109 protein-coding genes and 1 tRNA gene (2 of these 110 running past the window's edge) are annotated in these 114,180 nt (G+C 71.4%); 56 read left to right on the top strand and 54 right to left on the bottom strand.

Annotation, left to right across the window (positions count from 1 at the left end; all coding sequences use genetic code 11):
- The 3 genes in view from cydD to ACN27J_RS14480 are tightly spaced (at most 7 nt apart) and all read right to left on the bottom strand, a layout consistent with a single transcriptional unit that may run on beyond the window.
- Positions 1-29, bottom strand: the beginning of a protein-coding gene (cydD, locus tag ACN27J_RS14490) for a thiol reductant ABC exporter subunit CydD (RefSeq protein ID WP_421366769.1). It extends 1,762 nt beyond the left edge of the window; the window shows 29 of its 1,791 coding nt (coding positions 1-29); it begins with the start codon at positions 27-29; its stop codon lies off the left edge, out of view.
- Positions 26-985 (bottom strand): M56 family metallopeptidase, encoded by a 960-nt coding sequence (locus tag ACN27J_RS14485; RefSeq protein ID WP_421366767.1) that lies wholly within the window; start codon positions 983-985, stop codon positions 26-28. Before ACN27J_RS14485 ends, cydD begins: the two co-directional genes overlap by 4 nt.
- A gap of 7 nt (positions 986-992) precedes the next feature.
- Entirely contained in the window at positions 993-1,373 is a 381-nt protein-coding gene (locus ACN27J_RS14480; RefSeq protein WP_421366766.1) for a BlaI/MecI/CopY family transcriptional regulator, read from the bottom strand.
- A gap of 68 nt (positions 1,374-1,441) precedes the next feature.
- On the opposite strand from ACN27J_RS14480, the gene ACN27J_RS14475 reads away from it, so the two are divergent.
- Positions 1,442-2,191, top strand: a complete 750-nt coding sequence (locus ACN27J_RS14475) for a peptidase E (RefSeq protein WP_278171342.1) — start codon at positions 1,442-1,444, stop codon at positions 2,189-2,191.
- 4 nt (positions 2,192-2,195) lie between these two features.
- Here the strand turns inward: ACN27J_RS14475 and ACN27J_RS14470 are convergent, their stop codons facing one another.
- Positions 2,196-2,375, bottom strand: a complete 180-nt coding sequence (locus ACN27J_RS14470; protein ID WP_278171340.1) for a DUF6767 domain-containing protein — start codon at positions 2,373-2,375, stop codon at positions 2,196-2,198.
- A gap of 147 nt (positions 2,376-2,522) precedes the next feature.
- Between ACN27J_RS14470 and ACN27J_RS14465 the strand changes: the two genes are divergently transcribed.
- From ACN27J_RS14465 to ACN27J_RS14445, 5 genes are all read left to right on the top strand, one after another.
- The gene (locus ACN27J_RS14465; protein WP_421366765.1) at positions 2,523-2,915 is read left to right on the top strand and encodes a hypothetical protein; all 393 of its coding nucleotides are present in this window, start codon (positions 2,523-2,525) and stop codon (positions 2,913-2,915) included.
- A complete protein-coding gene (locus ACN27J_RS14460) occupies positions 2,912-3,499 on the top strand; it encodes a DUF4232 domain-containing protein (RefSeq protein ID WP_421366764.1) in 588 nt (195 codons plus the stop codon). The genes ACN27J_RS14465 and ACN27J_RS14460 overlap by 4 nt, the downstream gene beginning before the upstream one ends.
- 102 nt (positions 3,500-3,601) lie before the next feature.
- The gene (locus ACN27J_RS14455; protein ID WP_421366763.1) at positions 3,602-4,270 is read left to right on the top strand and encodes an SRPBCC family protein; all 669 of its coding nucleotides are present in this window, start codon (positions 3,602-3,604) and stop codon (positions 4,268-4,270) included.
- Complete coding sequence (locus ACN27J_RS14450) at positions 4,267-4,938, top strand: DUF4166 domain-containing protein (RefSeq protein ID WP_421366762.1); 672 nt, start codon at positions 4,267-4,269, stop codon at positions 4,936-4,938. Before ACN27J_RS14455 ends, ACN27J_RS14450 begins: the two co-directional genes overlap by 4 nt.
- Entirely contained in the window at positions 4,935-5,600 is a 666-nt protein-coding gene (locus ACN27J_RS14445) for a TetR/AcrR family transcriptional regulator (RefSeq protein WP_421366760.1), read from the top strand. Before ACN27J_RS14450 ends, ACN27J_RS14445 begins: the two co-directional genes overlap by 4 nt.
- An 83-nt stretch (positions 5,601-5,683) precedes the next feature.
- Here the strand turns inward: ACN27J_RS14445 and ACN27J_RS14440 are convergent, their stop codons facing one another.
- The 5 genes from ACN27J_RS14440 to ACN27J_RS14420 form a co-directional block, all read right to left on the bottom strand.
- Positions 5,684-6,154 carry a hemerythrin domain-containing protein gene (locus tag ACN27J_RS14440; RefSeq protein ID WP_421366759.1) on the bottom strand — a complete coding sequence of 157 codons (471 nt, stop codon included), beginning with the start codon at positions 6,152-6,154 and terminating at the stop codon, positions 5,684-5,686.
- A gap of 797 nt (positions 6,155-6,951) precedes the next feature.
- Positions 6,952-7,917, bottom strand: a complete 966-nt coding sequence (locus tag ACN27J_RS14435; RefSeq protein WP_421366758.1) for a hypothetical protein — start codon at positions 7,915-7,917, stop codon at positions 6,952-6,954.
- A 283-nt stretch (positions 7,918-8,200) separates the two neighbouring features.
- The gene (locus ACN27J_RS14430; RefSeq protein ID WP_421366757.1) at positions 8,201-8,761 is read right to left on the bottom strand and encodes a hypothetical protein; all 561 of its coding nucleotides are present in this window, start codon (positions 8,759-8,761) and stop codon (positions 8,201-8,203) included.
- A complete protein-coding gene (locus ACN27J_RS14425) occupies positions 8,758-9,528 on the bottom strand; it encodes an alpha/beta hydrolase (RefSeq protein WP_421366755.1) in 771 nt (256 codons plus the stop codon). Before ACN27J_RS14425 ends, ACN27J_RS14430 begins: the two co-directional genes overlap by 4 nt.
- A 43-nt stretch (positions 9,529-9,571) precedes the next feature.
- The gene (locus ACN27J_RS14420) at positions 9,572-10,513 is read right to left on the bottom strand and encodes an AraC family transcriptional regulator (protein WP_421366754.1); all 942 of its coding nucleotides are present in this window, start codon (positions 10,511-10,513) and stop codon (positions 9,572-9,574) included.
- 253 nt (positions 10,514-10,766) lie between these two features.
- On the opposite strand from ACN27J_RS14420, the gene ACN27J_RS14415 reads away from it, so the two are divergent.
- Together ACN27J_RS14415 and ACN27J_RS14410 are read left to right on the top strand one after the other, a co-directional pair.
- On the top strand, positions 10,767-11,588 hold the full coding sequence (locus tag ACN27J_RS14415; RefSeq protein WP_421366753.1) for an NAD(P)H-binding protein: 822 nt from the start codon (positions 10,767-10,769) through the stop codon (positions 11,586-11,588).
- Complete coding sequence (locus ACN27J_RS14410; RefSeq protein WP_421366752.1) at positions 11,576-12,043, top strand: DUF4345 domain-containing protein; 468 nt, start codon at positions 11,576-11,578, stop codon at positions 12,041-12,043. Before ACN27J_RS14415 ends, ACN27J_RS14410 begins: the two co-directional genes overlap by 13 nt.
- Before the next feature lie 54 nt (positions 12,044-12,097).
- Here the strand turns inward: ACN27J_RS14410 and ACN27J_RS14405 are convergent, their stop codons facing one another.
- Positions 12,098-13,447, bottom strand: coding sequence for a hypothetical protein (locus tag ACN27J_RS14405; protein ID WP_421366751.1), 1,350 nt, complete (start codon positions 13,445-13,447; stop codon positions 12,098-12,100).
- Complete coding sequence (locus tag ACN27J_RS14400; RefSeq protein ID WP_421366750.1) at positions 13,444-14,070, bottom strand: DUF1349 domain-containing protein; 627 nt, start codon at positions 14,068-14,070, stop codon at positions 13,444-13,446. Before ACN27J_RS14400 ends, ACN27J_RS14405 begins: the two co-directional genes overlap by 4 nt.
- Positions 14,071-14,280: 210 nt before the next feature.
- Between ACN27J_RS14400 and ACN27J_RS14395 the strand changes: the two genes are divergently transcribed.
- From ACN27J_RS14395 to ACN27J_RS14380, 4 genes are all read left to right on the top strand, one after another.
- Positions 14,281-15,363 (top strand): MerR family DNA-binding transcriptional regulator, encoded by a 1,083-nt coding sequence (locus ACN27J_RS14395; RefSeq protein WP_421372229.1) that lies wholly within the window; start codon positions 14,281-14,283, stop codon positions 15,361-15,363.
- An 86-nt stretch (positions 15,364-15,449) separates the two neighbouring features.
- Positions 15,450-15,839 (top strand): hypothetical protein, encoded by a 390-nt coding sequence (locus ACN27J_RS14390; protein WP_421366749.1) that lies wholly within the window; start codon positions 15,450-15,452, stop codon positions 15,837-15,839.
- Positions 15,840-16,137: 298 nt separating this feature from the next.
- Positions 16,138-18,246 (top strand): family 43 glycosylhydrolase, encoded by a 2,109-nt coding sequence (locus ACN27J_RS14385; RefSeq protein WP_421366748.1) that lies wholly within the window; start codon positions 16,138-16,140, stop codon positions 18,244-18,246.
- A gap of 18 nt (positions 18,247-18,264) precedes the next feature.
- Positions 18,265-21,021 (top strand): beta-L-arabinofuranosidase domain-containing protein, encoded by a 2,757-nt coding sequence (locus ACN27J_RS14380; protein ID WP_421366747.1) that lies wholly within the window; start codon positions 18,265-18,267, stop codon positions 21,019-21,021.
- A gap of 143 nt (positions 21,022-21,164) precedes the next feature.
- On the opposite strand, the gene ACN27J_RS14375 is transcribed toward ACN27J_RS14380, so the two are convergent.
- The 3 genes from ACN27J_RS14375 to ACN27J_RS14365 all read right to left on the bottom strand — a co-directional run bounded on the left by ACN27J_RS14375 (position 21,165) and on the right by ACN27J_RS14365 (position 27,944).
- Positions 21,165-22,094 (bottom strand): diacylglycerol/lipid kinase family protein, encoded by a 930-nt coding sequence (locus tag ACN27J_RS14375; protein ID WP_421366745.1) that lies wholly within the window; start codon positions 22,092-22,094, stop codon positions 21,165-21,167.
- Positions 22,095-22,178: 84 nt separating this feature from the next.
- Positions 22,179-26,483, bottom strand: a complete 4,305-nt coding sequence (locus ACN27J_RS14370) for a S8 family serine peptidase (RefSeq protein ID WP_421366744.1) — start codon at positions 26,481-26,483, stop codon at positions 22,179-22,181.
- A gap of 141 nt (positions 26,484-26,624) precedes the next feature.
- Positions 26,625-27,944, bottom strand: a complete 1,320-nt coding sequence (locus ACN27J_RS14365; RefSeq protein ID WP_421366743.1) for a hypothetical protein — start codon at positions 27,942-27,944, stop codon at positions 26,625-26,627.
- A 208-nt stretch (positions 27,945-28,152) separates the two neighbouring features.
- Here ACN27J_RS14365 and ACN27J_RS14360 point away from each other — a divergent pair, with 208 nt between their 5' ends.
- The 3 genes from ACN27J_RS14360 to ACN27J_RS14350 are packed head-to-tail and all read left to right on the top strand — an operon-like array spanning position 28,153 to position 30,006.
- Positions 28,153-28,779 carry a GNAT family N-acetyltransferase gene (locus ACN27J_RS14360; protein WP_421366742.1) on the top strand — a complete coding sequence of 209 codons (627 nt, stop codon included), beginning with the start codon at positions 28,153-28,155 and terminating at the stop codon, positions 28,777-28,779.
- A 38-nt stretch (positions 28,780-28,817) separates the two neighbouring features.
- Positions 28,818-29,603, top strand: a complete 786-nt coding sequence (locus ACN27J_RS14355; protein ID WP_421366741.1) for a trans-aconitate 2-methyltransferase — start codon at positions 28,818-28,820, stop codon at positions 29,601-29,603.
- Positions 29,604-29,643: 40 nt separating this feature from the next.
- On the top strand, positions 29,644-30,006 hold the full coding sequence (locus tag ACN27J_RS14350; protein WP_421366740.1) for an MmcQ/YjbR family DNA-binding protein: 363 nt from the start codon (positions 29,644-29,646) through the stop codon (positions 30,004-30,006).
- 16 nt (positions 30,007-30,022) lie between these two features.
- Here the strand turns inward: ACN27J_RS14350 and ACN27J_RS14345 are convergent, their stop codons facing one another.
- From ACN27J_RS14345 to ACN27J_RS14320, 6 genes are all read right to left on the bottom strand, one after another.
- Positions 30,023-30,871 (bottom strand): ABC transporter permease subunit, encoded by an 849-nt coding sequence (locus ACN27J_RS14345; protein ID WP_421366739.1) that lies wholly within the window; start codon positions 30,869-30,871, stop codon positions 30,023-30,025.
- On the bottom strand, positions 30,868-31,854 hold the full coding sequence (locus tag ACN27J_RS14340; protein ID WP_421366738.1) for an ABC transporter ATP-binding protein: 987 nt from the start codon (positions 31,852-31,854) through the stop codon (positions 30,868-30,870). Before ACN27J_RS14340 ends, ACN27J_RS14345 begins: the two co-directional genes overlap by 4 nt.
- Positions 31,851-32,957: a hypothetical protein gene (locus ACN27J_RS14335; RefSeq protein ID WP_421366737.1), complete on the bottom strand. Its 1,107-nt coding sequence runs from the start codon at positions 32,955-32,957 to the stop codon at positions 31,851-31,853. Before ACN27J_RS14335 ends, ACN27J_RS14340 begins: the two co-directional genes overlap by 4 nt.
- Positions 32,957-33,460, bottom strand: a complete 504-nt coding sequence (locus tag ACN27J_RS14330) for a sigma-70 family RNA polymerase sigma factor (protein ID WP_421366735.1) — start codon at positions 33,458-33,460, stop codon at positions 32,957-32,959. The genes ACN27J_RS14335 and ACN27J_RS14330 overlap by 1 nt, the downstream gene beginning before the upstream one ends.
- Before the next feature lie 97 nt (positions 33,461-33,557).
- Positions 33,558-33,893, bottom strand: coding sequence for a nitroreductase/quinone reductase family protein (locus tag ACN27J_RS14325; protein ID WP_421366734.1), 336 nt, complete (start codon positions 33,891-33,893; stop codon positions 33,558-33,560).
- Positions 33,894-33,997: 104 nt separating this feature from the next.
- Complete coding sequence (locus ACN27J_RS14320) at positions 33,998-34,978, bottom strand: hypothetical protein (protein ID WP_421366733.1); 981 nt, start codon at positions 34,976-34,978, stop codon at positions 33,998-34,000.
- Positions 34,979-35,372: 394 nt separating this feature from the next.
- Here ACN27J_RS14320 and ACN27J_RS14315 point away from each other — a divergent pair, with 394 nt between their 5' ends.
- Positions 35,373-36,422: a hypothetical protein gene (locus tag ACN27J_RS14315; protein ID WP_421366732.1), complete on the top strand. Its 1,050-nt coding sequence runs from the start codon at positions 35,373-35,375 to the stop codon at positions 36,420-36,422.
- A gap of 78 nt (positions 36,423-36,500) precedes the next feature.
- On the opposite strand, the gene ACN27J_RS14310 is transcribed toward ACN27J_RS14315, so the two are convergent.
- On the bottom strand, positions 36,501-37,115 hold the full coding sequence (locus tag ACN27J_RS14310; protein WP_421366731.1) for a hypothetical protein: 615 nt from the start codon (positions 37,113-37,115) through the stop codon (positions 36,501-36,503).
- A 111-nt stretch (positions 37,116-37,226) separates the two neighbouring features.
- Positions 37,227-37,715, bottom strand: a complete 489-nt coding sequence (locus ACN27J_RS14305; protein WP_421366729.1) for a hypothetical protein — start codon at positions 37,713-37,715, stop codon at positions 37,227-37,229.
- An 83-nt stretch (positions 37,716-37,798) separates the two neighbouring features.
- Here ACN27J_RS14305 and ACN27J_RS14300 point away from each other — a divergent pair, with 83 nt between their 5' ends.
- From ACN27J_RS14300 to ACN27J_RS14290, 3 genes are all read left to right on the top strand, one after another.
- On the top strand, positions 37,799-38,536 hold the full coding sequence (locus ACN27J_RS14300; RefSeq protein WP_421366728.1) for a hypothetical protein: 738 nt from the start codon (positions 37,799-37,801) through the stop codon (positions 38,534-38,536).
- A 33-nt stretch (positions 38,537-38,569) separates the two neighbouring features.
- On the top strand, positions 38,570-39,388 hold the full coding sequence (locus ACN27J_RS14295; protein WP_421366727.1) for a hypothetical protein: 819 nt from the start codon (positions 38,570-38,572) through the stop codon (positions 39,386-39,388).
- 122 nt (positions 39,389-39,510) lie between these two features.
- Positions 39,511-40,482 carry an alpha/beta fold hydrolase gene (locus ACN27J_RS14290; RefSeq protein ID WP_421366726.1) on the top strand — a complete coding sequence of 324 codons (972 nt, stop codon included), beginning with the start codon at positions 39,511-39,513 and terminating at the stop codon, positions 40,480-40,482.
- 47 nt (positions 40,483-40,529) lie between these two features.
- Here ACN27J_RS14290 and ACN27J_RS14285 read toward each other — a convergent pair whose 3' ends face one another.
- Positions 40,530-41,363 (bottom strand): redoxin domain-containing protein, encoded by an 834-nt coding sequence (locus tag ACN27J_RS14285; protein WP_421366725.1) that lies wholly within the window; start codon positions 41,361-41,363, stop codon positions 40,530-40,532.
- 94 nt (positions 41,364-41,457) lie between these two features.
- On the bottom strand, positions 41,458-42,063 hold the full coding sequence (locus ACN27J_RS14280; protein WP_421366724.1) for a TetR/AcrR family transcriptional regulator: 606 nt from the start codon (positions 42,061-42,063) through the stop codon (positions 41,458-41,460).
- Between the two features lie 58 nt (positions 42,064-42,121).
- Here ACN27J_RS14280 and ACN27J_RS14275 point away from each other — a divergent pair, with 58 nt between their 5' ends.
- The gene (locus ACN27J_RS14275; protein WP_421366723.1) at positions 42,122-42,625 is read left to right on the top strand and encodes a hypothetical protein; all 504 of its coding nucleotides are present in this window, start codon (positions 42,122-42,124) and stop codon (positions 42,623-42,625) included.
- Between the two features lie 214 nt (positions 42,626-42,839).
- Here the strand turns inward: ACN27J_RS14275 and ACN27J_RS14270 are convergent, their stop codons facing one another.
- The gene (locus ACN27J_RS14270; protein WP_421366722.1) at positions 42,840-44,918 is read right to left on the bottom strand and encodes an alpha-glucuronidase; all 2,079 of its coding nucleotides are present in this window, start codon (positions 44,916-44,918) and stop codon (positions 42,840-42,842) included.
- Between the two features lie 106 nt (positions 44,919-45,024).
- Between ACN27J_RS14270 and ACN27J_RS14265 the strand changes: the two genes are divergently transcribed.
- Positions 45,025-45,525, top strand: coding sequence for a DUF456 domain-containing protein (locus ACN27J_RS14265; RefSeq protein ID WP_278171293.1), 501 nt, complete (start codon positions 45,025-45,027; stop codon positions 45,523-45,525).
- 30 nt (positions 45,526-45,555) lie between these two features.
- Here the strand turns inward: ACN27J_RS14265 and ACN27J_RS14260 are convergent, their stop codons facing one another.
- Entirely contained in the window at positions 45,556-46,569 is a 1,014-nt protein-coding gene (locus ACN27J_RS14260; RefSeq protein WP_421366720.1) for an aldo/keto reductase, read from the bottom strand.
- Between the two features lie 90 nt (positions 46,570-46,659).
- Between ACN27J_RS14260 and ACN27J_RS14255 the strand changes: the two genes are divergently transcribed.
- Positions 46,660-47,550 carry an AraC family transcriptional regulator N-terminal domain-containing protein gene (locus ACN27J_RS14255; protein ID WP_421366719.1) on the top strand — a complete coding sequence of 297 codons (891 nt, stop codon included), beginning with the start codon at positions 46,660-46,662 and terminating at the stop codon, positions 47,548-47,550.
- An 87-nt stretch (positions 47,551-47,637) separates the two neighbouring features.
- The gene (locus ACN27J_RS14250; RefSeq protein ID WP_421366717.1) at positions 47,638-48,015 is read left to right on the top strand and encodes a sensory rhodopsin transducer; all 378 of its coding nucleotides are present in this window, start codon (positions 47,638-47,640) and stop codon (positions 48,013-48,015) included.
- A 43-nt stretch (positions 48,016-48,058) separates the two neighbouring features.
- Here the strand turns inward: ACN27J_RS14250 and ACN27J_RS14245 are convergent, their stop codons facing one another.
- Positions 48,059-48,892 (bottom strand): alpha/beta fold hydrolase, encoded by an 834-nt coding sequence (locus ACN27J_RS14245; protein WP_421366716.1) that lies wholly within the window; start codon positions 48,890-48,892, stop codon positions 48,059-48,061.
- Between the two features lie 165 nt (positions 48,893-49,057).
- On the opposite strand from ACN27J_RS14245, the gene ACN27J_RS14240 reads away from it, so the two are divergent.
- A complete protein-coding gene (locus tag ACN27J_RS14240; protein WP_421366714.1) occupies positions 49,058-49,663 on the top strand; it encodes a TetR/AcrR family transcriptional regulator in 606 nt (201 codons plus the stop codon).
- Between the two features lie 27 nt (positions 49,664-49,690).
- On the opposite strand, the gene ACN27J_RS14235 is transcribed toward ACN27J_RS14240, so the two are convergent.
- Positions 49,691-51,619, bottom strand: coding sequence for a LamG-like jellyroll fold domain-containing protein (locus tag ACN27J_RS14235; RefSeq protein ID WP_421366712.1), 1,929 nt, complete (start codon positions 51,617-51,619; stop codon positions 49,691-49,693).
- Positions 51,620-51,692: 73 nt separating this feature from the next.
- Positions 51,693-52,352 carry a TetR/AcrR family transcriptional regulator gene (locus tag ACN27J_RS14230; RefSeq protein WP_421366710.1) on the bottom strand — a complete coding sequence of 220 codons (660 nt, stop codon included), beginning with the start codon at positions 52,350-52,352 and terminating at the stop codon, positions 51,693-51,695.
- Between the two features lie 104 nt (positions 52,353-52,456).
- Here ACN27J_RS14230 and ACN27J_RS14225 point away from each other — a divergent pair, with 104 nt between their 5' ends.
- Positions 52,457-54,097, top strand: a complete 1,641-nt coding sequence (locus ACN27J_RS14225; protein WP_421366708.1) for a glutaredoxin domain-containing protein — start codon at positions 52,457-52,459, stop codon at positions 54,095-54,097.
- A 4-nt stretch (positions 54,098-54,101) separates the two neighbouring features.
- Here ACN27J_RS14225 and ACN27J_RS14220 read toward each other — a convergent pair whose 3' ends face one another.
- The 3 genes from ACN27J_RS14220 to ACN27J_RS14210 are packed head-to-tail and all read right to left on the bottom strand — an operon-like array spanning position 54,102 to position 56,208.
- The gene (locus ACN27J_RS14220) at positions 54,102-54,776 is read right to left on the bottom strand and encodes a class I SAM-dependent methyltransferase (RefSeq protein WP_421366705.1); all 675 of its coding nucleotides are present in this window, start codon (positions 54,774-54,776) and stop codon (positions 54,102-54,104) included.
- Positions 54,773-55,537 carry a TIGR04282 family arsenosugar biosynthesis glycosyltransferase gene (locus tag ACN27J_RS14215; RefSeq protein ID WP_421366703.1) on the bottom strand — a complete coding sequence of 255 codons (765 nt, stop codon included), beginning with the start codon at positions 55,535-55,537 and terminating at the stop codon, positions 54,773-54,775. Before ACN27J_RS14215 ends, ACN27J_RS14220 begins: the two co-directional genes overlap by 4 nt.
- On the bottom strand, positions 55,534-56,208 hold the full coding sequence (locus ACN27J_RS14210; RefSeq protein ID WP_421366701.1) for a glycosyltransferase family 2 protein: 675 nt from the start codon (positions 56,206-56,208) through the stop codon (positions 55,534-55,536). Before ACN27J_RS14210 ends, ACN27J_RS14215 begins: the two co-directional genes overlap by 4 nt.
- Before the next feature lie 144 nt (positions 56,209-56,352).
- On the opposite strand from ACN27J_RS14210, the gene ACN27J_RS14205 reads away from it, so the two are divergent.
- Positions 56,353-57,744, top strand: a complete 1,392-nt coding sequence (locus tag ACN27J_RS14205) for a hypothetical protein (protein WP_421366699.1) — start codon at positions 56,353-56,355, stop codon at positions 57,742-57,744.
- Positions 57,745-57,750: 6 nt separating this feature from the next.
- On the opposite strand, the gene ACN27J_RS14200 is transcribed toward ACN27J_RS14205, so the two are convergent.
- Positions 57,751-58,818, bottom strand: a complete 1,068-nt coding sequence (locus tag ACN27J_RS14200; protein ID WP_421366697.1) for an NAD-dependent epimerase/dehydratase family protein — start codon at positions 58,816-58,818, stop codon at positions 57,751-57,753.
- 115 nt (positions 58,819-58,933) lie between these two features.
- On the opposite strand from ACN27J_RS14200, the gene ACN27J_RS14195 reads away from it, so the two are divergent.
- Both ACN27J_RS14195 and ACN27J_RS14190 read left to right on the top strand, forming a co-directional pair.
- Positions 58,934-60,307 carry a molybdopterin-dependent oxidoreductase gene (locus ACN27J_RS14195; RefSeq protein ID WP_421366695.1) on the top strand — a complete coding sequence of 458 codons (1,374 nt, stop codon included), beginning with the start codon at positions 58,934-58,936 and terminating at the stop codon, positions 60,305-60,307.
- The gene (locus ACN27J_RS14190) at positions 60,300-60,839 is read left to right on the top strand and encodes a hypothetical protein (protein WP_421366694.1); all 540 of its coding nucleotides are present in this window, start codon (positions 60,300-60,302) and stop codon (positions 60,837-60,839) included. Before ACN27J_RS14195 ends, ACN27J_RS14190 begins: the two co-directional genes overlap by 8 nt.
- 41 nt (positions 60,840-60,880) lie before the next feature.
- Here ACN27J_RS14190 and ACN27J_RS14185 read toward each other — a convergent pair whose 3' ends face one another.
- The 5 genes from ACN27J_RS14185 to ACN27J_RS14165 form a co-directional block, all read right to left on the bottom strand.
- Positions 60,881-61,432 (bottom strand): Uma2 family endonuclease, encoded by a 552-nt coding sequence (locus ACN27J_RS14185; protein WP_278171261.1) that lies wholly within the window; start codon positions 61,430-61,432, stop codon positions 60,881-60,883.
- A gap of 106 nt (positions 61,433-61,538) precedes the next feature.
- Positions 61,539-63,065: a catalase gene (locus ACN27J_RS14180; protein WP_421366691.1), complete on the bottom strand. Its 1,527-nt coding sequence runs from the start codon at positions 63,063-63,065 to the stop codon at positions 61,539-61,541.
- Positions 63,066-63,175: 110 nt separating this feature from the next.
- A complete protein-coding gene (locus ACN27J_RS14175; protein ID WP_421366689.1) occupies positions 63,176-64,060 on the bottom strand; it encodes an ABC transporter substrate-binding protein in 885 nt (294 codons plus the stop codon).
- 176 nt (positions 64,061-64,236) lie between these two features.
- Positions 64,237-64,833 carry a hypothetical protein gene (locus ACN27J_RS14170; protein ID WP_421366687.1) on the bottom strand — a complete coding sequence of 199 codons (597 nt, stop codon included), beginning with the start codon at positions 64,831-64,833 and terminating at the stop codon, positions 64,237-64,239.
- A gap of 154 nt (positions 64,834-64,987) precedes the next feature.
- Positions 64,988-65,569, bottom strand: a complete 582-nt coding sequence (locus tag ACN27J_RS14165) for a hypothetical protein (RefSeq protein WP_421366685.1) — start codon at positions 65,567-65,569, stop codon at positions 64,988-64,990.
- A 354-nt stretch (positions 65,570-65,923) separates the two neighbouring features.
- Between ACN27J_RS14165 and ACN27J_RS14160 the strand changes: the two genes are divergently transcribed.
- A complete protein-coding gene (locus ACN27J_RS14160; RefSeq protein ID WP_421366683.1) occupies positions 65,924-66,406 on the top strand; it encodes a DUF5980 family protein in 483 nt (160 codons plus the stop codon).
- Between the two features lie 121 nt (positions 66,407-66,527).
- On the opposite strand, the gene ACN27J_RS14155 is transcribed toward ACN27J_RS14160, so the two are convergent.
- On the bottom strand, positions 66,528-68,231 hold the full coding sequence (locus ACN27J_RS14155; protein ID WP_421366682.1) for a cellulose binding domain-containing protein: 1,704 nt from the start codon (positions 68,229-68,231) through the stop codon (positions 66,528-66,530).
- A 109-nt stretch (positions 68,232-68,340) separates the two neighbouring features.
- Complete coding sequence (locus ACN27J_RS14150; protein ID WP_421366680.1) at positions 68,341-71,016, bottom strand: CHAT domain-containing protein; 2,676 nt, start codon at positions 71,014-71,016, stop codon at positions 68,341-68,343.
- A 190-nt stretch (positions 71,017-71,206) separates the two neighbouring features.
- Here ACN27J_RS14150 and ACN27J_RS14145 point away from each other — a divergent pair, with 190 nt between their 5' ends.
- From ACN27J_RS14145 to ACN27J_RS14135, 3 genes are read left to right on the top strand one after another with little or no spacing between them, the layout of a single operon-like run.
- Positions 71,207-72,526: a S8 family peptidase gene (locus ACN27J_RS14145; protein ID WP_421366678.1), complete on the top strand. Its 1,320-nt coding sequence runs from the start codon at positions 71,207-71,209 to the stop codon at positions 72,524-72,526.
- Positions 72,523-73,212 carry an RNA polymerase sigma factor gene (locus ACN27J_RS14140; RefSeq protein WP_278171253.1) on the top strand — a complete coding sequence of 230 codons (690 nt, stop codon included), beginning with the start codon at positions 72,523-72,525 and terminating at the stop codon, positions 73,210-73,212. Before ACN27J_RS14145 ends, ACN27J_RS14140 begins: the two co-directional genes overlap by 4 nt.
- On the top strand, positions 73,187-73,651 hold the full coding sequence (locus ACN27J_RS14135) for a hypothetical protein (RefSeq protein WP_421366676.1): 465 nt from the start codon (positions 73,187-73,189) through the stop codon (positions 73,649-73,651). Before ACN27J_RS14140 ends, ACN27J_RS14135 begins: the two co-directional genes overlap by 26 nt.
- Before the next feature lie 76 nt (positions 73,652-73,727).
- Here ACN27J_RS14135 and ACN27J_RS14130 read toward each other — a convergent pair whose 3' ends face one another.
- The 3 genes from ACN27J_RS14130 to ACN27J_RS14120 all read right to left on the bottom strand — a co-directional run bounded on the left by ACN27J_RS14130 (position 73,728) and on the right by ACN27J_RS14120 (position 77,269).
- Positions 73,728-74,771 carry a hypothetical protein gene (locus ACN27J_RS14130; RefSeq protein ID WP_421366674.1) on the bottom strand — a complete coding sequence of 348 codons (1,044 nt, stop codon included), beginning with the start codon at positions 74,769-74,771 and terminating at the stop codon, positions 73,728-73,730.
- A gap of 198 nt (positions 74,772-74,969) precedes the next feature.
- Positions 74,970-76,466 (bottom strand): protein kinase domain-containing protein, encoded by a 1,497-nt coding sequence (locus tag ACN27J_RS14125; RefSeq protein ID WP_421366672.1) that lies wholly within the window; start codon positions 76,464-76,466, stop codon positions 74,970-74,972.
- Positions 76,463-77,269, bottom strand: a complete 807-nt coding sequence (locus ACN27J_RS14120; RefSeq protein WP_278171249.1) for a hypothetical protein — start codon at positions 77,267-77,269, stop codon at positions 76,463-76,465. The genes ACN27J_RS14125 and ACN27J_RS14120 overlap by 4 nt, the downstream gene beginning before the upstream one ends.
- Before the next feature lie 389 nt (positions 77,270-77,658).
- On the opposite strand from ACN27J_RS14120, the gene ACN27J_RS14115 reads away from it, so the two are divergent.
- The 4 genes from ACN27J_RS14115 to ACN27J_RS14100 all read left to right on the top strand — a co-directional run bounded on the left by ACN27J_RS14115 (position 77,659) and on the right by ACN27J_RS14100 (position 83,297).
- Positions 77,659-78,204, top strand: coding sequence for a sigma-70 family RNA polymerase sigma factor (locus tag ACN27J_RS14115; protein WP_278171248.1), 546 nt, complete (start codon positions 77,659-77,661; stop codon positions 78,202-78,204).
- Positions 78,201-79,427, top strand: coding sequence for a hypothetical protein (locus ACN27J_RS14110; protein ID WP_421366669.1), 1,227 nt, complete (start codon positions 78,201-78,203; stop codon positions 79,425-79,427). Before ACN27J_RS14115 ends, ACN27J_RS14110 begins: the two co-directional genes overlap by 4 nt.
- Positions 79,428-79,432: 5 nt before the next feature.
- Positions 79,433-82,132, top strand: a complete 2,700-nt coding sequence (locus tag ACN27J_RS14105; RefSeq protein WP_421366668.1) for an FtsK/SpoIIIE domain-containing protein — start codon at positions 79,433-79,435, stop codon at positions 82,130-82,132.
- A 298-nt stretch (positions 82,133-82,430) separates the two neighbouring features.
- A complete protein-coding gene (locus tag ACN27J_RS14100) occupies positions 82,431-83,297 on the top strand; it encodes a transposase family protein (protein ID WP_421362034.1) in 867 nt (288 codons plus the stop codon).
- On the opposite strand, the gene ACN27J_RS14095 is transcribed toward ACN27J_RS14100, so the two are convergent.
- The 9 genes from ACN27J_RS14095 to ACN27J_RS14055 all read right to left on the bottom strand — a co-directional run bounded on the left by ACN27J_RS14095 (position 83,289) and on the right by ACN27J_RS14055 (position 90,834).
- The gene (locus tag ACN27J_RS14095) at positions 83,289-83,768 is read right to left on the bottom strand and encodes a reverse transcriptase domain-containing protein (RefSeq protein WP_421366666.1); all 480 of its coding nucleotides are present in this window, start codon (positions 83,766-83,768) and stop codon (positions 83,289-83,291) included. The genes ACN27J_RS14100 and ACN27J_RS14095 overlap by 9 nt on opposite strands.
- A gap of 151 nt (positions 83,769-83,919) precedes the next feature.
- Complete coding sequence (locus tag ACN27J_RS14090; RefSeq protein WP_421372228.1) at positions 83,920-85,263, bottom strand: IS701 family transposase; 1,344 nt, start codon at positions 85,261-85,263, stop codon at positions 83,920-83,922.
- Positions 85,264-85,401: 138 nt separating this feature from the next.
- Entirely contained in the window at positions 85,402-85,992 is a 591-nt protein-coding gene (locus ACN27J_RS14085; RefSeq protein WP_421366664.1) for a helix-turn-helix domain-containing protein, read from the bottom strand.
- Positions 85,989-86,912 carry a DMT family transporter gene (locus ACN27J_RS14080; protein ID WP_421366663.1) on the bottom strand — a complete coding sequence of 308 codons (924 nt, stop codon included), beginning with the start codon at positions 86,910-86,912 and terminating at the stop codon, positions 85,989-85,991. Before ACN27J_RS14080 ends, ACN27J_RS14085 begins: the two co-directional genes overlap by 4 nt.
- A 12-nt stretch (positions 86,913-86,924) precedes the next feature.
- A complete protein-coding gene (locus tag ACN27J_RS14075; protein WP_421366660.1) occupies positions 86,925-87,707 on the bottom strand; it encodes a GntR family transcriptional regulator in 783 nt (260 codons plus the stop codon).
- A 416-nt stretch (positions 87,708-88,123) separates the two neighbouring features.
- A tRNA-Arg gene (locus ACN27J_RS14070) sits at positions 88,124-88,195 on the bottom strand.
- A 111-nt stretch (positions 88,196-88,306) separates the two neighbouring features.
- Complete coding sequence (locus ACN27J_RS14065) at positions 88,307-89,002, bottom strand: winged helix-turn-helix domain-containing protein (RefSeq protein ID WP_421366659.1); 696 nt, start codon at positions 89,000-89,002, stop codon at positions 88,307-88,309.
- A gap of 219 nt (positions 89,003-89,221) precedes the next feature.
- Positions 89,222-89,944: a DUF305 domain-containing protein gene (locus tag ACN27J_RS14060; RefSeq protein WP_421366658.1), complete on the bottom strand. Its 723-nt coding sequence runs from the start codon at positions 89,942-89,944 to the stop codon at positions 89,222-89,224.
- 23 nt (positions 89,945-89,967) lie between these two features.
- Complete coding sequence (locus ACN27J_RS14055; RefSeq protein WP_421366656.1) at positions 89,968-90,834, bottom strand: DUF3105 domain-containing protein; 867 nt, start codon at positions 90,832-90,834, stop codon at positions 89,968-89,970.
- Positions 90,835-90,939: 105 nt separating this feature from the next.
- Between ACN27J_RS14055 and argS the strand changes: the two genes are divergently transcribed.
- The 4 genes from argS (at position 90,940) to thrC (ending at position 96,493) form a co-directional block, all read left to right on the top strand.
- Positions 90,940-92,604, top strand: a complete 1,665-nt coding sequence (gene argS / locus ACN27J_RS14050) for an arginine--tRNA ligase (protein ID WP_421366654.1) — start codon at positions 90,940-90,942, stop codon at positions 92,602-92,604.
- A gap of 42 nt (positions 92,605-92,646) precedes the next feature.
- A complete protein-coding gene (gene lysA, locus ACN27J_RS14045) occupies positions 92,647-94,032 on the top strand; it encodes a diaminopimelate decarboxylase (RefSeq protein WP_421366653.1) in 1,386 nt (461 codons plus the stop codon).
- 65 nt (positions 94,033-94,097) lie between these two features.
- Positions 94,098-95,402 carry a homoserine dehydrogenase gene (locus ACN27J_RS14040; protein WP_278171213.1) on the top strand — a complete coding sequence of 435 codons (1,305 nt, stop codon included), beginning with the start codon at positions 94,098-94,100 and terminating at the stop codon, positions 95,400-95,402.
- Between the two features lie 41 nt (positions 95,403-95,443).
- Positions 95,444-96,493: a threonine synthase gene (gene thrC, locus ACN27J_RS14035; protein ID WP_421366652.1), complete on the top strand. Its 1,050-nt coding sequence runs from the start codon at positions 95,444-95,446 to the stop codon at positions 96,491-96,493.
- Here the strand turns inward: thrC and ACN27J_RS14030 are convergent.
- Entirely contained in the window at positions 96,461-97,006 is a 546-nt protein-coding gene (locus tag ACN27J_RS14030) for a MarR family winged helix-turn-helix transcriptional regulator (protein ID WP_421366650.1), read from the bottom strand. The two genes, thrC and ACN27J_RS14030, sit on opposite strands and share 33 nt — an antisense overlap.
- Before the next feature lie 151 nt (positions 97,007-97,157).
- On the opposite strand from ACN27J_RS14030, the gene ACN27J_RS14025 reads away from it, so the two are divergent.
- From ACN27J_RS14025 to prfA, 8 genes are all read left to right on the top strand, one after another.
- Positions 97,158-100,496, top strand: coding sequence for an efflux RND transporter permease subunit (locus ACN27J_RS14025; protein WP_421366648.1), 3,339 nt, complete (start codon positions 97,158-97,160; stop codon positions 100,494-100,496).
- Between the two features lie 103 nt (positions 100,497-100,599).
- Positions 100,600-101,823, top strand: coding sequence for an MFS transporter (locus ACN27J_RS14020; RefSeq protein ID WP_421366646.1), 1,224 nt, complete (start codon positions 100,600-100,602; stop codon positions 101,821-101,823).
- A gap of 47 nt (positions 101,824-101,870) precedes the next feature.
- Positions 101,871-102,740, top strand: coding sequence for an SPFH domain-containing protein (locus tag ACN27J_RS14015; protein WP_421366644.1), 870 nt, complete (start codon positions 101,871-101,873; stop codon positions 102,738-102,740).
- Between the two features lie 15 nt (positions 102,741-102,755).
- Positions 102,756-103,004, top strand: a complete 249-nt coding sequence (locus tag ACN27J_RS14010) for a hypothetical protein (RefSeq protein WP_421366642.1) — start codon at positions 102,756-102,758, stop codon at positions 103,002-103,004.
- A 34-nt stretch (positions 103,005-103,038) separates the two neighbouring features.
- Positions 103,039-103,983 carry a homoserine kinase gene (gene thrB, locus ACN27J_RS14005; protein ID WP_421366639.1) on the top strand — a complete coding sequence of 315 codons (945 nt, stop codon included), beginning with the start codon at positions 103,039-103,041 and terminating at the stop codon, positions 103,981-103,983.
- Between the two features lie 289 nt (positions 103,984-104,272).
- Positions 104,273-106,219 carry a transcription termination factor Rho gene (rho, locus tag ACN27J_RS14000; RefSeq protein ID WP_421366637.1) on the top strand — a complete coding sequence of 649 codons (1,947 nt, stop codon included), beginning with the start codon at positions 104,273-104,275 and terminating at the stop codon, positions 106,217-106,219.
- A gap of 233 nt (positions 106,220-106,452) precedes the next feature.
- Positions 106,453-106,677 carry a 50S ribosomal protein L31 gene (rpmE, locus tag ACN27J_RS13995; protein WP_123603402.1) on the top strand — a complete coding sequence of 75 codons (225 nt, stop codon included), beginning with the start codon at positions 106,453-106,455 and terminating at the stop codon, positions 106,675-106,677.
- A 133-nt stretch (positions 106,678-106,810) separates the two neighbouring features.
- Positions 106,811-107,899 carry a peptide chain release factor 1 gene (gene prfA / locus ACN27J_RS13990; RefSeq protein WP_278171200.1) on the top strand — a complete coding sequence of 363 codons (1,089 nt, stop codon included), beginning with the start codon at positions 106,811-106,813 and terminating at the stop codon, positions 107,897-107,899.
- A gap of 66 nt (positions 107,900-107,965) precedes the next feature.
- Here prfA and ACN27J_RS13985 read toward each other — a convergent pair whose 3' ends face one another.
- Positions 107,966-109,522 carry a GGDEF domain-containing protein gene (locus ACN27J_RS13985; protein ID WP_421366634.1) on the bottom strand — a complete coding sequence of 519 codons (1,557 nt, stop codon included), beginning with the start codon at positions 109,520-109,522 and terminating at the stop codon, positions 107,966-107,968.
- Positions 109,523-109,625: 103 nt separating this feature from the next.
- Between ACN27J_RS13985 and prmC the strand changes: the two genes are divergently transcribed.
- From prmC to ACN27J_RS13945, 8 genes are all read left to right on the top strand, one after another.
- Positions 109,626-110,528, top strand: coding sequence for a peptide chain release factor N(5)-glutamine methyltransferase (gene prmC / locus ACN27J_RS13980; protein WP_421366632.1), 903 nt, complete (start codon positions 109,626-109,628; stop codon positions 110,526-110,528).
- Positions 110,529-110,590: 62 nt separating this feature from the next.
- On the top strand, positions 110,591-111,235 hold the full coding sequence (locus ACN27J_RS13975) for an L-threonylcarbamoyladenylate synthase (RefSeq protein ID WP_421372227.1): 645 nt from the start codon (positions 110,591-110,593) through the stop codon (positions 111,233-111,235).
- A complete protein-coding gene (locus ACN27J_RS13970; RefSeq protein ID WP_421366631.1) occupies positions 111,235-111,867 on the top strand; it encodes a phosphotyrosine protein phosphatase in 633 nt (210 codons plus the stop codon). Before ACN27J_RS13975 ends, ACN27J_RS13970 begins: the two co-directional genes overlap by 1 nt.
- A 41-nt stretch (positions 111,868-111,908) precedes the next feature.
- Complete coding sequence (locus tag ACN27J_RS13965) at positions 111,909-112,310, top strand: hypothetical protein (protein WP_421366630.1); 402 nt, start codon at positions 111,909-111,911, stop codon at positions 112,308-112,310.
- Between the two features lie 251 nt (positions 112,311-112,561).
- Positions 112,562-112,777: a hypothetical protein gene (locus tag ACN27J_RS13960; protein WP_123603396.1), complete on the top strand. Its 216-nt coding sequence runs from the start codon at positions 112,562-112,564 to the stop codon at positions 112,775-112,777.
- A gap of 28 nt (positions 112,778-112,805) precedes the next feature.
- Positions 112,806-113,606 carry a F0F1 ATP synthase subunit A gene (gene atpB, locus ACN27J_RS13955; RefSeq protein ID WP_278171190.1) on the top strand — a complete coding sequence of 267 codons (801 nt, stop codon included), beginning with the start codon at positions 112,806-112,808 and terminating at the stop codon, positions 113,604-113,606.
- Positions 113,607-113,713: 107 nt separating this feature from the next.
- On the top strand, positions 113,714-113,923 hold the full coding sequence (gene atpE, locus ACN27J_RS13950) for an ATP synthase F0 subunit C (RefSeq protein ID WP_278171189.1): 210 nt from the start codon (positions 113,714-113,716) through the stop codon (positions 113,921-113,923).
- Positions 113,924-113,988: 65 nt separating this feature from the next.
- Positions 113,989-114,180, top strand: the beginning of a protein-coding gene (locus tag ACN27J_RS13945; protein ID WP_123603393.1) for a F0F1 ATP synthase subunit B. The gene runs 351 nt beyond the window's last position; the window shows 192 of its 543 coding nt (coding positions 1-192); it begins with the start codon at positions 113,989-113,991; its stop codon lies off the right edge, out of view.

The following is a 114,180-nucleotide window of genomic DNA, read 5'->3' as shown; positions in this document are numbered from 1 at the left end:
GGTGCGGTGGCGGTGCCGGTGGTGCTCACCAGCTGAGGTACAGCGACGCGGGCAGCAGGAGCAGCGCGGCGGCGACCACACTCGCGGCCGCCGGCCGCAGCCGGGGTGCCGGACGGTCGAGCAGCAGCCGCTGCACCCGGGCGTCGAGCTCCAGGTCGGCGGCGCCGAGGGCACCGGCCGGGGTGATCCGGCCAGCGCTGGCGAACCGGCGCAGCGCGGCGGCGAGCGGTTCGTCGGCGTGCTGACGCCGGGCCTTGTCGTCGGCGCGCATCTCGACCAGCAGGGCGACCGCGTCGTGCGCCGCCCGCAGCCAACGCACCCGGGGTAGGGCCCGGCACAGCGCGGTGAACGGCAGCAGCACCAAATCGTGCCGTTCGTCGGCGTGCGCCCGCTCGTGGCTGAGCACGGCGGCCAGTTCGCCGGGGTTCAGCAGGTCGAGCGTGCCGGCACTGACCACCACCGTCGGCCGGACCCCGGGCAGGCAGTAGGCGGCCGCGCCGGGGTGGTCGAGCACCAGCGCGCCCGGTGCGGCCGGATCGGCGCGGCCGACCAGAGCGAGCAGGTCGCGGTGGCGGCGCTGGGCCCGTACGGCGGCGAGCAGGCTGCGTACGGTGGATCCGAGCAGGACGGCGGCGATCGCGGCGGCGAGGCCGACCAGCGTCAGCCGGACCGGCCCCAGCCCGGCTGGGAGGACACCCGTCGGCCAGCCGTGTCCGGCGGCCAGGCTGGTCACTCCGGCGGCCAGGTCGCCGACGAACAAGCCGGTGGCGCGGCCCGGCCCGGTGCCGTACGGGGCGAGCCCGACCGCCAGCGGAACGCCGATCGCGGCCAGTCCGACCGCCAAGCCGAGCGCCTGCCAGCAGAGGATCGCCACCCGAGGGCTGCGCCAGGTCCAGCCGGGGCCGAACCAGACCGAGCGGGTCAGCGCCTGGGCGGTGAGGTAACAGGCGAGGATCACCGCGGCGAAGTGCGCGCCGTAGGCCATGGCAGCGTCAACCCCGCCGTTCCGCCACCTGCGCCTGGTCGGTGAGCGCGGCCCGGAGCACTTCGGCCTCGGTGCCGGTGACCGACCTGGCGAACCGGACCAGGGCCGCGTCCCGGCTGCCGGCCAGGTCCAACGCGTCGAGCATCAACTGGGCGATGTACGCCTCGCGGCTGGCCGCCGGCTGGTAGCGCCAGGCCCGGCCGGCCCGCTCCCGGCTGACCATGCCCTTGCCGGCCAGCCGGTCCAGCACCGTCATCACCGTCGTGTACGCCAGGTCGCGGTTCTGCAGAGCTTCGGCGACGTCGCGGACGGTGACCGGATCGGCCGCCGGGTCGCGGTCCCACAGCACGTCCATCACCGCGCGTTCGAGGTCACCCAGTCGCGTCACCGGTCAAGCCTACCGCCGGTAGTAGATTCGCCGGTCAGCGGAGCGGATCGACGGCGCATCATTGGCCGATGGCACCCCTGCGTCAGATCTTCGCCGTCTCCGGCATCCTGCATCCGCCGCCGGGTGAACCGGCTCCGCGCCGCAGCGCACTGCTCGACCACGCGATCTCGTTGACCGGTGTGCCGGTGGCGAAGGTCTGCCTGGTGCCGACCGCTACCGGTGACCAGTCTGAGGTGATCGAGTCCTTCTACGCGGCCGTCAGCGACGCCAAGCAGGTGATCCCGTCCCACCTGCAGCTGTTTCCTCGGCCGAACGTCGACGACGTCGGGGCGTTCCTGCGCGAGCAGCAGCTGATCTGGGTGACGGGCGGCAGCGTGGTGAATCTGCTCGCCGTGTGGCGGGCGCACCGGGTCGACGCCATCCTTCGCGAGTGCTGGGCGGCCGGTGTGGTGCTGGGCGGGGGGAGTGCTGGCAGCATCTGCTGGCACACCGGCGGGGTGACCGACTCGTTCTCCGAGCGGCTCGACCCGGTCACCGACACGTTGGGGTTGTTGCCGTACAGCAACGGCGTACACCATGACCTGGCGGAACAGCCGCGCCGGAGGCGGTACCTGGAGTGCGTCGCGTCTGGCGACCTGCCGGCCGGGTACGCCACCGACGACGGCGTCGGCCTGCACTACGTCGGCACCGAACTGGTCGAGGCGGTCAGCAGCCTGCCTGGTGCCGGGGCGTACCGGGTCGAGCCGGGCGAACGGCACGGGACAGTGGTGGAGCGGTCGATCCCGACCCGCCCGATCGGCGCCGGCCAGCGGAGGTGATCCGCTATGCCGCGACCCGGCGGTTCTCGTGCAGCCCGGCGCGGAGTTCGTCGTCGCTCATCACCAGGTAGACGAGGCCGCAGTCGGCCGGACCGGTGGCACCGGGCAGGCACAGCGTGCAGGGCTCGCCCGGCCGGATCGGGCATTTCGCCTCGGGGCGTCGGTGGTGCACTCGCGCTGTCATACCTGCACTGTCCCGCGCCGACCCGGGCCGGCGGCAGGGCCGGACGGCACCCGGTAGGCCGGACCTCAGGCCCGGGACCGGACGTCCACGGTAGGTGCCCGGCCGTACTACTGTGCCGACGGCGACGCTCGGCGGAAGAGGTGTGGCGTGGGATACGGGGCGAGCTGGTCGCTGCGCGACCACGACGGCGTGCTGCTGGCTGAACTGGCCGTGACCGACGGCGACTTCCCCTGGCTGTACGCCACCCTCCGGCCGACCGAGGCGTTCGCGCCGCTGCGGCCGATCTTCGACGCGGAACTGCGGGCGATGCGGGTGACCGAGGACGGCCCGGACGACGGAGCCTGGGAACGGGCGTACCAGCAAGTGCGGGCGGCGGTCGTGCTGATCGACCCGGACGGGGCGGCGGTGCCGGAGTTCCTGCTGCACGTCGAGGGCGACGAGGCCTGGTGGCGGTGGAGCGACGAACCGTTCGACGATGACGACGATGACAGCGGCAGCGACGGCGAGCCTGTCTCCGGGAACCAGACGGGCGTCCGGTGATCCGCCGACGGGCCGGTGCGCTGCTGCTGGCGGCGGTGCTGCTCGCCGGCTGTGCCGGTCAGGTGCCGCAACCGGGGCCGCAGCCACCGGACAACGATCCGGTACCCGTCCGCACGCCGACGCCGGTGCCGTCGGCGGACCCGTCACCTGACTGCCCGGACTCCGGGGCACTGCTCAGCCTGGGTGCGGTGGACGCCGCGATGGGTCTGCGGGCGATGCCGATTCGGCTGGCCAACTGTGCCGAGGAACCGGTGTACGTCAACGGCTTCCCGGAGCTCACGGTCCTCGACGAGCAACTGCAGCCGCTGGCGGTCGAGGTGATCGAGGGCGCCGAGGTGATCGCCCGGCTGGACACCGCGGCCGGCAGCCCGGTACCGATCACGTTGCAGCCCGGCGAGCGGGCCGGCGCGGTCCTGGTCTGGCGCAACACAGTGGATGACGTACGGGTGCCGCCGACGCACGGCACCTTCCTGTCCGTGGCGCTGGCTGCGGGCGTACCCGCGCAGGTGCTGGAGCCCGACGGCGGCCTCGACATCGGCACCACCGGCCGGGTCGCGGTCAGTCCGTGGGCCCCGGCCGGCTGATCGGCGCCCACAGGTCAGCGCGGCCACCGACCATTTGAGCGACTGCTCAAAACTCGTGCTAACCTCTCAGTTGAGCATTCGCTCAAATCCGGGAGGTTTGGTGTGCTGTACATCGAGACGCTGATCCAGGCCCCGATCGACCAGGTGTGGCGGTACACCCAGGACCCGGCCCGGCACGCCCGGTGGGACCTGCGCTTCACCCGGATCGAGCCGTACGGGTCGCAGGGGCGGTTCCGGTACGCCACCCGGCTGCTACCCGGCCTGACCGTCGCCGGCACCGGACAGTCCACCGGCGAGCGCCGCCGGCCGGACGGCTCCGCTGCCTCCGCGTTGCGGTTCACCTGCGACCACCGGCTGTCGCTGATCCGTGCCGGCCACGGCTTCTGGCGCTACCGGCCGACCCCTGACGGCGTGCGGTTCTGGACCGGCTACGACTACACGCCCGGGTGGGGTCGCCTCGGCCCGCTCGCCGACCGGATCTTCCGCCCCGCCTTCGGCTGGGCCACCGCCTGGTCGTTCGACCGGCTGCGCCTGTGGCTGGAGCACGGCGTACCGCCGGAGCGCGGCCGCGATCGGGCACTTGCCGAGGTCGCCGTCCGGCTCACCCTGGTGGTCGCCGCCGCCGCACTCGATCACCGGCTGGCGCTGCTGGCCGTACCGCTGGTCGCGCTCGTGCCGCCACTGCCCGGCACACCGGCGGCCCGACGGTGCCGGCCGCGCCGCTACCGGCGGACCACCACCGTCCACGCGACCCGGGCGGTGCCCCGGTGACCTCGATCTTCCAGCAGGCGCTCGGCGACGACTTCCACCGGCTGCACCCGCGTCTGCGGGAACGCTTCGGGATCAGCAGCGAGCAGTCCACCGGCTGCGTCGGCACCGGGGTGATGGACCGGATCTGGCACGGCCGGGCGGTCACCGTGCCGTTGCTGCACCTCGGCGCGACCCGCCACATCCTCTTTCCCGAGCAGGGCACCGACGTTCCGTTCAGCATCGGCAACTACGCGTACCGGGACAGCTTCGGCCGGGAGACGGTCAGCTTCGTCCGCACCTTCGACGTCGCGGCGCACCGCCGCCGTCGGTTCGACGCGACGATGGTCTACAGCCCGGCCCGGTCGGCCATCGTGGACTATCTCGGCACCCATCAGCACTACGCGGTGCTGCTGAGTCTCGCCGTCGACCGGCGCGGCGGGCTGGTGATCCGCACCGGCGAGCAGCGCTACGCCGGCCGGCGTTTTCCCCGCGCTCTGTCCGGCTGCGCCGAGGTGCACGAGTGGTGGGACGGCTCCGACGGGTGTTTCCGGATCGAGGTACGGGTGACCAACCGCTTCCTCGGCCCGGTCTTCGGGTACCGGGGCCGGTTCACGGCACAGTACGTGGACACGGGGACGGCCCCGGTACCCGCTGCGGTACGCCCCCTGCGGGAGAATGCCCGGGTATGAACAGTGCCTCCATCTCCACCCGGCAACGGTTGATGGACGGGGCGGTGGAGGCGATCCGCCGGTACGGCATCGCCGGAGTGTCCGCCCGTGCCGTCGCCGGCTGCGCCGGGGTCAACCAGGCGCTGGTCTTCTACCACTTCGGGACCCTCGACGAACTGCTCGTCGCGGCCTGCCAGGCGGCCACCGCCGAGCGGGTGGCCGACTACCGGGACCGGTTTGCCGCCGTACGGTCCCTCAGCGAACTGCTCGACCTGGGCCGTGAACTGCACGAGCAGGAACGTCAGGCCGGCAATCTCGCGGTGCTGGCCCAGATGTTGGCGGGTGCGCAGACCGACGGGCGGCTCGCTCCGGCTGTGGCGGCCGCGCTGCGGCTGTGGACCGACGAGATCGAGCTGGTGCTCCGCCGGGTGCTGGCCGGATCGCCGTTGGCCGCGTTGGCGGACCCGCCTGGCCTGGCCCGCGCCGTCGCCGCCGGGTTCGTCGGCTTGGAGCTGTACGAAGGGGTCGACCGGGCCGGTGCCGACGACGCGTTGGCCGCGTTGGAACAGTTGGCGGTGTTGGTTGACGTCGTCGACGACCTGGGGCCGGTCGCCCGTCGGGCGTTGCAGGGCCGGCTCGCTCGCCGTAGCCGGGGTCGGGTCCCGCCGGGCGGCCGGAGCTGACGGGCGGCGGCGTCCAGCCGGCCGGGCCGGCAGCCGGCCGACAGCAGGCCGGCGTCCAACCGGCCGGCGTCCAACCGGCCGGGTTACAGCGGCCCCAGCACGCTGCCCGGATCCGCGTCCAGCGCCAGCGTTTCCAGCACCGTGAGCAGTTGGCGTTCCTCGTACCTGAAGTGGGACTCCATGATCGCGGCCAGGCCATCCAGGTGCCGGTCCAGCTCGGCGGGCGGCGCGGCTCGCGCCACGGCGGCCTGCAGCCCGGTCAGCAGGTACGCGATCATCGAATGGTCCTGCCGCAGGTTGCGTAGCGTGTCGTGCAGCTCGGGATGCTGTGCGGCGATGGCCGGGAACAGTTGACCGTCCTCGCCCTCGTGGTGGGCGGTCAGGGCGGCGCAGAATCCGTGACAGAACAGCAGCAGGTCCCTGGTCGCCGGCTCCGCCGGCCGGCCGGCGGCCAACGCCTCCCGGGTGACGGTCAGCGCCTCGCGGAGCCGGTTGTGCACACCGCGCAGTTCGCGGCTCCAGGCCACCAGCCTGGCTTCGTCGCCCTCACTCACTTGTGGAGGGCGAAGGGACGACGCTTGTCATCGTCGTGCTCCCTTCGGTCCGGCGCCTCCATGCCTGACACGGACTGCCACCGGCACGCGACGCTGCGGCGAGGTTATCAGATGTCGCCCGGACCGACCGACCTGTCCGGACCGGCCAGCCTTGTGGACAGAGGACTGTGACCAGGTTGTCGCCGTATTTACGATGGCAAACTTGGCGGGCGGTGATAAGGTTACTGTACGGCGACTCACGGGGAGACAGATCATGATTGACCTTGAGCCACGTGCATTCATTGCCCGATGCATTCATTGCCCGATGCATTCATTGCCCGACGACCCGGCCCAGCGATTCGACGCTGTTTCGCCTGGCGGTCGACGGCAGTGCCGGCCAGATCGCGCTGTCGTAGCCTCGGTCAGCGGTAACTGACCTATCGGTGGCCGGAAAGCCGGCCACGAGGAATCAGCGGTTCGTCGCGTTGCGCGACGTTCCTGGTGTCCATGCCCGCCGCCCGGCCCAGCCGGTCCGCGGTGCAGTCCATCTGTGTGCAGACCCCGGCCAGCGTCACACCCTGGTCGGGACCCGACCGCCTGGCGTCGGCTATCGGCCCCTGCCGGGCCGATGCCGGGCAACCGTTGTCGACCAACCACTACCTGTCCCGTCTGATCGGCGCGATTCCCGGCACCGTCCGGAGAGTCGCAGTCGATCGCTGTCTGCCAATGGCAGTTCCGTCGGACTCTGCCTGTCGACGTCAGCGGAGGTGATGCGTGATGGAGACCGACTGACCCGTTTCGACCGTTCCGATCCTGCGTCACGGCTGAAGTGCCGGAAACCACTGGATGCCGTACGCGAGATACAGTTCCGGATCGTCGAAATCCGTGTAGACCTCGCCGACCGCGTCCGGCTGCAGCAGTTCGCTGCCGGGCTGCGGTGTGTCCAGTAACCGAACGGGCTCCCCGGTCACCCGCCGCACCCACTTGGGCAACCGTTCCGGGTCGAATCTCACTCGCAGCTCGAACCGTCGGCACCGTCGGGTGGCCGTCAGCACGTAGTGCGGTGAGGCGATCTGGCTCGGACCCAGTCGAGTGACCACACTGAAGTCGCACGACTCACCGGCGGCGAGTGGCCGGGGCAGGCCGATGACCAACTGTGACCGCTGCGGCAGCGGTCGTTCGTGTCTGATCAGCCGCCCGCCCCAGTGCACATCTGCCCGGATGTCGAGCCCGTCGCTGCCCGGCGGGCAGGGCAGCGACATGCCGAGCATGATCTCGTCGACGCCGTCCCGGTCGGCGACGATCCGCCGTTCCTCGTACGCCTCCATCGTCGGGGTGTCCAGCCGGACCAGTACCCGAAGCCCGGCGACGTGCCAGCCGGCTCCGACCGGGCTGGAGCTGCGTCGGCCCAGCTCCTGGCCGATCGCCTCGGCCAGCAGCACTTCCGCTTCGTTGATCCGGCGCAGCGCGGTCCGGTCCTCGCGACCCAGCCGTCGGGCCAGCCAGGCGACCCGGCCACGGAAGTGCGCGTCCTGCGCCTGTGGGTGCAGCCCCAGCGCGACCCGCGCCGCCAGCGCCATGTCGTCCGGTAGGCGTCGGACCTGGCTGTTCAGCTCGGCTATCACCCGCTCGCGCAACTCAGCGGGCTCGTCGTCGCGGTTCACCGCACTGTTGCCGCAGAGCGTACGCAGGTGGTCGCCGAGCCGACCGGACAGATCGGGTGCCGACACGCCGCGACCGGCCCGCAGGGTGCGGAGCTCCGACTTGACCTCCACAGCGGACACGGATGTCACCGTCCTTCCTGGGCGAGTCACCTTGTCCTCGCCGTGACATCAGCACCAGATTCTGTCACGCGATGCGACTTTTGCGGACGTTCACGGTGGCCGAGACTGGTCAGAGCGAGATCCGACGTGGTCCGCTCCTGCGCGGAAGGGCGTGAGCCACCGTGCCTCCGTGTCCCGATCTGTGGGTGCCGGGACCGGTTCACGTGGTCAGCGCGTGGACAACGGGGATGGCTCCGGTACCCGCAGCGGGATGGTTCGGTGCCCGACCCGCCCGGCCAGGCGGTCATCCGCCGACGGGCGGCTCCCCGTCGGCCGGGTCGAACAGGGACGACGGAGGCCCGGCCGCAGCCACTGGGCCGGGCCGGTGACTGGGCGGTGCCAACGGCCGCTCCGGTCGCCGGCTGAACAACCGTACGCCCGATCGTGCCGCGGTCGTCCGGACGGTGACCGGCAGGGTCACCATCCGCACCGGCTCGGGCGGGGCGGTGAAGCCACGGCTGCCCCATCGGACCCAGATCGCCACTCGGCCAGCGGCAGCTTCGGCGAGCAGTTTCTCCACCGTACGGTGCCGGTCGGTGTGGTCCACCTCGACCACCAGCGGCGGCGCGCCGGTCCGGGCGCAGGCCACGTCGACGACCGAGTGCCGGCCGTGCATCGGCGGTGGTAGCGGCAGTACGCTGGCTGCCCGCCGGTACACCCGCCAGCCCTGCTCGATACCCCACCGCACCACGGCGTCGATGATCGTTCTGGTGACCTGTTCGGTGCCGAGATCGGTGAAGGTCAGCGTGGCCAACTGATCGCCCAGCCCGGCGGCCACTCGCGCCGCGTCGGTGCCATCGGTCACAGCGGCAGCCAGGCGAGTACGTCCCGGATCTTGGCGTCCCAGTAGCTCCACACGTGGTCACCGGCTTCGAAGTCGACGGTGAGCGGAACACCCCGGGCCAGGCAGGCGTCGCGGAACCGGACGTTGTCCGGGTACAGCACGTCCTCGGTGCCGCAGCACAGCCAGAGCTGCGGCAACGCCGCCGGGTCGGCCCGGTCGAGCACCGCGAGCAGGTCGTCGTCGCTGCCGGCGATGTCCTGTTCGCCGAACACCCGCCGCATCAGCGGGTCGGTGGCGGACACCGACGGCCCGTGCTGGCGGGCGGCCACGTCGAGTACGCCGGACAGGCTGGCCGCCGCCGCGAACCGGTGCGGCTGGCGCAGCGCCCAGCGCAACGCCCCGTACCCGCCCATCGACAGGCCCGCGACGAAGGTGTCCTCCCGCCGTCGGGAGACCCGGAAGAACGAGTCGACCACGGCCGGCAGTTCGGTGGACAGGAAGGTCCAGAACGGTGCTCCGTGCACCTCGTCGGCGTACATGCTGCGGTGCACCTGGGGCATCACCACGGCCAGGCCGCGCTCCTCGGCGTACCGCTCGATGGAGCTGTACCGGGTCCACGCGGTGTCGTCGTCGGTAAGCCCGTGCAGCAGATAGAGCACCGGGGAATCGGTGTCGCCGGCCCGCGCCGGGGCGCCGATCCGGGTCCTGGTGTGCTGGGGTAGCAGGACGGTCATCGAGGTGGCCTGCTCCAGCACATCGGAGTAGAAGTCGACCCGCAGGTGTGCCATCCACCTAGTGTGCCGGTTCACCGGACTGCGGCCTCGCGTCGGGTCAGTCGTTCCCGGCGCTCAGTCGTTCCCGACGGACCTGGCCCGGCGCAACCCCGTACGCCCGTTTGAAGGCCCGGCAGAACGCCGCCTCCGAGTGGTAGCCGAACCGGCGGGCGACCACCGGCAGCGGGTCGGCGGACCGTTGCAGGTGGTCGTGGGCCAGCTGCAGCCGCCAGGTCGCCAGGTAGCGGATCACCGGTTCGCCGACCAGCTCGGTGAACCGGGCGGCGAACGCCGACCGGGACATGCCGGCCTGCTGGGCCAGGGTGCCGACCGTCCAGTCCTGCCCCGGCTCGCGGTGCAGCGCGGTCAGCGCCCGGCCGATCTGGTCGTCGCGGAGCGCGGCCAGCCAACCCTGGCGCGCCTCCGGAGCGGCGTCCAACCAGGACCGGATGGCCTGGATCACCAGTACGTCGGCCAGCCGGGTCAGCATCGTCTCACCGCCCGGCTGCAGCGCCTGTGCCTCCCGGGCGACCAGCCGCAACGTGCTGTGCAGCCACCCCGACTCGTCGTCGTCGAACCGGTCGAGATGCAGCACCGGCGGTAGCTGGGCGATCAACCGCCGGGCGGCGACGTGGTCCGGGCGCAGCACTGCGTACGTCACCTGGGTGAGCTCGCCGCCGCCACCGTGTCGCATGATCTCGTAGCGCTCGCTGAGCTGCTGCACCGGGATGTCGAACAACGGCCGCGTCGCTGCGTCCGGGGCGCTGCGGAACCGGTGCGGGACACCGTCCGGAATCAGCGTCAGACTGCCCGGCCCGATCAGGTACGGCTCGGCATCGCCCACCTCCAGCCAACACCGGCCGGCGGTGACCACCTGCAACGTCATGCAGCCCGGCAGGGCCGGTACGTCGATGCCCCACGGGGCGGTCAGTTCGGCCCGGCAGTAGAGGGTGCCGGTCAGCCGGAACATGTGCAGGGTCTCGCCGAGCGGGTCGCTCATCGCCGGGATCGCGCAGTTCGGTGTCGTCCACACCCTGCCCAGCTTCCCGGAGAGGATGCCGAACGTCCACAGCCCTGGACGATGAGCAAAGAAATCAGGAATCAGGATCATTGTTCCGCCGACACCACCCCGGCAGGCTGGTCGACAAGACATCACCTGCCCGAGTCGGACGATTCGCCGATCCGGGCGGTGGCCAGCAGCGGGCGGTAGAAGGCCGTCCACGACACCCAGACCGAACGGGAGTTCCCACGCCATGTCACGACCGTCAGTGCTCGTCACCGGGGCGACCGGCAAGACCGGCCGGCGCATCGCCGACCAGCTCACCACACTCGGCCACCCCGTGGTCCGGGCCAGCCGCCAGGGCGAGCAGCCGTTTCACTGGGCGGAGCCGGCCAGCTGGCCCGCCGCGCTGCGCGGGGTGGACGCCGTGTACCTGTCGTACTACCCGGACCTCGCCGCACCTGAAGCGCCCACTGTGGTCGAAAAGTTCACCGCCGCCGCCCGCGACGCCGGTGTCCGCAAACTGGTCCTGCTCTCCGGCCGGGGCGAGACCAACGCCGGCCGCTGTGAGGCGATCGTCGCCGATTCCGGGCTGACCTACGGCATCGTGCGGGCCAGCTGGTTCAACCAGAACTTCACCGAAGGACACCTGCTCGGCTCGGTCCTGGCCGGGACGGTGGCCCTGCCCGCTGGCGAGGTGGCCGAGCCGTTCGTGGACGTCGACGACGTCGCCGACGTCGCAGTGGCGGTGCTCACCGACCGCCGGCACGACGGCCGGACGTACGACGTCACCGGGCCACGCCTGCTCACCTTCGCGCAGGCGGCGGCGGAGATCGCCGCGGCCAGTGGCCGGGCCGTCGGCTACCTGCCGGTCACCGCCGAGCAGTTCCATCTCGCCCTGGTGTCGCAGGTCGGTCCGGACTACGCGCGGCTGCTCACCGACCTGTGCGTCGAGGTGTTCGACGGGCGTAACGCCTCGCTCGGTGACGGCGTCGAGCGGGCGCTGGGTCGCGCGCCGCGGGACTTCGCCGCCTTCTGCCGGCAAGCGGCCGCCGGCGGGGCGTGGCAGCAGTGACCACCGTCGCCGGCCGGGTGCCGGAGGCGCCCCACATCAACACCCGCACCGGCAGCCGCAGTCAGAAGGTGATTCTCGTCGTCGCCGGCCTGGTCGTGGTCGGTATCGGGGGCGCGGTCCTGACCACACCGGACACCTTCCACGCCGGCAACGGCATCGACTTCGCCGGCAACAGCAGTCTGCTCAGCGAGATCCGGGCGGCCGGCGGGGCACTGCTGGCCACCGGGATCCTGGTCACCCTCGGGGCGTTCGTCCGCCGGTTGACCTTCGCCGCGGCACTGATCGGCGCGACCGTCTATCTGGCGTACGGACTGTCCCGGCTGCTCAGCATCGCACTGGACGGGATGCCGGCCACCGGTCTGATCGCCGCTGCCGTCGCCGAGCTGGTCCTCGGCGCGGCCTGCGGACATGTCCTGTACCGCAACCGCCGCGCAGGTGCGAGTCCTGCACCGTAGCCGCTGTGCAGGTGCGAGTCCTGCAGGGTAACCGCCGCGCAGGTGCGCGCCCGGTCACCGCAACCGGGCGCGCCATGCGTCGAAGTCGTCGGCGAGCGCGTGGTCACCGGCCGCCCGGCAGCTGTCGGTGGCCACCTCCAGCAGCCGCTGCCAGCACGGCAGGTACGCCGCCGGATCCTGCGGTGGCCGGTCAGGGGCAGCCCGGTACGCGCTGGCGAGCAACGCGTGCGCGGCCAGCGCCAGCCGCCGTCCGTCGGCGTACGCCGACCCGGTGAGCAGCACGTCGACGGCGACCGTCACGAGCTGCACTGCCGCCGGCAACGGCAGCCCGGACAGCCAGCGCATCGAAGTGGTCCAGAGCAACGCCGGATCGCTGCCCGGCGTCGCCGTCGCCAGCGGCGTCGCCGGCCCGGCTCCGGCGGTGTGCCGCTGCATCACCGCTGTCAGCGTCGGCTGGGCCGCCCGGTCCAACCAGTCGTCCGCCGGCACCCACAGCAGGCCCCGGCCCCGCACGGTCGGCAGCACCAGCCGCGCCAGGCTGCGACCCATCTCCGGTGGGAACGGCACCGGTCCGCCGGCCATCGAGAGCAGCCCGTCGACCACCCGCAACTCGGCCTCCAGCGCCTGCCGCGCCTGGCCCGGTGGCAGGCCGGCGGCGATCACCGCCGCCGGAACGAAGCCCTCGACGACCCGGCCGTCGACGAAGTTCAGCAGCGCCGACACCACCGCTGCGCTGTGTACGTACCCACTGTCGACGGTGCCGTCCGATCCGTCCCCGCCCTCGTCGGCCTCGTCGGCCTCGTCGGCCTCGTCGGCCTCGTCGGCCTCGTCGGCCGAGTCGCCGTGGCCGTAGTAGCCCAGTGCCGCGTTGGCCGAGGCGATCGCGAGCTGCGGGTCACCGGCCGGTGCCAGCGTTGCGGCGTTCGATGCCAGCACCCGGGCCAGGTCCCGGCGTCGCGGATGGGCCGGATCGCCGCCGGTCACCGACAGATAGGCCAGGACCGCCGCGTCGGCGTCGACCTCCGCCGAGGCAGCCCACCCCCGTACCGACTGGGCGAGACCACGGCGGGCCAGCACGTCGGCCAACGACAGCTCCGCGTCGGGCACGGTGCCGACCAGTCCGGCGTACGCGCGTACCGCGTCGTCCAGCGCCGCTACCGCCGCCGCCGGGTCCCGGTCAGCGAGATGCAGCGCGCCGAGCCGGTAGCACAGCCCGCCCAGCCCGCTCCGCCGGGACACGTCGTCCGGCGCGTCGTCGAGCAGCTCACCGGCCAGCTCGACGGCCTGCCGCTGGCAGCGGACCGCCGTCGACCAGTCGCCCCGTCGGCTGTGGTCAACCGACTCGCCGACCAGCTCGTCGATGCGTGACTCGGCCGGCCGGTCCGGGACCACCGTCCGGGTCACTGGCCACCGCGTAGGTCGTCGGGGACCACGTCGACCAGGCTGATCTGCTCGAACGTGGCGGTGCAGCGGTCACCGGTGGGCGACTGGGCTAGGAAGCCGACCCGGGTCGGCGCGTCGGCGGCATCGGTCAGCCGGAACAGTCGGGCGAACTGCCACGACATGCCGTCGAGGGAGTAGTGGAACGCGTACGCCGACCCTTTGCGCAGCACCCGGAGATGGACGCTGGACGCATCGACGGTGACCGCGTTGGCGTCGTCGGAGATGCCGTTGGTCACCACGGTCACCACCATCGGCCGGCCCTGCGGCGAGTACTCGAAGCACAGCTTTGCCCAGTTTTCCTCGTCGATACGCAGACACAGCACCCCGGCGTCGAACGCGGCTGCGAAGTCGACCGTGACCCGGGCGGAGAGTGCGAACTCGCCGTCCGGGCAGTCGAACAGCAGCGCCGGTGCGTTGTGGGTGCGGTACTCGCCGACCGGGTCGACGAACCAGTCGGTGCCGGCGCCGGCGGTGAGCGCCAGGGCCTGCCGACCGGCGGGATGCTCCGCCGCCACCGGTGTGTTCTGCCAGGCGAGCGGCGGCAGCCCGGCGATCGCGGGCGGTGCAGGTGCCTGCGGTGTCATCCTGCCTCCGGCGGGGCACGTCGGTCTCGTTGGACGCGCACATCGATCTGGTCGGAACTGCAATGCTGCCACGGGCCGGCATCCCGCCGCTGGTCCGGCCCGTCGGCTCCGGTACGCGGCCGGTCTTGACCCCGGCCGGTCTTGACCCCCGGCTGGGTCTTGACCCTCGACCTGGTCGAGGCCGCAGAGTCCATGGACGTGGAGAGCGACATGCACAGCATCGGCGAGACGGCCCGCGCCAGCGGGCTCACCACCAGCGCGCTGCGGTTCTACGACTCCGCTGGCGTGCTGGTGCCGGCTGCGGTGGATCCGCACACCGGCTATCGGTGGTACGCCGCGAGTCAGCTGCGCGCCGCCCGGCTGCTGGCCGGGCTGCGCCGGGTCGGCCTGCCGCTGGCCGAGATCACCGAGACGGTCCGGGCGTTGCCCGACGTCACGGTGGCCCGACGGCTGCTCGACGTGCACCTGCGCCGGCTGCAGGACGGGCTGGCCGATGCCCGTCGGGAGCTCTCCCGCATCCATGCCCTGCTCGATGCCGAGGAGAACCGGACGATCATGACCACCACCACCACTCACGTCACCGTCGACGCCGCCGCCCTGGCCGACGCGCTGGACGCCGTACGGTTCGCCGTCGGCACCGACCCCGAGATTCCCGCCCTGGCCGGAGTGCACGTCGAGGTCTCCGCCGACACCGTACGGTTCGCCGCGACCGACCGTTACCGCATGGCGGTCGCCGAACTCGTCCCGACGGCGGTCGACGGCCCGGCGGTGACGGTCCTGGTGCCCGGCGGCTTCGTGACCGGCGTACGCAGCCAGGTCGACCGTAACCCAACAGCGGAACTGGCCTTCGGTCCGGACGGCGTCGACGCCTCCGCCCCGGGCTGGCGGATCACCACCGATCCGCTGGACCACGACTTTCCCGACTACCGGCCGTTGCTGCCGGTCCGGGGCGCCGAGGGCCGACGGCAGGTCACTGTGGACGCCACCGAGTTGCGACGGGCGCTGGAGCCGGGCCGGGCCCCGGCGGTGGTACGCGAACACCTCGGCGTCACCCACCCGGTCGCGGTGCTGGCGGCGACCGACGACGGCACCGTCGAATGCGTCGACGAGGCGGCCTGGCACGCCGCACCGGATCGGTGCGTCGCGGTGAACCGGGAGTTTCTGCTGCAGGCGGTGGCGGCCGCCGGCGGCGGTCAGTTGGTGCTGGACCTGGACGGGCCGATCCGGCCGTTGGCCGTGCGACTGCCCGACGACGACCGGAGCTGTTCGCTGCTGATGCCGATCCGGCACTGACGTCGGCGTGGTCCGGCCCGAGGCTGCGGGCCGGACCGCGCCGCGAGCGGCCGGGGGTGGTGTTGCGGGCGCGGACCTTCGGCGACGTGGAACCCTTCATCGCCGATCTGCCTGCGGTCGTCCCGATCGTCGCCGCCGATGTGGTCGAGTTGCGCAGCCAGGCAGGCCAGTTGCGGCGTACCGGTCGGTGGAGTGTGCCGCGGCGGCTCGTGGTGCTCGCGAAGGCGGGTTCGGTGCTGCTGGACATGCGGCACGCCGTCTTCGGCCACCGGGTGGTGGAGATCGAGTTGTTTGCGCAGGCCGAGGCAGTATCGCGGCTGGCACCTTGTCGGTGCGGTACGAGTACCGGTTCTGGCGGTGGCGTTGGTAGCTGGCTGGGTCCGCCGCCAGGCTTTTGCCTTGCATCGTCGATGGACGATGTTATCGATAACAGTGGTGCCCGGTTGGGCGCCTGCCGTCCGGTACCGGTCCGGTGAAACGTTGCTGCCCTCCGTGCGAAACGCCAGCCGGGTGACGGCCACTGCCTCGGCGTCACGAAACACGCCTGTTACCTCTTGACGACCGTGGTGTTATCGTTCACAGTCGATGGACACCCGTTGGGGCGCGATCGGGAGTGAGCCGGCTGTCGCTGCCCCGACCGGGTGCCAGCTCCGCCAACCGGGCTGGTGGGGCCGCATGTTAACGCTCACTGGCTAGGCCTACAGCGGCCAGCGGGCCGGGTGGTGCCGCCAGGCGTGCGGCCGACCGCCTGGGCCTGCGGTGACGGAGGAAGACATGGCAGAAACAGCCCAGGCCGGTCGGGCCACCGACCGGAAATGGATCCGCCGTATCGCGGCGGCGACCGCAGCGGTCCTGGTCGGCGGCGGCCTCGTCGCGCTGACGACGACTGCGGCATCGGCGGCGACGGTCGACACCAGCGCGTGGTACGTGCTGCTCAACCGCAACAGCGGCAAAGCCCTCGACGTGTACAACCTCGCCACCAACGACGGCGCCCGGATCACCCAGTGGTCCCGCAACAACGGCAACCAGCAGCAGTGGCAGTTCGTCGACTCCGGCGGCGGCTACTACCGGCTGAAGTCCCGCCTGTCCGGCAAGGTCCTCGACGTCTACGAGTGGTCCACCGCCAACGGCGCTGCCATCGTCCAGTGGAGCGACCACAACGGCACCAACCAGCAGTGGCGCCTCGCCGACTCCGACGGCGGTCACGTCCGGCTGATCAGCCGACACAGCAACAAGGCCCTCGAGGTCCAGAACGCGTCGACCGCCGACGGCGGCAACATCGTCCAGTACGACGACTGGGGCGGCGCCAACCAGCAGTGGCAACTCGTCCGCGTCGACGGCGGCGGCAACCCCGACCCCAACCCCACGACACCGCCGCCGTCGGGGGAGTACACGAATCCGGTGGTGTGGCAGGACTTCGCGGATGTGGAGGTGATCCGGGTCGACGACACGTACTACATGACGGCGTCGACGATGCATTATTCGCCGGGTGCGCCGATTCTGCGGTCGTACGATCTGGTGAACTGGGAGTTCGCGGGGCATGCGGTGCCGAGGTTGGAGTTCGGGTCGAAGTACGACCTGTCGGGGGCGCAGCGGGGGTATGTGCGGGGGATCTGGGCGTCGACGTTGAACTACCGGCGGAGCAACGGGACGTACTACTGGGCGGGTTGTATCGATTTCAGTCAGACGCACATGTACACGTCGCGGTCGGTGGAGGGGCCGTGGACGAAGCATGCGACGTTGCCGTGTTATTACGACGCGGGGTTGTTGTTCGACGATGATGACACGCCGTATGTGGCGTACGGTAACGGGACGATCAGTGTGGCGCAGTTGTCGGCGGATGGTCGGTCGCAGGTGCGGGCGCAGCAGGTGTTCCAGACGCCGTCGAGTGTGGGGACGCTGGAGGGTGCCCGGTTCTACAAGCGGAACGGCAACTATTACATCTGGCTGACGCGGCCGGCGAACGGTCAGTATGTGTTGCGGTCGACGAACGGGCCGTTCGGGCCGTACGAGATGCGGCAGGTGTTGTTGGATCTGCCGGGGCCGATCTCGGGTGGTGGGGTGCCGCATCAGGGTGGTGTGGTGCAGACGCAGAACGGTGACTGGTACTACATGGCGTTCGTGGACGCGTATCCGGGTGGGCGGATGCCGGCGTTGGCGCCGATCACCTGGACGGGTGACGGGTGGCCGCAGTTGCGGACGGTGAACGGTCGGTGGGGGGTGAACTACCCGCGGCCGAATCTGCCGGCGCCGCCGCGGGTGGTGAAGCCGTTGACCGGGGTGGACACGTTCGCGGGGACGACGTTGGGGCCGCAGTGGGAGTGGAACCACAATCCGGACAACTCGCGGTGGTCGGTGAACGACGGGCTGCGGTTGTCCACCGCGACCGTGACGAATGATCTCTACAGTGCGCGGAACACGTTGACGCATCGGATTCAGGGGCCGACGTCGACGGCGACGGTCGAGTTGGATTATTCGTCGATGCGGGATGGTGACCGGTCGGGGTTGGTGATGTTGCGGCAGTCGTCGGCGTGGGTCGGGGTGCGTCGGGACAATGGGTCGACCCGGGTGGTGATGACGAACGGGTTGACGATGGACAGTAACTGGAACACCATCGGGACCGGGACTGAGGTGGCGAGTGCGCCGGTGTCGGGTGGTCGGGTCTGGTTGCGGGCGAATGCTGATATCCGGCCGGGTGCGGGGCGGCAGGCGCGGTTCTCGTACAGCACGGACGGGGTGAATTTCACGTCGTTCGGGCCGGCGTTCACGTTGAACAATGAGTGGCAGTTCTTCATGGGTTACCGGTTCGGGATCTTCAATTATGCGACGCAGGCGCTCGGCGGCGCCGTCACCGTCCGACGGTTCGAACTCTCGACCCCCTGATTTTTGGAGTAGACGATCATGAGCTCGTCCTTTCTCAGCCGTCGTCGGCTGCTGCAGGCCGCCGGCGCGACCGCGGTGGTCTCCGCCACCGGCGTCACCACCGGCGCGGTCGTCGGTGCCGCTCCGGCCGCCGCGGCCCTGCCACCGGCACGCCCGGACATCGGCGTGGGGGCCTACGGATTCGACGTCGGCCAGGCCAGGCTGACCACCAGCCGGTGGCTGGACAACCAGAACCGCACCATCAACTACCTGCGCTTCGTCGACGTCGACCGGATGCTGCGCAACTTTCGGGCCAATCACCGGCTGTCCACCAACGGCGCCGCGTCCAACGGCGGCTGGGACAGCCCGACGTTTCCGTTCCGTACCCACATGCAGGGCCACTTCCTGAGCGCCTGGGCATTCGCGTGGGCGGTGACCGGTGACAGCGTCTTCCGGGACAAGGCCAACTACATGGTGGCCGAACTCGCCAAGTGCCAGGCCAACAACGGGGCGGCCGGCTTCGCCGCCGGCTACCTGTCCGGGTTCCCCGAGTCCGACTTCACCAGCCTCGAGGCCCGGACGCTGAACAACGGCAACGTGCCGTACTACTGCATCCACAAGACCCTCGCCGGCCTGCTCGACGTGTGGCGCTACCTCGGCAACAACCAGGCCCGCGACGTCCTGCTCTCGCTCGCCGGCTGGGTCGACTGGCGCACCGGCCGGCTCTCCACGAGCCAGATGCAGAACATGCTCGGTACCGAGTTCGGCGGGATGAACGCCGTCCTGACCGACATCTACCAACAGACCGGTGACAGCCGCTGGCTCACCACCGCGCAGCGGTTCGACCACGCCGCCGTGTTCAACCCGCTCGCCGCCAACTCCGACCAGCTCAACGGGCTGCACGCCAACACCCAGGTGCCGAAGTGGATAGGTGCCGCCCGCGAGTACAAGGCCACCGGTACCACCCGCTACCGGGACATCGCCAGCAACGCCTGGAACATCACCGTTGACGCGCACACCTACGTGATCGGCGGCAACAGCCAGGCCGAGCATTTCCGGGCACCCGACGCCATCGCCGGCTACCTGCGCAACGACACCTGCGAGGCGTGCAACACGTACAACATGCTGAAACTCACCCGGGAGCTGTGGCTGCTCGACCCGGGCCGGGCGGCGTACTTCGACTTCTACGAACGGGCGCTGCTCAACCACGTGATGGGCATCCAGAACCCGGCCAGCGACCACGGACACATCACCTACTTCACCCCGTTGAACCCGGGCGGGCGGCGCGGCGTCGGCCCGGCCTGGGGCGGCGGGACCTACAGCACCGACTACAACTCCTTCTGGTGCTGCCAGGGCACCGGCCTGGAGGTCAACACCGCGCTGACCGACTCCATCTACTTCCACGACGGCAGCACGCTGACCGTCAACCTGTTCATGCCGTCGGTGCTGAACTGGTCGCAGCGGGGCATCACCGTCACCCAGACCACCAGCTACCCGGCCAGCGACACGACCACCCTCACGGTCACCGGCAACGTCGCCGGGTCGTGGACGATGCGGATCCGGATCCCGGCCTGGACCAGCGGGGCGACGGTCAGCGTCAACGGCGTCCAGCAGGGCATCGCCACCACACCGGGCAGCTACGCCAGCCTCACCCGGTCCTGGTCCGCCGGCGACACGGTCACCGTACAGCTGCCGATGCGGGTGATCATGGTGCCGGCCAACGACAACCCCGACGTCGCCGCGATCACCTACGGTCCGGTGGTGCTCTCCGGCAACTACGGCAACAGCACCCTGAGCGGGCTTCCGTCGCTCGACACCGCGTCGATCACCCGGACCAGCGCCAGCTCACTCGCCTTCACCGCCACCGCGAACGGCTCGTCGGTGGGCCTCGGCCCGTTCCACGACGCGCACGGGCACAACTACACCGTCTACTGGAGCGTCGGCTCCGGCGGCGGCAACCCCGGTACGGCCAGCTTCCGGCTGGTCAACGCCAGCAGCAACCTGGTGCTCGGGGTGCAGAACATGTCGACCGCCGACGGCGGCCTGGCCCTGCAGTGGGACGACAACGGCACCGCCGACCACGACTGGGAGATCATCGTCGACGGCGGCGCGATCCGGTTGCGCAACGTGCACAGCGGCAAGGTGCTCGGCGTGGAAAACATGTCCACCGCAGACGGTGCCCGCGTCCTGCAGTGGTCCGACACCGGCACCGCCGACCACCGCTGGACGGTGGTCGATGTCGGCGACGGCACCCACAAGCTGCGCAACGTGCACACCGGCAAGCTGCTGGCCATCGCCGGCGGATCGACCGCCCTCGGCGCCCAGGCGGTGCAGGACCCGGACAACGGCAGCCTGGACAACCAGTGGCGGTTCCTGCCGAACGGCACCCGGCGGATCCAGAACCGGGCCAGCGGACTGGTGCTCGGCGTGCAGAACATGTCCACCGCCAACGGCGGCCTGGCCATCCAGTGGGGCGACACCGGCACCGCCGACCATCTCTGGACGGCGGTCACCGACACCGGCGGCTACCTGCGGCTGCGCAACTCGCACAGCGGCAAGGTGCTCGGCGTGGAGAACATGTCGACGGCGACCGGGGCCCGGGTGCTGCAGTGGGACGACAACGGCACCGCCGACCACCGGTGGCGGCTGCGGTACCGTAGTGACGGCTACTTCCGACTGCAGTGCGCCAACGGCGGCAAGGTGCTCGGGGTCAGCGGCGGGTCAACCGCGCAGGGGGCACAGATCGTGACCTCGGACGACTACGGCCAGAACGACACGCTCTGGCGGTTCGTCTGACCCGTACCGGCTCGGGTCGGCCGCCCTCACCCGGCGGCCGGCCCACCCGGCGGCCGGCCGGACTCGCGCTGCCGGCCGGACTCGCGCTGCCGGCCGGACTCGCGCTGCCGGCCGGACTCGCGCTGCCCGGCCGCGCGGTCGGGTCAGTGGTCGACGGTCCCGGCGGCGGCCATCACCCGCAGCGCGTTGGCGTCGACCCGTAGCCTGATCGGGGTCTCGCCGCACACCTCACCGTCGATCTCCACCGGCGCCGGCCGGTCCGTCTCGACCAGCAGTTCGCCGACCGCGAGGAACGGGTCGTGCCGCAGGGTACGCCGGTGACCGGTCGCCGCGTTGCGTACCGTCGCGCCCAGCAGGCTGTGCCGGGCCGCACCACCCACCGGGTACGCCACCAGCAGCCGGTCGTCGGCGTTGGCGTCCGCGGTGATCGGCCGACCGGCCTGGTGACCGCCGTTGGCGACGTACAGCTGGTGGGTCTGGAAGTCCCGGTTGCTGCTGGCGGTCCGGACGCTGACCCGTAGCGGACGGTGCCGGGCCATCAACGCTGCCGCCGTCGCCGGATAGGCGAACTTGCCGACCACCCGTTTCAGCCGGGGCGGGGTGCGCAGCATCACCTCGGCGGACAACCCGATGCCGACGTGGTTGGCGAACGGCAGGTCACCGGCGAGGCCGAGATCGACGTCGATCACCTTGCCGGAACTGATCACGCGGACCGCCGCGTCCAGGTCGATCGGGATCCCGAGGGTACGGGCGAAGTTGTTGGTGGTGCCCAGCGGCAGCAGCCCGAGCGCGATGTCGCGGTGGGCGAGCAGCCGGGCGGCGGCCCCGATGGTGCCGTCCCCACCGCCGGCGATCAGCAGGTCCGGGGCCATCCGGACCGCCTCGTCCAGGCTGCGTTCCAGCTCACCCGGCTCGTCCACCGGGTAGCTGGCGATCAGCTCGAAACCGGCGTCGGTCAGCCGTCGGACGGCGTCGGTGTAGAACTGGCGGCCCCGGCGGGACTTGGCGTTGACGATCAGCACCGCCCGCCGTCGCTGCCGGATGGCGTCGCTCAACTCCTGCTTGGTCCGCACGGCCAGACCTTATCCTCACCGGCCACGCGACCCCCTGGCCCGGGGGTCGCGCGGCCAGCGCGGATGCTCACCTGTCGGACATCATCAGCCCACCGTCACCGCCGAGCTGGCGGTCACCGCCACCGCACCGCCGGTCAGCTGGTGGGTGAAGGTGAAGTCGCCGGGCCGGCGGGTGCGGACGTGCAGCTCCCAGGTCAGGTCGGTGCCGGCGGTCAGCGCCACCTCCGGCGAGATCGTCCCGACCAGGGCACCGTCCTGCACCGACATCGGCACCCGGACCCAGGCACCGTCGACCCGCAGCTGCACCGCGACGTCGCGGGCCAGCAGGTCACCGTCGGGGTGGGTGACCGTCAGCGTCGACTCGGCGGTGCCCTGGTCGACCCCGCTCGGGTTGACCACCCGGACCTCCGGGTGGAACCAGCCGTCCACCTCGGCGGTCTGCGGGTAGGTCGAGGTGATCGTCGCCGCCTCGGCCAGCACCAGGGACGACTCGGCGTCGACCAGCCCGCTGTACCAGCCGGTGTCCAGCTCCAGCTGGAGCTGGTACCGACCGGGCTGCGGGTCGTCGACCTCGAACCCGTACGGCTGGGCCGCCCAGTCGAGGTAGCCGGCCCGGATCTCGGTGCCGGCCGGGTCGGACAGCCGCAGCACCGGCCGGGCCTCGTTGGGCGCCAACGCCCGGACCGCCGGCACGACGTCCTCCAGGCGGGTCACCGCCGGCAGATCGGCGAACGGCCGTACGTCGGTGGCGCGGACCGTCGCGAACGGGTGCCCGTGCGCGTCGGTCACCGACCAGTCCACCTCGACCGAGCCGGGCTCCGGGGCCGACGCGGCCAGTTCGACCTGCGCCGCACCGCCGAAGCCGAACGTGGCGTCGAACGGGTCGATCCAGTCCATCTCCGGCAGGATCTCGCTGACCAGCCACCAGTCGCGTTCCAACCGGGGCAGCTGGTGCACGGTGACCGCCTGGTAGCTGTCCAGCGTCGCGACCAGCGGTCCGGGCCCGAACGAGTACGCCCACGGCGCGGTGCCGGCCGGGCGCAGGTAGACGGTCGCCGCATGGTTGCCGCCGACCAGGTCGGCGGCGAGGTCCACCCGGGTCGACAGATCCTGCGCCGCCTCGGCCCCGGCCGGCCCACCGGCCAGCACCCGGGGCGCGAACAGCACCTCGTCGTCGTCGAACACCGTGATCACCTTGTGCAGCAGGTACGACGTACCACCGTCGGTCGCGGCCTTGCGCACCACCAGGGTGTAGCGGTCGACGGCGGCCGGCGTCTCGAAGGTGAGGGTGCCGGCGTCGTCGGTGGCACCGACCGGGATCACCGCGCCGTCGTGGACCAGCTCGACCGCAGCGCCGGCCAGCGGGCCGGGCTCGGCATCCGGAGCATCGACGGTACGCGCGGTGAGGCTCACCCGGGGCGGACGCACCCGGAACGACCCGGTCAGGTACTCGAGCGTCACGGCGTAGTTGCCCAGCTCTGCCCGCTGGACCGTCCAGCTGACCGTCTGGTTGACGCCGGAGCCGAGGTTGACCGTGGTGGTCGCCGCCGACTCACCGTCGACCCGCAGCACCGCCTGGTACGGCCCGGCGGCCGCGCCGATGTTCTTCACCTGTGCGGTGACCCGTACCGGTTCGTTGCTCTTCACCACCTCCGGGTCGACCGTCAACCCGTGCACGGCGAAGTACGGCTGCCCTTCCTCGGCCGGTCGGGCCGCCCAGTCGATGGCGTCGAGGAACACCTGGGTGGCCTGCTCGGTCCAGTCGACCGGGCCACGGGTCACCGACACGCCGTGGGTGGACAGCAGCACGTGCCGGTTGGTGGCCCGCTGGTCGACGCCGATGCCGCCGCCGTAGATCCCGGTGGTGTCGCTGCGGCCCAGGTCGGCGAGGGTCTGCCGGCCGTCGCCGGAGTAGTCGCCGAACCAGGCGATCCACTTGGCCTGGGTGCTGTTGTCCAGCGGAATCCGGTCACCGACGGCGTACCCGTCGAGGATCGGGTGTTCGGCGGTCACCTCGTAGTACGACTCGGCCACGCCGGTACCGCCGGTGTTGGAGCCGGTCGAGACGGGCTGCCCGGTGTGCTGGGACAGCTGCCGGATGCCGTTGCCGGTGCTGTAGGCGTGGTCGGTGAAGATCACCCCGGTGCCGGCGGCGTCGGTGGCGTCCAGGAACGCCTGGAAGGTCGCCTCGTCGTAGTCGCTGCTCACCCCGTAGCCGAGCACCACGACCGGATGGTCGGCGGCGGCCACCAGCTCGTCCCAGTCGTAGATCACCGTCTCGATGCCGCGTGGGGCGAAGATCTCGTCGGCGTACGTGTCGACGTAGCTGCCGACCAGGGCGACCGTCTGCGGCGGCGGGCTGAGCGTGAAGTCGGCGGTGACCGCGCCGCCTTCCGGAATGGTCACCTCGACGGCCGGGGAGACGTCGAACCGGGGATGGTCGGCGGTGATCCGGTAGCTGCCGGCCGGCAGTTCGAGCCGGTAGCTGCCGTCGGTGCCGGTGACCACCGGGCTGCCGACCGGCGCGCCGTCGGCGGAGACCGTGACCGTCACCCCGGGTACGCCGTGGCCGCTCTCGTTGAACGTCGCGGCACCGGTGACCACCCCGATCGGCAGTGGCACCATCGCCAGGTCGACGGTGGTGAACGACTCCTCGACCACGACGACGTCGGCGACGCTGGCGGTCTCGTGACCGAACGCGGTGGCGGTCAGCGTGTAGCTGCCGGGTGCCAGGCGCAGGGTGAAGGTGCCGTCGTCACCGGTACGCACCGAGGCCCCGCCCGGCGTGACGGTGACCGTGGCGTCGGCCACCGGGGCTCCGGTGCCGGCGGTGGTGACCTGGCCGGTGACACCGCTGTCGAGCGCCACCTGCACGGCGGCGGCGTACGCGTCGATCCGGCCGTGGCCGTAGCGGGTGTCCGGTGCCACGTCGGCGTACCGGTCGTCCCAGAACGCGGTGTCGATCAGTGCGGTGCGGGTCGCGTCGACGCTGAGCTCCGGCGCGCCCTGCAGCAGCAGCGCGGCGACCGCGCTGGTGTGCGGGGTGGCCATCGAGGTGCCGCTGGCGTAGCGGTAGCTGCCGTCCGGGTGGGCCGACCACACCTCGTCGCCCGGGGCGGACAGGTCCGGGGTGACCCAGCTGTCCGGCCAGTCCGCGGGTGGGCTGGCCCAACTGGACTTGTTGACCACGTTGCCGCAGGAGAAGTCGGCGACGTTGTCGTCGATGTCGGTGGCACCGACGCCGACGGCCTCGTACACGTTGCCGGGGCTGGACGAACCGACGCCGCAGCTGCCGAGGATGTCCTCGTTGCCGATGGCGAACGACGGGAACGCACCGGCGGCGACGATCGCCCGGGTCGGGGCGACCATCTCCGTCGAGTAGCTCGGTGCGCCGAGCGACATGCTGACCACGTCGGCCGGGCGGCCCGCCGGGTTGCCGGCCGAGTCGGTCGGTGCGACCGCCCACTGCATGCCGGCGGCGACCTGGGCGAAGGAGCCGCTTCCGCCGGGGATCACCAGGCCGTGCGCCATCTCGGCACCGGGCGCGCCGCCGATGATCACGCCGGACGCCGCACCACCGTGGATGGTGCCGGAGACGTGCGTACCGTGGGTGGACGAGTCGTGTGGCTCCGAGGCCACCAGACCGCCGGCGGAGCTGAACTCCATCCAGCCACCCGGGTAGGTCGGGTCGGTCGGGTCGTCGGTGGCCATCTTGCCGACCAGGTCGGGGTGGTCGATGGCGACCCCGGTGTCCAGAGTGACCACCCGGACGCCGGTGCCGTCCAGACCGAGCTCGGTCCAGACCTTTTCGACGCCGATGCGGTCCATGCCCCAGGTGATCCGGTCGTCGATGATCGACGCGGCCGGGTCGGCGGCGGCGGTCATCTCGGTCTCCGGCACGCTCAGGGTGAAGTTCGGCAGCACCCGTTGCACGCCGGGCAGGCTCGCCAGCGCCGACAGCCGGGCGGCGTCGGCGGTGAACTCGACGAGCAGCATGTTGGTGATCCAGAAGCGGTTGACCACCCGTACGTCGCCGGCGGTCTCGGCGTGCTCCTCCAGCGCCGTTTCGACCTCGGCCTGGATCTCCTCGGAGTGGGCGCGAAGCTGGTCGACGGCGGTGTCCGGGTTGGTCGGATAGCGCTGCGGGTTGGGCAGCATCAGCAGCGCCTGGACCCGGTCGCCGGTCGATTCGGCGACTGTGGCCTGTAGTTCCTCGGCGACTGCGGCGGCGCCGGCACCGGGGGCGTCGGCACCGCCGTCGGTGGGCGCGGCCGAGACGGGCAGCGGTACGGCGAGCAGCCCGCCGGCCAGCACGGCACCAGCGGTGACGGCCAGCAGGCGGCGTGCCCGGGGCAATAGTCGTGGTAGGGAGGGCTTGCGTCCTGACATCGATCGTCTCCTGGATCGCAGGGCCGGGATCAACCGGTTGGCATCGAAGATCGCTGAACGCCAATGGCGAACATGTTGATGTCGATGACTCCCCGCCGTCAACCCCTCACGATCCGAAACGGGGTCTACCGCCGGTCCGCGTCAGTTGGTGGTCAGCACCTCGTAGAGGTCGGGTCGACAGTCCAGCGCGGCCTCCCGCAGTGCGGCGACCCGGGCCAGTTGCTCGTCCGCCGGCAGCGACCGCAGCGTGGCCAGCGCCTCCTCGACCATGCCCTGTACGGGTTGCCAGAACTCGTCCGGTGCCGCGTCCCGGCCCTGCAGCCAGAGGCCGGCCGCCGCCCGGGCCGCCTGGATCGGCTCCCAGCCCTCGACGTCGTCGAGGGCGGCACCGCAGGCCCAGGTGCCGGCGCCGTCGAGGATTTCGGCTTCGAGCGAGGGCAGCCCGGTGGCGATCGTCCCGTCGCCGTAGATGAGCAGCTCGAAGTGGACGGTGTCCCGGCGCTGCGCGATCGTGGCGCCGTGCGGGCTGACCTGCTGCACCACGGCGGTCGGCGGGTCGGGCAGTTTGGCCAGCAGAGTCAACGCCCGCCGGGCCGGCCCGACCAGCTCCGGCAGGACCGACGCGTCGACCCGGCTGACGCAGACCCGGGGCGTCCCGTCGGCACAGACCAGCCCGGTGGCCTGCAGGTCGGGGCGGGCTGCCTCATCGACCGGTGGCAGCACGATCAGGGCGACGAGCAGCCCGGCGACGGTCGGTAGCGTGGCGAGCAGCCGGGAGCGGCGGGTTGCGGCGGCGTACAGCGCCCATCCGGTGGCCGCCAGGGCGACGGACCACACCAGCTTGCCCGCGACGGCCCGGCCGTCGATCGTGGAGTAGCCGTCGGCCGGCCCGAGGGACGCCGGACTGAGCAGCGCGGCCCGGCTGTCGGAGCCGTCGGTGAGCAGTTGCAGCCCGACGACGGCGGCGAGCGCACCCACGGCGAGCAGCGGGGCGGTCAGCCGGGACGGCAGCAGCTGCCCCAGGCCGAGGCCGAGTAGACCGGCCGCCGCGACGCTCGCCGCGCCGAGCAGCATCGGCCACACCCAGCCGGTCGGCTGATGGTCGGCGGCCAGCACCGCGCGGGCCAGCACCTCGAGCACTCCGCCGGTGTACCCGCCGGCGAGGCAGCCGACGACCGCGACCGCCCGGGGCGCCACCCGGACCAGGCCCGGTCGGGCGCTGGTCGCGACCAGTTCGGTCATCCTGCTGGCCTGGTCCCGGCGGCCGTGCCAGGCGCCGACCGCGACCGCGAGCGGCCAGATCAGGTCCAGCGCGCTGTGGTGGGCCAGTACCCCGGCCATCCAGTACCCGTCCCAGCGTTCTCCGTCGGCGGCCCACCAGGCCGCCGCGAACGCCAACCCGACACCGAACCACACCACCGCGGTACGGCGCAGTTCCACGAAGAGAATCCGACCCGTCACGTCGTCGCACCGTTCCTGTCGTCGTTCCTGTCGTCGTTCACAACCGGCAAGACGGACCGGGCAACGGGCCCGGCTTTGGGCATCGGTGTGAGCTGGATCTCACCTCTGTCGACCGGCTGGCCTGACCGCTGGACGGCCCGGCAAATCGGATGGCGGCGGGTGTGGTGGCAGGGCCATCGACGGTGGGCGTGGTGGCAGGATGGGCGGCGTGCCGACCGTGCAGCCGTCCGCCCTGCATCCCGAATATTCTGCCCTGCATCCCGAATATCCGGTCCGCACCGAGCGGCTGCTGCTGCGACCGCTGACCGGCGACGACGTCGACGCGCTACTCGCCTACCGCAGCCTGCCGGACGTCTGCCGGTACGTGCCGTTCGAGCCGATGACCCGCGACGTCGTCGTCCAACGGCTCGCCACCCAGTGGGCCAACACCGGCCTCACCGACGAAGGTCAGGCCCTCACTCTTGGCGTCGAGGTTGCGGCCACCGGCCGGCTGATCGGTGACGTCGTGCTCTTCTGGCGTAGCCGGGTCCATCGCGGCGGCGAGATCGGGTACGTCGTACATCCGGACGCCGCCGGCCAGGGCTACGCCACCGAGGCGGCACGGGCGCTGCTCTCTCTCGGCTTCGATCAGCTCGGCCTGCACCGGATCGTGGCCCGGGTGGACGAGCGCAACGAGTCGTCGGCCCGGCTGGCCCGGCGCCTCGGAATGCGTCAGGAAGCCCGGCTGGTGCGCAGCGAACTGTTCAAAGGTGAATGGAGTACGGAACTCGACTTCGCGATGCTCGCCGACGAGTGGGCGGCGTACCGTGACGCCCGGACGCCGGATCGGCAGTGACGCCGGTCGGACATCGGATCGGCCGGGAGGAGACAACGATGTGGGATCCGGCCGCCTACCTGCGCTTCACCGACCACCGCTCCCGCCCGTTCGCTGACCTGCTGGCCAGGGCCGCCGTCGCCGACCCGGCCGTGGTCGTCGACCTCGGCTGCGGGCCGGGCACCCTCACCGTCCACCTGGCCGACCGCTGGCCGGGAGCCGTCGTGACCGGGATCGACTCGTCGACCGAGATGATCGCCGCCGCCCGGGCGCTCGGGTCACCGGTCCGGTTCGACGTCGGCGACGTGACCGACTGGGAGCCCGGCCCGGACGTCGATGTGGTGATCTGCAACGCCGTACTGCAATGGGTGCCCGAGCATCCCGCCCTGCTCGACCGGTGGGCGGCGCGGCTACGGCCGGGGGCGGTGCTGGCCTTCCAGGTGCCGGGCAACTTCGACGCCCCGTCGCACCGGGCGATCCGCTCGGTCGCGGCGGACGCTCGCTGGCGGGGGCGGCTGCCGGACATCCGTGGCGGTGACGTGGTGCTCGACCCGGCCGGCTACGCCACCCGACTGCTCCGAGCCGGCTGTACGGTCGACGCCTGGGAGTCCACGTACCTGCATCTGCTGCCGGCCGTGGACGCCGACCCGGCGGCGCATCCGGTGCTGGCCTGGGTCGAGGGGACCGCCGCCCGGCCGGTCCGGGCCGCCCTCGACGACGCGGGGTGGGCCGCGTTCCGTAGACGGCTCGGCGAGGAGTTGGCGGCTCGGTACCCGGTCCGGGACGGGCTCGTCGCGTTCCCGTTCCGACGGGTGTTCGTGGTGGCGACGAAGCCGGCTGGCTAACCTGTGGGTGTGCGGAGCGCTTTGCGGTGCGGGTGCCTCGATGGCTGACGCGGACGACGTGCGCCGACTGGCGTCGGCGCTGCCGCAGGTCGTCGAGATCGACAGCGACGGCTTCGACTTCCGGGTCGCCGGCAAGGGCTTCGTCTGGTCCTATCCGGAGCGCCGGCCCGGCAAGCCACGGGTGATCCGGACCGACGTCGCCGTGCTGTACGTCGGCGACGAGGCGGAGAAGCAGGCGCTGCTGCTCGGCGAGCCCGACCTGTTCTTCACCACACCCGGCTACGACGGACTGCCGCTGGTGATGCTCCGGCTGGCGCGGGTCGACGTCGACCGGCTCGCCGAGCTGGTCACTGACGCCTGGCGGATGCGCGCCCCGGACGGGGCGGACCTGCCGGCGGGCTGAGCCACTGCATCAACCGTCACTGATCCCGCCGCTGGAACACCACCACGGCAAGGCCGAGGACCAGCGCGATCCACAGGCCCACCCAGACAAGGTAGGTGGTCGTCGGAGCCGCCGCGCTCAGAAACGGGTGGCCCTCGAATGCCGGCCCGAGCTGCGTCAGCAGGGTGGAGTCCTGAAAGGCGTTCATCGCCCCGCGCCACAGGCCGTCGGTCGGCAGCAGCATCTGTGACACGGCACCGACCCGAGCCACGCCGTCGTTGCCGAAGGCCTCGCCGACCCCGCCGATCACGCCCGCGACCCACCCGGCGCCGAACAGCCCGACCGCGACGATGCCCGACGCCATCGGCGAGACGGCAGTGGACAACAGCAGGCCGAGGGTGAGCAGCACGATGGCCTGGGCGGCGAGCAACGCCAGGCCGGCCAGCGGCCGGGGCGGCCAGTAGCCCACCGTGACCCAGACGATGAACAGCTGAGCGGATCCGGCGGCCGCCACGAAGCCACTGCCGAATGCCACCAACCCGAGCCACTTGCCGACCAGTACCGCCGAGCGGCGTACCGGCCGGGCCAGGACGGCCAGCGCCATCCCGGATTCGGTCTCGCCGGCGAGGGTAGGGCCGGCGAGGAACGCCGTACCGAGCGCGGCGATCAGGCTCAGGCCGAACATCACCAGGTTGAGCACCATGGCTGCGGCCAACCGGGACTCACCACTGGTCAGCCCGCCGAATGTGGCGTCGATCCGGGTGAAACCCCAGGCACTCAGCCCGAGGAGCACCGCCGTCAGCACGGCCAGCGAGCGCAGCACCCGCCGCCGGGCGGCCTCCCGGAGGGTGAGCGCGGCGACGACGAATACGGTCCGGAGCGTCAATGTTGGTCCTTCTCGCCCGATTCGGTACGGAGGATGGCCAGCAACCGTTCCTCCAAGCTGATCCGTGTCTGCTCCACGGCGTGCACCCGCACCCCGAGACCGACCAGGCCGGCGACCAGGTCGGGCACCGTACCGTCGTCGACCTCGGCTGGCGTGGCGGGCAGCGTCACGGTGAACTCGTCGCCGCTGCGGGTCAGCCGGCCGGCCGCCGCCAGCCGGGCCTGCGCCTGCGGGCCGACCTCGGTCAGCCGCAGCCGCAGCTCCCGCTGGCCGAGCAGTTCGGCGAGAGTGCCGGCAGCGGCGACCTGACCCTTGTCGAGGATGACGACCCGGTCGCAGACCCGCTCCACCTCGCCGATGAGATGCGAGTTGAGCAGGACGGCGACCCCACGGGTCCGGAGCGCCAGCAACAGGTCCCGTACGTCGGCCCTACCGACCGGATCGAGGGCGCTCGTCGGCTCGTCCAGCACGATCAGTTCCGGGCGGGCGACCAGGGCGACCGCCAGCCCGAGTCGCTGCTGCATGCCCTTTGAAAAGCCGCCGACCCGGTCGTCGGCTCGATCGGCGAGACCGACCATGGCCAGGCAAGCCCGCCGCTCGCTGGCCGGCACCTTCTCGCCGGCGAGGCGTACGTGCAGGTCCAGCACCTCGGCGGCGGTGAGCCACGGCTGATAGCGGAAGAGTTCCGGCAGGTAGCCGACGCGTGCCCGGGATCGATGGTCCTGCGCCGGCCGTCCCAGCAGCATCACCTCACCGGCGTCGGGCCGGACCAGGCCCAGCAGCATCTTGATGACGGTGGTCTTGCCGGCACCGTTTGGACCTAGCAGACCGACGACTTCGCCGCGGTCGACGGTGAAGGACACCCCGGTCACGACGGTTCGCCGCCGGTACCGCTTGCCTAGGCCGGAGCACCACACCGCTGGCGCCGGTGGCAGTTCGGCGAGCAGCTGCCGCGCGGCGTCCAGCGATGGCGTACCAGTCACCGTCGCCACCTTAGATTCCGGGCCACTGACAGTACCTCGTCGCTGCTCAGCGAGCCGGCCACGGCGCTGACGGTGCCGTCGTCCACCCAGACGACGCCGGCCATCGTGCCGGCCCGGGAGGCGAAGACGGTGGCCGGCATTCCGTTGACGTCGGTGGTGGAGCTGGTCAGCTTCTCGGCCGACATGAACAATGGCAACGTCGTCCCGTCGGCGGAGAATCCGCGCAACTGAGTCGCGACGTTTTCCGGCAGGATCGGCAGCGAGAGCAGATAGTCCCGAGCCGTGTCGAACGGTACGCCTGCGGAGTGCACGGTGGGGGCACCGGCACGGGCCACGACCAACGCCGGCACGGGCCGGTCCTGCGACCAGAACGCCGCGAACCCGGGGCCGGCGATCAGCCGGAACTGGCTGCCGTCCAGGCCTGGTGGCGGTGGCGGCACCGTCTCGCCCGCCGCCGCTGCGGTTCGTGCGGTCTGCTCCGCCGAGAAGGTGAAAACCGCGCTCACCCGGCCGCTGACGTGATATTGGGGCTCACCCGTGACACCACGGGGCAGCTCGCTCACCTGCGGGACGGAGAGTCCGGTTGCCTGCGCGGCGGCGGCCGCGTCGGCGACTGGGCGAACGTCGACCGGCTCGGTCACCACCAGCTCCCCGAAGTCGGACAGGTCGGGCATGCTGATCAGGTCGGCCTGGGGCGCGGTGACCGGGGCGATCCGCTCGGTGTGGAAGATCTGCAGCCAGTTCGTGGCGGCAGCGGTGCCGGCGCCGGCCAGCAGGGCGACGACCCCGGCCACGGCGACGATCGGGCTGCGCCACGCCCGCCACCGCCCGGCCGGCCGCCGCCGAGCGCCGGAGCCGGCCGCCGACACCGCCCGTCGGGTTCGTTCAGCGGTGACCGCGTGTGACAGCCGTTGCCAGCCCGCGTCCACGTCGGCGGCGGTCTCGACGTGCAGGGCCGCAGCGGCGACTGCCGCATCCTGCTGCGTGGCGGCGAGGCGGGACAAACATCCGGGACAGCCGGCCAGGTGCGCCCGGTCGACGTCGGCGACGCCTACCGGTTCGTCCAGCAGCCGGCGAAGTGTGCCGTCAGTTGGATGAGGCATCAGGATTCCAACTCCTCACGTAGGGCGGTCTCGGCACGACGTATCGTGGTGCCGACGCTGCCAGGGGAAAGATCGAGAGCTGCGGCGACCTCGGCGTAGCTGAGTCCGCTGTGCCGGAGCACGAGGGCGACAGCCTGCCTGCGGGGTAGCCGCGCCAGCGCGACCCGTACCCGGCGGCGGTCCTCGGAGGCCACCACTGTGTCGGCGACGTCCGGGGCCACCAGGCCGTCGACCCCGGCGGCCTCTTCGCGGTCAGCGCGCCGCCGGCCGGCACGGATGTGGTTCAGCGCGGTGTGCGCGGCCGCGACGGACAACCACCCGGCCGCTGCCCCGGCCGGCACCGAGGACCGGCCGAAGGCCAGGAACACCTCCTGCGCGACGTCCTCAGCTTCGTTCTGGCAGCCGAGAACCTTGGCGGCCACCGCGACGACCCGTGGGTAACTGGCGCGGAAGACCTGTTCGAGGTCGGGTCGGACCGCACCCGGTGCCGAAGGTTTCGGCACGGTCGCGGCGTCCCTCTGCTCGGCTTGCCTGCTCACATCTGCTAAGCACCGCCGCCACGCAGTTTGTGACGCCCGCCGGTCGGGAGTCGCCCGCCGGTCAGGAGTCCAGTTCGACGGTCACCGTGACCCGGCCACGGTCGTCGCGGCGGGCGACGGCATGACCGGCTCGGTCGACCCCGTCCAGGTGCAGCGAGACCGGCCCACCGGCACCGGTGAAGTTGCGCCACCACTTCTTGGCGTCCGGCAGCTTGACGGCGATCATGACGGTGCCGCCGGTACGGCGGTAGCCGACCGGGGTGCTGAAGGTGCGCCCGGATCGGCGTCCGGTGTAGGTGACCACCGTGAGGTGCCGGCGGACCAGCCGCCCCCACCGCGGCGACGAACGCAGCGCCACGGCACAGGCGTTTACTCGGCCGACGAGTCGTTGCGGCAACGGCCCTCGATAGCCCACTCGGCCTCCATCGCTCGACGATCCCTACCGGAAAGTAGCAGGACAAGGCGACAGCTGCGCCGGGGTTGCCCGCCGCGCGACCGCCCTCACTGCATGACGGTGGCCGGCGGGTGTGCCGGTGCGGTCGGGCAGGCGAAGACGTGCAGGGCGTAACCCCGACCGATGAGTACATCAACCGGGTTGCCGTCCGGATCGTCGGCGGACCGCCAGCGGGCGCTGCCGTTCTGTTCGCCCGAGCTCGCGGTGAGCAGCAACGTCATGGCCGCCCCGCACTCGGTGCAGTCGACCGGGTGCCAGTCGGAGAGTGACCAGTTGGCAAAACCGCCGATCTTCCAGCCCGGTGCGAGCGACAAATCTGTCTGATAACTGTGCCCGGACTGCTTTTCCCAGGCGTACAGCCGCTTCTTGAGATTCTCCGGCAGAAGTCCGACGTACTGGTACTCGCGGACCTGTTCCGGGCGCACCAGGCACGGCGTCGGCAGGTAGTTCTCGTTGACCACCACCGGCTCCGGCGCCGTTGCCAGCTGCTCGCCGAGGTCGGCGGTCCGCCGCCAGCGGAGCTCCACCCACGGGCTGTACCCGTTGTCGGGGTGGTCCAGCGGGCACCACAGCACCTGCAGCAGGTCCGCGTCCGGCGGGCCGGTGAGGCCCGCGACATCGTGCCGGTACAGCTGGGCCACCGGTACCAGCGCGATCGGCGTCTTCGCCAACGACACCGGCTCGGTGTAGTCGAACTCCGGCACGTCGGCATCCTCCGCGTCGGTCAGCCGGTACGGCAGGCCGGTGGCTGCCGCGCGGGCGGTCGCCGCCGCATAGACCCGGCGCATCCGGCGTACCGTCTCCGGGGTCAGCAGCCGATCGACGTAGTGCTCCCGGCCGGTGCAGTACGGCCAGGACTCGTCGGCCGGCCAGCGCAGCGGACCGCCGATCGAGCTGTCGAGCGGGCCCGGCTGCCCGGGGCGGGGGTGCAGCCGGGTGGCGGTGGCCGCGTACTCCCTCAGCTCGGGGAACAGCTCCTCGATGTCGGCCAGCGGTGACCCGGCCGCAGGATCCGACGGTCGCGCCAACTCGTCCTCCAGTTGCTGGTTGCGCGGGATGCTGTCGGTCGCGCGGATGCCCGCGCGGATCAGGACACCCTACCGGCGGATCAGGCCACCCTACCGGCGGTGCCGGCGGCCCGGCCCGTCGCCCGGATCGGGACAGTACGCCGCAGTTCTGGACGGCGAATGGCGCGTTTCCGATCGCGGTGTGACAGATTTCTTCGCTCGGCGAGCAGGAACATGATTGCTTTCCAGTGGTCGCCGACGCGGTCATAAATGAGAATGTTTTGTCACGTTCGCATCGGTTGGTGTATCCGGACTGTCTCAACATTGACATATCGCTATTGATCTTGCTGGTTCGTCGACTCTTATTCGAGAAGCTGCGGTAACCGGCCGCAATGTATACGGAGGAGTCATGTACGTGAGGAAGAGAACGCTCGTCGGCGCCGTCGCGGCGGCAGCCGTCGCGCTGGCCACGCTCGGCACCAGTGCGGCGCACGCCGCGCCGGAGGTCGGCAAGGAATCCACCGGCTCAGCCGTCGCCCGGCTCGACGACCGGCTGGCACCGGACCGGACCGCCCGCGCCACGGTCGCCGCCTCCGCTGCGGCGACGGCGACGTTGGAGACGATCCAACGCCGGATCGCCGACTACGTCGCCACCCACGGCACCAAGTACACGTTCGGCAGCTACCTCGACGCCACCACCGGCAGGATCGTCGTCGACACCGACGCACCCGCCGACCTGGTGGCCACCCTGATCAAGCCGGCCGGCACCACGGCGGCGCACCTGCGGGCGGCCAGCGAGGTACAGGTGGGCCGGTCCACCATCAGCGACTTCTGGCACCGCCGGGACGACATCCAGCCGTACTGGGGCGGCGGCGGCATCACCCAGACCGCCGGGGTCGCCTGGTGCTCGGCCGGGTACGCGGTGCAGAACGGCGCCGGCACCCGGTTCTCGGTCACCGCCGGGCACTGCTTCGCCAACGGCGTCAACGTGCTCACCGAGTCGGGTGCCAACCCGTACGGCGTGGTGTCGAACCGGCGGCTGCCCACGGTGAGCGGCCACGCCCAGGACATGGAGCTGGTCGGCGGCCGGTCCTACTCGGGTCGGATCTTCACCGGTGGGGTTACCAGCACCTCCAGCGTCCCGGTGGTGGCGGCAGGCACCGCGTACGTCGGCTTCTCCGACTACTGCCACAGCGGCCGTACCACCGGTGAGCACTGCGGGCACACCGCGACCAGCATCACCGGCCAGGTGTGCACCTCGACCGGCTGCAAGTCGCCGGTCATCGTCTTCAACGGCGGCACCCAGCCGGCGGGCGGCGACTCCGGCAGCCCGTTCTACGTGAAGGACTCCTCGGGCCGCGCCTGGATCCGGGGCAACGTGATCGCCGGCAACGGCGTCACCAGCTACGCGGAGCGCTACATCGACGTCGCTGCCGCGTACGGCATCAGCATCGTCACTGGCTGACTCCGTACCGACCGTTGAAAGGGCCGGGGACCATCCAGCGGTCCCCGGCCCAGCCTCGTCCGGCCCTCGGTCGCGTCCTCAGGTGACCCGCAGTGGCCACGGGCCACCGAAGGACACCAGCCGGTCCGTGCCGCCGTCCGGGAAGATGACCACCCGCGCGTACAGCTCGTAGTCACCAGTCGGAACCGGTCCGCCGGCCGGGTCGCAGGAAACCAGCGGTACGTCGCCGGGCAACTGCTCGACGTCGCCGGCCGCCAGATCCCACTGGACGCCGATCAGGTCCTGCGCCGCCGGCACCGCCGCCACCCTGCCCTGCCGGACCAGGAACACCTCGGCCCGGGGGCTGACCACGCCACGGACGGCGCGTCGACTGGTCACCTCGACGGTGCCGGTGACGGCGCGGTCGGTGCCGGACGCCGTCAACGGGAACCGCCCATCGACGGTCAGCACGTCGTCGCCCGGCGTCTCGAACGGTTGCCCGCAGCCGAGCGGGTCGGTGCTGGCGGACGGAGCAGGATTGATGGTCGCCCCCTCCTCGGGAACCGGTCCGGAGCTGGCAGCTTCGACCGGACCGGGAGACCCATCCGTGCCGGGTGAGCTACCTGCGCCGGGGCCCGCGCAGCCAGCGGCGGCGAGCGCCACGACGAGCGGGAGAAGAGCGAGCCTTCCCGGGTACCTCCGATGGTGCTGCATGGCCACCTCCTTGGCGAGGGGCGTCGGATCAGACAGCGATTGGACGCGTACGCAGCGACTTCGGTTCCCTGGCCAGCGGCCGTAGCCCAGCGGCCGCGTAGCCTCAGCCGGTCAGGGAGATCCCGACAGTGCGCCGATGAGCCCGAAGCCGCCGCAGCACAGCACCCCGACCACGACGAGCGCGACCAACGCGATCAGGTAGTTCGACCACATCCCGAACTTCGTGATGTCGGTGCCGTACCCGTCGTGGACGCGGTTGCGCCAGCCGCCGAACCGGAACGACAGCGGATGCGCCGCGCCGGGGTGCGCGACGACCGTCGTGGTGATCACCGGCACGCCCATGAAGTCGGTGTACCGGACGTCGTGCTGCCCGGCCGGCACTGCCACGTGCCAGGTGCCCTCGTGGGGGATCGGGACGTCGCGGCCGTCGACCTTGAACCTGCCCGCCGCCGTCGCCGGTACCAGGTACGGTCCCCGGTTGACCGAGACGACCAGCACGGCGCAGCCCGGTGGCGGTGCGATCGGCTGCGGGTAGGCGACCAGGAGAGACACGGCACCGGGCATCGGCGGGTAGCCGGGATGGTGAGGGGGGTACGACATCGCCACATCCTGGCATGCGCTGTTGCATCGATGCGTCACTGTGGGCGCAGAGCGGTCACCGGTGTGAAGGTGGGTCGGCGCCAATGGTCCATGCAGCCGAAGAAGCGATATCGGGGTGGGCGGCGTTCGGGTGGGTCGTCGCGATCGCCGCCGGTGGCGGTCTCCTGGTGTTGGGGCTGATCTGGCTGCTCGTACGCGGCGAGCAGTCGCGCGACGCCCAGCTCGTCCAGCAGCTGCGGGCCGATCTGCTACCGGAGGCCGCCCGGACCGGATGGGTCGAGTCCGAGCCCGTTCCGGAGCTGACCCGGTGGGGCCTCGGCACGGTCGTGCCGGACGAGAAGCGCTGCTGTTCGCTCGCCAGCCAGCAGGCGGGTCAACCGGCAGCCCTGGTCTGGTGCGTGCACGACGACAACGACGGGACGACACGTTACACGGTGCTGCTCGTCGGGCTGGCCGTCCCGGTGCCGGCCATGGAGATCCGCCGCCGGTTCAATATTCTCTCCCTGCCCCGGTCCAGGCCGACCGGTCAGGAAACCGACGAGGACGCTCGGTTCGAGCGGACCTTCAAGATCGTGTCGTACGCCGATCCCGATGCCCTCCGTCGGCTGTCGACCGGCCCGGTGCGTCGCGCCCTGCATCGACTGCACGAGTTGGGTGGGCTGGACCATGAGCCGATCCGGTTGGAAGGCCGGGCGATGCGCGTCGTCCTGTACGGCTGGCCACGGCTACCGGCAATCTGCGAACGACTGACCGCCACCATCGAACTCGCCACCGCGCTGTCGACGGCCGGCACCGACGACCCGGCGCCGGCAGGTACCTGACCGGCGGATGTTCGAGTCAACGGAGCGGTGCCTGTGGAGATCATCGTCCTGGCCGTCCTCGCGGTCAGCGTGTTGACGATAGTGGTGTCCTTCTATCTGGGTGGCCGGATACGGAGGCTGCGCAGGCTCGCGGAGCTCGTCTCCGGTACGCCGAGGCTGACCGCCGAGGATGGCGGGTCGGCGGTGGCGGCGGAGCAGGTTGCGGCGGGGCGGGTGGCCGTGGTCGGACGTACGGTCGCCGGGCCCGGCGGGCTGGTGCCGGCCCCTCTGTCGGGCATCGGCTGCGTCTGGTACCGGATCGTCGTCACCCGGCAGGACACCGTCGGCTCCAACGAGGGCGTCGGCTCGTTCGAGCTTTACGCCACGTCGGGTGGGACCGATCCGATCCCGGTGGTCGACGGGCCGCAAACTCTGCTGCTGCACGTCACGGTGGAGCTGGCCGGGCAGGCGTTGGCGCCGTGGGCCGGTTCGTTGTTCGAGGTCAGCGTGACGGAGCACACCGCGCGGACCCGCTCCGACCCCGTACCGCCGGCTCCTCGGCTGGCCGAGCTGCAACGGTCCGGCGCAATCGGTCCGGAGCAGTTGCGACCCGGGCGCGACACCCGGGGTTTCATGGTCACCGAGTACGTCGTCCGGGCCGATCGACCCGTACTCGCCATCGGTCGGCCCCGACCGTACGGCGACACGGTGGCGCTCGAACCGGTCCGGGGTGGCAGCGGCGCGACGACCGCGACCGCCGAGCAGATCCGCGCGCACGTCGCACGGGCGATCGTGCTGCCCCAGCGACTCTGGCTGCTGCTGCTCCTCGGCACTGTCCTGCTCGTCGTCGGCTTCTGCCTGGTAAGTGCCTAGACGAGCCAGACCAGAGCGGCCCATCATTCCCTATGCTTCCTTATCTTGTTGTTCGGTTGGGAAGCATAGGGTAACTTGGCGCTCATGGTGTTGCTAAATGTTGGTCCTCGCCGAGGTCGGCGATGAGCCCGATCTACCAGTCCGAGGACGCGCGCCGCGCGGTCGAGCAGCGGTACCGGGCGTTTCTGCGGCGCTGGCCGGTGCCGGCGACGGAGGCGACGGTCCCCACCCGGCACGGCGATACGTTCGTCATCGTGAGCGGTCCCCGGGACGGCCCGCCGGTCGTCGCGCTGCACGGCGGCAGCTTCAACTCGGCGGCGTGGACCGGTGACGTCGCGACCTGGGCGCAGACCCACCGGGTGTACGCCGTCGACGTCATCGGCGAACCCGGACTCAGCGCACCGTCGCGACCCCCGCTCACCTCCGGTAGCTACGCCGATTGGCTCGACGACGTGCTGGTCGCGTTCGACATCGGCCAGGCTGCGTTCGTCGGCGCCTCGTTGGGCGGGTGGCTGGCGCTCGACTACGCGCAGCGTCGACCGGGGCGGATCACCCGGCTCGCGTTGCTCGTGCCGGGCGGCATCGGTCGGCAGAGGTACGGCGCGGTCATCGGGTCGCTCTTCCTCCTGCCGTTCGGCGAGTGGGGCCGGCGTGCGGCCGTCCGACTCGTGCTCGGCCCGTCCCCGGCGACGTCCGATGTCACGGCGAGGTCCGATGTCACGGCTACGTCCGGTGTCTCGGCTACGTCCGGTGTCTCGGCTACGTCCGGTGTCACGGCTACGTCCGAGTCGGCGGAGCTGGCCGACTTCCTGCTGCTCATCCAGCGGAGCTGCCGGTCGCGACGCAACCGGCTACCGATCTTCAGCGATGATGGACTGCGCCGTCTCGCCGTCCCGGTGCTGGTCGTCGCCGGAGCGAAGGACCGGCTGCTGGACTCCCGGCAGACCGCCCGCCGGGTGCGCCGACTGCTGCCGCATGCTGCCGTCGTCCTGCTGCCCGGCACCGGGCACATCCCCATCGGGTACACCGGATTCGTCCAGCGGTTCCTGACCGGCGAGGATGCCCGCGTCCCGGACCATCCAGCCGGAGCGTGACTGGCCATCGGGTGCCCGCCGCCGGACACGACGGCGGGCGGCGGCGCTCACCGCAGCAGCAGACCCCCGACGACTGCGACGATGATCAGCAGCAGCCCCGCTGCGGCTGGGCCGCGGTAGTCGGCGGGGAGCCGGCGGAACAGCCGTGACAGTCGACCGAGGACCGCCAGCGGTGCCGCCGCGCGCCAGACGTCACGTTCGACGCCGCGTCCGGCGAAGGCCACCACGCCGGGCAGGTGGCCGACCGCCCGCAGCAACGGTCGCACCATCGCCCTGCTGGCACCCCGTACGGGCGGCTGGCCGGCGGATGCCCGGGTCAGTGCGGACCGCAACCCGCGCTCGTCGTTGGCCCAGTGTGCCCGGTAAATGATGACGCCGGTAGGGCTCAGCAGGTAGGCCGAGTTCGGTTTCGGGGTCATGGCCCGGTGCAGGTCGCCGTCGATGTCGTCGACCGCGACCTCGAAGGTGAACCCGTGGTGGGTACGCAGTTCCTGAGCGTGTGCCCACTTCTCCGGCGTGGTCCGTGGCTGGGCGAACACGTCACCGGGATGTGCTTCGCGGGTGTTGACCAGCACGAACCGTACCTGTCCGGCGAATTCGGCGTGCAGGGCGCGCAGGATCGGGCCGGCGCTCTCGGTGACCGGGCAGGTGCGTGATCCGAAGATCATCAGCACCGGCAGTGGCCCCAGGTCGTCACTGCGAAACCGCCCACCGTCCAGGGTGGGCAGATCGAAGGCCGGCACCGGGTCGCCGGCGCCGGGCGCGTCGGCACGGAAGAACATGTCGTCGATGAGCAACGCGGTGGTGAAGCGCTCGAACCGGTACGTGGACTGTGGCGTGGCTGTGGGTCGGCTGCCGGTCGTGGTCGCTGGCCTGTCCATGGTTGGTCCTCCTGGGGCGTCGTGCCGTACGGTAGTTGACCATTCGGTCAACTGAGCGGGTACGCAAAGCCGCACGTCACCGTTGACGTGCGGCTCAGTCGGTCTGGTCGATGAGTGACCGGACGGCGGTACGGGTGGTAGCCACGAGGGCCGGATCGTCGTAGACCTTCGCCAGCAGCGCCATACCCTGCAGGTAGGCGAGGACGCGCAGGGCCGCCGCCTCCGGGTCGGTGGTCCGGGTCAACTGGCCGCGTGCCCGAGCCTCCCGGATGGCGTCGACGAAGTAGCGGGTCCAGGCCCGCAGGACGTTCTGCGAACGGTCGCGGCCCGGCCCCGGCTGGGCGGACAACTCCGTGGTCAGATCACCCAACGGGCAGCCGGGCGTCGCGCCCATCTTCTCGCGCATCAGCCTGAGCATTCGGGCGAAGCCGTCGATGAAACGGTCGATGCGGGCGAGTGGCTCGACCTCGGCCTGGAACGCCTCGTCCAGCACGGCCTGCATCATCGTCCAGTTGAGGTCGAGCACCGCCAGGCCGAGCGCCTCCTTCGACGGGAAGAAGTGGTAGAGACTGCCCCGGTGGACGCCGGCTCCCGCGCAGATGTCCTCAATGCTCACCTCGGCCAGCGAGGTGCCGTGCACGAGGTCGCGTGCCGTGCGCAGCAGGCGCTCCCGGGTGTCTCTCGCCATCGGCTTCCTCATCTCTTGACTGTCCGGTCAACAGCCTATGGAAACTTGACCGTACGGTCAAGAGAGCGAGGTGTCTGTCTCACCGAGGTGGGCAGCCAGCCCACCCGCAGGGGATGTGGCGGGTGGCTGTGCCTCTGGCACGATCGTCGTCGAGTCAATCGTCGTCGAGTCAGCGCTACGACCGAGCGATCCTCGATTCGACGTACTGGGCCACGATCCGCTCACGGCGGTCCGCCGCTCGGTCGACGTCGCGGTCGAGGCGTTCGCCCGCCCCGGGGTGCTCGACACCGTCGTCCATCATCCGGCCGGCGACATGCGGGGCCGGCGGCTGGCCGGGCTGTGTTTCAACGACAACCTGGTGCACGGCTGGGATCTGGCCCAGGCGATCGGCGTCGACGCGACCCTCGACCCGGTGCTGGTCGAAGCCGCCCACGCGTATCTCGCACCGGTAGCGGGTTCCCTGCCGAGGCGGTACTTCGCGACGGCGCCGGAGGTGGGTCCCACCAAGGACCGCCAGATCCAACTGCTCGCCCTGCAGGGCCGTGACCCGCGAGCCTGGAACCGGTCGGCATAGCGGCTCGTCGTTCTCGTGATCATTTGATGCCCTGCTGGAAGAATCCCGGCGTGTCGCCCAGCAGGGCATCAAGTGATCATGGCGCGGGGGAGCTCCGCTGTCACCCTGCGGCTGTTCCCGCTCCGCATCGACTCCGGCGCACTGCTCGACGGATGACCGGGCTCGACGGGTGACCGAAGACGGCGGGTGACCGGGCACGACGGGTGACCGCCGGTCAGTGGATGCGGCGGCCGTGCGCGTCGGGGATGCCGGACTTGCGGAAAAAGTAGGTGTTGATCTGGTCGCGCCACTCCCGCGCCGAGCGGACCTGCTCGTCGAGGCGGTCGGCGACCCGGGCGTACAGGGCCGGGTCGAGGCCGGTGTCGGCGATGTCCAGCCACCGCTCCCGCATGGCGATCGCCTCGTCGACTCCGGCGAAGTGGGTGTCGTAGATGTGCTGGATGACCGTCGAGCCGCTGTGCAGCAGGTGGTCGTACGGCACGTGGTGGAAGAACAGCAGCAGCTCGTCGGGGCAGTCGGTCAACGACTCGTACACCTCCGACCAGGGTTTCGGGTACTGGCCGGTGTAGCCGGTGCCGGTGGCCCGGGTCCGGTCCACGCCGACGCCGTCGCGGTCGGCGAAGTGGTAGGTGCCCCATCGGGAGTACTCGTACCCGTCGACGGACGGGCCGTAGTGGTTGCCGGGGTTGACCATGAAGCCGACACCCAGCGGCGCGGTGTACCGCTCGTAGGTACGCCACGAGCCGTCCATCATCGCGTGCAGCGTCTGCCGCAACCGCCCCGGATCGGCGACGGTGCCGGCCGCGTCGCCGGCGGGGAAGGTCAGGTCGATCCACTCGTCGAGCAGCGCGGTCGGGTCGGCGGTCGGGTCCCAGCCGAGCCGGCCGAACGCGTACAGGTTGGCCTGGGCGAGCGGATGTCCGCACCAGAACGGGTCGTCGCCGACGTTCGACACGGCGGCCAGGGTGCCGCCACGCCCGGCGATTGCGGCGACCGACGAACCCAGGTCACCGCTGACGTCACCGTCGGCTTCCAGACTGTCGCCGTCGAACCGGAAGCCGAGTACCTCACTCCACAGCGGAGGTAGATAGCAGACGTGCAGCTGGTGCCCGGTGTACTCCTGGGTGACCTGCAGCTCCACGGCCAGCCGGGTGGCCGGCATCGCGCCGATCACCGGCGACACCGGCTCGCGGGGCTGGAAGTCGACCGGCCCGTACTTGACCTGCACGATCGCGTTGTCACGGAACTGGCCGTCGAGCGGGGCGAAATGGTCGTACGCGGCCCGCGCCCGGTCGGTGGTGCGGTCCCGCCAGTCCTGCCGGTGGTTGTAGACGAACGCCCGCCAGTGCACCACCCCGCCGTACGGGGCGAGGGCGTCGGCGAGCAGGTTGGCGCCGTCGGCGTGGCTGCGCCCGTACGCGAACGGGCCGGGCTGGCCCTCTGAGTCGGCCTTCACCACGTACCCGCCGAAGTCGGGCACCCTGGCGTAGACCTGGGCGGTGGTGGCCGCCCACCAGTCGCGTACCGCCTCGTCGAGCGGGTCGGCCGTGGCCAGGCCGCCGAGCACCATCGGCGCGGCGAAGGTCACCGACAGGTGCAACCGGATGCCGTACGGGCGGAAGATGTCGGCGAACGTGGCGACGTCGTCGAGCCGGTCGGTGAGCAGCCGCGCCTCGGTACGCCCCACGTTGACGTTGTTGATGGTGACCGCGTTGACGCCGCTGGCGGCGAGCAACCGGGCGTACGCCCGGACCCGGTCGAGGTCGTCGGTGATCGCGCCGTCCCGCCAGAAGATCGACCCGCCGGAGTAGCCGCGCTCCACCTGCCCCATCACCGGGTGCACGTCGACGTTGTCCCAGTGGTCGAGCATCCGCCGCCGGATCGCCGGCCGGTGCGTCCGCGTCGCCATGTCGTCGCCGAACGCCGACTCGCCGAGCCGGACCACGTGGAACAGCCCGTACAGCAGCCCCGCAGGGGCGTCGGCGGTGACCGTGGTGAGACCGCCGGTCCGGCCGAGGGTGTAGCCCTCCTCGCCGAGGTCGTCGACCGCACCGGCTGTCGCACCGGGACCGGCGGCACCGGTCAATGCCAGCATCAGGTCCGCCTCGCCGTCGACCGACAGCCGGGTCACCGATCCGCCGAACCGGTCGCAGGCCGCCCGCACCTCGGCGTACACGGTGGCGACGGACTTTTCGGTGCCGGAGACCAGAGTGTGCCGCGACCCGATGGCGCGCCACGCCTGGGCGGGCAGCCAGGCCGGATGAACATGGTCTGCCGGTGCAGCAACGGCCACGCGATCCTCCCGAGGTTTCCGACATTGTTTCGGATCCGTAGCCGAATCGCAGCCCTCGGATGACGCCGGGTTCGACCTGCTGGCGGCCGTCGGTCACCCTGTCGGTGTGGATCTCGACGACACACAGACGCTGGTCACCCTGCTCAGCGGCCTGGCCATCCTGGTCGGGCTGATCGGCGTGATCGTGCCGATCCTGCCCGGTCTGCTGCTCTGCTGGGCCGGGGTGCTCGGCTGGGCGGTCTTCAGCGACGCCGGTGGCGGCCGGTGGCTGATCGTCGCCGTGGCGACCCTGATCGCCGTCGGCGGCACGGTGATCAAATATCTGTGGCCGGGACGGGACCTGAAACGGGCCGGCGTACCCAACCGGTCGCTGCTGGTCGGCGGCGCGCTGGGCCTGGTCGGCTTCTTCGTCGTCCCGGTGCTCGGCCTGGTGATCGGCTTCGTGCTCGGCGTCTGGCTGGCCGAGCGGCAGCGGCTCGGCGACTTCGCCGCCGCCTGGCCGGCCACGAAGCGGGCGGTGCTGGCGGTCGGGCTGGCGATGCTGATCGAGCTGGGTGCCGCGCTCGCGATTGCCGGACTGTGGCTGCTCGGCCTGCTCGTGGCCTGAACCACGAGCAGACCGGGCGGCGCGTCGAAGTCACCAGACCGGCATCCGGGCGGCCGGGTAGCGGGAGCCGGCCGCGCCGTGCGGCAGGATCTGGCGGATCCGGTCGACCTCGGCCGCGCTGAGCGGTACGGCGGCCGCCGCCACGTTCTCGGCGAGCCGTTGCGGGTTGCGGGTACCCGGGATCGGCACGATGTCCTCGCCCTGGGCGAGCAGCCAGGCCAGGGCGAGCTGGGTGACCGCGACGCCCTTGGCGGCGGCCATCGCGGTCAGCTCACGCACCGCGGCCAGGTTCTGCTCGTAGTTGCCCGGCTGCCAGCGTTCGTCCCAGGTCCGCATGTCACCGTCCGGGTATTCGGCGGCGGGCCGGACCGCGCCGGTCAGGAAGCCGCGGCCGAGCGGCGAGTACGCCACGAACCCGATGCCCAGCTCACGGACCGTCGGCAGCACCTGCGGCTCCACCGTCCGCTCGAACACCGAGTACTCGGTCTGCAGCACCGACACCGGGTGGACGGCGTGCGCCCGTCGGATGATGTCCGGGCCGGCCTCACTCAGCCCGAAGTAGCGCACCTTGCCTTCGGCGATCAGCTCACCGACGGTGCCGGCGACGTCCTCGATCGGCACGTCCGGGTCGACCCGGTGCTGGTAGAGCAGGTCGATGTGGTCGGTGCCGAGGTGCCGCAGGCTGGTGTCGGTGACCTCGCGGATATGTTCCGGACGGCTGTCGAAGGCCATGCCGAACCGGCTCGGGTCGGTCAGGTCGTAGCCGAACTTGGTGGCGATCACCACGTCGTCGCGGAAGTCGCGGACCGCCTTGCCGAGCAGTTGCTCGTTGCTGCCGGTGCCCATGCCGTACACCTCGGCGGTGTCGAACATGGTGACACCGAGCTCGTACGCCCGCCCGATGGTGGCGATGCCGCTGGCCGGGTCGCCGGGACCGTACGCCATGGTCATGCCCATCGTGCCGAGGCCGATCGCACCGACTTCGAGCCCCTGCGATCCAAGTTTGCGCCGGGGCAGCTGCCGGCCGTTCGTTGTCTGTGTCATGCCCCGACGCTATGTCCGCACCGGGGGTGCCGGCATGGGGCGCGCTCCGCGTACTCTTGCCTGATCCTCTCACCGACAACGGAGCGACCGATGATCGACGAGCTGGCACGGGTCGTCACCCGGCACTGCCCGGCGCGGGCGGTCGAGACCGCGGTGCCGCGGCTGCGGCTGGTCCGCTTCGACGACGAGCAGGCCGGGCCGACCGATCTGCTGTACGAGCCGATGATCTGCTTCGTGGCTCAAGGTGCCAAGCGCAGCACCGCTGGTGAGCGCAGTTGGCTGGTCGGCCGTGGGACGATGTTCCTCAGTTCGGTGGAGCTGCCGGTGACCGCCGTGTTCGAGCAGGTGCCGTACCGGTCGGCGGTGCTGCGTCTGGACGGACGGATGCTCGCCGACCTGCTGCTGGAGCTGGACGAGCCACCGACGCCGCCGGCCGGGTCGCCGGAGCCGGCCGCGTTGACCACCGCGGCGATGACCCCGGGGATCGTCGAGGCGGTCACCCGGTGGGTGCGGCTGCTCGACGACCCGGCCGACATCCGGCCGCTCGCCGCCCGGATGGAGGGCGAGATTCTGTACCGGCTGTTGGGCAGCCCGCTCGGGCCGGCGCTGCGTCAGCTCACCGTCGCCGAGTCCCGGTTGTCGCAGGTCCGGGCGGCGGCCGGGCTGATCCGGGCCCGGTACGCCGAGCCGTTGACGGTCGAGCAGATCGCGGCGGCGGCCCACCTGAGCGTGGCGACCCTGCACCGGCACTTCAAGGCGGTGACCGGGATGAGCCCGATGCGGTTCCAGAAGGCCCTGCGGCTGCAGCAGGCCCGGCGACTGCTGGTCACCGGCGCCGACTCGGCCGCTGGAGTGGCCAGGACGGTCGGGTACGTCAGCGCGACGCAGTTCAACCGGGAGTACCGGCGGGCGTACGGCGTACCGCCGGGTCGTGACGCGGCCCGGCTGCGTGCCGGCGTGCCGGTTGCGCAGCGCGGGTGACCCTCGCCGGCGGTGTTTGCCGCGTGCGACATCGGGTAGCCGCGTCGCGGTGGTCCGGCGAGTAGCGACGTCCGAGAGGGAGGGGCGATGGCGACGGTCGGGGCCCGTACCTGGGTGGTGGCCGGTGGTCGGATTCCGGTCGACAGCTCCGGCGACGAGCCGGAGTTCACCAGCTTCGACCAGCTCTGCCTGCTGAACGCCGACGATTCCGACGCTGAGGTGGAACTGACCGTCTACTACGCCGACCAGGAGCCGGTGGGGCCGTACCAGCTGCGGGTGTGGGCTCGGCGGATCCGGCACATCCGATTCAACGACCTCGTCGACCCGGAGCCGATCAGACTCGGCCGACCGTTCGGCTGCGTGCTCACCTCGTCGACCCCGTTGGTGGTGCAGGTCCAGCGCCAGGACACCCGGGTGCCGGGGGCCCTGGCGCTGGCCGATGTGGTCGCGTACCCGGTGCCGTGAGGCGTTGGCCGCGGCACGGCACCGGGGACCCGACAGGGTCGGTTCAGCTGTTCAGGAAGGCGAGCAGTGCCGTGTTGACCTCCGCCCCGTGGGTCCAGAGCAGGCCGTGCGGGGCGCCGTCGATCTCCACGTAGTCGGCCTTCGGCAACCGCTTGTGGAATTCGCGGGCGGTGGCCTCGACCGGCAGGATCCGGTCGGCGGTGCCGTGCAGGATCAGCGCCGGCACGTCGATCCGGTCGATGTCGGCCCGGAAGTCGGTCAGCCAGGTCGGCACGACCGCGCTGGAGGCGAACCACCCGGCGCCGGCCGCGACGTTCCAACTGTTGCGCAGTGCCTCCTCGGAGAGTCGGCCGCCGAGCGTCTCGTCGGTGTTGTAGAAGTCGCGGTAGAAGTCGCTGAAGTAGGCGTACCGGTCGGCGGTGACGGCGGCGAGGATGCCGTCGAAGACCTCCTGCGGCACGCCGGTCGGGTTGTCGTCGGTGGCCAGCAGGAACGGCTCCAGCGAGGCCAGGAACGCGGCCTTGGCGACCCGGGCTGAGCCGTACCGGCTCAGGTAGCGGCCCACCTCGCCGGTGCCCATGCTGAATCCGACCAGCACGACGTCGGTGAGGTCCAGGGTTTCCAGCAGGGTGTTCAGGTCGGCGGCGAAGGTGTCGTAGTCGTATCCGACGGTGGGCTGGCTGGACTGCCCGAAGCCACGCCGGTCGTAGGTGATGACCCGGTAGCCGGCGGCGAGCAGCGCCGCGCTCTGCTTCTCCCAGGAGTGCCCGTCCAGCGGGTAGCCGTGGATGAGCACCACCGGCTGCCCCTGGCCGTGGTCCTCGTAGTAGAGGTCGATGTTGGTGCTGTTCTCCTGGCCGACGGTGATGTACGGCATGGCGACCTCCGGTCGCTCGGTGCGAGAACGGTCGTTCTCACTCGCTGTGTAATACAGTAGAGAACGACCGTTCTCTCCGCCAGCCGGAAGTCGACGATCCGCCGGTGACCCTCGTCACCGGCGACAGCCGTCAGCCGGGTGGCGGCCCGACCCGAAGGAGGAGACATGCCGGCGTTGACCGACGACGAGGTGCGGCACAGGGTGCTCGACGCCGCCGACCAGCTCTTCTACGCCCGGGGCGTGCAGGCCGTCGGCATGGACGCGCTGCGCGCCGAGGCGGGAGTCCCGCTCAAACGGCTCTACCAGGTCTTCGGGTCGAAGGAGGCCGTGGTCGAGCAGGTGCTGACCCGCCGACAGCGGATGTGGAACGACCTCGTGGACGCCGCCGTGGCCAGCGGCGGCACGCCACGCGACAGGCTGCTCGCCATCTACGACGGGCTTGCGCAGTGGGCCACGGACGACGACTTCCGTGGCTGCCTGTTCATCAACACCTTCGGCGAACTGGGCGGGACCACGCCCCGCGTGGCCGAGTTCGTCCGGGCGCAGAAGGCCGAGTTCCAGCAGCGGGTGGCGGCACTGGTCGCCGAAGCCGGCGGATCCGCGACCCTGGCCGCCCAACTCGCGATCCTCGCCGAGGGCGTACAGACCACCACCGCGATCGCCGGCGACAATGTCGCCGCCGCTCACGCGCGCGCCGCCGCCGAGGTTCTCATCGGTAGCGCCCTCACGTCGACCACCGACCACTGGGCCGACCCGACCGCCGGCGGCTGAGCGTCGTCAGCCGCCGGCGGCGTCCGGTCAGCCGTACGGGTGCAGGAACTGGTGCGGGCGTAGCGCCTTCGCGGTGATCCGCACGTCACCGATCCAGCCGTAGAAGCCCTGCCCGTACTGCAGGTCGAACGAGGTCGCGCCGATCACGAACGGCAGGCCGAGGGTGGCGATGCCGGTCGAGGTCTGGGTCGGGTTGCGGGCGATCTTCGACCCGTCGACGTAGACGACGGTCTGCTCGGAGTCGTTCACCACGGCCAGGTGCATCCACCGGCCGGGCGGCAGGGCGTGGCTCCACGACGTCGGGTCGGCGTCCTGCACGTCGGCGTAGACGACGTACTGCAGGAACCGCTCGGGGGAGATGTTCAGGCTGCAGGTGCACTCCAACGGCGACCAGCCGGTGGTCTTGCCGGCGTCGCCGCTGCGCCCCTCCCAGCTCAGGATGCCCATCCAGGCGTGGTCACCCTGGTACGGGTCGGGCAGCTTGACGAACGCCTCGATGGTGTACCCGTCGCGGAACTTCATGCTGTTGATCGGCGCGTCCGGCCCGGCCCGCAGGATGGCACCCCGGTCCGGGCCCTTGCCGCCGTCGAAGCGCAGGCTGGCGTGCGCCGGCTGGCCGCTGTGGTGTTCGTCGGAGAAGGTCAACGTCTCGGCGTTGCCGGCGCCGATCCGGCCCACGGTCAGGTCGTTGCCGTTGCCGGTGAGGTCGCGGACCACGGTGCCGTCGAGCACCGGGTTGCCGGCGACCGGGCTGCCGGTGCCGGCGCCGAAGCCGGCCGAGTCGAACCGCCAGTAGCCGACGGTGGTGTGGCGCAGCACCCCGACCGGCGGCCGGGGTGCGGGCGGCGGCACCGGCGCGAACCCGTCGAACCGGGCCGCGAAGTCGACCTCGACGCTGAACCGGTCGACCGGGCCGGTCAGCTCGACCGTCTCGGCCTGCAGCGGCGTGCGCCTGGCCGGATCCCGGGTGAGGAACCAGGGCGCGAAGGTCTCCACGTCGATGACGTTGCGGACCAGATCGAAATGGTAGAGCCGGATCATGCCGGCCCCGCCGTAGTAGCGGTCCTGGTAGTTCGCGATGTGCACGTGTACGTCGTGGCCGGCGGCGTTGGTGAGCGTGGTCCGCCCCGGCGGCCAGTAGTGGCCGTTGAGGGTGAGGAAGATCTGGTCGTTGTCGCGGATCAACCGGTCCCACAGCCGCTGCCCGTGGCCGGACAGCTGGGCCGCACCGGCGTCGTCGGCCCAGGCCAGGTCGTGGGTGGTGAGGATCACCGGCAGCGTACGGTGTGCGTCGATGACGCCCTGCGCCCAGGCGAGGCCGTTGTCGGAGGCCCGCCAGTCGAGCGCCAGGATCAGCCAGTCCCGGGCACCGGCGCGCAGCACGTGGTAGCTGTTGTAGCCGTCCGGCGAGGCGCCGCCGAAGGTCGGTGTGTCGGTGAACCGGTGCGGTCCGAAGGCGCGCAGGTAGACGCTGTCGCCGCGCTGGTCATCGCCGCCACGGATGTCGTGGTTGCCGGCCAGCACGCTGTACGGCAGCCGGCCGTCGATGGTCCGGAAGGCGTCGCTGGCGAGGTCGATCTCGTGTTCGCTGCCGTGCTCGGTGATGTCACCGAGGTGGGTCATGAACGCGATGTTCGCGTCCCGCCGTTCCTGGTTGAGGTAGCGGAACGTCGCCTTCAGTGGCTCCGGATCGGAACTGTCCTCGTCGAACAGATACTGCGTGTCGGGCAGCACGGCGAGCGCGAATCTCGGGCTCGCCGGGTCGAACGGCCCGCTGGCGGCGGCCACGGCGGGGGTGGCCGGGGCGCCGATCACCGTGGCGGCGGCTCCGGCGGCGGGCGCGGCGAGCGCCGCCTGCAGCAGGGAACGCCGCTGCAGACGGCCGGGCGCTGCACCGTGCGGCGGATCCTCGGAGTGTTCCGGCTGGTGGGTACTGCGTACGGGATCGTCAGTCACCCGAGCAACGTCGCGCCCGGCGGTGAGCGCCGGGCGTCAGCTGGCTGAACGACGGTCTGCGACCAACCGAAGATCAACTCGGCGGGGCCGGTGGCCGGGCCACCCGGGCGCCGGTGCCGGGTACCGGTGCCGCGCCGATGCCGGCGAGCGTGTTGTCCACCACGGCGGCGACGTGCTCCGCCGCCCGGGTACGCCACTGCCGCTCCGGCAGTCGCCGGTGTTCCAGGAAGAACAGCGACAGCGTCGAGGTGACCAGGTGCGCCGCGACGGTGGTCGAGGCATCCGGGCGTACCGAACCGGCCCGCACCGCCCGGTCGAGCCACCCGGCCAGACCGGCCCGCATGTCGCCGACCACGTCCCAGAACACGTTCGACAGGTCGCTGTCGAGTTGGCTCTCCCCGGCCAGTACGGCGATCAGGTCGGCGTGTTCGCGCAGGTGGGCGAGGAGCGCCCGGCAATAGACGGCCAGCGCGGACCGGGGGTCGTCCGGGTCGAGCGGGTCGAGGACGTCGCCGATCGCGAGCCGGTAGCCGCCGTACTCGGAGACCACGTCCCGGAGCAGGTCGAGCTTGGTGGGGAAGTAGTGGAACAGCAGGCCCTCGGCGACACCGGCCTCCTTGGCGAGCTGCTTGGTGGTGGTGGCCGCGAAGCCCTGCCGGGCGAAGACGCGTACCGCGACCTCACGCAGCTGCCGTCGCCGTTGCTCGGCGGCCTGTTGCCGACTGGTTGCCATGGTCCTCCACATCCTCGACCAGATTCGTTGAGTAAAAACTCAATGAGTGTATGCTCAATGAAGCGCCCCGGGGCCCGGTAACCGCAGCCAAAGGAGGCTCTATCGTGCACCCGTCCCTGCCCACCCGACCGACCGTGCGCGCGTTCACCAAGCCCGACTGTGTCTTCTGCGCCCGGGCCAAGCGGACGCTCACCGGCGAATGCATCGACTTCCAGTCGTACGACGTCACCACTGACGCCCGCACCGCGAACGCCAGCGCCTACTTCTCCGGCGCGTACACCGTCCCGCAGATCTTCCTCGGCGACTACCACGTCGGCAGCGCCGACGACCTGGACCGGCTGGCCGCGACCGGCCGACTGGTCGCCCTGACCGGCGCGCCGCCACGCGGCGACCTCGACCTGGACGCGCACACCGACGACGAACTGGCCCACGGGGCGGCCGACCTCGCACTGTCCACCGTCATCCCCACCAGCGACGGCACCCACGACCCCGACCCGCAGACCTGGCCGATTCTGCACCTGTACCGGAGGTTCTTCGGCTTCTGGCCCAACACCTTCGCCTACCTGCACCGCTGGCCGGCAGCGTACAAGCTGTTCGTCTACTGCCAGAACGCGGCGGCCGTGCAGGCCGGCGGGCAGCGGCTCGGCCGGGCGGTGATGTCCGAGGTCGCCTACGCGACGTCCCGCGCGCACGGCTGCTCCTACTGCATGACCCACGCCGTCGCCGTACCCGGCGCGGTCGGGCCGGCGGGCCCGGACAGCGCGACCGGGCCGCACGAAGCCGCCCTGACCGACCTGGCGGCCCGCGCCACCCGCAACGCCGTCACCCCGCAGGCGTTGGCGAAGGTCCGGGCCACCGCCGACCAGGCCCGCCACGGCGACGGGGACGCCCAGGCCAGGATGGACGCGCTCACCATGGTGGTGGCGTCGTTCGGCTTCCTCAACGTGTTCAACGACCTGGTCGGCCTGGAGATCGAGGGCGACTGGGCGGCGACGGCCAGTGCCCGGGGCGTGAGCGCCGGCCGGCACGCGGTCGGCGACACCAACCCGCGCAACCTCGACCACGAGCTGCCGTCCGGCGGACCGACCCTGCCGCAGCTGATGGCCGGCTACGACGAACTGGTCGGCGACCCGGACGCCTACGCCGAACGCGAGCTGGGTTTCGTCCCGGCCTGGGTGCGGGCCTGGCCGGCCGCGCAGCGCCGCCGGCACTGTCACCTGTACGTCGAACTGATGCGTGACCGGCCGCACTCGCGGATCCCGGCCGACCTCAAGCACCTGATGGCCCGGGTGTCGGCCGTTGCCCGGGACCACGGCTACCTGGCCGCCGCCGAGGGCTACCTCGCCTTCACCGCAGCACCGGACCGGTCGGACGCGGTGACCCGGATCGACCGCTGCGTGGCCGCCGCCACCGGCCGTGCCGACGACGGCGGCGTCTTCGACGACCGGGAACGGGCGGCGCTGCGGCTGGCCTGGCTCTCCGCCCAGGTGCCGCTGGTGACCCCTCGGCGGCAGGTGCAGCCGGCCATCGACCACTACGACGCCGACGAACTGGTCGAGCTCGCCGTGGTCTGCGCGGTCGCGTCGATGCTCCAGCGGTTCGCCGCGCTGACCGGACCGGCCGTCGAACCGGAGGTACGCGAGTTCCTCGCCCGGCACAATCTGTCGACCGATCCACTGGTGCTGCGCTACCCGCTGCCGGACGGCCCGGTGTCGGCCGGCGCGGTGTCGGCCGGCGGGCGGTAGCCCCTCACCGCGACACCGTCAGCTCACCGAACCACCGGCCGGTGTCACGGAACACCTCCCGGACGGTCAGCCCACCGGCGGTCGCGGCGGCCCACACCGCGTCGGTGTCCAGCCGCGCCCACCGGAACGCCGGCCCCAACCGGGGCCGGCCCCCGGCGGCGGTGCTGACCACGTGCGCGTACCCGCGCCACAGCCCGACCCCGGGCGGATCCAGCTCCACCAGCAGGGTGCCCAGCGGATGCAGCAACGACCGGCACCGGCGCAGCAGCGCCACCGGGTCGCCGCCGATGCCGATGTTGCCGTCCAGCAGTACGGCGTGCCGCCACCGGCCTTCGGCGGGCAGCCGGTCGAACAGGTCACGGTGGATCGCCACCCCGCCCCGGGCCCGGGTCAGCGCCACCGCTCGGGCCGACACGTCCACCCCGACGGCGGTCACCCCGGCCCGGGTCAGCGCCACCGTGACCCGGCCCGGCCCGCAGCCCAGGTCCAGGGTCGGGCCGCAGCACCGGGCCACCACCGCATCGGTTGTCGGCTCCACCGGCCCATGCCAGCGCTCCACCGGCAGCCGCCAGCGGACCCCGTCACCCTGCACCAGCCAGTGCCCGCCGGACGCCGGAGCCAGCAGCGCGGCGGCGAAACCGTGGTCCGCCGCGTACCGGCCGGGCACGCTGGCGGTCACCGTCGCGCCCCGACGGCCGGCACCGGTATCCGGGCCAGAGCCGGCACGCCCACCGCCGCCACCTGACCGGCGAACCGGCTGCCGGGGACCGCGTCGGCCACCGCCAGCGCGTCGCGCCACTCGTCGACGTCGCACAGCACCGGCAGCGGCGCGACCGGCAGCCCTCGCGCGCGCAGCGCCGACCAGGTGTCGCGCCCGGTGTGCGAGGTCGACATCGGCACCCGCCGCAGCACCTCGGCGTGCCGGGGATCGGTCAGACCCAGCGCCCACCAGCCGCCGTCGGCCGCCCAACCGAGCACCGCGCCGATGCCGGCCCGCGCCCCACCGGCCCGGGTCGGCGCCCGGTCGGCACCGGTCAGCACCCCGATGGCGGCGGTCAGCGCCGCGCCGGTCAGCTGCGGAGTGTCCATCCCGATCTGCAGCACCGGCCGACCCGGGTACGCCGCCGCCACGTCGGCGTGCGCGTTGGCCAGCCGGTCGGCGAACCCGTCCCCGCGCTGCGGCAGTACCCGCCAGCCGGCAGTCGCCACGACCAGCTCCTCAGCGGCACCCGGGTACGCGTCGGCCTCGGTCAACCGGCCGGCCAGGGCCAGCACCGGCGTCACGGCACCGGCCGCGCCGGTCGCGCGGACCGCGTCCATCGTGTCCAACAGCGCGGCGGTGGCGATCCGGGCGGCCTGCCCGGGAGTGGCCGGCGGGCACAGCCGGGTCTTCACCCGCCCGGCCACCGGTGCCTTCGCCATCACCAGCAGGACGGTCACCGGGCACCGTCCACGGTGCGCAACACCCGACCGAAGTCGCGGGTCGCCCGCAGCGTGCCGCGTACCGAGCCGGACACCTTCGACCGGGTGCCGGCCGCCCGGGGCGCGTACGTCACGTCCAGCTCGACGATGCGCCACCCGGCACCGGCGGCCCGGATCATCAGCTCCAACGGGTAGCCGAAGGCCCGGTCGGTGACCCCGAGCGAGAGCAGCGCCTCGCGGCGGGCCACCCGGATCGGGCTCAGGTCCCGCAGCGGTACGCCGCGCTGCCGCAGCAGCGCCGCGACCAGCGCCGTACCGGCCCGGGCATGCCAGGGCCAGACCCGCGCCGACACCGGTCGGCGGCGTCCCACGGTCAGCTCGGCGTGCCCGTCGGCCACCGGACGCACCAGCGCCGGCAGCTCCGTCGGATCGAACGACCCGTCCGCGTCGAGCACGCAGACCAGCTCGGTCTCGGCGGCCAGCAGGCCGGTGTGCACGGCGGCCCCGTACCCGCGCCGGGGCTCGTGCACCACCCGGGCGCCGTGCTCGGCGGCCACCTGCGGGGACCCGTCCCGGGACCCGTTGTCCACCACCACCGCCCGGTAGCCGGGCGGCAGCGCGGCGAGTACGCCCGGTAGGGCGGCTGCCTCGTCGAGGCAGGGCAGCACCACGTCGATCGGTGTCGGCATACCGCCGACGCTAGGACGAACCGCCCCCGACCGGCTGGCGTTCCGCGCTTACGGAAGTCTTACGGGCGGCAATTCTTACCGGAGGGTTACGGTCCGGCCGTTGCCCGGCCCGGGTGCCGGCGCAGGCCGTACCGTCCGGTGGTCATGACACCAGAATCCGCCACCCGGCGGTCCGGTCGCGCCGACCTGATCGTGCTCGGGGTCGAGTTGGCGCTGATCGCCGCCGCCGTCGTCGTCGGCGTGGTGCTCAACCGGCGCGGAGTCGGACTCTACGCCGAGACCGCACCGCTGTACGCGTTCTGGCGTCCGCACGTCGGCTGGGGCACGCCGCTCGCCGTCGCGGTCGCCGTCGTGGTCGTCGGTTGGGGGGTACGGTGGGCGCGCACCGCCAGCTGGGGCCGGCTGCTCGGTGTCGGCTACCTCGTCGCGGTGGCCTGGATTCTGTCGCTGGCCCTGATCGACGGCTGGACCGCCGGGGTCACCGAACGCCTCACCAACCAGGCCGAGTACCTGCACGAGGTGCACCGGATCACCAGCATCCCGGTGATGCTGGCCGGGTTCAGCGACCGGATCATCGACTTCCAGCCCGGCTCCTGGTCCACGCACACCGCCGGCCACCCGCCGGGGGCGCTGCTGGTCTTCGTCTGGCTGGACCGGATCGGCCTCGGCGGTGGCACCGCGGCAGGCCTGGCCTGCATCCTGATCGGCGCGACGATGGTGGTCAGCGTGCCGGCGACGCTGCGCCGGCTCGGCGCCGAGGACGCCGCCCGCACCGTACTGCCGTTCCTGGTGCTGCTGCCCGGCGCGGTGTGGATCGGCTCGTCCGGCGACGGGGTGTTCACCGGGGTGGTCGCCGCCGGGCTGGCCCTGCTGGCCGCCCGCCACCCGGCGGCGCTGCTCACCGGCGGCCTGCTGCTCGGCTTCGCGCTCTACCTGTCGTACGGGTTCGTGCTGGTCGGGCCGTTGGCGTTGGCGGTGCTGGTGATGCGGCCCGGCCGGTTCCTGCCGGCGTTGCTGATCGCCGGCACCGGGGTGGTGGCCGTCGTGGTCGCGTTCACCGCCGCCGGTTTCTGGTGGTGGGAGGGCTATCAGCTGGTTGTCGAGCGGTACTACCAGGGCTGGGCGGCCGAGCGTCCGTACAGCTACTGGGTGTGGGCCAACCTGGCGGCGATGCTGCTCTCCGCCGGCCTGGTCGTCGGGCCGGCGCTGCGGCGCACGATCGGGGCGGCCCGACAGGCGGTACGCCGGGCCGACCCGACCGGGGCGGCCGGCGAGCCGCGCGGGCGGCGACTGCGCACCGGGTTGCGGGCCGCCGCACGGCCGACGGTCGTACTGCCGCTGACGGCGGCCGCCGCGATCCTCGCCGCCGACCTGTCCGGGCTGAGCAAGGCCGAGGTGGAGCGGATCTGGCTGCCGTTCGTGGTGTGGCTGCTGGTCGCCACCGCCCACCTACCGGCCGGCACACGCCGCTGGTGGCTGGCCGGGCAGGCGGCGACCGCGCTCGCCGTCAACCACCTGCTGCTCACCTTCTCCTGACCGGGTTCAGGCCGGCACCGGCAGCGCGGCCGGCTCCCGCAGCGGGTCGGTGGCGAACGCGGTCACTCCGTCGGCGAAACCGACCCGGGCGGTGAAGCCGAGCAGTCGCGCCGCCCGGCCCGGGTCGGCCACCACATGCCGTACGTCCGCCGGCCGGGCACCGCCGACGATCGCCGGCTCCGGTCCGCCCATCGCCGCCGACAACTGTCGGGCCAGCTCGCCGACCGGGTGCGGTTCGCCCGAGCAGACGTTCACCGGGACCATGCCGGCCGGCTGGTCGGCGACCATGGCCAGCAGGTTCGCCCAGGCGACGTCGGTGACGTGCACGAAGTCCCGCTGCTGCCGGCCGTCCTCGAGCACCTGCGGCGCCCGTCCGCCGGCCAACGCCGACCGGAACAGCGACGCCACTCCCGCGTACGGGGTGTCGCGCGGCATCCGGGGGCCGTAGACGTTGTGGTAGCGCAGCGCCCAGCCACCGCCGCCGGTCTGCCGCGCCCACGCCGCCGCCAGATGCTCCTGGGCGAGTTTGCTCGCCGCGTACGTGCTGCGCGGCTCAAGCGGCGCGTCCTCCGGCACCCGCGTCCAGCGGAGTTCACCGGCACACCGTAAGCAGCGCGGGTCGTACCGGCCGGCGGCCAGGTCGTCGGGGCGGCGCGGTGCCGGCCGGACGACGCCGTGGGCGGCGCAGGTGTAGCGGCCTTCGCCGTACACCACCATCGAGCTGGCCAGCACCAGCCGGGTCACGCCGGCCCGGTGCATCGCGGCCAGCAGCACCGCGGTGCCGTAGTCGTTGTGGCCGGCGTAGGCCGGCGCGTCCGACGGGTCGAGGCCGTGGCCGACCATCGCCGCCTGGTGACAGACCACGTCGACGCCGGGCAGCAGCCGGTCCAGCAGATCGCCGTCGCGGACGTCGCCGCGTACCAGGTCGTGCCGGCGGACCCAGTCGGGTGGCTCGTCGCCGTGCGCCTGCGGCAGCAGCGCGTCCAGCGCGACCACCTCGTGTCCCTCGTCGACCAGCAGGTCGGCGACGTGCGATCCGATGAACCCGGCCGCGCCGGTGAGCAGTATCCGCATCCGCTCACGGTAGGGCCGGTCGGTGGGTCGCCGGTCCGGTTCCGGCCAGCCGTCAGAATTCCGTAATCGTCGAACCGGGGCCTGACCGGGTCGTCGCGAACTAGCGTCCCGGTACATGGCCGCCACCACCGATCCGGCACCGGACCCCGGCTCCGCCTCTGCCGGCCCCGCCTCTGCCGGCCCCGCCTCTGCCGGCCCCGCCTCTGCCGGCCCCGCCTCTGCCGGGCCGTTCGACGTTGCCCACCGCTGGCGCAGCCCGCTGCGCGGCCCCTGGCTGACCTCGGTCCTCGGCCTCGTTCTGCTGATCGGCCTGCCGGTGGTGATGATCACCGGGCTGCTCGACTACATCGCCTACGGGCCGCAGTTCGGGCAGGCGTTTCCGCGCGACGTCGGCTGGCTGCGGTTGCCGTACTTCGACTGGCCGACCCGCCCGTCCTGGCTGTTCCGGGCCAGCCAGGGCCTGCATGTGGCGTTGGGGATCGCGCTGATTCCGGTGATCCTGGCCAAACTGTGGTCGGTGATCCCGAAACTGTTCGCCTGGCCGCCGGTGCGGTCGGTGGCGCAGGCGCTGGAGCGGGTCTCGCTGCTGCTGCTGGTCGGCGGGATCCTGTTCCAGACCGTCACCGGTGTGCTGAACGTGCAGTACGCGTACCTGTTCGGGTTCGACTTCTACACCGCGCACTACTTCGGGGCGTGGGTGTTCACCGCCGCGCTCGTCGTCCACGTCGTACTCAAACTGCCCCGGATGGTCACCGCGCTGCGGTCCCGGTCGCTGCGTGCCGAACTGCGCACCTCGCGGGCCGACACCCGGCCCGAGCCGCCCGACCCGGACGGCCTGGTCGCTCCGCGCCCCGCCCCGGCGACGATCAGCCGCCGGGGAGCGCTCGCCCTGGTCGGCTGCGGGTCGCTGCTGCTGGCGGTGCTCACCGTCGGGCAGAGCCTGGACGGCCCGTGGCGGCGGCTGGCCCTGCTGCTGCCCCGTGGTCGGCCGGCCGGTGAGGGGCCGAACGGCTTCCCGGTCAACCGCACCGCCGCAGCGGCCGGGATCCGGCCGGCCGACACCGGCGACGGCTGGCGGCTGGAGTTGCTCGGCGACGGCGGCCGGGTGGTGAGCCTGAGCCGGGAACAGCTGCTCGGCATGCCGTCGCACACCGCTCGGCTGCCGATCGCCTGCGTGGAGGGCTGGTCGACCCTGCAGACCTGGACCGGGGTACGGCTGCGCGACCTGGCCGCCGAGGCCGGGGTGCCGGAGCCGGCGTCGGCCCGGGTCACCTCGATCCAGCGCGGCGGCCTGTTCAACAGGGCGACCCTGCAGGCCAACCAGGTGCTGGACCCGGACTCGCTACTGGCGTTGCGGGTCAACGGGGTCGACCTCTCGCTCGACCACGGATTCCCGGCCCGGATCATCGTGCCGGCCCTGCCCGGCGTGCACTGCACCAAGTGGGTGGCGACCATCGAGTTCAGCGGGGACGGTGACGGCGATGGGTGACCGGAGCACGCAGACGGTGGTCGCCCGGTTCCGGGCCGGCTACGGGGCGCCGCTGTGGCACCTGCTGGTGCTGGTGGGTTGTTTCGCGGTCACCGGCTGGGTGGTGCTGAGGTTGGCTGGCGAGACGACCGCCGTACGGATGCTGATCTGGTTCGTGGCCGCGGTGATCGTGCACGACCTGGTCATGTGGCCGGTCTACGCGGCCGCCGACCGGGCGCTGCTCACCGCGACCCGGTCCGCCACCGCGACCCGGTCCGCCACCGCGATCCAGGCGGACGTCGGCAACGGTAGCCGCCCGGCGCGGCTGTCCGTGGTGAACCACGTCCGGGTGCCGGCGCTCGGGTCGGCGCTGCTGTTCGTCGTCTACCTGCCGGGCATTCTGCGGCTCGGCGGCGGCACGTTCACCGCCGCGACCGGCCTGACCCAGCAGCCGTATCTGACTCGCTGGCTGCTGGCCAGCGGGGCGATGTTCGCCGTCAGCGGGCTGTGGCTCGCCGTCCGCCTGTACCGCGCCCCGTCGCGGGACCGCTGATGATCCACAGCGTCGGGTCGAGCAAGGTACCCCGACCGGGATCAGCCGAGGCCGTGCTCGGCCGGGCTGGTGTTGAGGAGCCAGGCGAGCGGCATGGTTGCCTGTACGGCGTAGTGGTCGCCGTCCAGCCGGTGCACGGTCACGGTCTGAGCCGTGTCCTGGTCGACCACCCAGTACTGGGGGATGCCGGCTGCCGCGTACTCATTGCGTTTGGTCACCGTGTCGGTGCCTTCGGAGCCCGGTGAGACGATCTCGGCGACGAGGAGTACGTCGGCGACCGGCAGCCAGACCGCATCGGCCTGAGGTTTGCTCCAGACGACAAGGTCGGGGATGCGCCCGCCGATGCCGGCGCGGCCGGGGATGCGTAGTCCCACCGCCTGTGCGATCTGATCGGTGGGGACACCGGCTGCGGCGAGCCACACCATCAGCCGGGTCGCGATGATCGCGTGGGCGTACCCCGGGGGCGGCATGATCGAGAGGACTCCATCGGGGCTGATCTCGTACCGGTGGTGTTCGTCGGCAGCCATCATCGCGGTGAGGTCGTCGAGACTTACGATCGGGGGCATGTGCCTGCCGACAGCCTCTGAACTCATGCTCGCATCCTAACGGGCTGCCTCGCGGTGGACATGTGAACACCAGGCGGGACCGGCGCCGCGCCGAGCGGTACGGCGGCCCGCCGGTCCGCCGTACCGCCATGGGTCAGGCCTTGGCCTGCATGCTGGACCGGGCGGGATTGGCCTGCTTGGCCGCCTTCGGGTCCTTCTCATCCTGCTTGGCCCGCACTCCGGCGGCCACCCGGTCGCCGATGTTCTTGTCGACGTTGCGCCAGTACTCGAAGGCACGCTGCAGCACCGGCTCGCTCACCCCGTTGAGCAGATGGCCGACGATGTTGTCGACCAGGCGGTCGCGAGCCGCGTCGTCGAGCACCTGGCGGACCATGGTGCCGGCCTGACCCCAGTCGTCGTCCTCGGCGTGTGACGAGTACGCCGCCCGGACCATCTCGCCGTCGGCGTACCAGGTGCCGCCGTCGTCGGTGAGATTCGGCTGCGCCTGCGGTCCGCCGTACGAGTTCGGCGCGTACACCGGGTCGGTGACGTTGCGCACGCGCATCGCGCCGTCCTTGGAGTAGCTGTGCGTCGGCACCTTCGGCGAGTTGACCGGGATCTGCCGGTAGTTGACGCCGAGCCGGGCGCGGTGCGCGTCGGCGTAGCTGAACCCGCGGGCCAGCAGCATCTTGTCCGGGGACAACCCGGTCCCCGGCACCACGTTGTTCGGCTCGAACGCGGCCTGCTCCATCTCGGTGTGGTAGTCGGTGACGTTACGGTTCAGGGTCAGCCGGCCGACCTCGTGCAGCGGGTAGTCGCCGTGCGGCCACACCTTGGTCAGATCGAACGGGTTGAACCGGTACGTCCTGGCCTGCTCGAACGGCATCACCTGCACGTACAGCGTCCAGGACGGGAACTGCCCGGCGGCGATGTGCTCGAACAGGTCCCGCTGGTGGTAGTCGGTGTCGGCCGACGCCATCTGGTCCGCCTCGTCCTGGGTGAAGAACTCGATGCCCTGGTCGGTCTTGAAGTGGTACTTGACCCAGAACTTCTCGCCCCGCTCGTTGATCCACATGTACGTGTGGCTGCCGTACCCGTTCATGTGTCGCCAGGTACGCGGAATGCCCCGGTCGCCCATCAGCCAGGTGACCTGGTGCGCGGATTCCGGCGACAGGGTCCAGAAGTCCCACTGCATGTCGTGGTCGCGCAGGTTGTTGTCGGCCCGGCGCTTCTGCGACCGGATGAAGTGCTGGAACTTCATCGGGTCCTTGATGAAGAAGATCGGCGTGTTGTTGCCGACGATGTCCAGGTTGCCGTCGCTGGTGTACAGCTTGACGGCGAAGCCGCGTGGGTCACGCCAGGTGTCCGGGCTGCCCCGCTCCCCGGCGACGGTGGAGAACCGGACGATCGCCTCGGTCTCGGTGCCGGGCTGGAACACCGCCGCCCGGGTGTACGCGCTGACGTCGCTGGTGACCCGGAACGTGCCGAACGCGCCGCCGCCCTTGGCGTGCGGCTGCCGCTCCGGGATCCGCTCCCGGTTGAAGTTCGCCATCTGCTCGATCAGGTAGTGGTCCTGCAGGAGCAGCGGGCCGTTCGGGCCGACGGTGAGCGAGTGTTCGTCGCTGGCGACCGGCACCCCGGCGTCGGTGGTGGTCGGTGGGCGTTGTCGCTGGTCGGTCACGAGTTCTCCTCGGGTCGGCGGCAAGTCTGTGCGCTGCTGGCACCCATACCCAGCCAACGAAGATCTCAGCCCTGCGTGCGTGGCCGCCGGGTCCGACACCGGATTCCAGATCAGGCGACGCGGGTGGCCGTGCCGGCCGGTGCGGCCGGCACCCGGTCGGGGTGCAGCACGGCGGCGATGGTTTCGACCCCGTCGATCAGCCGTGGTCCGGGCCGGACGATGAGGGAGTCTCCGTCGAGCGCCCACACCGGTACGCCCGGCAGCCGATCCGCCACCACCCGGGCCTGCCGGGCGGCCCCGTCGAGACGGAAGCCACACGGTGCCACCAGCACCACGTCCGGGTCGGCGGCGGCGAAGGCGTCCCAGGTGGTCTGCGTCGAGCGGGCACCGGGACGGGCGGCGACCGGGTTGCCGCCGGCCGCCGATACCAGGTCGGGCACCCAGTGGCCGGCGGTGAACGGCGGGTCGACCCACTCCACCACCGCCACCCGGGGTGCGTCGGCACCGGCGACCGCAGCGGCCACCGCCGCGAGTCGGCGGCGCAGGCCGGCGACCAGCACGCCGGCCCGATCCGGTACGCCGGTCCGCTCGCCCACCGCGACGATGGTGTCGAGCACCTCGTCGAGGGTGTACGGGTCGAGCGACAGCACGTCTGCGCGGCAGCCGAGGTAGTCGAGTGCGTCGGACACCTGACCGGACGGCAGCGCGCACACCCGGCACAGGTCCTGGGTGAGGATCAGATCCGGTGCCAGGTCGGCCAGCGCATCGGCGTGCAGCGTGTACAGGTCGTCCCCGGCAGCCATCCGGCCCTTGACGTAGCTGTCGATCTCCGCCGGGGTCATGCCCCGGGTGTCCCGGCCGCCGACGACGACGGCTTTGTCCTGCCGGGCGGCCGGCGGCTCGTCGCACTCGAAGGTCACCCCGACGAGATCGTCGTCCAGCCCGAGCGCGTAGACGATCTCCGTCGCCGACGGCAGTAACGACACCAGGCGCATCAGGTCATTGTGCGGGCTGGCAAGCTGTCCGACCAGCGGCGAGCGTCGCAACGTGAGTGATGTTCAACCGATTCCGGGCTGGGCCCAGGAGCCCTGGCCGAGGGAGGTCGTCCATAGACGCCGGTGTGCCGGACCGCGGGGGAGCGGTCCGGCACACCGATTGGGGGGAGGGAAGGTCAGATCATCCAGCGGTTGCGCTGCACGAAGGGCAGCTTCGCCCAGAGCCGGCCGAGACCCCAGGTGTGGCCGGCGTACGCGGCGGCGAGGACGACCAGGACGACCGCGTAGACGATGTGGTAGTCGACCAGCGGGTTGGTGGCGTGGGCGGGTTCGCCGCTGGCGGTGACGCGGTCGAGCGGGAACTCGGCGAGCCACATGAACACCATCATGAGGGCGCCGGAAGCGGCGGCGACGCGCAGCCCGATGCCGGCGATCAGGGCGATGCCGATGGCACCGAGACCGGTCATGAACAGGGTGTCGGCCCACCAGGTGCCGGCGATCGAGTGGAAGAACGACTGCAGCGGGCCGACCTCGACCGAGGAGAGGAAGCCCTTGGTCGGCGAGCCGCCGTTGACCCAGGCCCGCTCGGCCGGGGTGGCGAAGCCGAAGCCGAAGGTCTTGTCGAGGAACGCCCAGAGGAAGACGAACCCGGTGGAGATCCGCAGCACGGCCAGGGCCCGGGCGGCGGTGGTGGTCAGCATCGCGCCGGGGAGTTCGGCGCGCTCGAGGGGCCGTTCGATCGACCGGTGGCTGGTGTGCTGGGTGGTGGTCATCGTCGCCTCCGCGACTCGTATCTCGCTGTGACGAGATCAGCTTCCCGCGTTGGCGGTTCCCGGCGCCTGAGGCGGAACACCCATGGTGGCCGGGACCTTGGTCCCGACCACCACGGGACGTCCGTCGGCGCCGTCGGCGCTCCGTTCGGCGTGGTCAGAGTCCGGCTGCGGCGTCGTAGCGGCGACGCAGATCGGCCATCTCCGGTTCGGCCAGGGCCTCCTTCATCGCCAGCTCCGCGTACTTGGCCGGGAACATCTGCCGCAGCCGGTCGACGAACATGATCTCAGCGGTGGCCTCGACCACCTGGATGCCCGGAGGCTCGGTGGACAGGTCCATGATCACCGGACCGGCGAGCTTCGGAGCGACGTCCCAGGGGCGGTCGGGTCCGGCGATCCCGCAGAGGTGGAAGCCGTAGACGGTGTGCACGTCGGCGAGCTTGTCGACGTCGGCCGGCTCGTGGCCGTAGACGTGGACCCCGCAGATCACAGTCGGTGCCGGCTCGTCCCCGTTGGCCGCCTGCACGATGTGTCCGGCGTGGTTGTGCTGCTCCGGGTCGGCCTGTTCGAGCGTGGCGCGCATCCGGGTCATGATCTGCCCGCGCAGATCCGCCGGTGCCAGTTCCGGGCCGGCCGAGTTGACCAGCACCACCACGCTGGCCGACGTCGCCAGCAGGATCACCCCCACCCAGACGAAGCGGTTCCGGTACCACCTCGCGAATCTCTCCCGGGAAACCATGACCACTTCTCACCTCGTCGCCGAATCCGTTGCGCTGACAGACCACCGTGGATGATGCCGTCGGGTGGTGCGGGTGCGGGCGTCTGCCAGGGGACGCTGCCGACACCGCGATGCTCCCGGCTGGCCGTTCTCAGTGCGGTTGCCCCCGCACTGCGGCGATGTGAGTCATTTCAGCACGACCGAACCCAATTCAGCAACATCGATGAATCTCGGGAGGTAGGGGATACCCGAGAGGTGCATGGTGGTCGACGGGCGTCCGCGTGATACTCCGTGCACAAGGGGCGGCGAACCGGGTGCGGACCGGGTTCTGGGGTTGGAGGTCGTCCGAGGCAGGATCACCGAAGGAGGCTCATCGTGAGATTGTCGTCCCGTTCGGTCAAGATGGCGCTCGCCGTGGCAACCGGCCTGGCGCTGACCTTGGCAATCAGTCCATCGACCGCGTCGGCGGCCGGTGGTGCAGGTTCGGCGGCTCCGGCCCCTGCAGCCGGGACCTCGCAGGCGACCTGGCACCTGTCCGACTACGAGCAGCGAGCCTGTCTCCCGGCCCATCAGTCCAACTTCACCTATTTTGTTGGATTCGTCGCTGGCTCGTGGTCGACACCTCTGCATGTCGACATGCACGGCTTGCCCGAGGGCACGGACGCAAGCCTGCCGCACGCGCCGATCCCGCCGGGATCGAACGGCGACCGCTACGTCGGTATTGCCTGGGTCATGATGACCCTGCCGCCGCTGGATTTCGGGGAGTACCGGGCCGAGATGACGCTGACGGATGGTGTTGTAACCCAGCGCATGCCGGTCCTGATCAAGATCCAGGAGCGGTGGGGGTGCGGGCTCTGAGCATTTCGCTGACAGCTGCCCGAGCCTGATCCAGGCGCCAAGGCGAGGACCTCGCCGTGGTTGTGGCCGGCTTGACGCCGGCCACGCCCGCGACGAGGTCCTCGCCGGTTTCACAAGCGGACTACCCGGCGGAGCAGGTGGGGGTCATGCCGGTGCCCGTACCGGTGCCCTGGAAGCCGAACTCGGTCGACTGGCCGGCACCGATGTTGCCGTTGTAGCTGACGTTGCCGAACTGGACGGTGCCGCTGTTGCCGCTACGGCTGGCGTTCCAGGCGTTGGTCACGCTGGCACCCGACGGGAGGGTCATCGTGACCGACCAGCCGTTGACCGGCGAGGAGCCGGCGGTCACCCGTACGGTGGCGACGAAGCCGCCCGGCCACTGGTTGACCGACACCGTCGCCGTGCAGCCGCCAGCCGGTGGCGGGGTCGTGGGTGGCGGGGTCGTGGGTGGCGGAGTCGTCGGCGGCGGGGTGGTGGGTGGCGGAGTCGTCGGCGGCGGGGTGGTGGGCGGCGGAGTCGTCGGTGGAGCCGTGGTCGGCGGCGGAGTGGTCGGGCCGTCGGCGAGGGTCGGCGTCGTCCAGTCCCGCCACTGGGCCAGGTTGCCGGACTTGTTGCTGGCGATCCGGAAGGTGCCGGCCGCGCTGCCGGTGTTCAGCAGGTACTTCTGAATGTGCTGCTGCAGTGGGGTACGCCACTCCGACCGGCTGGCGCAGTGGGTGCCGTCGGAGACGGCGGACCAGTAGGTGATGTTCTCGTACGCCCCGAGCGCCCGGTAGATCTCGGCGCCGCCGAGCGCGGCGACGCTGCCGGACTGGGCCGCCAACCAGTCGATGTGCGGGTTCTCCATGATGAACAGGCCACGCGGGGCGACCATGCCGACCATCTGGTGGGTGTCCACCGGCAGGCCAGCCGGGTTGCCGGTGTACGAGCCGAACGCGTCGCCGAGCCATGGCTGCTCGCCGTACGCGCTGCTCAGCGGCTGTGCTCCGCCTTCCTGGGGGATGGCGCGGAAGGCCGGCGCGCCACCGCTGCCCGACTCGATCGGCATGGTCAGCGCCACCCGCTGGTCGAAGACGCCAGCCACGAAGGCCCCCTTGCCGAACCGGGAGCAGCCGGTGACGCCGATGTCGGTCCGCAGGATGTTGCCGCCGGACTGCTCGATGACGTCGATGATCCGGCTGACCCCCCACGCCCAGGCCATCAGCAGTCCGGTGCTGCTGGACGAGCCGTAGATGCTGTAGAACGCCCCCTGCTTGTTGCTGCGTCCGGTGCCCTCCTGGCCGACGGAGAAGGGATCGAAACTGATCACGGCGGCACCGGCAGACCGGATGGTGGCGGTGTCCGCACCGAATCCACCGTAGACGATGACGGCCGGGTGGGGTCCGGATCCGCTGGGCAGTTGGACGCCGGCCGAGAAGCTGGAGCTGCGGCCGTTGTGCGAGACGTTCACCGTGATGGTGGAGCTGGTCACGGTGCCGGTGACGGTGGCCGGCTTGGCCGGCTTGTCACCGTAGACGTACCGTTCGGCCTGCTCCCGGATCTCGGCCCGCCGGCAGACCCACTCGGCCTTGGTGGTGATCCGCGAACCGTCGATTTTCCGGAACGGATCTGGAAGTCGGGAGTTGGGGCTGAAGGAACCTGGATTGGGTACAGGGCAGTCGGCGCCTTCGTCCTCGACATCCGAGGCGAAGGCGAGGCTGCCGACGGCGGCGTCGGCGGTGTGGGTTCCCGCCAGTACTGTCATGGCTCCAGCGACCGCGAGGGCTGCTGTGGACAGCACGACGACCGCCGAACGGATCATCGAGCGGCCCGAGTTGATGGTCACCAGGGCTCTCCCTTCCGGCTAGGTGATGGTCGCGACATCGATCGAAGATCGCGGATGTCACAGCGATAAGTTTCGAACGATACAACGAAACGTGTCAATGGGTTGGTGGCTAGTCGGCGCCAAAGCAGACGAACGCGGCGGCGGTCGCGTGCCGGGCCCCGGCCGCACCGTCCGGCCCGGCGGCGAACGCCTGCTGTGCCCGGGCCAGCGCCACCGCCGGAGCATGTCCGGCCAGCATCTCGCGGTGCAGCTCCAGCATCAGCGCGGTGGTCAGCTCGCCCGGCACCGGCAGCACCGTCGCGATCAGGCAGCGGGTGCCCAGCGCCAGCAGCACCGCGGTGAAGCCCATCACCTCGTCGCCGGGGCGGACCCCGGCCAGCCCGGAATCACAGGCCGACAACACCACACAACCGGGCGGGCTGGTGATCCGCTCCAGTTCGTACGCGGTCAGCGGTCCGTCGGCCAGCTCCAGTGTGGAAAATAGTGGGTTGTCCACCCGGAACCGCCCGTGCGCGGCGATGTGCGCCAGTCGCGCGCCGTTGAGTGCCCCGGTCACCGCGTCGGCGGTGGCGGCGGCCCCGGTGAGCGTGCGGGAGCCGGGCAGCACCGCACTGAGCTGCCGTACCTCGGTCTCGGCGGCCGGCAACCGCGGCCCGGCCACCAGCACCGCCGGCCCGCCGTCCGGCTGCGCCCCAGCCGCCGGTCCGCCGGCCGGCTGCGGGTCCACCCCGCCGGACCGCCGGCCGGCGGCCCGCAGCCACGCCGTCGCCGACGGCGCCACGGTCACCGCCCGGCCCGCACAGGTCGGCAGACCCGACCACGGTACGGCGTGCAGGTCGCCGATCGGCACGATCACCAGCGGACAGTCGGCGATCAGCTCGCGTACCGGATCGAACAGTTGCCGGTCCAACACACCGGCGGTGTGCCGCACCCCGGCCCGCGCGTCGGCGCTGTCGCCGGTGGTGACCAGCCGGCGCAACCCGAACCGGTGCAGCCGGGCCACCCGTACCGCGTCGGTCAGCGACCCGAGATCGTGCAGCGTCGGCCGGCCGTCGCGGACCAGCACCGCGAGCAGCCGCTCGCCGTGCGCCACCAGCTCCAGTAGTACGGCGGCACCGAGCGCCGCGGCGAGGTCGGTGACCCCGGGCGGCGCGAGCAGTTCCCCGTCACCGTTGACCCCTCGGGCCAGCTCCCGGATCCGCTGCTCCAGCCGGGCCTGACTGCCGCGCAGCGTCTGCACCGGGTTGCCGGCCAGCAGCGCGTCCTCCAGCGCGGCGCTGACCATCCGTAGCTCGGTCAGCGCGGTGGCCAGGTCCGGATCCGGTGGCGGTGAGACCCGCCGCATCCGCAGCGCGTTGGCCCGCCAGCGTTCCGCCCAGGTCAGCACCTGCGCTGGCGCGCCCCGCCGGATGGCGATGTCCAGACCTTCGGCGGCCAGCTCCTTGCCGTACGTCCCGCTGTTGGCCCGCAGCTCGGTAGCGCCGAGCGAGGCGCGGTGCCCGTCGAGTACGGCCAGGCCGTGGCGCAGCGCGCGGGCTGCCCCGGACTCGTCGCCGGCCAGCCGGTGGCGCAACGCCAGGGCGTACCACCCCTGGGCCCGGCGGGGCGCGGTACCCCGCCGCCGGGCGTCAGCGGCGATCTCCAGCAGCTCGACCGCCCGGCTGTGCCGACCCAGCGTAGTGGCCAGCCGGGCGGCCTCGATCCTGCTGGTCAACGCCGGTCCGGGCCAGCCGGTGGCGTCGAGCTGGTCGGCGGTACGGATCATCGCGGCGAGCAGTGCGGGGGACCGGGTGCCCCGGGCGTACCCGGCCCGCAGCTCGACGTGCCGGGCGAGGGTTGCCCAGGCCCGCCGGCCCTGCCGTCGGAACCGGCTGCGCGCCGCCGCAGCGGTGTCGGCCGCGGTGGCCAGGTCGCCGGCGAGCAGCGCGGCCCGCGCCTGGGCGAGCAGCGCCTCGGCCAGGTCCGAGGCCATCCCGAGCCGGCGCAGCTCGGTCACGGCGGTCTCGGCCACCGCGACCGCCTCGTCGATCAGCGGTACGGACAGCAGCAGCTCGAAGCGGTCCAGCAGCAGCGCAGGGCGGGGCACCGCGAGCCGGCGGTACTCGCTGTCGACCTCGGCGAAGCAGTGCAGCGCGCCGGCCACGTCGCCGCGTTGTCCGGTGGCGATGCCGCTGTTCCACCGGGCGTCGGCGGCGGCCAGGTCCAGCCCGAGCTGACTGAAGATGGCCGCGGCGCGGTTCAGGTCGTCGTCGGTGTCGGCATCGAGGTGGGCGTTGAGGTGGGCGTTGAGCAGGCCTCGGTTGTTGCGGGCGCGCGCCTCCAGTAGCAGGTCGCCCTCGCGGCGGGCGATCTCCACCGCCTGATCGTAGTCGCGGACCGCCTCGTCGAACCGGCCCCGGTAGTGCAGCACCACGCCGCGCTGCATCCGGGCCCGGCCGGCGTCGGCGCCGGTCAGCTGCGGCAGGGCCAGGGTGACGACCCGCAGCGCGGCGGTGGTCCGGCCGGCACTGGCCAGCACGTAGCCGAGGCTCATCCGGGCCAGTGCCCGAAGCCGGGCGTCGTCCCCGGCCCGTACCGCCCGGCGCAGGTGGCGTGCCGCGCCAGTCAGGTCGTTGAGCTCGCGTAACGCCAGGCCGATGGCGCGTTCCGCAGTGGACCGGGTGCGGGCGTCCGGCGCGTCGGCGAGCACCCGGTGGGCGATCGAGATGGCCTCGTGTGGGTAGCGCTGGACGGTGTCCAGGGCCCGCTGTGCCAGGTCGACACCGGAATCGGTGCGTTCGGTCACGAGAGAGAGAATTCCCCACCCGTGCACCCCGGGTCAACGCCGGCACCCGGACGCCAGTCATTTAATTGACACATAACTATCCTTTGAAATAATCGTGTCGGTCCCGTAACCTTCTGTGGTCGCCCTCGTGGTGCCGGCCCCGTCTCCCACCCGCTTGGAGGGTCAGGTGTCGTCCGACCACCGTCACCCCGTGCCGGGTCTCCCCGGTCCGGTCTCCCGTCGGCGGCTGATGGGATGGTCCGCGCTGGCCGCCGCGCTGCTGCCCCTCGGTCCGGCGACCAGCTTGTCGCACCCGACCGGCCGGGCCGGCACGCCCGGACCCGCCGACCGGTCCCTCGACCGGAGCTACCAGCGGGCGTTCCTGGAGATCCTGGCCGCCCACCCGGCGGTACGGCGGTACACCGCGGCAGCCGGCAAGGAGTTCCTCTACCGTCCCCGGCAACTACTGGTCGCCCCGGCCGACGTCGAGCGGGTGACGGCCCGGCTGCGCGCCGACGGCCACCAGGTCACCGAGGACGACGGCTTCGCTCAGGTCGGCCGGCTGCGCTTCGACCGGGAGACCGACATCCCGGCCGTGGTCGACCAGCTCCGCGACCCGCGCCAGTGGCCCGGCGGGCGGGCCCCGCAGGTGCAGCCACACCACGTCCTGCTCGGCTTCGGCAACATCATGGGCAACCCCGGCGGACCACCACGGGTAGCGGCCGCGCTGCCACCGCCCGACCCGACCCGGCTCGGTGAAGGGGCCGACGTCACGGTCGGCGTCTGCGACACCGGCATCTGGCGGCTGGCCGGCGACGTGCACCCGGACTGGCTCGGCGGCAGCTACCTGCCGGAGCCCGACGACGAGGACCCGCTGTACCTCGGCGGCACCCAACTGGCCCTGCAGGGCGGGCACGGCACCTTCGTCGCCGGTGTCGTACGGCAGGCCGCCCCCGGCGTACGGGTCGACCCGGAGTCCGCACTGGACGCCAACGGCATCGGCGACGAGGAGAGCCTGATCGCCGCGATCGGCCGGCTCGGCCAGCAGGTGTCGGTCATCAACCTCTCCCTCGGCTACTTCACGCAGCACGACCAGCCGCCGTTGCCGCTGGCCAACGCCCTCGCCGCGCTGCCCAAGACGACGAAGGTGGTCGCCGCCGCCGGAAATGCGGGCACCAGCCGCCCGTCCTGGCCGGCGGCGCTGCCCGGGGTGCTGGCCGTCGCCGCCCTCGACGCGACCGACGGCGTCCCGGTGCCGGCCGACTACAGCAACTACGGCTCCTGGGTGGACGCCAGCGCGTACGGCGACCGCACCAGCACGTACGTCGACGGGGAGATGGTCCTGCCCGGCCAGCCGGTGCTGCACTTCGGCGGCTTCGCCGCCTGGGCCGGCACCTCCTTCGCCACCGGCCACGTCTCCGGCCGGCTCGCCGCCCTGATGACCAGCGCCGGGCTGGACGCGGCGGCAGCCGCGGCGGTGCTGACCGCCGGCCCGGCCTGGCACCCCGACTACGGCGTGCTGGTCGGATGAGTAGCCCCGACGCCGTTCCCGATCCGGCGCCTGCTCCCGATCCGGCGCCGGCTACCGTCCCCGACCTGGTTTCCGCTGCCGCCGCCGGCGACGAGACCGCCTGGGCCGCGCTGGTCCACCGGTACGGCCCGCTGGTGGCGACGGTGATCCGCAGCTACGGACTCGGCCACGCCGACGCCGCCGACGTCAACCAGACCGTCTGGCTGCGGCTGGTCGAGCACCTGGGCCGGCTGCGCGAGTCGCACGCACTGCCCGCCTGGCTGGTGACCACCACCCGACGGGAGTGTCACCGGATGCTGCGGCTCGGTCGGCGTACCCAGCCGTTCGACCCGTACGACGAATCGACCGACGCGCATGTCGGTGTCTTCCGGTTGGTCGACCCGACGACTCCCGACGAGGATCTGCTCCGGGACGAGCGGCGCCAGGCACTGCGTGACGCGTTCGCCGAGTTGCCGCCGCGCTGCCGGGAACTACTCGCGCTACTCGTCGCCGACCCGCCGGCCAGCTACCGTGAGATCGGCGAGCAACTCGGCATGCCCACTGGAAGCGTCGGTCCGACCCAGGCCCGATGCCTGGCGAAGCTGCGCAACTGCCCAGCCCTCGCCCCGTACGTCAGGATCGGCCCGCCCGGGGAGAAGCAGGGGAACGGAGGTGAACGTGATGCGGCAGTGGCCACCACACAGTGACGACGAGCTGCTGATCGAGCTGGGTGCCGCCCTGCGTGACTCCGGACCGGTGCCGGAGCACTTCCTGGCCGCGGCACTGGCCGCGTTCAGTTGGCGGACCGTCGACGCCGAGCTGGCGGTCGCCGAGCTGACCTTCGACTCGGCTTGTGACCTGGAGCCAGCCGGGTCGACCCGGTCCGGCGGTACCGACCGGACCCTGACCTTCCGGTCCGGCCCGGTGGTCCTCGCCGTCGAGGTCACCGCGAGCGGCGTGGTGGGGCAGCTCTCGCCGGCCGCGCCGGGCCGGCTCAGCGCCCGGTCCGCCGCCGGGCAGTACGAGGACGTGCCGGTGGACGAGGCCGGGTTCTTCTCGATGGGCGTACCGCCGACCGGCCCGGTGCAGCTGCGGGCCAGCACCGCGACGTACAAGGTCCGGACCTGCTGGGTCAGTCTTCGCTGAGCCAGCAGATCCGGACCTCGGCGGGACGGAGGTCACGGGTCCCGGACGTCACCTCCGTCCCTGCCCTGCGAGGTGGCTAACGGTCCTGCTTGCCGACGGTCACGTCGTAACGCACACCACCCAGGTCGGCCCGGTCGGTGCCGTCGACGTCCGGGCCGAACTGCGTCACCAGTACGGCGATCGGCTTCTCGACCGGCTTGGTGGCGGTGAACAGCAGTCGCATGGTCAGCCGCTCGTTGCCGCGCAGCATCAGGTTGTCCAGGCTGGCCTGGCCCGGATCGACGATCTCGACCCGGTTGCGGCCCGCTTCCCGGATGCCCTTGCCGGCCATGCCGCCCTCGACCCAGCGCGCGAACAATGTCGGCCCGAGATCCACCACGAGTCGGCCACCGGCGGTGCGCAGCGGCGCGCCGTCCTCGTTGAAGACCACACTGTTGCGGGTCGGCTCCCGCAGGACGTTGCCGATCGCGAACGGCCGGACCTCGGTCGGCCCGTTGGGTGCCAGCGCCACCGAGTCCACGTTGCGCCAGGCGATGTTGTTGTTGTTTCGCGTGTTCTGCGGGGTGTCCGGGCCCTCGACGGTCATCGGGTCGTTGGCGGAGACCCACCGGGTGAGCAGGCAGAAGTGCCCCGGCCCGGGGACCCCGTTCCACGGGATGGTGACCGTGGTGATGCCCGGGGCGACCGACACCGAGGTCCAGCCGATCTCGGTCCAGTCAGTGGGCCAGGACGCGCCGCCGCCCGGGGTGGTCCGGTAGACGTGGAGTTCGCCCTGCTCGGTCACCGGGTTGCCGTACGGTCCGGGGTTGCGCAGCTTGACGAAGATGTAGTTGGTCTGCCCGATGATCGGGTTCTGGCTGACCGCACACTCCACGGCGGTGTTGCAGACCTTGATGTCTGGGCTCTGCCAGATCGAACCGATGTTGTGCGGCTGGAGTCCGACGTCGGACGAGTTGTCCATCATATAGACGTCGGCGGCCGTGCCGGCTGCACCGCTGCCGGTCGATCGGTCGAGGGCTGCCGCTCCTGCCGAGGTGACCGGCAGCAGCAGCGCTACGGCGGCAGCGGTTACCAGGGCGAGCGTTGATCGACGTACGCGTTGCGTCAGTCGCGTGGACAAGGATTCCTCCCGAGGTAGGGGTGTGGACGGCAGACCGTGACGGTCACGGTCGCGCGGGGCGGATACCTCTACCGAGAGAGATCGATGGACAGAAATACCTGTGGTGGGGTGGCGGGATCGGCAGATGGCGAAAATTGCGGCGTCTGGCGTCCGGTGTCGAGCCCCGGGTTCTTCGGAGAGTTGGTCAGCTGGTTCTCATCAGAACAGGCGCCACTGCTGCTGCGGAACGTCGACGCAGGTCCAGATCTGCAACGGGGTGCCGTTTCCCTCGTCCGGGCCACGCACGTCGAGGCACTTGTCGTGCAGCCCGCGCAGCTCCCCGGACGGTTCCAGGCGCCACCGCTGCCGGGGCTCGTCGGTGCAGGTGGACAGCTGGACGGGAGTGCCGTCGCGGGCCGTGTCGTCGGGCAGGCTGATGCACTTGTCGCCGAACCCCCGCAGCCGCGCGCCGTCCCAGACCCAGCGCTCCTCCGGTGCGTTGATGCAGTCCCACAGCTGCAACGGGGTGCCGTCCCGCGTATCGGGTCCGCGCACGTCGACGCAGCGGCTGGCGAACAGGCTCTGGATCTGCTGCGGTGCACTCGACGGGGCGACCACCACGGCGGGGCTGGGCGCTGCGGAACTGGTCGTCGTCGCCGATGCCGTGAGCCGGCCCGGTGTCGCGGACGGTGGGGGCGCGCCCGGTGCCGTTGGTGCCGGCGGCCCGGTCGGTGTCGCGGTCACCGCCGGCACCGCTGATGCCGACCGCCGGTCCTCGGTCACCGCCCATCCGGCAACCCCGAGTGCCAGGACGGTGACCGCCGCGATCGTCACGAGGTACCGGCCGGGCCGCCGCCCGGCCCCAGCGCCGTCCGGCCGGGTCGTGGTGGGACCGGTGCCGTCGGCGAACCGGCACGACGCCACCGCCTGCCGGAAGGTCTCCGCGTCGGCGGGACGGTCGTGCGGGCGGGCCGATGTCGCCCGGGTAAGCAGCCGTTCCAGGGCCGGCGGCACCGCCGACGCACCGTAGGCGACCTCGAACAGGGCCTCCAGGGTGCGACCGGCCGCGTACAGATCGCTGGCCACCGTCGGCTGGCAGGTGCGCAGCTCCGGGGCGAGGAAGTAGGCGGTGCCGGAGAAGTGCATCCGGGTGTAGTGGTCGATCTGCCCGACCAGCCCCAGGTCGCACAGCTTGGCCCGGCCGTGGTGCAGCAGCACGTTGGCGGGCTTGACGTCGCGGTGCAGGTGGCCGATCTGATGAACCGCGGCCAGGCCGGTCAGGATGTCGTCGGCGACCGTGAACGCGTCGTCGACCGGGATCGAACCGGACCGCAGCGCCGCCGCGAGCGACGTGTCGCACAGCTCGGTAGCCAGCCACGGTGCCGCGTCCGGACGGGTCTCCGCGTCGAGAAGACGCACGATGTTGTTGTGTCCGGCGAGCCGGCGCAGCACGTCGATCTCACGTCGGATCCGGCCCCGATCGTGCTCGTGCAGATCCGGCGGCCAGAACTTCAGCGCGACCGGCAGGTCCAGCGGCTCGCTGCGCGCCGCCCACACCTGCGCCTGGCCGCCACTGCCGAGGAGCCGGTCCAAGCGGTATCCGGGCGGCGGGTCGGGTCGTTCGTGGCTCGTCACCGGCTGCGGTGCCACCGGATCCGTCAGCGGCGGGTGCGGGTCCGTCGCTGCATGGTCCGGCTCCCCGGCCCGGCTGTTCATCCACCCTCCGAGATCGCCAACAGGTGAACATCGTCCCGGGTTATCCGCTGGTACCGGACCAGCAGCAGAGCCACCTCGTAGTAGTCGGGCAGGGTCAGGCCGGTGAGGCGTCGGGCCTGGTGGGCGTTGGCGTTGCGTCGTTCGTTGACCCGGCGGGCCAGCCGCGGGTCGGCCTTCGTGTACACCGAGCACAGATGGGCGACGTCGTTGCGCACGATCTTGAGACTGGGCTGACCGATCCTGGCCATCACCTCCCGGTACGCGGCGGGCAGCACGCTGCCCGACAGCAACGGCTCGCACAGTGCGGCCGCCAGCCGCCGGAACTGGGGTGGCACGTCCGGCACCACCGACACCGTCGGATCCTCGTCCACCGGTTGCAGCACCGCGGGCGAGGGTTGGTGCAACTGATGGACGTCGAGCCGGCACCCGTCGGGGGCGGTGACGGTGGCGACCGGTGCCGGAATCGAACAGGCGTACCCGCGGGCATGCCGGTCCGGGCGGCGACGCAACGGTTCCTCGGCGGGCTGGCCGGGTTCGGTGACGAAAAGCTCGTGGGACGTGGAGAGGTTGCGCAGCCACAGCTCACCCTCGGACCGCCAGATCTCTCCGGCGACCCGGGTCAGTTTCTGGGTGTTCATCGCCGACCAGATGACGATGTCACACGAGCGGTCCCGACCGAATGTGCGGCGTTGACCGTCGACGAAGAACTCGAACACTTCGTTCTGCCTGGGATCGTCGGGTGCCGCCACGTAGGTAACCGTCAGCAGCGGGGTGGTGATTTCCTGTTCCCGCCAGGGTGGCATGGTACCGCCCTTCTCCGAGCCCTCGCCCTTCTCCGAGCCCCGCCGGTGGGTCCTCTATCTGTGGTGTACGTGGATTCTGGCAGAGACGACAAACGCCTGTGCAGCTCGTCATGATCGAAGATGGTGAGATGTCCGCCACTGCGTCGTGGGCAGGCCTGCCCACGACGGCGCTTGCTGGGCAGGTCTGCCCCGGGTTGCGATGTGCGGGGCTGGCGGCAGCGGTCCCATCCCTCGAAGGCCGTTGCCGTCCTGGAAGGTCGTTGCCGTCTTGCGGGTGCCGCGCGGTCGCGTTCACCCGGTCCGGCGGCCAGGGAAGTGACCAGGGGATGAGGGTGGTGGGCATGAACCGTTCTATCGTCCAAAAAGGGCACCACCGACGAGCGGCGGACATGGTGACTTCCAACGCCGAAGGGTCACCGACGCAAGAACCGGCACCCGACGAGACACTGGGTGAACATCTGATTGCGCAACGACAGCCGTTGCTGCGTTACCTGACCAAGATGCTCGCCCCGGACCTGCATCTGGCCGAGGACATCGCGCAGGAGGCACTGCTGCGGGCGTTCATCTACGCCGACCGCATCGAGTGGCGGACCCGCCCGATCCTGCCGTGGCTGCTACGGATCGCGCACAACCTCGCTGTGGACAGTCGGCGCCGAGACCGCGCCGCGCCGGTCGGCATCGCCGCCGAGGCGTTCGTCACCGCCCCCCGGGTCCGCGACGTCGCCGACGGTGTGGTGGACCGTCATGTCCTCGTCGACGCGTTGCGGCGCATCTCCCGACCGCAGCAGGAGGTGATCGCCCAGCTCTACCTGCTCGGCAGGGGAGGTGACGAGGCAGCTCGTCACCTGGGCATTCCGCCGGGCACCGTCAAGTCCCGGACCTTCACCGCCGTTCGCTGCCTGCGCGCCCAGCTCGACGGTGGGATGGCCGCGTGAGGACCCCGGGCCTGTTCGGGGACACCGCCCTGTTCACCCGGGTCCTCGGCCTGGCGGCGCTGCTGATCCTGGCGGTCGTCCTCGCGCACCGGCTGGCGTCGCGCTTCGGCGGGTGGGCGGCGGTGGTTCGGCGACTGCGCAGCGAGACGGCACTGACCGTGGCCGCCTACGTCACCCCGGTCCGCCGCTGGCTGCGGTACCGCAGCCAGCGGCGGCTGCTCGGGGCGGTGCTGCGCCGCCCGGACGTGTGGCAGGACGCTGAACGGGCGATTCGACACGCCTACCGGACCACCGCCGGGCGGCCCGGCCCGGGTGGACACCCACCTGCCCAGCCGTACGGGGCGCTGATCGAGGAGGACCGGGTCGGGGTGCTGGTGCTCGGCCGGGACGTTCCGGCTCCGCCCGTGCCGTGGACGGCCGACGAGGAGGACCCGCGACTGTGGTGGCTGTCCCGACCGGACGCGGCCACGCTCGCCCAGGAGCAGCCCGGCGCCCCGACGGTCCTGCTTGTCGGGCTCGGCCTCGCCGATCGAAGGATCGCCCTGCTCGACCTCGCACAGGGGCCCGCGCGGGTGTCGGTGGACGGCGATCCCCGGACGGCGACGGTGCTGCTCCAGGCCCTCGCCGCGCAGCTCGACCGGCGCCTGCCTGCCGGATCGGTGCTGGTCACCGAGGGGGTCCACCCGCGGTACCGGGGCGCCACCGCAGAGCTGGCGAGCGCGGTGCTCACCCGGCGAGAGCCAGGGCCCCGGTGGGCGGTCTGCGCGACGGACCCGTCCGTCGACCCACCGCCCGACTCGAATGCGCGGCTGCTGGTACGGGGCCCGGGGCGTGGCCGGGTACGGATGCTCACCGTCGACGGGGCGGGATGGTTGACCGTCCACGGCACACCACTGTCCGTCGCCGTCACCGCACTGCCCGCGGCGCTGGCCCGGGTGCTGCCCCACGTTCCGCCGTACACCCCACCGGCGGGTCCGCTCGAACCGGTCGGGGAATGGCGCGACACGGCTCTCGGCCGCTCCGCGCTCCACGACCCCGGTTCCGGCTCCGGGTCGGAAACCCTGGCCGGCGCCGACACCATGCACCTCGCCGGCCTGGGTGTTTCCGCCGCAGCCGGGACGGTCCCCACCGATCTGCTGGCCGCCACCCCGCAGGAGGCCGCCGCCCGGCGGGCAAACGCGGCGTACTCCGTGTCGGCCGGAAGAGGGGCGACCGACCGGTGAGACTGATGATCACCACAGTCGACGCGGTCGACGGCGACCGTCGGGAACGGGTGGTGGACGCCGCGCAGACCATGACCGTCGGCGAACTGGCCGCCGCGTTCGACCGACCCGCCGCCGACCCACCAGCCGCCGACACACCCGACGCCGCCGGCCGCCCCGGCGCTCCGGACCGTGCCCCGACCGGTGGCGGCCGGTCCGTCGGGGGTCCGGTCGGTCGGCCGCTGTTCCTCGGCGGACGCCGACTGGACCCGGCCACCACGGTGGGTGACAGCGGAATCTGGGCCGGTGCCCTGATCGGCGTCGGTGGCCCGGTCGAACCGGTCGACCAGGTCCGGCGCGCCGTGCCCCACCCCGACGAACCGGTGCTGGCCGAGGTACACCTGGTCAGCGGCCCCGGCGCCGGCAGCACCTGGCAGCTCGCCGCCGGCAGCCACGAGATCGGCCACGACGCGCGGTGCGCGGTGCGGATCCCCGACCCGGACGGCCCGGCCGGCGGCCTCTGGGTCACCGTCACGGTCCACGGCGGCGCGTACTGGCACCTCACCGCCGACATCGACGGACAGGTCCGGGCGGCATCCGTCGTCGCGCCCGCCCAGGCGAGTCCGCTCACCGGGCGTCCCATCGGCGAACCCGACCCCGGCGAGGACGACCCCGACGATCCCGACGAGGCCCACCTGCCGGTGGCGTCGACGACCGCCGACGTCGACGTGGCCGACGTGCCGTCGGGCGCCACCGCCTGGCCCTGCGGGGAGGACCTGGTCGTGGGGTCCGTGCTGCTGCGCCTCACCGCGCCGGTCGAGCCGGACGCCGCCGTGGTGCCTTCGGCCGACGGATTCGGCCTCGACTACAACCGCCCGCCGCGGATCGCTCCGCACCTGGACACCGACCGGGTGCGGCTGCCGACCCCACCCGGCCCACAGCCGCCGCCGCGGTTCCCGCTGCTGCTGGTCGCCGCACCGGCGGTGATGGGCCTGGGCATGGTGTGGCTTTTTCAGTCCTACCTGTACTTCATGTTCGTCGTGCTCAGCCCGGTCATGGGGGTGGCCAACTGGATCGGTGGCCGCCGGACCAACCGGAGGGAGGCGGTGAAGAGCAGGCGCCGCTACGGCGCCCGGCTGCGCCGCACCTACCGCGCCATCCACCGGGCCGTGCGCCACGAACGGCAGGTACGCAACCACACCGTCCCGGACCCGGCGACGGTGGCCCTGATCGCCACCGGCCCGGGCAGCCGGTTGTGGGAACGTCGCCGCCGCGACCCGGACCATCTGGTGCTGCGGATCGGCACCGTCGACCAGCCGTCCGCGAAGGCTGTCGACGACCCGGCCCGCGACGACGGCGGCGAGGTGCGCTGGAACGTGCCGGACGTCGGCATCGCCGTGGACGTGGCCGAGTCCGGCGTGATCGGGGTGGCCGGCACCGTGGCCGCGACCCGGGAACTGGCCCGCTGGTGGCTGTTGCAGGCAGCGGTCCTGCACAGCCCCCGGGATTTGCGCGTGGTGGTGCTCACCGAGCCGGACCGCGCCGACGGGTTCGCCTGGGTGCGTTGGCTGCCGCACGCGGCGCCGATCGGCGCCAACGGCCCGCTGGTCGCTGTCGGCACCGACCCGGAGAGCGTCGCCAACCGGCTCGCCGAACTGGTGTCGCAGATTGAGAACCGGGAACGGGCCCTCGGCTCCTCCATGTCGTGGGCGATGTTCACCGATCCGGACCTGCTGGTGATCGTCGACGGGGCCCGCCGGATGCGTGACGTGCCGGGGCTGGTGCAGGTCCTCACCGCCGGGCCGCAGGTGCGGGTGTTCAGTGTCTGCCTCGACGAGCGGGAACGCCTCCTCCCCGAGGAGTGCACCGCCGTCGTGGCCGCCGACGCGGACGGGTTCGTGCTGCGGCGCGGCGGGGTGCCGGACCTGGCCGACATTCGTCCCGACCGGGTCACCGGGCAACTGTGTGAGCAGGTCGCCCGTTCCGTCGCACCGCTGCGCGACGTCAGCCCGCACAGCGACGGCGGCCTTCCCGAGCAGGCCCGGTTGCTCGACCTCCTCACGCTCGAACCACCCACGGCGGCCGCCGTCGTGCAACGGTGGCGACGGCGCCCGGCCAGCACGGCGGTGCCGATCGGGCTCGGCTACGACGGGCCGCTGGTTCTCGACCTGGTCCGCGACGGGCCGCACGGGCTGGTGGCCGGTACCACCGGATCGGGCAAGTCGGAACTGCTCCAGTCGCTGGTGGCGGGCCTGGCCGCCACCAACCGGCCGGACGAGATGACCTTCGTCCTGGTCGACTACAAGGGAGGCAGCGCGTTCCGGCAGTGCGCGATGCTGCCCCACACCCTCGGCATGGTCACCGACCTGGACGCGCACCTGGCCCAGCGGGCCCTGCAATCGCTGGCTGCGGAGCTGCGCCGGCGCGAACATCTGCTCGCCGAGGCGGCGGTCAAGGACCATTCGGCGTACCGGGCCCGGCGGGCGAGCGGCACCGAGCTTCCGCCGTTGCCACGGCTGCTCCTGGTCATCGACGAGTTCGCGACCCTGATCCGGGAGATGCCCGAGTTCGTCACCGGCATGATCTCGATCGCGCAGCGGGGCCGGTCCCTCGGCATCCACCTGGTGCTGGCCACCCAACGCCCGGCCGGTGTGGTCACCGCCGACATCCGCGCCAACACCAACCTGCGGATCGCGTTGCGATCCGACGCCATGGCAGTTCAGTAGGGGAAGCGACCCCGCCCTGCGGCGCGCCGCTGAGCGTGGCGTTCCAGGTCCAGTCCTCCAGGTATCCGGCTTGCAGCATGTTGCGCAGCAGCCGCAGGAAGCGGTTGTCGTGGATCTTCTCTGCCAGCGCGTCGAGCATGACCTGGTGATCCAGGGACCCGAAGCAGTCGGAGATGTCACCCTCGATGAACCATGCCGTCCCGGACCAGGAGGACTTCCCAATAGGCTTCGAGCCGATTGGCACCGAGGTTCGTCGATATTACGTGGGGTGACGGCCTGTGGTGTGACCAAGGTGGGCGTGTCGTTTGTGGAAACGGCGGCCGGCGACGTCTGGATCATCTGGGTTGTGTGGACTCAAACGATCGACGGCCGGCCGCCGCGCTGTGAGCGTATGACCGGACTGGACTCCGATCAACTGGACTGGCTGTACGAGCAGGTGGACGCGCTGGTCGACTGGGACCTGCCGGTGGGGCGCCCTCGGGCGTTGCCGCTGTACACGGCGTTGGTGCTGGTGTTGTTCGGGCTGCGGCACAATCTGGCGCCGGACGTGATCGGTGAGGTTTTCGGCTGCGGTTCGACGACCGTGGAGCGGTATCAGGAGGAGCTGGAGCCGCTGGTGGACGTGGTGTTGACCCCGCTGTACGAGCAGGTCCGTGACCAGGCCCGCCGGGACGCGGTCCTGGTCGATGGTCTGGTCGCGCCGGTCGGGGAACGCGACGACGTCGACGGGCTGTTCTCCGAGAAGAAGGGCTTCTGTGGGCAGAACGTGCAGGTGGTGGCCAATCTCGCCGGGCGGGTGGTCGATGTGGGTGACCCGTGTCCGGGTGGCATGCACGACCGGAAGGCGTTCGACGTGTCCGGGATCGCCGCCGGGTGGGCCGGCCACTACGCCCCCGGCGGGCCCGGGATGATCGGTGACAAGGGGTACCAGGGTGCCGGCATCGTGAGTCCGTACAAGAAGCCTCGGGGTCGGGAGTTGACCGGGGTCCGACGCGCGTGCAACACCGCACTCAACCGGCTCCGCGCCGCCGTCGAACGCGCGATCGCCCATCTGAAGTGTTGGAAGGTTCTCAAGACCGGGTTCCGCAGATCGTTGGAACACTTTCCTGCCACATTACGTACGGTAATGAAGTTGGAGATCTTTCGCGTTTACGGATTACGTTGAGAAAGCCCGGTAATAGTTTCGGGAAGTCCTCCAGGTGTTCGCCACCTCCCGCAGCGCGGTGTGGCAGCCCCGACCGGGACGGAATCCGTGGGAACGGTCGGAGAACGACGGTTCGTAGTACGACTCCAACAGTAGCCGCACCACCTCGCCCACCAGCTTGTCCGACCAGGTCGGTAAGCCGAGCGGGCGCATTTTGCCGTTCTTCTTCGGGATGTATACCCGCTTGGCTGGGCTAAACCGGTAACGCTCATGGCGCATCGCATCGATGATGCGTCCGATCTTGTCCAGCGACATGCCGTCCACGGTTTCCTGCGTGACCCCCGGAGTCATCGCGCCGTGGTTGGCGTAGATGCGTCCGTAGGCCAGCAGATACAACTGCGGGTTGAACAACTGTCGATACAGTTCTGTTAGCGGCAGACCCTTCCTGCCGCGCTCACGGAGGACACCCAGTACCGTTTCGGCGTTCTGCATTTCGCATACCTCCCGATCTTTGGCATCCGATCACCTGGTCCCCTTCGCCCATGCGGACGGCTTTCCCGTCCTCCCTGGCAGGGCGTGACTCCTGCGACTACTACGGGACCTGCGTCGCCATAGGACTCGCGTCCCGTAGGCGATCCCACGTTCATCCTTGTCGTACGTCCGAGCGTGACGTAGGCGGCCCACTCATCTCCTTGAATACCCTCGCTGGGCATCGCTTCGCGTTCCGAAGGTTGCCGCGGCTATGCTTCATCACCGCAACAGAACGCGACACCGGTTTCAGACGCCTTTCCGGTGGATGGGAAGTTACATCGACTGGAGATTGGACTTCAGGCAATCCAGCTTTCGCCATATCACGCGGGTCTCCCAGTGCACCGCCCCTAACGCCTGAGCCCGGCCACTGGTTTCCTGGCATGCTCTTGTCCCCGTTCACCTTTCGGCTTCGGGTAAGCCATTCAGACCCAGAAACCTCCCTCCGAGTTCCTCCCAACTGCGTTGGGGATACGACAAGGCGCCTCGTGGCGCACAAGCATTCCTCGACCGGCCACCGCAGCCCGGCGGCGCGGACCAGCCGCGACACGACCGCCGGCTGACCCTCGGGCACGTAGCAGTAGTGGAACGCCAGTTCGCCGGTGGCCAGGTGACGGCGGACGAGGAGGTGGTGGCGGGGTGAGGCGGTGGCGATCCACGCCCACGCGTACCAGCGGTGTCCCTTCGACCCCGTGCCGGCCGAGCGGACCTGCCAGCCCCGACCGGCCCCACCGACCAGCAGGTCAACGGCTTGCGCGCTGGTCGACCTGTCACCCGACGGCGTCCGGACCATGAACGTGGAGGCGACCCGCGGCACGTACGCCTGCCCGCGGGCTTCGAGGAACTCCCTCAGTTCGGTGCGGTTGCCGTAGACCTCGTCACCGCAGATGACGTCGAAGGTCAGCTCGTCGGCGTACGCGTGGGTGCACAGGTCGATCGCGAGTTGGCCCTTCGTGCGGAACTCCGCGTCCGGGGGCAGGCCCGTCCGCGCGGCGGTGTCCGGGTCGGTGATCTGCTCGGCGGGGATCCACTGCCGGGCGGCGATCAGGGCGTGGCCGGTCCGTTCCCGCACGTAGGCCAGATGCACGGTGTTGATGCCGTTGGCGACCCGACCGGCGCATCCCATGTACTGCCGTTTCACCCCGGCCGTCCCGGTGCCGTGCTTCGGCTGTCCGGTCTCGTCCAACGCACCGACCGCCAGCCCACGCCGCCGCCGGGCGGCCGCCGCGGTGTCCAACCCGGCGGCCGCGTACCGCCGCACCTCCCCGGCCACGCCCTCGGTGTCCCACACCGCCCGGTTCAACAACCGCTGGGTCCGGTCCGGCGTGGCGTCCCCGACATGCTCGGCGATGGTCCACCCGTTGCGTTTCGGGATTCTGCTGACCAGCGCCGACATGTACCGGCCGACGTGCCGCCACGTCCGCGCCTGGACGAAACACGACCGCACCCGCTCCAACAGTCGCCCTGTGCGCGCACCGCCCGGTCAGCCGCTACCCTGGCAGCAGCAGCCGCCTTCGATCTTGTAGTCCTCACAAACACATGATCAACAGGCGGCTGCGTCCACGTTGCACCACCCCTGCCGACCCGTCCTACCTGGTCACAGCCCTAATGGCGGCTGCCGTAGTAGGGCGGCTATGTCGCGCGGCGCTTGCTGGCGGGATACGGCGAGGCATTCGACTCGTGGCGCACGTCCCTGCATGGCTGCCTCGACAGCGAACGGTGTCAGGTCTTTCTGCCGTAGGGAGGGATTGGCGTACCGGTCTGGTCCGAGGCGCGTGAGCGGTGGTCGACTACGGACGAAGACGTCGTAGAGCATGATCGCGACCTGTGCCCACCGGTATTCGTTGACGAGCGCTGGTCCACCCATCCGCGCCGACCACATCGGAGGCGTTCGCCACGGCTCGGCGTCATGGTTCGGGCTGCCGCCGGACGACCTTGGTCGGGACAGGGGCGGCGTTTCCTGGTCGTCCGGGGCGGTGGTCACGAGCCGGATGAGCTGTCCTTCGGCGTTGAGGCAGGTGTCCAACGCCTTTGCGAGGTGCAGGCTGGGCTGTTTCTTACCGTTCTCGATCTCCCACAGGTACGAGCGCGAGAAGTACGCCTTCTTCGCCAGGTCCCGGAACGACATCCCCTGTTGTTGTCGGAGTCGGCGCATCAGTCGGACGAAGTCCGGGTCGACGACGATCATCCCCGCTTCCTTCCTGCCGGCAGAGAATCCGGCACGCTGGGCCGGTCACGTGAGGTTCGGCGCTGCACCAGCGCGACGCCCGCCAGGACCAGGAGCATGCCGAGGACCCCGGACACCGTTACCTGCTCGTTGGCGACCAGGAAGCCGAGAATCACCGCGACGACCGGCAGCAGATACGTGACCGTGGACGCCAGGGTAGGTCCGTCGTCGGTGATGAGCCGGTAGTTGAGCACGTAAGCGGCCCCGGTGCCGAGCACACCCAGGATCAGCAGGCTGACCACCGCGTCCAAGCGGAAGTCAGGAGCGGTCAGTCCGCCGAGGGGCAAGGCCAGGATCATCAGGATCGTTCCGGCCGCGAGCTGCGCGGCCGACAGCATGATCGGCGGAATTCCCCGGTTGGTGAGGAACTTGCCCATGTACACGTAGGAAATCCCGTAGCTGGCGGACGCCGCCAGGATCGCCAGCCCTCCCCAGCTAGCGACCTCGCTCGCCGACTCCCACGGCGTGAAGATGACCACCGCGCCGACGAAGCCGAGCGCCAGTCCGGCTCCCCGCGACCACGTCGCTGTGCGGTCGGTCCCGACGACGAAGGCGATCAGCGTCGTCCACAGGGGCGTGGTGGCGTTGAGTACCCCGGCGACACCGGAGTCAACGGTCTGCTCGCCGATACCGAACAGGGTGTACGGGATGGCGTTGGCGACCAGCGCCGCGACGAACAGATGCCCCCACGTTGTCCGGTCGGCCGGGAACCGCAGCCCCCGGTGTAAGGCCACGGGGATGAGCACCAGTGCACCGAGGGCCAGGCGGACAAGGACGATTTGCACCGGGGTGAAGCCGCGTAGCGCCAGTTTGATCCAGAGAAATCCTGACCCCCACAGCAACGCGAGCATCACCAGCCGTACGAGACTGCCTCGACTCATCAGACGGTCCTGTCAGTCCTCTACGGGCATGTCGTAGTCCAGGCCGTTCAGGTCACCGCGCATCACGAACCTGGTGACTTCGAACGGGGTGTGCTGCTCGTCGAAGCTGGTGTGCAGCACCTCGATGACCGGTACGCCGGGTGGCATCCCCAACCCGGTCGACTCGTCGTGGTACGGCATCCTCGCCGAGATCTCCTCGCGGATGCGGGTGATCCGGTGGCCGAGTTCTTCGAACCTGGCGTAGATGCTGCCCTTGCCGAGGGTCCGCTCGGTCGCCAGCGGCGACCCCTCGGCGACGTCGACGGGGATGTAGGTCACGCCGACCTGTACCGGCTCGTCATCGGCGAAGTACCAGTTCTCCCGCCGGATGACGGTCGCGGTGTTCGCGTCGAGGCCGAGGCGTTCGGCGACGTCGGGCGGTGGGGTGTCGCGGGTGACCGACCGGCATTCGGTCCGAGGCACGCGGCCTTGTTTCGTGACCTCGACGCGGAACGGCGACAGTCCCGTTTCGTCACGGAGCTGGCGGGAGTAGCGGTTGGCTCCGAGGCGCATCAGGGGCCGGTTCGGGCGGACGTAGACGCCTCGCCCGTGCTGCGCGACAACCAGGCCCTCCCCTTGCAGGATGCTGATCGCTTCCCTGGCGGTGTTGCGTGCCGTGCCGTACCGGGCGGCAAGGTCCCGCTCCGATGGCAGCTTGTCACTGGGTGCCAACCCGCCCGCCTGGATGCTCCGGCGCAGGTCATCGGCTATCCGTCGGCTGGGTGGTCGCCTGTCAATGCTGGTCGGCTCGTCCATGTCTGCCTGCCTGTCACTGGTGGTCCCATCACGCGCCACCCTACCGCAACTGGCTCAAGCCAGCGGCTGTGCAGCGTTCGCTGCACTCCAAAACTGGCTCAAGCCAGTTGGGTCTATTCTGAGGCTAGGAGTACGGGTGCTGATCGATCCGTTCGCCTACGGCGAGTCCGTCCTCGACGAGTTGGCCTATGCCGTACGACCTGCGGCACGCTGCCGTGTCGACGTGGCTCAACGGGGGAGAGGCGGCGCTGCGGCAGCGCATCGAACGGGCGCTGGGCCACGGCTGAGACCGTGCCGAACTTCGGCACGTATTCGGCACAGATGCTCGCCAAGGGCCGGTGACGGCCGGACAGACGATGAAGGCCGCTGACTGGGCTTGCTCTGGTCAGCGGCCTTGTCGTGCAGGTCAGAAAGGGTGCCCCCGGCAGGATTCGAACCTGCGCTCCCGCCTCCGGAGGGCGGTGCTCTATCCCCTGAGCTACGGGGGCTCAGCGACCCAGGAAGATTAGCAAACCCAGCACCGGGTCGCCGAATCGGTATCCGCCGTGTCCGGTCCCGGCCGGCGCGGTGGTCCGGTCGCCGGCCGGGACCGGAGTTGCTCAGGCTGACCGGGCCGGGCGGGCGCAGCTGGGCAGCAGGTGCGTGACGATGGTCCGAGGCAGTCGGCGGGGCAGCTCGGAGCTGGCCCAGGAGCCGTCCACCACGAGATGCACCCCGCGCCGGTTCGGTCCGCACAGCCGCAGCAGGAACTCGCGCGGCAGCGGCGGATCTATCGACGGGGTCAGGATCATGAACCGGGTCTGGCCGCGTACCGAGGCGGCCGACAGCACGTCGGCGGCCGGGGTGGTGCCGTGCAACCGGGTCCGCCCGAGCCACCACAGGTCCGTCCGGTGCTCCCGGGCCGCGCGCAGCACCGTCGGGTAGACCCGCTCCACCCACTCCTTGACCGCGTCGACGCAGAGCCCGCAGGCGCGTTCCTCCGGCCGCCGGGGCGCCAGCCCCCAGGCGTCCAGATAGTGGCCGACGTCGGTCGGGCTCAGCGTCAGCCCGAACCGCCGCTCGATCAGCGTCGCGACGGTACGCCGGCTCCACAGCTCGTCGTCCAGCGCGTGGTCCTCCGGCCATCGGCCCCGCAACAGGTCGATCAGCTCGAGTTCCTGCTCCGGTGTCAGCCCGCCAGCGTCACCGGTGGGTGATCCGCGACGGCGGGCCGCCACCGCGCCGTCACCGCCGAGTGTGTGCCGTCGGCACCAGCTCGTGATCGATCTCCGAGTATCGCTAAGAAGTGCCCCCACGTCAGGACCAACGAGGCTGTATCAGGACGGTAGCGATATGTGCCTAGAAAACGTCTGAGACGGTAGAGTCCGTCAAAGTATGCGAAGTCATGCTATAGGTATACATAACCGGCGGGGTGCACCGGGAGGCGAGCAGATACGACGCCGCCCGCCCCGGCGGAGGCCGGGACGGGCGGGGTGATGCCGGCAGGCACAGGGCCGCCGTCGGGCGGTGCGGTGTCAGCCGCCGACCTGGGACTGCAGGGTACGGATCAGCTCGATCTCCTTCTGCTGGCCGCTCACCATCGACTCGGCCAGCCAGCGCACATCCTCGTCGTCGGAGAGTTCAAGCACCCCGTCGGCCATGTGGATGCCGCCCAGGTGGTGGGTGAGCATCAGGGACAGGTACAGCCGGTCCACCTCGGTGCCGGTGGCCGCCCGCAGCTCGGCCCGCTGCGCGTCGGTGGCCATCCCCGGCATCAGACCGTCGACCACCGCCCACTCGCCGGTGGTCTCCATCCAGTCCATCCGGGGCCGGGTGCCGGTCGGCTCCAGGCCCCACTCACGTAGCCAGGTCTGCATCATGCCGATCTGGCTCTGCTGGGTCAGCGCGATGTCGCTGGCGAGGGTACGCACCGCCGGGTTCTCGCTGCGCTCCAGCACGATCATCGACATCTCCACGGCCTGCGCGTGGTGGGTCGACATGTCCCGGGCGAACCCGGCCTCCGGCGAGGCGTCGCCGGGACGCAGCAGACCGGGGGTGAGCAGGCCGGCGGCGTACCCGAGCAGGAGACCGACCACGACGGCTGCGGCCAGCCACGCGGTGCCGAACCGGCCACGGCGGCTGGGTTCGGCCGCATCGCCACCGGGCGTCGGCGGATCGGTCGGCTCCCCGCCGGCCGGGTCCGCCGGTCGGTCCTGCGTCGACGGCCCGTCGACCGGATCCCGCTCGGTGTCGGCCATCGCGTCCGTATCCGTCCTGGCGGTCACGATCCGGCGCCGCCGTCCATCTGCTGCTCCTGGGCGCCGATGTCACGTGGGGTGGTGCCGGTGGCGGTGATCCCACCCGAGCAGGTGGCACCCGGCTCGACGGTGGCGTTCTGTCGCAGCGCCCGGATGAACTCGTCGATCCGCGGGTCGTTGACGTCGTCGACGGCGAGCTGGTAGCCCCACGCCTGCAGCGAGACCGTCGACTCCAGGCCCTCGAACGGGCTCATCAGGGTGTACTCGTTGCCCTGGATCTTGCTGGCCAGCGTCTCGACCTGGTCGGCAGGCAGACCCTCCTGGTAGGTGAGCCAGACGGCGCCGTGCTCCATGCTGTGCACGGCGTGCTCGCTGGCGATCGGCGCGTCGTAGACGTCACCCATGCAGTTCTGCCAGTTCGGGTTGTGGCTGCTGCCGACCGGCGGCTGGATCTCGTACTCCAACGGGCCCCACTCGTGCGACTGCTTGCCGGCCATCGGGTCCAGCGCCGCCGGGTTGGAGTCCCGGTAGTTGACCAGGTCGGTGATGTCCGAGGCGCGGTCCTGCCATGACCGGGCCTCCTGGGAGACCGCGTAGGCCCCGTACCCGATGATCGCGGTGGCCAGCACGCCGACGCCGACCATCAGCGCAATCGGACCCCAGTTGCGCTCCTGGGTGACCTTGACCGGCTTGACGGGTTTGCGGCCGCCCTTGCCGGCTGTGCCCGGCTTGCCACCGCCCGGTCGGTTCGCCCCGGTCGGCCGCCCGCCGCCGGCCTTGCTGCCGGCCTTGCCGCTGGTCTTGCTGTTTGGCTTGCCGCCGGCCGCCGGCTTGCCGGTGCTGACCACGGAGGGGTTGCGGTTGTCGCCACCCTGGGTGCTGATGCTCATGGTGTGGTGCCTCGTCAGGTCGGTCGGTCAAGGGGCATTCAGCGGGGACACAGCAGGTGAGGGTCGCCGCCAAGGCCACGAGTCTACCCCCGGTAACATGCTTTGGTGACTCCCGCCAATCTCGCTGAGCTCGTCCGCGCCGCGGCCCGGTCGGTCTTCGTCGACCGTGACCTCGATCTATCTTTACTCCCCGACGTGGTCACCGTCGAGCGCCCACGCAACCCCGACCACGGCGACTACGCCTCGAACCTGGCGTTGCAACTGGCGAAGCGAGTCGGCACCGCCCCACGTGAGCTGGCCGCCGCGCTGGCCGCCGCGCTCAGCGAGGCCGACGGGATCGCCTCGGTGGAGATCGCCGGTCCGGGCTTCCTGAACATCCGACTCGACTCGGCCGCCGCCGGGGCGCTGGCCCGCACCGTGGTCCTGGCCGGCCGGGAGTACGGCCACAGCACCCGTCTGGCCGGCCGCCGGCTCAACCTGGAGTTCGTCTCGGCCAACCCGACCGGCCCGGTGCACCTCGGTGGCACCCGCTGGGCGGCCGTCGGTGACGCGCTCGCCCGGATCCTGCGGGCCACCGGGGCCGACGTCGGCACCGAGTACTACTTCAACGACGCCGGCTCCCAGATCGACCGGTTCGCCAAGTCTTTGCTCGCCGCCGCCCGGGGCGAGGCGGCGCCCGAGGACGGGTACGGCGGGGCGTACATCGCCGACATCGCCGGTGCCGTGGCCGCCAAACACCCCGAGGTCCGCGAACTCGACGACGACGCCGCCCGGGAGCTGTTCCGGGTCGAGGGCGTGGCGCTGATGTTCGACGAGATCAAGGCGTCGCTGGCCGGGTTCGGGGTGCACTTCGACACGTACTTCAACGAGAAGGACCTGCACGCCCGGGGTGAGCTGGAGCTGGCGTTGACCCGGCTGGGCGAGCAGGGGCGCACCTACCAGCGCGACGGCGCGACCTGGCTACGTAGTACCGACTTCGGTGACGACAAGGACCGGGTGCTGCGCAAGTCCAACGGCGAGTGGACCTACTTCGCCGCCGACTGCGCCTACTACCTGGACAAGCGGGAGCGTGGCTTCGACCAGGTCGTGATCATGCTCGGTGCCGACCACCACGGCTACATCGGCCGGTTGCGGGCGATGGCGGCCTGCTTCGGCGACGACCCGGATCAGACCCTGGAGATCCTGATCGGGCAGCTGGTGAGCCTGGTGCGCGAGGGGACGCCGGTGCGGATGTCCAAGCGGGCCGGCACCGTGGTCACCCTGGAGGACCTGGTCGAGGCGATCGGCGTCGACGCCGCCCGGTACGCGCTGGCCCGCTACTCGTCCGACTCGCCGATCGACATCGACGTGGAGCGGTGGACCCGGGCGAAGAACGACAACCCGGTCTTCTACGTCCAGTACGTGGCCGCCCGGACCGCCAGCGTGGCCCGCAACGCCGCCGAGGTGGGGCTGCAGCGGGGCGCACCGGACGACTTCCGGCCCGAGCTGCTCGACCATGAGAAAGAGAACGAGCTGCTCAAGGCGCTCGGCGAGTTCCCCGCCGTGGTCGCCTCCGCCGCCGAGCTGCGCGAACCGCACCGGATCGCCCGCTACCTTGAGGAGCTGGCCGGGGCGTACCACCGGTTCTACGACAAGTGCCGGATCATGCCGCTCGGCGACGAGGAGATCACCGACCGGCACCGGGCCCGGCTGTGGCTCAACGACGCCACCCGTACGGTGATCGCCAACGGCCTGGACCTGCTCGGCGTCTCGGCGCCCGAGCGGATGTGAATCGGCTGACACGACCCATGAGCGACGAAGGACGGTAGAGCCGTGCGCGCACACGAGGCCGGGGCCCTGCACGGTGACCTCGGCAGCCGGGGGCCGGGCTGGCTGCGTACCCCCGACGACGTCAACTCCCTGCTGCCGCAGCTGTGGCCACGGACGGTGACCCGCGCGGACGCCGGGGCGCTCACCGTCGGCGGTCGGGACGTGCGGGAGCTGGCCGCCGAGTACGGCACCCCGGCATACCTGCTCGACGAGGACGACCTGCGGGCCCGCTGCCGCGACTTCCGGGCCGCCTTCGCCGGCCAGGACGTCTACTACGCCGGCAAGGCGTTCCTGTGCCGGGCGGTGGTGCGGATCATCGCCGAGGAGGGCCTGCACCTGGACGTCTGCACCGGCGGTGAGCTGGCGGTGGCGCTGTCGGCCGGGATGCCGCCGGAGCGGATCGGGTTCCACGGCAACAACAAGAGCCTCGCCGAGCTGACCCGGGCGTTGGACGCCGGGGTGGGCCGGATCATCGTCGACTCGTTCGACGAGATCGACCGGCTGACCACGCTGGCCCGCGACCGGCAGATCCGACCGAAGGTGCTGGTCCGGGTCACCGTCGGGGTGGAGGCGCACACCCACGAGTTCATCGCCACCGCCCATGAGGACCAGAAGTTCGGCTTTTCGCTGGCCGGCGGGGCGGCCTTCGAGGCGGCCGCCCGGATCCTCGACGAGGGCGTGCTGGAGCTGCGTGGGCTGCACTCGCACATCGGCTCGCAGATCTTCGACACCAGCGGGTTCGAGGTGTCCGCCCGGCGGGTGCTGGCGCTGCAGGCGCAGATCCGCGACGCGCGCGGCGTCGAGCTGCCCGAGCTGGACCTCGGCGGCGGGTTCGGCATCGCCTACACCACTCAGGACGACCCGGCGCCGGCCCACGACCTGGCCAAGCGGATGAACAAGATCGTCGACAGTGAGTGTGAGGCGTTGCGGCTCGCCGTGCCGCACCTGTCGGTCGAGCCGGGCCGGGCGATCATCGGCCCGGCGGTGTTCACCCTCTACCAGGTCGGCACCGTCAAGGACGTCGACGGCATCCGTAGCTACGTCAGCGTCGACGGCGGAATGAGCGACAACATCCGTACCGCCCTCTACGACGCCTCCTACTCGGCGACGGTCGCCTCCCGGGCATCGACCGCGGCGCCGATCCTCGCCCGCGTCGTGGGAAAGCATTGTGAGTCCGGGGACATCGTGGTGAAGGATGAATTCCTGCCCGCCGACGTGCAGCCGGGAGATCTTCTCGCGGTGCCGGGCACGGGGGCGTACTGCCGGAGCATGGCGAGCAACTACAACCATGTGCCCCGGCCGCCGGTTATCGCGGTCCGCGACGGAGCGGCCCGGGTGATCGTCCGTCGGGAGACCGAGGCCGATCTGCTGGCACTGGACGTGGGATAGCGCCGCAGACGGCGGGACGACGTGGATAGCGCGCGCGGCGCGCGGTCGCGAGGTATGGGGTGAGCATGGGTAAGCCGGTACGGCTGGCGTTGCTGGGCTGCGGCACGGTGGGCTCCGAGGTGGTGCGGCTGCTGCACGAGCAGGCCGCCGACCTCGCCGCCCGGGTCGGGGCACCGATCGAGATCGCCGGGATCGCGGTCCGCCGGCCCAACCGGGCCCGTGGTGACCTGCCGGTCGACCCGGCGCTGTTCACCACCGACGCGCTGGGCCTGGTCAAACGGGACGACGTCGACGTGGTGGTCGAGGTGGTCGGCGGCATCGAACCGGCCCGGACCTGGCTGGTGGAGGCGCTGCGCAGCGGCAAGAGCGCGGTCACCGCCAACAAGGCGCTGCTCGCCGAGGACGGCGGCACCCTGCACGACGCCGCCGCCGAGGGCGGTGCCGACCTGTTCTACGAGGCGTCGGTGGCCGGCGCCATCCCGCTGCTGCGCCCGCTGCGCGATTCGCTGCACGGAGACTCGATCACCCGGGTCACCGGCATCGTCAACGGCACCACCAACTTCATCCTCTCCGCGATGGACGCCACCGGGGCCGGGTTCACCGAGGCGTTGGAGGAGGCGACCGCGCTCGGGTACGCCGAGGCCGACCCGACCGCCGACGTGGAGGGGTTCGACGCCGCCGCCAAGGCAGCCATCCTGGCCTCGCTGGCCTTCCACACCCGGGTCGGCGCCGACGACGTGCACCGCGAGGGGATCACCGAGGTCAGCGCCGCCGACATGGCCAGCGCCAAGGCGATGGGCTGCACCATCAAGCTGCTCTGCATCGCCGAGCGGGGCCCGGGTGCCGACGGTGCTGAGTCGGTCAGCGTCCGGGTCCACCCGGCGATGATCCCGCGCAGCCATCCGCTGGCCAGCGTCGGCGACGCGTTCAACGCGGTCTTCGTCGAGGCGGTCGCGGCCGGGCAGTTGATGTTCTACGGCCGGGGCGCCGGTGGGGCGCCGACCGCCAGCGCGGTGCTCGGCGACATCGTCGCGGTGGCCCGCAACCGGCTCGCAGGGGTGCACACGGCCAGCGAGTCCGCCTACGCCGACCTGCCGATCCGGCCGATGGGGGAGGCGGTCACCCGCTACCACATCAGCCTCGACGTGGCCGACCGGGCCGGGGTACTGGCCGCCGTCGCCGGGGTGTTCGCCCGGCACGACGTGTCGATCGCCACCGTGCGCCAGTCCGGCCGGGACGCCGACGCCAGCCTGGTGATCGTCACCCACCGGGCGCCGGACGCCGCCCTCGCGGCCACCGTCGAGGAGCTGCGCGGCCTGGACGTCGTCCGTTCCATCGCCAGCGTGCTGCGGGTCGAGGGCGGCCAGTAGCCGCCCGGTACGCTGTGCCGGCGCGAACCGAGGAGGTTGTCATGTGGCGGGGCCTGATCGAGGCGTACCGGGACCGGCTGCCGGTCACCGACGCCACGCCGGTGATCACCCTCTACGAGGGCAACACGCCGCTGCTGCCGGCGCCGGTGCTCTCCGCCCGGGTCGGTGCCGACGTCTACCTCAAGGTCGAGGGGGCCAACCCGACCGGGTCGTTCAAGGACCGGGGCATGACGATGGCGGTCTCCAAGGCGGTCGAGGAGGGCAACAAGGCGATCATCTGCGCCTCCACCGGCAACACCAGCGCGTCGGCCGCCGCGTACGCCGCCCGCGCCGGCCTGACCTGCGCGGTGCTCGTGCCGCAGGGCAAGATCGCGCTCGGCAAGCTGGCTCAGGCGCTGGTGCACGGGGCCCGGCTGCTGCAGGTCGACGGCAACTTCGACGACTGCCTGTCGATGGCGGCCAAGCTGGCCCAGGACTACCCGGTGGCGCTGGTCAACTCGGTGAACATCTTCCGGCTGCACGGGCAGAAGACCGCCGCGTTCGAGATCGTCGCCGGGCTCGGCGACGCCCCGGACATCCACTGCCTGCCGGTCGGCAACGCCGGCAACATCAGCGCCTACTGGATGGGTTACCTGGAGGACGTCGAGGCCGGCAACGCCACTCGCGCCCCGAAGATGTACGGCTTCCAGGCGTCGGGTGCCGCCCCGATCGTCTCCGGTGAAGTGGTCCGCCAACCGTCGACGATCGCCACCGCGATCCGGATCGGCAACCCGGCGAGCTGGACCAAGGCGCTCGACGCCCGGGACGCCTCGGGGGGTCTGATCGACGCGGTCACCGACCGGGACATCCTGGCCGCGTACCGGCTGCTGGCCCGGGAGGTCGGGGTCTTCGTCGAACTGGCCAGCGCGGCCAGCGTCGCCGGGCTGCTGCAGGCCGCCGTCGCCGGCAAGGTGCCGGCCGGTGCCACCGTGGTCTGCACGGTCACCGGGCACGGTTTGAAGGACCCGGAGTGGGCGATCTCCACCGCGCCGGCGCCGACCACCATCGGCAACGATCCGCTACTCGCGGCCCGCGCCCTCGACCTGGCCTGACGACGTCGCCGGTCGGGTGCAACCCGGTCCGCTGCCGGCCGGTCCGGCTCCGGCCTGGGCCGTGTCGGTTTCGGTCAGGTCGGCTTCCGCTGCGTCGACCAGCAGCCGGGCCGCGGCGGCGACGGTACGCAGCTCGTCGGTGTCCAGCCGGGCCAACAGCCGGGCCTGCCGTTCGGTGCCGGCGGTGACGATCCGGTCCATCAGTTGCCGTCCGTCGTCGGTCAGCTCGATCCGGCGGACCCGCCGATCCCTGGGGTCCTCCCGGCGGCCGACCAGCCGGTGGGCCGCGAGCCGGTCGACGATCCCGGTGACGGTGGCCATCCGTACCCCGAGCACCTGGCTCAGCTCCTGTCCCGAGGCGCTGCCGTGCAGGTAGAGCAGGAGCAGTATCTTCAGCTGTGGCACGGTGAGCTGCGAGTCGAACAGCGGGTCGGAGCGGTCGGAGGCGAACAGGAGCTGCAGCCGGCGATGGGTCGCCATGATCTGGTCGATCAGTTCGTCCCGCTGGGCCACCTGCGCTCCCTCTGGTCCGGCACGGTGGCGGGCCGGCTGCCCGCCGTGCGCAGACGTTATCCCAATAACTTCGCGTGAGGCTAACTGTTAGCCTTGGCCGAAATAATTCCCGTCGTCCCGCCGCCGGACTCTTCCAGGAGTGAGCCCGCACATGTCGTTGCTCGCCAGACTCAGCCTCGCTAACCGGGGGCTCGTGGCGCTCGTCGCGGTCGTGATCACGATCTTCGGCGCCGTCACCATCCCGACGCTCAAACAGCAGCTTCTGCCTTCGTTGGAGTTCCCGGCCGCGTTCGTCAGCGCCGGCTTCCCCGGTGCCGCGCCGGAGATCGTCGAAGCGCAGGTCACCGAGCCGATCGAGAACGCGATCTCGGCGGTGTCGGACGTGGAGAGCATTTCCTCCACCTCCAGCGAAGGGTTCGCCACCATCGAGGTCGAGTTCGCGTTCGGCACCGACCTCGACAGCGCCGTCAACGACCTGGAGACATCCCTCAACCGGATCAGCGGGCAACTGCCCGACGACGTCGATCCGGCCGTCTTCGCCGGCAGCACCGACGACCTTCCGGCGGTGGTGCTCGCCGCCACCTCGGGCGCAGGCGGGCAGCAGGCGCTCGCCCAGCGGCTCAGCGAGACCGTCGTGCCCGAGCTGGAAGGGATCGACGGGGTACGCGCGGTGGACGTCACCGGCGGCAGCGAGCAGGTGGTGATCATCACCCCGGACTACCCGGCGCTCACCGCCGCCGGCTACGACCCGTCCGCGATCGCCAGCGCGCTGCAGGCCAACGGGGTCACCGTCCCGGCCGGTGCGATCACCGACACCAGCCAGACGCTGACCGTCCAGGTCGGCAGCCGGATCGAGTCCATCGACGAACTCGGCGCGATCTACCTGACCGCCGCCGGTCGGACGCCGGTGCGGCTCGACGAGGTCGCCGAGATCAGCGAACAGACCACCCCGGCGACGTCGATCACCCGTACCAACGGGTCCGACAGCCTGGGCATCGCGGTCACCGCCGGCCCGGACGGCGACGCGGTCGGCATCTCGCACGAGATCCGCGACCGGCTGGCCGAGCTCGGCGAGGCGGCCGACACCGAGCTGGTCGTGGTCTTCGACCAGGCACCGTTCGTGGAGCGCTCGATCGAGGCGCTGACCACCGAAGGTCTGCTCGGTCTGGTGATGGCGGTCCTGGTCATCCTGGTCTTCCTGCTGTCGATCCGGTCCACCGTGGTCACTGCGGTCTCCATCCCGCTGTCGGTGCTGATCGCGCTGATCGCCCTGTGGGTCGGCGACTACTCGCTCAACCTGCTCACCCTCGGCGCGCTGACCATCTCGGTCGGCCGGGTGGTGGACGACTCGATCGTGGTGCTGGAGAACATCAAACGACATCTGGAGTACGGCGAGGACCGTCGTACCGCGATCCTCACCGGGGTCCGGGAGGTGGCCGGCGCGGTCACCTCGTCGACCCTGGCGACCGTCGCCGTCTTCGCCCCGATCGCCATCGTCGGCGGCTTCGTCGGCCAGCTGTTCGCCCCGTTCGCCATCACGGTGACCGTCGCGTTGCTCGCCTCGCTGCTGGTCTCGCTGACCATCATCCCGGTGCTCGCCTACTGGTTCCTCAAGCCGGCCGCCGCCGGCACCGACATGGAGCAGGTACGCCAGGAGGCCGAGGCCAAGGAGCTGCGCAACCCGCTGCAGCGTGGCTACCTGCCGGTGATCCGGTTCGCCACCACCCGCCGGTGGGCCACGGTCGGCATCGGGCTGGCGGTGCTGCTCGGCACCTTCGCGCTGAGCACCCGGCTGGAGACCAACTTCATCGACGACGCCGGCCAGGACACCCTGAGCATGCAGCAGGAGCTGCCGGTGGGCACCAGCCTGGCGGCGGTCGACCGGGCCGCCCGCCAGGTCGAACGGGAGCTGGCCCGCACCGACGGGATCGAGTCCTACCAGGTGTCGATCGGTAGCAGCGCCAACCCGTTCGCCGGTGGTGGCGGTGGCGCGACGAGCGCGAGCTACTCGATCACCCTCGCGGAGGGGGCCGACAACCTGGCCGTACAGCAGCGGTTGCGCGACGCGTTCGACGGTCGTGACTCCCTCGGCGAGATCACCGTCGGGGCCGCCGGTGGCGGCCCGGGCGGGGCCAGCACCAACCAGCTGCAGGTCGTGGTCCAGGCCAACGACCCGGACGACCTGGCGACGGCGACCGAGCGGGTGCGTTCGGCGATGGAGCAGACCCCGGACGTCGCCGACGTGACCACCACGCTGGCGGCCGACGCCACCCGGATCGAGGTGCGCGTCGACCGTGCGGCCGCCGCCGAGGTCGGGCTCACCGAGGCTGCCGTCGGCCGGCTCGTCGCGCAGGCCTTCCGGGGCAGCCCGCTGGGCCAGCTCACGATCGACGGTGAGCGGATGAACGTGCAGCTCAGCCCGACTGCCCGGCCGACCTCCATTGAGGAGTTGCAGGCGTTGCCGGTCGGGTCGGTGACGCTGGCCGAGATCGGTGAGATCGTCGAGGTCAGCGGGCCGGTGCAGATCAACCGGGTGGACGGTGAACGCAGCGCCACCGTAACCGGCACCGCGACCGGCTCGAACGTCGGGCAGACCAGCGCCGATTTGTCGCAGCGGCTCGACGACCTGCGCCTGCCGGCCGGTGCGACGTACACCATCGGCGGTGTCAGCGCCGATCAGGCGGAGGCGTTCGCCGACCTCGGGTTGGCCCTGCTCGCCGCGATCGCCATCGTCTTCGTGATCATGGTGGCGACGTTCCGCAGCCTGATCCAGCCGCTGATCCTGCTGGTGTCGGTGCCGTTCGCGGCGACCGGCGCGATCGGTCTGCTGGTCGTCACCGGTACGCCGATGGGTGTGCCGGCGCTGATCGGCGCGTTGATGCTGGTCGGCATTGTGGTGACCAACGCGATCGTGCTGATGGATCTGATCAACCAGTACCGCGAGCAGGGGATGAGCGTGTCCCAGGCGGTGGTTGAGGGCGGCCGGCGTCGGCTGCGGCCGATCCTGATGACCGCGATCGCCACCATCTGCGCCTTGACGCCGATGGCGCTCGGCCTGACCGGGGTGGCCGGCTTCATCGGCCAGCCGCTGGCGATCGTGGTGATCGGCGGCCTGTTCAGCTCGACGCTGCTCACCCTGGTCCTGGTGCCGACGCTCTACACCATGGTCGAGGGCACCAAGGAGCGGCTGCGGCAGCGCCGGGCCGCCCGCCGGTCGGCCGGCCCGGCCGGCGACGCGGGTGACGTCGCCGCGGCACCGGACCGGCCGTCGGGAGCCGTTACCGGCGCCGATGCCGCACGAGGCGCCGGCGGCGACGCGGCGGATGGCCGCAACGGCTCCGACGCCGCCGGCCGTACGTCGCCGGTCGCCGCGCCGCCGGCCCGCCCGTCGGCGGCGCTGGTCGACGGCACCGACCAGTTCGAGGTGCTGAAACTGCCGAAGAGCCGCACCTCGCCGCTGCCGCCGACGGATCCGCCGACGGAGAAGTGACCGTGCGGGTCCCCGGGGCGCCGGTCCCGGGGACCCGCGACGACCCGTCGCGCAGATCACACTTCGTCCACTGCCCGGTTTCCGGTCGGTAAGGTGTCGGTACGTGTCCTCACCGTTAGCGGTCCTTACCGGAAACCGGGATTTCCGCCGGCTGCTCCTCGCCGAGCTGGTCGTCTTCGGGGCGGACTGGTTCGTCATGGTGCCGCTGGTGGTGCTGCTGCCGGAGCTGACCGGCAGCGGCGTCTGGGGTGCTCTGGTGCTCGCCGTGGACACCGGCATCCACGCCCTGATGCTGCCGTTCACCGGTACGCTCGCCGACCGCTTCGACCGCCGTCGGATCCTGATCGCCGCGAACCTGGCCGCCGTCGTCGCGGTGCTGTTGCTGCTGGCCGTGCGCACCCCGGGTACCGCCTGGCTGGCGTTGTTCGCCATCGCGTCGCTCGCGGTGGCGAAGTCCTGCTACTCGCCGGCCGCCCAGGCCGCGCTACCGAACGTGGTCTCGGCGGCGGAGCTGCCCGCCGCCAACGTCTTCGCCGGTTCCGCGTGGGGCACCATGGCGATCGTCGGCGCGTCGCTCGGCGGGCTGATCAGCGCGGCTCTCAACCCGTACGCGTGCTTCTGGATCGCCGCCGCGGCGCTACTGCTGGCGGCGGTGGTCACCATGTCGATCCGCCGGCCGATGCAGGCCCCGCGCGACGCCACGCTGCCGGCACCCCGGACGCTGACCGCGATCCGGGAGGCGCTGGCCTACATCGGTGGCCGTCCGCAGGTGCTCGCCCTGGTGACCGCGAAGAGCGCGGTCGGCCTCGGTAACGGCGTACTCACGTTGTTTCCGCTGTTGGCCGGGGTGTACGGGGTCGGCGCGATCGGCACCGGCCTGCTGTTCGCCGTGCGGGGTGCCGGCGCGGTGATCGGGCCGCTGCTGACCCGCCCGGTGCTGAACCGGCGGTCCTGGCTGCTCACCGGGCTGGCCGCGTCGATGTCGGTGTACGGGCTGTCCTACGCCAGCATCTCGTTGGTCACCTGGTTCCCGCTGGTGCTCGCCCTGGTCTTCCTGGCGCACCTGGGCGGCGGCAGCAACTGGGTGCTGTCCAACTACGCCCTGCAGGCGGTGGTGCCGGACCGGCTGCGCGGCCGGGTCTTCGCCACCGATCTGATGCTCGCCACCCTGTCGATCTCGGTGAGCCAGTTGATCGTGGCCAGTGTGATCGACACTCTGGACACCCGGATCATCCTGGCGACGTGCGGTCTGGTGACCGTCACCTATGCGATCGGCTGGCGGCTGGCGACCCGCCGGCTGGACTCGGTGGTTGCGGCCAGCCGCTAGCATCGTGATATCACTTTGATAGCGAGCTGGTGGTGGAGGGAACGAGCATGGAACGAGCCGTGTTCCGGATGTCCGGATTCGTGGCGATCAGCGGCCTGGTGGTGCCAGGTCTGCTCGGCCTGGCGGTGGTGGCGCCCGGCATCAACTCGGTGGCCGACGTGGACGTCTGGATGGCCGTCGCCGCCGTGGTCTACGCCGGGGTCATCGCGCTGGCCGCCACCGGGTTCACCGTGGTCAACCCCAACGAGGCGCAGGTGGTGCAGTTCTTCGGCCGCTACCTCGGCTCGATCCGGGTCGCCGGCCTGCACTGGACCTGGCCGCTGACCGCCCGGCGCAAGGTCACCCTGCGGGTGCGCAACTTCGAGACCGACCGGCTGAAGGTCGCCGACGCCGACGGCAACCCGGTCGAGATCGCCGCCGTCGTGGTGTGGCGGGTGGTCGACTCGGCGAGCGCCGTCTTCGCCGTCGACGACCACGTCGAGTACGTGGCCGTCCAGGCCGAGGCCGCCGTCCGGCACCTGGCCACCAGCTACCCGTACGAGGCGCACGACGCCGAGCGGGCCAGCCTGCGGGACAGTGCGGTGGTCGCCGACGAGCTCACCGAGGAGTTGCGGGAGCGGGTCGAGTTGGCCGGCGTGGAGGTGCTGGAGTCCCGGGTCACCCACCTCGCGTACGCCCCCGAGATCGCCCACGCGATGCTCGCCCGGCAGCAGGCCGCCGCCGTCGTCGCGGCCCGGTTCCGGATCGTCGAGGGCGCCGTCGGCATGGTCTCCAACGCGTTGGAACGGTTGGCCGACGAGCACGTGGTCGACCTCGACGAGGAACGCAAGGCCCAGATGGTCGCCAACCTGCTGGTGGTGCTCTGCGGCGACCGGGCGGTGCAGCCGGTGGTGAACACCGGGTCTCTCTACAGCTGAGGCGGTCCACGGCTGATGGCCGAACGCAAGAAGCTGCTGCTGCGGCTCGATCCGGCGGTCCACGAGGCGATTGCCAAGTGGGCCGCCGACGACCTGCGCAGCGTCAACGCCCAGATCGAGTACGCGCTGCGGTTCGCGCTGCGCGCCGCCGGCCGGGCACCTGGATCCGAGCGGGCACCTGGATCCGAGCGGGCACCCGGGTCCGATCGGGCGCCTGGATCGGGCCCGGCGGCCGCCGGCCCGGACCGACCGCCGGCACCCTGACACCGGACGACCTGCCAGGACCTAGCATGGGGCGATGGCTATCAGCTTCGTTCCCGGGCCGGTGACCGTGCGGGTCCCGGCCACCAGCGCCAACCTCGGCCCCGGGTTCGACGCGCTCGGGTTGGCGCTCGGTCACCACGACGAGGTGACCGCCCAGGTGGTGCCCGCCGGCTGCCGGGTCGAGATCTCCGGCGAAGGCACCGGGGAGTTGCCGCTCGACGACGGCCATCTCGTCGTCCGCGCCATGCACGCCACCTTCGACGAGCTCGGCGGCCGGCCGGCCGGCCTGGCGCTGAGCTGCGTGAACCGGATCCCCCAGGCACGCGGCCTGGGTTCGTCGTCGGCGGCGATCGTGGCCGGCGTGCAACTGGCCCGAGGGCTCGTCGTCGGCGGGACGCAGCTGCTGGACACCGCCGCCGCGCTGCGGATCGCCGCGCGGCTGGAGGGTCACCCGGACAACGTGGCGCCCTGCCTGCTCGGCGGTTTCACCATCGCCTGGACCGAGGCGTCCGGGTCGCGCGCGGTGTCGGTGCCGGTGCATCCGGCGGTGTCGCCGACCGTCTACGTACCCGGTAACCGGGGTCTGACCGAGGCGGCGCGGGCGGCGCTGCCCGCCCAGGTCCCGCACGCGGACGCCGCGTTCACCGCCGGTCGGGCCGCCCTGCTGAGCCACGCGATCAGCGCCGACCCGACGCTGTTGCTGGCCGCGACCGAGGACCGGGTGCACCAGGACTACCGGGGTCCATCGATGCCGGCCAGTGCGGAACTGCTTCGCCGACTGCGGGCAACCGGTGTGGCTGCCGTGATCAGTGGGGCGGGTCCGAGCGTCCTGGCGTTGACCGAAGTCCCGGCGGGCTTCTGTCCGGGAATGGACTGGCAGACTCACTTGTTTCCGGTAGACGTTGCCGGAGCGCGGATCGAAGGCGCTATAGTAGGACACGCCGAGCGGGACCCTGTTGCCGCAGGTCGGAAGAGTTGACTACGCTCTAGGCCAAGCACAGCCGCGAAGCACGCGATCTCCTGCGGGGCGGCGCACCCCCGAAGCTATCGGCGGTAAGCCCGTCTCACCCCTGCCTAGGCCACCGCCAAACCGCAGTCTCCACGGATCGCTGCAGATGTCGAGAGCTGCCCACCGAGGCTGGTGAAGCGGGTCCGGCAAAGCTGCGCGAAGACTCCCGCGACGTGTCATGCGAGGCGGGTGCACCGAGGCCACCCGGCCACCTAGCGTCTTGACCCGGGTTGCCCGGCCTATCGAGGGAAGGAATCCATTGAGCGACACCACCGACGTGACGTCGGATGTCTCCAACGTCGCTGACGACACCACCGCTGCTCCTGCCCGCCGTCGGCGGTCCGGCACCGGGCTGTCCGCGATGCTGCTGCCGGAGTTGCAGAGCCTCGCCGCGTCGCTCGGCATCTCCGGCACCGCCCGGATGCGCAAGAGTGAGCTGATCACCGCGATCACCGAGCGCCAGGCCGGCGGGGGTGCCCCACGGCCGCGCGCCGAGGTCGCGGCGGCGACCGCACCCCCTCGGGAGGAGGTCCGCGCCGAGGTCCGTCCTGAGGCCGAGCGGCGCGACGGCGGGTCCGAGCGGCGCGACGGCGGCGACGGTGAGCAACTCGCCATCGTCGACGAGCCGGCCCGCGACGAGCCGGCCCGCGAGCGCAGCACCCGCCGGGGCCGTCGGTCGGCAGCCGAGTCGCGTACCGACGAGACCGCGACCGCGCAGACCACGCCGACTGAGTCGGGCGAGCGGGCCGACCGGGGCGGTGACGGCCGGGACAACCGTGACCGTGATGGCCGGGACAACCGTGGCGAGCGGGCCGACCGGGGCGAGCGGGACAACCGTGGCGAGCGGGCCGACCGGGGCGGTGACGGCCGGGGTGGTCGCGACCGTAACGACCGGGGTGACCGTAACGACCGGGGTGACCGCGGCGAGCGGAACCAGCGGGACAACAACGACGACGACGACAACGAAGGCGGCGGTCGGCGCAGCCGACGCAGCCGGTTCCGCGACCGTCGGCGGCGGGGAGACCGCGGTGACGGCGACGGCGGTGGCGGCCGGGAGCCGCAGGTGACCGAGGACGACGTACTCGTCCCGGTGGCCGGCATCCTCGACGTGCTGGACAACTACGCGTTCGTGCGTACCACCGGCTACCTCTCCGGGCCCAACGACGTCTACGTCTCCATGTCGCAGGTCAAGAAGCACGGTCTGCGGCGCGGTGACGCGGTCACCGGCGCGGTGCGCGCCACCCGCGAGGGTGAGCAGCGCCGCGACAAGTACAACCCGCTGGTCCGGCTGGACACCATCAACGGCATGGAGCCGGAGGAGGCCCGGCGGCGTCCCGAGTTCTACAAGCTCACCCCGCTCTACCCGCAGGACCGGCTGCGGCTGGAGACCGAGCCGCACATCCTCACCACCCGGGTCATCGACCTGGTGATGCCGATCGGTAAGGGCCAGCGGGCGCTGATCGTCTCCCCGCCCAAGGCGGGCAAGACGATGGTGCTGCAGGCGATCGCCAACGCCATCACGCACAACAACCCCGAGTGCCACCTGATGGTGGTGCTGGTCGACGAACGTCCGGAAGAGGTCACCGACATGCAGCGGTCGGTGAAGGGCGAGGTCGTCGCGGCCACGTTCGACCGGCCGCCGCAGGACCACACCACGGTCGCCGAGCTGGCCATCGAACGGGCCAAGCGGCTGGTCGAGCTGGGCCACGACGTCGTCGTGCTGCTCGACTCGGTGACCCGGCTGGGCCGCTCGTACAACCTGGCCGCGCCGGCCAGCGGGCGGATCATGTCCGGTGGTATCGACTCGACAGCGCTGTACCCGCCGAAGCGGTTCCTCGGCGCGGCCCGCAACATCGAGAACGGCGGTTCGTTGACCATCCTCGCCACCGCACTGGTGGAGACCGGGTCCATGATGGATACGGTGATCTTCGAGGAGTTCAAGGGGACCGGCAACGCCGAGCTCAAGCTGGACCGCAAGATCGCCGACAAGCGGGTGTTCCCGTCGATCGACATCCACCCGTCCGGCACCCGCAAGGAGGAGATCCTGCTCGCGCCGGAGGAGCTGGCGATCACCCACAAGCTGCGCAAGGTGCTCCACTCGCTGGACTCCCAGGCGGCACTGGACCTGCTGCTGGACCGGCTCAAGCAGAGCCGGACCAACATCGAGTTCCTGATGCAGATCGCGAAGTCGACGCCGGGGGAGTGACCCCGGCACCGGCCGCCCCGCGCGGTCGGGAATCCGGCAGGTCCGTCGGGCGTTGCGTCCGGCGGTGTTCGTGACGGTCGCGGTGGGCGGTTCGCTCCGCCCACCGTGACCCGCCGCCACGGCCCGTGGCAGACTGACAACAGGCCAGGTTCCGGTTCACGCCAGAGTCGGCCCGCGCAACGGCGCGGCCGACGTCGACGGCGACCCGGCGACCGACGAAGAGAGGACCATCCGTGAAGAAGGACATCCACCCGGAGTACGTGACCACCGAGGTCACCTGCTCCTGCGGCGCGTCGTTCACCACCCGCAGCACCGCACCCGGCGGCAAGATCCACGCTGAGACCTGCAGCGCCTGCCACCCGTTCTACACCGGCAAGCAGCGCGTCCTCGACACCGCCGGCCGGGTCGCCAAGTTCCAGCAGAAGTACGCCAAGGCGAAGGCCAACAAGGCCAAGTAGCTGTGCACGCGGCGCCCGCTTCCGACCGACGTCGGGGGCGGGCGCCGCGGTGTCTGGACGGTACTGGTCTTTTCAACCCGGCGGACCGTTTCCTCCCCGGCCGCAAGGCCGGAGTATCCACGGAAGGCATCTGATGAGCAGCGAGCGTCTGGCCGGGCTCCTCGACGAGTACGCCGAGCTGGAGAAGCAGCTGTCCGATCCGGCGATCCACGCGGACCAGACCACCGCCCGCCGGGTCGGTCGCCGGTTCGCCGAGCTGGCCCCGCTGCACAAGGCCGCCGGCGAGCTCGCCCAGGCCCGGGCCGATTTGGCCGCCGCCCGGGAGCTGGCCGGCGAGGACCCGGCGTTCACCGTCGAGGCGGAGGCGATCGCCGCCAGCCTGCCCGACCTGGAGGCCCGCCTCGCCGAACTGCTGATCCCCCGGGACCCGCACGACGCCAAGGACGTCATCGTCGAGATCAAGGCGGGCGAGGGCGGCGAGGAGTCGGCGCTGTTCGCCGGCGACCTGCTACGGATGTACCTGCGGTACGCCGAACGGCGCGGCTGGCAGGTCGAGGTGCTCGACTCGCAGGATTCCGACCTCGGCGGGGTCAAGGACGTCTCGCTCGCGATCAAGTCGCGGGGGATGCCCGAGGGCGGCAACGGCGTCTGGTCCCGGCTCAAGTGGGAGGGCGGCGTGCACCGGGTGCAGCGGGTGCCGGTCACCGAATCGCAGGGCCGGATCCACACCAGCGCCGCCGGGGTGCTGGTGCTGCCGGAAGCCGAGGACGTCGAGGTCAACGTCGACCCGAACGAACTACGCGTCGACGTGTTCCGCTCCTCCGGCCCCGGCGGGCAGTCGGTCAACACCACCGACTCGGCGGTGCGGATCACCCACCTGCCGACCGGCATCGTCGTCTCCTGCCAGAACGAGAAGAGCCAGCTGCAGAACCGGGAGCAGGCGATGCGGATTCTGCGCGCCAGGTTGCTCGCCGCCGCCCAGGAACAGGCCGACGCGGCGGCGTCCGACGCCCGCCGCTCCCAGGTGCGTACGGTCGACCGGTCCGAGCGGGTGCGCACCTACAACTACCCACAGAACCGGATCACCGACCACCGGATCGGCTACACGGCGTACAACATGGACCTGGTGGTCGGCGGGGAGCTTGACGGCGTCCTCGACGCGCTCGCCGAGGCGGACCGGGCCGCCCGGCTCGCCGGTGACACCGAACTGACCCGCCGCTGACCGGCGCCACCGGCCCCGGCACCGGCCGTGCCGCTGACCGCGGCCACACCGGCACCGGCCTGGCGGTCAGCGCACCGGATGGGGCCGTTGCCGGGCCTCGCGCATCTGCCGGGCGGCCACCTCGAAGGCCCGGCTGAGCGCTTCGCGCAACCCCGGACCGGAACCGCTGATCTCGGCGTAGCCGACGCTGACCCCGACCGGAGTGCCAGGCACCAGCGACTCCCACTCCTCACCGGCCACCGCTGCGGTGATCCGGCGGGCCACGTCGGCCGCCTCGGCCGGGCCGGCGCCCGGCAGCACCACCACGAACTCGTCGCCGCCGTACCTGGCCACGAAGTCACCCCGGCGCATCACCCGGTTGATCACCCCGGCGACCCGTTGCAGCACCAGGTCCCCGGAGTGGTGGCCGTGCACGGTGTTGACCGACTTGAAACCGTCCAGGTCGCAGACCATCACCACGGCCCGATCGCCCCGGCCGGCCATGTCGGTGACGTAGAGGTCGAGGTGGCGGCGGCTGGCCAGCCCGGTCAACGGGTCGGTCAGCGCCTCCTGGGTGTACTGCGCGGCGGAGCGACGCATCTCCTCCTGGTCCAGCCGGGCGGCGATGCCGTCGACGTACATGTCGCGCAGCCGGTCGTTGCGCCGGGTAGCCAGCCGGAACGCGTACCGGTCGGCGTCGTGCGCGGCGGCGTGGTCGCCGGCCCGGGTGTGCGCGACGCTGCGCAGCCGGGCCGTCTCAGCGGCACCGAGTGTCTCGGCGGAGACCACCGCCGTGGACAGCCGGGTCAACGCCTCCGCCGGCCGGTCCGCCGCGATGGTCAGGCAGACCACCCCGAGCTGGCGCAGGTCGCGGGCGCGGGCACTGTCGCCGCCGTCGATCATCAACCGGGTCGCCTCCGGGGCACCGGCGGGCAGCCGGGCCGGCTCACCGAGTGCGGCCAGCCGGGCCAGGGCGTACCCGTAGGCCACCCGGCTGCTCGGGCGCAGCAACCCGGCCCGGTCGGCGTGCACGAACTTCGCCAGGTCGCTGCCGATGTCGCGGAGCACCCGCAGGCAGCCGTCGGTGTCTCCATGATGGTCCAACGCGACCGCGTTGCGCAGCCGGATGCCGGGCGCGGCGAAGGTCTCCTCTGGAATGCCGGTGGCGTTGGCGAGCTGCCGGGCGTGCTCGATGGCGCTCAACGCGTACCCGTGGAAACTGAGGTAGGAGTAGGCCATCGCCAGGTCGTGCCAGCCCCAGGCGGTTTCCCGGTCCACGTCGGTGGCGGCGCCGAGCGCCCGCGCGCTGTGCACCAGATGCGTGACGCACCGGTCGAACGCGCCCTGCTGGTGGGCGGCGAGCGCGGCCAGCGCGTGCAGGTGGCCGTGCAGGTACGGTTCGCTGACGTCCCGGGCGGCCTCGAACGCCCGGTCGACGGCCACCGTGTACTCGGCGGACCGGCCGAGGTTGAGCAGCGCGGAGAGCCGCTGCACCAGCGCGTCGGCCCGTACGTACCGGTTGCTGGTGCTCCGGATCACCTGCTCGAAGGCGACGCAGGCCTCGGCCGAGCGGCTGCTTTCCATCAGCGCCCGGGCCTGCATCAGCGCCTCGGCCTGGTCGGTGAGCCGGTCGAGCCAACCCACGCACAACCTCCCCTGGAGCCCGCTGGAATCTGGCGGAGCACACACCCGACCCGATCCGCGACCTGTTCCACGGACGCCCGGGTGGACGCACCATGATTATGTCGTGAACCGCTTGCCAGAGAACACCTCCGGATTGCCGGATCGGACGCCGGTCCGAGCCGCGGTGGCCGCCGCGGCCGCCCGGCTGGCCGCCGCCGGTGTCGCCGCCGCCCGCGTCGACGCGGAGCTGATTGCCGCCTCGGTGCTGGACATTCCGCGTGGCCGGCTGGCATTGAGTGGCGACTTCGACCAGGCCGACATCGGCAGGTTCCACAGTCTGGTGACCCGCCGGGCGGCGGGAGAACCGGTGCAGCACCTCACCGGATCGGCACCGTTTCGTTATCTGGAGCTCGCCGTGGGGCCGGGGGTCTTCGTGCCCCGGCCGGAGACCGAACTGCTCGCCGGGGCGGGCGTCGACGCGCTGCGTGACCAGCCCGGCGAGGCGGTCGTCGTCGACCTGTGCAGCGGCAGTGGCGCGGTGGCACTGGCGGTCGCGCACGAGGTTCCGACGGCGCGGGTGGTCGCGGTCGAACGCTCGACGGACAGCCTGCGCTGGCTGCGCCGCAACGCCCGGCGACAGGCCGCCGCCGGGGACCGGCCGATCGAGGTGCTGGCCGGCGACGTCCGGGATCCGGGCCTGCTCGGCGAGCTCGCCGGCCGGGTGGACGTGCTGCTGTGCAACCCGCCGTACGTACCGGACGGCACCCCGGTGCCGCCGGAGGTCGCCGGGCACGACCCGGCCGAGGCGGTCTTCGGCGGGCCGGACGGCCTGGCGGTCATCCGACCGGTGGTGCACCGCGCCGTGACCCTGCTGCGTCCCGGCGGGCTGTTCGGGGTCGAGCACGACGACGGTCACGCCGCCGCCGTCGTCGCGTTGGTCGCCGCCGACGGCCGGTTCGACGCTGTCACCAGCCACCGCGACCTGGCCGGCCGGCCGCGTTTCGTGACCGCCCGCCGGACGGGCTGACGGCAGCTGGAGGTGATCGGTGCGGATCAGCGGGCGGGCACGTGGCAGACTGGCACACCGTGATGCTCTATGACTGCCGGTCCGCCGCCGACCGTGACAAAGGCATCGCCGCGGCGATCGAGGCGGTCAAGAACGGCGAGCTGGTCGTGCTGCCTACCGACACCGTGTACGGCGTCGGTGCCGACGCATTCACCTCGTACGCGGTCACCGCGCTGCTCAACGCCAAGGGCCGGGACCGGCAGATGCCGCCGCCGGTGCTGGTCGGTTCCCGGCACACCCTCGACGGGTTGGTGCTGATCCTGCCGCAGCCCGCCCGCGACCTGGCCGACGCCTTCTGGCCGGGAGCGCTCACCATGATCGTCGAGCACGCGCCCAGCCTGAACTGGGATCTGGGGGACACCGACGGCACCGTGGCGATCCGGATGCCGCTGCATCCGGTGGCGCTGGAGGTGCTGCGGGAGACCGGGCCGATGGCGGTCTCATCGGCGAACAAGACCGGCCGGCCGCCGGCGGTGACCGCTGCCGAGGCCCGGGACCAGCTCGGCTACTCGGTTCGCGCGTACCTGGAGGCCGGCCCGTGTCCGGACCCCGTGCCCAGCACCATCGTCGACCTGACCGGCGACGTGCCCCGGGTGGTCCGTGACGGCGCGATCCCGATCGAGAAGCTGCGTGACGTGGTCCCGGACATCATCGGTACGGAGTCCTAGTGCCGCCGTTCACCGTCCTTCATGTCTGCATGGGCAACATCTGCCGTTCGCCGATGGCCGAGCGGCTGCTGGTGCTGGCGCTCGAGCAGCGGCTGGACCGCCTCGGTCCGGCCGTCGCGCCGCCGGTCGAGGAGCTGTTGCACAGCCACAGCGCCGGCACCGGCGGTTGGCACGCCGGCGAGGAGATGAACCCACCGGCGGCCCGCCAGGTGCTCGCTCGGGGCGGGCAGGTCGACGGCTTCGCCGCCCGTAAGCTGCGGTCCGACCAGATCGACGCCGCCGATCTGGTTCTTACCGCCACCGCCGACCAGCTCGAGTACGTGCTCGCGTTGCGCCCGGACGCCGCCGAACGCACCTTCGTGCTCGGCGAGTTCGGCCGGTTGCTGCCGGCGGTGGACCAGGCCGGGCTGCCCGGTGTCCGGTCCGGTCCGGACGCGGCGGTGACCCCGGAGGCGGTGCACGCCCGGGGCGCGGCACTGGTCGCTGCGGTCGCCGCGGTCCGGGCTGGGGCCGGTCCGCAGCCGGGGGACGATCTGGACGACCCGTGGGGGCGCGGCGACCACACCTTCGCCCGGGTGGCCGACGAGATCGAGGAGACGGTGGGGGCGCTCGGCGTGGCGCTGCTGCCCTGAGATCGGCGGGACGGGCAGCGGATGCAGGCGGAGGTCGTCCGATGATGCGCAGTCGGCTGCGGCACCTGCCGGTGCCGTCGATGGTGTCGGCGGTGCTGCTGGTGGTGCTCGCCGGGGTGGGCGGCTGGCTGGACGGAGTCCCGGGGGCGGTCGGCGCCGCCGTCGGTGTCACGCTGGTGGCGGCCAGCTATGTGGCCTCCAGCCTGGCGCTGGCCTGGGCGGACTCGGTGCATCCGCGGATGGTGCTCAGTGTGGGCCTGCTCACCTACAGCTTGAAGTTCGCGCTGCTCGGGGTGGCGGTGTTCGCGGTGGCCGCGTCGGACTGGCCGGGGCAGCGGATGCTGGCGGTGGCGATCATCGTGGCCACAGTGGGATGGATCACGGCCCAGGTGTGGTGGACCTTCCGGGCCCGGATCCCGTACGTGGAGATCGACCCGCGCTGACCCTCCGGTGACCCCGGGTGTGTGCCGGCCGGTGTGCCGGCGGCGAGAAGCATCGATTTTCGCGAAGATTTGTCGGATTTGACCTACGATGAGGCCGGGATCGCCGGTGGTGTGGGGAGTGGATACCGACCGGGGCGGAAGAGGAGTAGCGTGTGCACCCATCTGACGTGCCACCGGGTCGCCCACACAACGAGGGTTGTGCGGGGGGTGACGCACAGCCTCCATCGTTGCCCTGATATGTTTCCGGCGTCATGGCCGGTGAACCACCTTCCGAACCCGCAGGTCCCTCGGGGGCCGACACCGGGTTCGCCGCGATCGGCTACCTGCTCGGCGGGATGGCCGTGTGGGGCGGCGCGGGGTGGCTCGTCGACCGTTGGCTGGACCTGCCCAACGTCGGGCTGCTGATCGGGCTGATCGGCGGGACGGCGGCCGGGGTCTACCTGACCGTTAAGAAGCTGGGCGCGTGAACCAGGCCCGACCAACGGAGGATGCGCGTTGATTGAGCAGCCGACCGTTCTCGCCGCGGAGTTCCCTCCCGGCGTGGATGCCTTCGACTTCCGCAGTCTGATCCCCGGGTTGGACGGCACCGCCTGGGCGGCCGCCTTCACCAAGATCACGCTGCTGCTCTGGATCGCCGCCGCGCTGGTGATGATCTTCTTCCTGGTCACCTACCGCAGCCCGAAGCTGGTGCCGACCAAGGGCCAGTGGCTGGCCGAGTCGGTGTACGGCATGGTGCGCGACAACATCGCCCGGGACGTGATCGGCAAGGACGGCGTGCGGTTCGCCCCGTACCTCACGGTGTTGTTCTGCTTCATCCTGCTCAACAACCTCTGGGGCATCGTTCCGTTCGCCCAGATCTCCCCGATGTCGCACATCGCCTTCCCGATGGTGCTCGCGGTGATCAGCTGGCTGATGTACATCGGACACGGCATCGCCAAGTGGGGCTTCGTCGGCTACATCAAGCACTCCTGCTGGGTCTCCGGCGCGCCGCTGTGGGTGCAGCCGATCCTGGTGCCGATCGAATTCGTCTCGAACCTGATCCTGCGGCCCGTCACCCTGGCCGTCCGGCTCTTCGCGAACATGTTCGCCGGCCACATGATCCTGCTGGTGTTCGTCCTCGGTGGCGTGGCGCTGTTCCAGGCCGACAGCCTGTTCATTAAGCCCATCGCCGTCCTGAGCTGGGGCATGGCGATCGTGATGACCTTCTTCGAGTTCGGCATCATGATCCTCCAGGCGTACGTCTTCACCCTGCTCAGCGCGACCTACCTGCAGCACTCCCTGGCCGAGTCGCACTGATCCCCCCTGATCGACACACGTCCGCAGCGCGTCACGCGGGCGACAACTGAACATTCACCTAAACGTGCGCGTGATGGACACGCGTTCAACGCAGGAGGAAAACAACCATGGAGATCACCGGCAACCTGAACGCCATCGGCTACGGCATCGCCGCCCTGGGCCCCGGCATCGGCGTCGGTCTGGTGTTCGCCGCCTACATCCAGGCGACCGCCCGCCAGCCGGAGAGCGCCGGCCTGACCCGGGTCTACATGTTCATGGGCTTCGCCGTGATCGAGGCGCTCGCCCTGCTCGGTCTGGTGCTCGCGTTCGCGCTCTAGGCCCACTGGCGGTCTGACTCGGTGACCGGTTGCGCGAGCGCCGGTCCGGGCGAAGGGAAGTGTCCATGTACGAAGATTCCACGTACATCGCCGCGGAAGAGGGCGGGAACATCCTGCTCCCGCCGCTGTCCGAGATCATCGTCGGCCTGATCGCCTTCGGTCTGCTCGTCGCCGTACTGCTGAAGTTCGTGTTCCCGCGGATGGAAGCGATGTACCAGGCGCGGGTCGAGGCGATCGAGGGCGGCATCAAGCGGGCC

The sequence above is a fragment of the Solwaraspora sp. WMMB762 genome (assembly GCF_049179115.1).
GTDB lineage: Bacteria > Actinomycetota > Actinomycetes > Mycobacteriales > Micromonosporaceae > Micromonospora_E.
This window is presented reverse-complemented; position numbering and strand designations above follow the sequence as displayed.

Bases quoted from the DNA above. Each gene is read 5' to 3' on its own strand.
- ACN27J_RS14140 (WP_278171253.1), top strand. From the start codon at position 72,523: ATGAGTAGCCCCGACGCCGTTCCCGATCCGGCGCCTGCTCCCGATCCG.
- ACN27J_RS14420 (WP_421366754.1), bottom strand. From the start codon at position 10,513: ATGAGCGACCCGCTCGGCGAGACCCTGCACATGTTCCGGCTGACCGGC.
- ACN27J_RS14415 (WP_421366753.1), top strand. From the start codon at position 10,767: ATGTCACGACCGTCAGTGCTCGTCACCGGGGCGACCGGCAAGACCGGC.
- ACN27J_RS14250 (WP_421366717.1), top strand. From the start codon at position 47,638: ATGGCGACGGTCGGGGCCCGTACCTGGGTGGTGGCCGGTGGTCGGATT.
- ACN27J_RS14395 (WP_421372229.1), top strand. From the start codon at position 14,281: ATGCACAGCATCGGCGAGACGGCCCGCGCCAGCGGGCTCACCACCAGC.
- ACN27J_RS14290 (WP_421366726.1), top strand. From the start codon at position 39,511: ATGAGCCCGATCTACCAGTCCGAGGACGCGCGCCGCGCGGTCGAGCAG.
- ACN27J_RS14165 (WP_421366685.1), bottom strand. From the start codon at position 65,569: ATGGTTTCCCGGGAGAGATTCGCGAGGTGGTACCGGAACCGCTTCGTC.
- ACN27J_RS14485 (WP_421366767.1), bottom strand. From the start codon at position 985: ATGGCCTACGGCGCGCACTTCGCCGCGGTGATCCTCGCCTGTTACCTC.
- atpE (WP_278171189.1), top strand. From the start codon at position 113,714: ATGGAGATCACCGGCAACCTGAACGCCATCGGCTACGGCATCGCCGCC.
- ACN27J_RS14230 (WP_421366710.1), bottom strand. From the start codon at position 52,352: ATGGCAACCAGTCGGCAACAGGCCGCCGAGCAACGGCGACGGCAGCTG.
- ACN27J_RS14445 (WP_421366760.1), top strand. From the start codon at position 4,935: ATGAACAGTGCCTCCATCTCCACCCGGCAACGGTTGATGGACGGGGCG.
- ACN27J_RS14285 (WP_421366725.1), bottom strand. From the start codon at position 41,363: ATGGACAGGCCAGCGACCACGACCGGCAGCCGACCCACAGCCACGCCA.
- ACN27J_RS14190 (WP_421366694.1), top strand. From the start codon at position 60,300: ATGGGTGACCGGAGCACGCAGACGGTGGTCGCCCGGTTCCGGGCCGGC.
- ACN27J_RS14310 (WP_421366731.1), bottom strand. From the start codon at position 37,115: ATGCAGCACCATCGGAGGTACCCGGGAAGGCTCGCTCTTCTCCCGCTC.
- ACN27J_RS14120 (WP_278171249.1), bottom strand. From the start codon at position 77,269: ATGCCACCCTGGCGGGAACAGGAAATCACCACCCCGCTGCTGACGGTT.
- ACN27J_RS14475 (WP_278171342.1), top strand. From the start codon at position 1,442: ATGGCACCCCTGCGTCAGATCTTCGCCGTCTCCGGCATCCTGCATCCG.
- ACN27J_RS14080 (WP_421366663.1), bottom strand. From the start codon at position 86,912: ATGAGTCGAGGCAGTCTCGTACGGCTGGTGATGCTCGCGTTGCTGTGG.
- ACN27J_RS14175 (WP_421366689.1), bottom strand. From the start codon at position 64,060: ATGCGCCTGGTGTCGTTACTGCCGTCGGCGACGGAGATCGTCTACGCG.
- prfA (WP_278171200.1), top strand. From the start codon at position 106,811: ATGAGCAGCGAGCGTCTGGCCGGGCTCCTCGACGAGTACGCCGAGCTG.
- ACN27J_RS14205 (WP_421366699.1), top strand. From the start codon at position 56,353: ATGACACCAGAATCCGCCACCCGGCGGTCCGGTCGCGCCGACCTGATC.
- thrB (WP_421366639.1), top strand. From the start codon at position 103,039: ATGGCTATCAGCTTCGTTCCCGGGCCGGTGACCGTGCGGGTCCCGGCC.
- ACN27J_RS14240 (WP_421366714.1), top strand. From the start codon at position 49,058: ATGCCGGCGTTGACCGACGACGAGGTGCGGCACAGGGTGCTCGACGCC.
- ACN27J_RS14125 (WP_421366672.1), bottom strand. From the start codon at position 76,466: ATGAACAGCCGGGCCGGGGAGCCGGACCATGCAGCGACGGACCCGCAC.
- ACN27J_RS14350 (WP_421366740.1), top strand. From the start codon at position 29,644: ATGGCTGACGCGGACGACGTGCGCCGACTGGCGTCGGCGCTGCCGCAG.
- ACN27J_RS14195 (WP_421366695.1), top strand. From the start codon at position 58,934: ATGGCCGCCACCACCGATCCGGCACCGGACCCCGGCTCCGCCTCTGCC.
- ACN27J_RS14055 (WP_421366656.1), bottom strand. From the start codon at position 90,834: ATGAGCATCAGCACCCAGGGTGGCGACAACCGCAACCCCTCCGTGGTC.
- ACN27J_RS14040 (WP_278171213.1), top strand. From the start codon at position 94,098: ATGGGTAAGCCGGTACGGCTGGCGTTGCTGGGCTGCGGCACGGTGGGC.
- ACN27J_RS14470 (WP_278171340.1), bottom strand. From the start codon at position 2,375: ATGACAGCGCGAGTGCACCACCGACGCCCCGAGGCGAAATGCCCGATC.
- ACN27J_RS13960 (WP_123603396.1), top strand. From the start codon at position 112,562: ATGGCCGGTGAACCACCTTCCGAACCCGCAGGTCCCTCGGGGGCCGAC.
- ACN27J_RS14115 (WP_278171248.1), top strand. From the start codon at position 77,659: ATGGTGACTTCCAACGCCGAAGGGTCACCGACGCAAGAACCGGCACCC.
- ACN27J_RS14060 (WP_421366658.1), bottom strand. From the start codon at position 89,944: ATGGCCGACACCGAGCGGGATCCGGTCGACGGGCCGTCGACGCAGGAC.
- ACN27J_RS14280 (WP_421366724.1), bottom strand. From the start codon at position 42,063: ATGAGGAAGCCGATGGCGAGAGACACCCGGGAGCGCCTGCTGCGCACG.
- ACN27J_RS13975 (WP_421372227.1), top strand. From the start codon at position 110,591: ATGCTCTATGACTGCCGGTCCGCCGCCGACCGTGACAAAGGCATCGCC.
- ACN27J_RS14305 (WP_421366729.1), bottom strand. From the start codon at position 37,715: ATGTCGTACCCCCCTCACCATCCCGGCTACCCGCCGATGCCCGGTGCC.
- ACN27J_RS14075 (WP_421366660.1), bottom strand. From the start codon at position 87,707: ATGGACGAGCCGACCAGCATTGACAGGCGACCACCCAGCCGACGGATA.
- ACN27J_RS14370 (WP_421366744.1), bottom strand. From the start codon at position 26,483: ATGTCAGGACGCAAGCCCTCCCTACCACGACTATTGCCCCGGGCACGC.
- ACN27J_RS14095 (WP_421366666.1), bottom strand. From the start codon at position 83,768: ATGCAGAACGCCGAAACGGTACTGGGTGTCCTCCGTGAGCGCGGCAGG.
- ACN27J_RS14355 (WP_421366741.1), top strand. From the start codon at position 28,818: ATGTGGGATCCGGCCGCCTACCTGCGCTTCACCGACCACCGCTCCCGC.
- ACN27J_RS14255 (WP_421366719.1), top strand. From the start codon at position 46,660: ATGATCGACGAGCTGGCACGGGTCGTCACCCGGCACTGCCCGGCGCGG.
- ACN27J_RS14105 (WP_421366668.1), top strand. From the start codon at position 79,433: ATGATCACCACAGTCGACGCGGTCGACGGCGACCGTCGGGAACGGGTG.
- thrC (WP_421366652.1), top strand. From the start codon at position 95,444: ATGTGGCGGGGCCTGATCGAGGCGTACCGGGACCGGCTGCCGGTCACC.
- ACN27J_RS14010 (WP_421366642.1), top strand. From the start codon at position 102,756: ATGGCCGAACGCAAGAAGCTGCTGCTGCGGCTCGATCCGGCGGTCCAC.
- ACN27J_RS14260 (WP_421366720.1), bottom strand. From the start codon at position 46,569: ATGACACAGACAACGAACGGCCGGCAGCTGCCCCGGCGCAAACTTGGA.
- ACN27J_RS14400 (WP_421366750.1), bottom strand. From the start codon at position 14,070: ATGACACCGCAGGCACCTGCACCGCCCGCGATCGCCGGGCTGCCGCCG.
- ACN27J_RS14185 (WP_278171261.1), bottom strand. From the start codon at position 61,432: ATGAGTTCAGAGGCTGTCGGCAGGCACATGCCCCCGATCGTAAGTCTC.
- ACN27J_RS14170 (WP_421366687.1), bottom strand. From the start codon at position 64,833: ATGACCACCACCCAGCACACCAGCCACCGGTCGATCGAACGGCCCCTC.
- ACN27J_RS14015 (WP_421366644.1), top strand. From the start codon at position 101,871: ATGGAACGAGCCGTGTTCCGGATGTCCGGATTCGTGGCGATCAGCGGC.
- ACN27J_RS14200 (WP_421366697.1), bottom strand. From the start codon at position 58,818: ATGCGGATACTGCTCACCGGCGCGGCCGGGTTCATCGGATCGCACGTC.
- ACN27J_RS14385 (WP_421366748.1), top strand. From the start codon at position 16,138: ATGGCAGAAACAGCCCAGGCCGGTCGGGCCACCGACCGGAAATGGATC.
- ACN27J_RS14085 (WP_421366664.1), bottom strand. From the start codon at position 85,992: ATGATCGTCGTCGACCCGGACTTCGTCCGACTGATGCGCCGACTCCGA.
- ACN27J_RS14245 (WP_421366716.1), bottom strand. From the start codon at position 48,892: ATGCCGTACATCACCGTCGGCCAGGAGAACAGCACCAACATCGACCTC.
- ACN27J_RS14335 (WP_421366737.1), bottom strand. From the start codon at position 32,957: ATGCCTCATCCAACTGACGGCACACTTCGCCGGCTGCTGGACGAACCG.
- ACN27J_RS14425 (WP_421366755.1), bottom strand. From the start codon at position 9,528: ATGGCACACCTGCGGGTCGACTTCTACTCCGATGTGCTGGAGCAGGCC.
- ACN27J_RS14025 (WP_421366648.1), top strand. From the start codon at position 97,158: ATGTCGTTGCTCGCCAGACTCAGCCTCGCTAACCGGGGGCTCGTGGCG.
- ACN27J_RS14300 (WP_421366728.1), top strand. From the start codon at position 37,799: ATGGTCCATGCAGCCGAAGAAGCGATATCGGGGTGGGCGGCGTTCGGG.
- ACN27J_RS14210 (WP_421366701.1), bottom strand. From the start codon at position 56,208: ATGCCGACACCGATCGACGTGGTGCTGCCCTGCCTCGACGAGGCAGCC.
- ACN27J_RS14380 (WP_421366747.1), top strand. From the start codon at position 18,265: ATGAGCTCGTCCTTTCTCAGCCGTCGTCGGCTGCTGCAGGCCGCCGGC.
- ACN27J_RS13965 (WP_421366630.1), top strand. From the start codon at position 111,909: ATGATGCGCAGTCGGCTGCGGCACCTGCCGGTGCCGTCGATGGTGTCG.
- ACN27J_RS14135 (WP_421366676.1), top strand. From the start codon at position 73,187: ATGCGGCAGTGGCCACCACACAGTGACGACGAGCTGCTGATCGAGCTG.